The 113,707-nt window shown below is 70.1% G+C and carries 108 protein-coding genes, 4 tRNA genes and 3 pseudogenes (2 of these 115 running past the window's edge); 45 read left to right on the forward strand and 70 right to left on the reverse strand.

Going from position 1 to position 113,707, the window contains the following annotated elements; all coding sequences use genetic code 11:
• The 12 genes from rpsG to OG912_RS12570 all read right to left on the reverse strand — a co-directional run.
• Positions 1-119: the start of a 30S ribosomal protein S7 gene (rpsG, locus tag OG912_RS12515; protein WP_014047773.1), read on the reverse strand. The gene continues 352 nt to the left of window position 1, outside the view; the window shows 119 of its 471 coding nt (coding positions 1-119); the start codon lies at positions 117-119; the stop codon falls past the left edge of the window.
• Positions 120-121: 2 nt separating this feature from the next.
• Positions 122-493: a 30S ribosomal protein S12 gene (rpsL, locus tag OG912_RS12520; RefSeq protein WP_003948652.1), complete on the reverse strand. Its 372-nt coding sequence runs from the start codon at positions 491-493 to the stop codon at positions 122-124.
• 436 nt (positions 494-929) lie between these two features.
• Complete coding sequence (locus OG912_RS12525) at positions 930-4,829, reverse strand: DNA-directed RNA polymerase subunit beta' (protein WP_326738095.1); 3,900 nt, start codon at positions 4,827-4,829, stop codon at positions 930-932.
• A gap of 129 nt (positions 4,830-4,958) precedes the next feature.
• The gene (gene rpoB / locus OG912_RS12530; protein WP_326738094.1) at positions 4,959-8,444 is read right to left on the reverse strand and encodes a DNA-directed RNA polymerase subunit beta; all 3,486 of its coding nucleotides are present in this window, start codon (positions 8,442-8,444) and stop codon (positions 4,959-4,961) included.
• A gap of 595 nt (positions 8,445-9,039) precedes the next feature.
• Positions 9,040-9,423: a 50S ribosomal protein L7/L12 gene (gene rplL / locus OG912_RS12535; protein WP_327709403.1), complete on the reverse strand. Its 384-nt coding sequence runs from the start codon at positions 9,421-9,423 to the stop codon at positions 9,040-9,042.
• An 83-nt stretch (positions 9,424-9,506) separates the two neighbouring features.
• The gene (gene rplJ / locus OG912_RS12540; RefSeq protein WP_148020214.1) at positions 9,507-10,064 is read right to left on the reverse strand and encodes a 50S ribosomal protein L10; all 558 of its coding nucleotides are present in this window, start codon (positions 10,062-10,064) and stop codon (positions 9,507-9,509) included.
• Between the two features lie 278 nt (positions 10,065-10,342).
• Positions 10,343-11,254: a hypothetical protein gene (locus OG912_RS12545; RefSeq protein WP_327709404.1), complete on the reverse strand. Its 912-nt coding sequence runs from the start codon at positions 11,252-11,254 to the stop codon at positions 10,343-10,345.
• Between the two features lie 158 nt (positions 11,255-11,412).
• Positions 11,413-12,135, reverse strand: a complete 723-nt coding sequence (gene rplA, locus OG912_RS12550) for a 50S ribosomal protein L1 (RefSeq protein ID WP_145765079.1) — start codon at positions 12,133-12,135, stop codon at positions 11,413-11,415.
• A gap of 78 nt (positions 12,136-12,213) precedes the next feature.
• Entirely contained in the window at positions 12,214-12,648 is a 435-nt protein-coding gene (gene rplK / locus OG912_RS12555) for a 50S ribosomal protein L11 (protein ID WP_073740413.1), read from the reverse strand.
• Between the two features lie 177 nt (positions 12,649-12,825).
• The gene (gene nusG / locus OG912_RS12560; protein WP_327709405.1) at positions 12,826-13,731 is read right to left on the reverse strand and encodes a transcription termination/antitermination protein NusG; all 906 of its coding nucleotides are present in this window, start codon (positions 13,729-13,731) and stop codon (positions 12,826-12,828) included.
• 73 nt (positions 13,732-13,804) lie between these two features.
• Entirely contained in the window at positions 13,805-14,092 is a 288-nt protein-coding gene (gene secE / locus OG912_RS12565; RefSeq protein ID WP_073732696.1) for a preprotein translocase subunit SecE, read from the reverse strand.
• A gap of 108 nt (positions 14,093-14,200) precedes the next feature.
• Positions 14,201-14,273: transfer RNA gene (locus OG912_RS12570), tRNA-Trp, on the reverse strand.
• Positions 14,274-14,826: 553 nt separating this feature from the next.
• Here OG912_RS12570 and OG912_RS12575 point away from each other — a divergent pair.
• Positions 14,827-16,053, forward strand: a complete 1,227-nt coding sequence (locus OG912_RS12575) for a pyridoxal phosphate-dependent aminotransferase (protein WP_327709406.1) — start codon at positions 14,827-14,829, stop codon at positions 16,051-16,053.
• Between the two features lie 245 nt (positions 16,054-16,298).
• Complete coding sequence (locus OG912_RS12580) at positions 16,299-17,321, forward strand: adenosine deaminase (protein WP_327709407.1); 1,023 nt, start codon at positions 16,299-16,301, stop codon at positions 17,319-17,321.
• Between the two features lie 9 nt (positions 17,322-17,330).
• Here OG912_RS12580 and OG912_RS12585 read toward each other — a convergent pair whose 3' ends face one another.
• Positions 17,331-17,945, reverse strand: a complete 615-nt coding sequence (locus OG912_RS12585; protein ID WP_327709408.1) for a TetR/AcrR family transcriptional regulator — start codon at positions 17,943-17,945, stop codon at positions 17,331-17,333.
• 87 nt (positions 17,946-18,032) lie between these two features.
• On the opposite strand from OG912_RS12585, the gene OG912_RS12590 reads away from it, so the two are divergent.
• Positions 18,033-18,668 carry an NAD(P)-dependent oxidoreductase gene (locus OG912_RS12590; protein WP_327709409.1) on the forward strand — a complete coding sequence of 212 codons (636 nt, stop codon included), beginning with the start codon at positions 18,033-18,035 and terminating at the stop codon, positions 18,666-18,668.
• Positions 18,669-18,681: 13 nt separating this feature from the next.
• Here the strand turns inward: OG912_RS12590 and OG912_RS12595 are convergent, their stop codons facing one another.
• The 8 genes from OG912_RS12595 to OG912_RS12630 form a co-directional block, all read right to left on the reverse strand.
• Positions 18,682-19,737, reverse strand: a complete 1,056-nt coding sequence (locus tag OG912_RS12595; protein ID WP_327709410.1) for a UDP-N-acetylmuramate dehydrogenase — start codon at positions 19,735-19,737, stop codon at positions 18,682-18,684.
• A 71-nt stretch (positions 19,738-19,808) separates the two neighbouring features.
• Positions 19,809-21,239 (reverse strand): MFS transporter, encoded by a 1,431-nt coding sequence (locus OG912_RS12600; RefSeq protein ID WP_327709411.1) that lies wholly within the window; start codon positions 21,237-21,239, stop codon positions 19,809-19,811.
• Between the two features lie 181 nt (positions 21,240-21,420).
• A complete protein-coding gene (locus OG912_RS12605; RefSeq protein WP_327713406.1) occupies positions 21,421-21,987 on the reverse strand; it encodes a TetR/AcrR family transcriptional regulator in 567 nt (188 codons plus the stop codon).
• Between the two features lie 177 nt (positions 21,988-22,164).
• Positions 22,165-22,593 (reverse strand): MaoC family dehydratase, encoded by a 429-nt coding sequence (locus tag OG912_RS12610; RefSeq protein ID WP_326738084.1) that lies wholly within the window; start codon positions 22,591-22,593, stop codon positions 22,165-22,167.
• A complete protein-coding gene (locus tag OG912_RS12615; RefSeq protein WP_326738083.1) occupies positions 22,593-23,045 on the reverse strand; it encodes a MaoC family dehydratase N-terminal domain-containing protein in 453 nt (150 codons plus the stop codon). The genes OG912_RS12610 and OG912_RS12615 overlap by 1 nt, the downstream gene beginning before the upstream one ends.
• Before the next feature lie 109 nt (positions 23,046-23,154).
• Positions 23,155-23,319 (reverse strand): 50S ribosomal protein L33, encoded by a 165-nt coding sequence (gene rpmG / locus OG912_RS12620; protein ID WP_003956487.1) that lies wholly within the window; start codon positions 23,317-23,319, stop codon positions 23,155-23,157.
• Positions 23,320-23,409: 90 nt separating this feature from the next.
• Positions 23,410-23,482, reverse strand: a tRNA-Met gene (locus OG912_RS12625).
• 46 nt (positions 23,483-23,528) lie between these two features.
• Positions 23,529-23,601 (reverse strand) — tRNA-Thr (locus OG912_RS12630).
• A 278-nt stretch (positions 23,602-23,879) separates the two neighbouring features.
• On the opposite strand from OG912_RS12630, the gene OG912_RS12635 reads away from it, so the two are divergent.
• Positions 23,880-25,157: an amidohydrolase family protein gene (locus tag OG912_RS12635; RefSeq protein ID WP_327709412.1), complete on the forward strand. Its 1,278-nt coding sequence runs from the start codon at positions 23,880-23,882 to the stop codon at positions 25,155-25,157.
• A gap of 35 nt (positions 25,158-25,192) precedes the next feature.
• On the forward strand, positions 25,193-25,849 hold the full coding sequence (locus OG912_RS12640; protein WP_326738081.1) for an SDR family oxidoreductase: 657 nt from the start codon (positions 25,193-25,195) through the stop codon (positions 25,847-25,849).
• 51 nt (positions 25,850-25,900) lie between these two features.
• Here OG912_RS12640 and OG912_RS12645 read toward each other — a convergent pair whose 3' ends face one another.
• Both OG912_RS12645 and OG912_RS12650 read right to left on the reverse strand, forming a co-directional pair.
• Entirely contained in the window at positions 25,901-26,350 is a 450-nt protein-coding gene (locus tag OG912_RS12645; RefSeq protein WP_327709413.1) for a DUF523 domain-containing protein, read from the reverse strand.
• A 75-nt stretch (positions 26,351-26,425) separates the two neighbouring features.
• A tRNA-Tyr gene (locus OG912_RS12650) sits at positions 26,426-26,507 on the reverse strand.
• A gap of 214 nt (positions 26,508-26,721) precedes the next feature.
• On the opposite strand from OG912_RS12650, the gene OG912_RS12655 reads away from it, so the two are divergent.
• The 3 genes from OG912_RS12655 (at position 26,722) to OG912_RS12665 (ending at position 28,592) form a co-directional block, all read left to right on the forward strand.
• Positions 26,722-27,210 (forward strand): YajQ family cyclic di-GMP-binding protein, encoded by a 489-nt coding sequence (locus OG912_RS12655; RefSeq protein WP_148020201.1) that lies wholly within the window; start codon positions 26,722-26,724, stop codon positions 27,208-27,210.
• 150 nt (positions 27,211-27,360) lie between these two features.
• On the forward strand, positions 27,361-27,879 hold the full coding sequence (locus OG912_RS12660) for a methylated-DNA--[protein]-cysteine S-methyltransferase (RefSeq protein WP_327709414.1): 519 nt from the start codon (positions 27,361-27,363) through the stop codon (positions 27,877-27,879).
• Entirely contained in the window at positions 27,879-28,592 is a 714-nt protein-coding gene (locus OG912_RS12665) for an alpha-ketoglutarate-dependent dioxygenase AlkB family protein (protein WP_327709415.1), read from the forward strand. The genes OG912_RS12660 and OG912_RS12665 overlap by 1 nt, the downstream gene beginning before the upstream one ends.
• Here OG912_RS12665 and OG912_RS12670 read toward each other — a convergent pair.
• The 14 genes from OG912_RS12670 to OG912_RS12735 all read right to left on the reverse strand — a co-directional run bounded on the left by OG912_RS12670 (position 28,553) and on the right by OG912_RS12735 (position 41,227).
• Complete coding sequence (locus OG912_RS12670; protein WP_148020198.1) at positions 28,553-28,828, reverse strand: GlsB/YeaQ/YmgE family stress response membrane protein; 276 nt, start codon at positions 28,826-28,828, stop codon at positions 28,553-28,555. The two genes, OG912_RS12665 and OG912_RS12670, sit on opposite strands and share 40 nt — an antisense overlap.
• Positions 28,829-28,939: 111 nt before the next feature.
• On the reverse strand, positions 28,940-29,332 hold the full coding sequence (locus OG912_RS12675) for a YccF domain-containing protein (RefSeq protein ID WP_326738076.1): 393 nt from the start codon (positions 29,330-29,332) through the stop codon (positions 28,940-28,942).
• Positions 29,329-30,192, reverse strand: a complete 864-nt coding sequence (gene htpX / locus OG912_RS12680) for a zinc metalloprotease HtpX (RefSeq protein WP_326738075.1) — start codon at positions 30,190-30,192, stop codon at positions 29,329-29,331. Before htpX ends, OG912_RS12675 begins: the two co-directional genes overlap by 4 nt.
• Before the next feature lie 195 nt (positions 30,193-30,387).
• Positions 30,388-30,852 (reverse strand): large conductance mechanosensitive channel protein MscL, encoded by a 465-nt coding sequence (gene mscL / locus OG912_RS12685; RefSeq protein WP_326738074.1) that lies wholly within the window; start codon positions 30,850-30,852, stop codon positions 30,388-30,390.
• 114 nt (positions 30,853-30,966) lie between these two features.
• Entirely contained in the window at positions 30,967-32,523 is a 1,557-nt protein-coding gene (locus tag OG912_RS12690; RefSeq protein ID WP_327713407.1) for an NADH-quinone oxidoreductase subunit N, read from the reverse strand.
• 35 nt (positions 32,524-32,558) lie between these two features.
• Positions 32,559-34,133, reverse strand: coding sequence for a complex I subunit 4 family protein (locus OG912_RS12695; protein WP_327713408.1), 1,575 nt, complete (start codon positions 34,131-34,133; stop codon positions 32,559-32,561).
• Between the two features lie 27 nt (positions 34,134-34,160).
• Complete coding sequence (locus tag OG912_RS12700) at positions 34,161-36,161, reverse strand: NADH-quinone oxidoreductase subunit 5 family protein (RefSeq protein WP_327709416.1); 2,001 nt, start codon at positions 36,159-36,161, stop codon at positions 34,161-34,163.
• On the reverse strand, positions 36,158-36,577 hold the full coding sequence (gene nuoK / locus OG912_RS12705; protein ID WP_327709417.1) for an NADH-quinone oxidoreductase subunit NuoK: 420 nt from the start codon (positions 36,575-36,577) through the stop codon (positions 36,158-36,160). The genes OG912_RS12700 and nuoK (OG912_RS12705) overlap by 4 nt, the downstream gene beginning before the upstream one ends.
• Positions 36,577-37,170 carry an NADH-quinone oxidoreductase subunit J family protein gene (locus OG912_RS12710; protein WP_327713409.1) on the reverse strand — a complete coding sequence of 198 codons (594 nt, stop codon included), beginning with the start codon at positions 37,168-37,170 and terminating at the stop codon, positions 36,577-36,579. The genes nuoK (OG912_RS12705) and OG912_RS12710 overlap by 1 nt, the downstream gene beginning before the upstream one ends.
• Positions 37,171-37,214: 44 nt before the next feature.
• A complete protein-coding gene (locus tag OG912_RS12715; RefSeq protein ID WP_327709418.1) occupies positions 37,215-37,814 on the reverse strand; it encodes a NuoI/complex I 23 kDa subunit family protein in 600 nt (199 codons plus the stop codon).
• Positions 37,814-38,782: a complex I subunit 1/NuoH family protein gene (locus tag OG912_RS12720; RefSeq protein ID WP_327709419.1), complete on the reverse strand. Its 969-nt coding sequence runs from the start codon at positions 38,780-38,782 to the stop codon at positions 37,814-37,816. The genes OG912_RS12715 and OG912_RS12720 overlap by 1 nt, the downstream gene beginning before the upstream one ends.
• A complete protein-coding gene (locus OG912_RS12725) occupies positions 38,779-40,122 on the reverse strand; it encodes an NADH-quinone oxidoreductase subunit C (RefSeq protein WP_327709420.1) in 1,344 nt (447 codons plus the stop codon). Before OG912_RS12725 ends, OG912_RS12720 begins: the two co-directional genes overlap by 4 nt.
• Positions 40,119-40,808 carry an NADH-quinone oxidoreductase subunit B gene (locus OG912_RS12730; RefSeq protein WP_327709421.1) on the reverse strand — a complete coding sequence of 230 codons (690 nt, stop codon included), beginning with the start codon at positions 40,806-40,808 and terminating at the stop codon, positions 40,119-40,121. The genes OG912_RS12725 and OG912_RS12730 overlap by 4 nt, the downstream gene beginning before the upstream one ends.
• Positions 40,799-41,227, reverse strand: coding sequence for an NADH-quinone oxidoreductase subunit A (locus OG912_RS12735; RefSeq protein WP_327709422.1), 429 nt, complete (start codon positions 41,225-41,227; stop codon positions 40,799-40,801). The genes OG912_RS12730 and OG912_RS12735 overlap by 10 nt, the downstream gene beginning before the upstream one ends.
• Positions 41,228-41,398: 171 nt before the next feature.
• Here OG912_RS12735 and OG912_RS12740 point away from each other — a divergent pair, with 171 nt between their 5' ends.
• The gene (locus OG912_RS12740; RefSeq protein ID WP_327709423.1) at positions 41,399-42,601 is read left to right on the forward strand and encodes a sensor histidine kinase; all 1,203 of its coding nucleotides are present in this window, start codon (positions 41,399-41,401) and stop codon (positions 42,599-42,601) included.
• A gap of 60 nt (positions 42,602-42,661) precedes the next feature.
• Here OG912_RS12740 and OG912_RS12745 read toward each other — a convergent pair whose 3' ends face one another.
• On the reverse strand, positions 42,662-42,808 hold the full coding sequence (locus OG912_RS12745) for a hypothetical protein (protein ID WP_327709424.1): 147 nt from the start codon (positions 42,806-42,808) through the stop codon (positions 42,662-42,664).
• Here OG912_RS12745 and OG912_RS12750 point away from each other — a divergent pair.
• From OG912_RS12750 to OG912_RS12765, 4 genes are all read left to right on the forward strand, one after another.
• Positions 42,807-44,162: a sensor histidine kinase gene (locus OG912_RS12750; RefSeq protein ID WP_327709425.1), complete on the forward strand. Its 1,356-nt coding sequence runs from the start codon at positions 42,807-42,809 to the stop codon at positions 44,160-44,162. The two genes, OG912_RS12745 and OG912_RS12750, sit on opposite strands and share 2 nt — an antisense overlap.
• A 270-nt stretch (positions 44,163-44,432) precedes the next feature.
• Positions 44,433-45,092 carry a response regulator transcription factor gene (locus OG912_RS12755; protein WP_148022109.1) on the forward strand — a complete coding sequence of 220 codons (660 nt, stop codon included), beginning with the start codon at positions 44,433-44,435 and terminating at the stop codon, positions 45,090-45,092.
• 329 nt (positions 45,093-45,421) lie between these two features.
• Positions 45,422-47,377, forward strand: a complete 1,956-nt coding sequence (locus OG912_RS12760; RefSeq protein WP_326738064.1) for a 2-oxoacid:acceptor oxidoreductase subunit alpha — start codon at positions 45,422-45,424, stop codon at positions 47,375-47,377.
• Positions 47,370-48,428, forward strand: coding sequence for a 2-oxoacid:ferredoxin oxidoreductase subunit beta (locus tag OG912_RS12765; protein ID WP_327709426.1), 1,059 nt, complete (start codon positions 47,370-47,372; stop codon positions 48,426-48,428). Before OG912_RS12760 ends, OG912_RS12765 begins: the two co-directional genes overlap by 8 nt.
• A gap of 72 nt (positions 48,429-48,500) precedes the next feature.
• Here the strand turns inward: OG912_RS12765 and OG912_RS12770 are convergent, their stop codons facing one another.
• Entirely contained in the window at positions 48,501-48,899 is a 399-nt protein-coding gene (locus tag OG912_RS12770) for a winged helix-turn-helix transcriptional regulator (protein WP_327709427.1), read from the reverse strand.
• Between the two features lie 110 nt (positions 48,900-49,009).
• Here OG912_RS12770 and OG912_RS12775 point away from each other — a divergent pair, with 110 nt between their 5' ends.
• The 6 genes from OG912_RS12775 to OG912_RS12800 all read left to right on the forward strand — a co-directional run bounded on the left by OG912_RS12775 (position 49,010) and on the right by OG912_RS12800 (position 55,300).
• A complete protein-coding gene (locus tag OG912_RS12775; protein WP_326738061.1) occupies positions 49,010-49,870 on the forward strand; it encodes an SDR family oxidoreductase in 861 nt (286 codons plus the stop codon).
• Between the two features lie 137 nt (positions 49,871-50,007).
• Complete coding sequence (rarD, locus tag OG912_RS12780; RefSeq protein ID WP_327713410.1) at positions 50,008-50,985, forward strand: EamA family transporter RarD; 978 nt, start codon at positions 50,008-50,010, stop codon at positions 50,983-50,985.
• Positions 50,986-51,047: 62 nt separating this feature from the next.
• Positions 51,048-52,595, forward strand: a complete 1,548-nt coding sequence (locus OG912_RS12785) for an FAD-dependent monooxygenase (RefSeq protein ID WP_327709428.1) — start codon at positions 51,048-51,050, stop codon at positions 52,593-52,595.
• A gap of 56 nt (positions 52,596-52,651) precedes the next feature.
• Entirely contained in the window at positions 52,652-54,178 is a 1,527-nt protein-coding gene (locus OG912_RS12790) for a hypothetical protein (RefSeq protein ID WP_327709429.1), read from the forward strand.
• Positions 54,175-54,861, forward strand: coding sequence for a class F sortase (locus OG912_RS12795; protein ID WP_327709430.1), 687 nt, complete (start codon positions 54,175-54,177; stop codon positions 54,859-54,861). The genes OG912_RS12790 and OG912_RS12795 overlap by 4 nt, the downstream gene beginning before the upstream one ends.
• The gene (locus OG912_RS12800; protein ID WP_326738057.1) at positions 54,842-55,300 is read left to right on the forward strand and encodes a VOC family protein; all 459 of its coding nucleotides are present in this window, start codon (positions 54,842-54,844) and stop codon (positions 55,298-55,300) included. Before OG912_RS12795 ends, OG912_RS12800 begins: the two co-directional genes overlap by 20 nt.
• Position 55,301: 1 nt before the next feature.
• Here the strand turns inward: OG912_RS12800 and OG912_RS12805 are convergent, their stop codons facing one another.
• Entirely contained in the window at positions 55,302-56,159 is an 858-nt protein-coding gene (locus tag OG912_RS12805) for a helix-turn-helix transcriptional regulator (protein WP_327709431.1), read from the reverse strand.
• 145 nt (positions 56,160-56,304) lie between these two features.
• Between OG912_RS12805 and OG912_RS12810 the strand changes: the two genes are divergently transcribed.
• Positions 56,305-57,084, forward strand: a complete 780-nt coding sequence (locus tag OG912_RS12810) for an NAD(P)H-dependent oxidoreductase (RefSeq protein ID WP_327709432.1) — start codon at positions 56,305-56,307, stop codon at positions 57,082-57,084.
• A gap of 68 nt (positions 57,085-57,152) precedes the next feature.
• Here OG912_RS12810 and OG912_RS12815 read toward each other — a convergent pair whose 3' ends face one another.
• Positions 57,153-57,746 carry a hypothetical protein gene (locus OG912_RS12815; protein ID WP_327709433.1) on the reverse strand — a complete coding sequence of 198 codons (594 nt, stop codon included), beginning with the start codon at positions 57,744-57,746 and terminating at the stop codon, positions 57,153-57,155.
• A 353-nt stretch (positions 57,747-58,099) separates the two neighbouring features.
• Here OG912_RS12815 and OG912_RS12820 point away from each other — a divergent pair, with 353 nt between their 5' ends.
• Positions 58,100-58,906, forward strand: coding sequence for an HAD family hydrolase (locus tag OG912_RS12820; RefSeq protein ID WP_327709434.1), 807 nt, complete (start codon positions 58,100-58,102; stop codon positions 58,904-58,906).
• Positions 58,907-58,935: 29 nt separating this feature from the next.
• Here the strand turns inward: OG912_RS12820 and OG912_RS12825 are convergent, their stop codons facing one another.
• From OG912_RS12825 to OG912_RS12845, 5 genes are all read right to left on the reverse strand, one after another.
• Positions 58,936-59,526 carry a TetR/AcrR family transcriptional regulator gene (locus OG912_RS12825; protein ID WP_327709435.1) on the reverse strand — a complete coding sequence of 197 codons (591 nt, stop codon included), beginning with the start codon at positions 59,524-59,526 and terminating at the stop codon, positions 58,936-58,938.
• 197 nt (positions 59,527-59,723) lie between these two features.
• Complete coding sequence (locus OG912_RS12830) at positions 59,724-60,614, reverse strand: ABC transporter permease (protein WP_327709436.1); 891 nt, start codon at positions 60,612-60,614, stop codon at positions 59,724-59,726.
• A complete protein-coding gene (locus tag OG912_RS12835; RefSeq protein WP_327709437.1) occupies positions 60,601-61,554 on the reverse strand; it encodes an ABC transporter ATP-binding protein in 954 nt (317 codons plus the stop codon). The genes OG912_RS12830 and OG912_RS12835 overlap by 14 nt, the downstream gene beginning before the upstream one ends.
• Positions 61,555-61,649: 95 nt before the next feature.
• Positions 61,650-62,888 carry a LolA family protein gene (locus tag OG912_RS12840; protein WP_327709438.1) on the reverse strand — a complete coding sequence of 413 codons (1,239 nt, stop codon included), beginning with the start codon at positions 62,886-62,888 and terminating at the stop codon, positions 61,650-61,652.
• Positions 62,889-63,105: 217 nt separating this feature from the next.
• Positions 63,106-64,116 (reverse strand): polyprenyl synthetase family protein, encoded by a 1,011-nt coding sequence (locus OG912_RS12845; RefSeq protein ID WP_326738048.1) that lies wholly within the window; start codon positions 64,114-64,116, stop codon positions 63,106-63,108.
• A gap of 156 nt (positions 64,117-64,272) precedes the next feature.
• Between OG912_RS12845 and OG912_RS12850 the strand changes: the two genes are divergently transcribed.
• The 11 genes from OG912_RS12850 (at position 64,273) to OG912_RS12900 (ending at position 77,404) form a co-directional block, all read left to right on the forward strand.
• A complete protein-coding gene (locus OG912_RS12850; protein ID WP_327709439.1) occupies positions 64,273-65,772 on the forward strand; it encodes a peptide MFS transporter in 1,500 nt (499 codons plus the stop codon).
• 9 nt (positions 65,773-65,781) lie between these two features.
• The gene (locus tag OG912_RS12855) at positions 65,782-67,776 is read left to right on the forward strand and encodes a CocE/NonD family hydrolase (RefSeq protein WP_327709440.1); all 1,995 of its coding nucleotides are present in this window, start codon (positions 65,782-65,784) and stop codon (positions 67,774-67,776) included.
• A gap of 139 nt (positions 67,777-67,915) precedes the next feature.
• On the forward strand, positions 67,916-69,145 hold the full coding sequence (gene fahA, locus OG912_RS12860) for a fumarylacetoacetase (RefSeq protein ID WP_327709441.1): 1,230 nt from the start codon (positions 67,916-67,918) through the stop codon (positions 69,143-69,145).
• Positions 69,142-69,789, forward strand: coding sequence for a GPP34 family phosphoprotein (locus OG912_RS12865; RefSeq protein WP_327709442.1), 648 nt, complete (start codon positions 69,142-69,144; stop codon positions 69,787-69,789). Before fahA ends, OG912_RS12865 begins: the two co-directional genes overlap by 4 nt.
• Before the next feature lie 143 nt (positions 69,790-69,932).
• On the forward strand, positions 69,933-70,703 hold the full coding sequence (locus OG912_RS12870; protein ID WP_327709443.1) for a GntR family transcriptional regulator: 771 nt from the start codon (positions 69,933-69,935) through the stop codon (positions 70,701-70,703).
• A 55-nt stretch (positions 70,704-70,758) separates the two neighbouring features.
• Positions 70,759-70,986, forward strand: coding sequence for a 4Fe-4S dicluster domain-containing protein (locus OG912_RS12875; RefSeq protein WP_327709444.1), 228 nt, complete (start codon positions 70,759-70,761; stop codon positions 70,984-70,986).
• A 14-nt stretch (positions 70,987-71,000) separates the two neighbouring features.
• Complete coding sequence (locus OG912_RS12880; protein WP_327709445.1) at positions 71,001-72,368, forward strand: ABC transporter substrate-binding protein; 1,368 nt, start codon at positions 71,001-71,003, stop codon at positions 72,366-72,368.
• Positions 72,365-73,228: an ABC transporter permease gene (locus OG912_RS12885; RefSeq protein WP_327709446.1), complete on the forward strand. Its 864-nt coding sequence runs from the start codon at positions 72,365-72,367 to the stop codon at positions 73,226-73,228. The genes OG912_RS12880 and OG912_RS12885 overlap by 4 nt, the downstream gene beginning before the upstream one ends.
• Entirely contained in the window at positions 73,225-73,962 is a 738-nt protein-coding gene (locus tag OG912_RS12890) for an ABC transporter ATP-binding protein (RefSeq protein WP_327709447.1), read from the forward strand. The genes OG912_RS12885 and OG912_RS12890 overlap by 4 nt, the downstream gene beginning before the upstream one ends.
• 26 nt (positions 73,963-73,988) lie before the next feature.
• On the forward strand, positions 73,989-76,709 hold the full coding sequence (locus OG912_RS12895) for a fumarate reductase/succinate dehydrogenase flavoprotein subunit (RefSeq protein ID WP_327709448.1): 2,721 nt from the start codon (positions 73,989-73,991) through the stop codon (positions 76,707-76,709).
• 86 nt (positions 76,710-76,795) lie between these two features.
• Positions 76,796-77,404, forward strand: a complete 609-nt coding sequence (locus OG912_RS12900; RefSeq protein WP_327709449.1) for a Uma2 family endonuclease — start codon at positions 76,796-76,798, stop codon at positions 77,402-77,404.
• Between the two features lie 25 nt (positions 77,405-77,429).
• On the opposite strand, the gene recQ is transcribed toward OG912_RS12900, so the two are convergent.
• The 15 genes from recQ to OG912_RS12975 all read right to left on the reverse strand — a co-directional run bounded on the left by recQ (position 77,430) and on the right by OG912_RS12975 (position 95,645).
• Entirely contained in the window at positions 77,430-79,448 is a 2,019-nt protein-coding gene (gene recQ / locus OG912_RS12905) for a DNA helicase RecQ (RefSeq protein WP_327709450.1), read from the reverse strand.
• A 141-nt stretch (positions 79,449-79,589) separates the two neighbouring features.
• On the reverse strand, positions 79,590-81,254 hold the full coding sequence (gene nuoN / locus OG912_RS12910) for an NADH-quinone oxidoreductase subunit NuoN (RefSeq protein ID WP_326738035.1): 1,665 nt from the start codon (positions 81,252-81,254) through the stop codon (positions 79,590-79,592).
• Positions 81,251-82,822, reverse strand: coding sequence for an NADH-quinone oxidoreductase subunit M (locus OG912_RS12915; protein WP_327709451.1), 1,572 nt, complete (start codon positions 82,820-82,822; stop codon positions 81,251-81,253). Before OG912_RS12915 ends, nuoN begins: the two co-directional genes overlap by 4 nt.
• A 4-nt stretch (positions 82,823-82,826) precedes the next feature.
• Positions 82,827-84,728 carry an NADH-quinone oxidoreductase subunit L gene (nuoL, locus tag OG912_RS12920; protein ID WP_327709452.1) on the reverse strand — a complete coding sequence of 634 codons (1,902 nt, stop codon included), beginning with the start codon at positions 84,726-84,728 and terminating at the stop codon, positions 82,827-82,829.
• A gap of 14 nt (positions 84,729-84,742) precedes the next feature.
• Positions 84,743-85,042: an NADH-quinone oxidoreductase subunit NuoK gene (gene nuoK, locus OG912_RS12925; protein ID WP_018101339.1), complete on the reverse strand. Its 300-nt coding sequence runs from the start codon at positions 85,040-85,042 to the stop codon at positions 84,743-84,745.
• Positions 85,039-85,869: an NADH-quinone oxidoreductase subunit J gene (locus OG912_RS12930; protein WP_327709453.1), complete on the reverse strand. Its 831-nt coding sequence runs from the start codon at positions 85,867-85,869 to the stop codon at positions 85,039-85,041. The genes nuoK (OG912_RS12925) and OG912_RS12930 overlap by 4 nt, the downstream gene beginning before the upstream one ends.
• Positions 85,866-86,576 (reverse strand): NADH-quinone oxidoreductase subunit NuoI, encoded by a 711-nt coding sequence (nuoI, locus tag OG912_RS12935; RefSeq protein WP_327709454.1) that lies wholly within the window; start codon positions 86,574-86,576, stop codon positions 85,866-85,868. The genes OG912_RS12930 and nuoI overlap by 4 nt, the downstream gene beginning before the upstream one ends.
• A complete protein-coding gene (gene nuoH / locus OG912_RS12940) occupies positions 86,569-87,972 on the reverse strand; it encodes an NADH-quinone oxidoreductase subunit NuoH (protein WP_327709455.1) in 1,404 nt (467 codons plus the stop codon). The genes nuoI and nuoH overlap by 8 nt, the downstream gene beginning before the upstream one ends.
• Complete coding sequence (locus OG912_RS12945; protein WP_327709456.1) at positions 87,969-90,476, reverse strand: NADH-quinone oxidoreductase subunit G; 2,508 nt, start codon at positions 90,474-90,476, stop codon at positions 87,969-87,971. Before OG912_RS12945 ends, nuoH begins: the two co-directional genes overlap by 4 nt.
• A complete protein-coding gene (nuoF, locus tag OG912_RS12950) occupies positions 90,473-91,840 on the reverse strand; it encodes an NADH-quinone oxidoreductase subunit NuoF (protein ID WP_327709457.1) in 1,368 nt (455 codons plus the stop codon). The genes OG912_RS12945 and nuoF overlap by 4 nt, the downstream gene beginning before the upstream one ends.
• Positions 91,837-92,652: an NADH-quinone oxidoreductase subunit NuoE gene (gene nuoE / locus OG912_RS12955; protein ID WP_327713411.1), complete on the reverse strand. Its 816-nt coding sequence runs from the start codon at positions 92,650-92,652 to the stop codon at positions 91,837-91,839. The genes nuoF and nuoE overlap by 4 nt, the downstream gene beginning before the upstream one ends.
• A gap of 29 nt (positions 92,653-92,681) precedes the next feature.
• Complete coding sequence (locus OG912_RS12960; RefSeq protein WP_326738027.1) at positions 92,682-94,004, reverse strand: NADH-quinone oxidoreductase subunit D; 1,323 nt, start codon at positions 94,002-94,004, stop codon at positions 92,682-92,684.
• A complete protein-coding gene (locus OG912_RS12965; RefSeq protein ID WP_326738026.1) occupies positions 94,004-94,717 on the reverse strand; it encodes an NADH-quinone oxidoreductase subunit C in 714 nt (237 codons plus the stop codon). The genes OG912_RS12960 and OG912_RS12965 overlap by 1 nt, the downstream gene beginning before the upstream one ends.
• Positions 94,714-95,268 (reverse strand): NuoB/complex I 20 kDa subunit family protein, encoded by a 555-nt coding sequence (locus OG912_RS12970; protein ID WP_073964532.1) that lies wholly within the window; start codon positions 95,266-95,268, stop codon positions 94,714-94,716. The genes OG912_RS12965 and OG912_RS12970 overlap by 4 nt, the downstream gene beginning before the upstream one ends.
• 17 nt (positions 95,269-95,285) lie before the next feature.
• A complete protein-coding gene (locus OG912_RS12975; protein ID WP_123460983.1) occupies positions 95,286-95,645 on the reverse strand; it encodes an NADH-quinone oxidoreductase subunit A in 360 nt (119 codons plus the stop codon).
• Between the two features lie 781 nt (positions 95,646-96,426).
• Between OG912_RS12975 and OG912_RS12980 the strand changes: the two genes are divergently transcribed.
• Positions 96,427-97,281: a C40 family peptidase gene (locus OG912_RS12980; protein ID WP_327709458.1), complete on the forward strand. Its 855-nt coding sequence runs from the start codon at positions 96,427-96,429 to the stop codon at positions 97,279-97,281.
• 207 nt (positions 97,282-97,488) lie between these two features.
• Positions 97,489-98,700: an MFS transporter gene (locus tag OG912_RS12985; protein WP_327709459.1), complete on the forward strand. Its 1,212-nt coding sequence runs from the start codon at positions 97,489-97,491 to the stop codon at positions 98,698-98,700.
• 22 nt (positions 98,701-98,722) lie between these two features.
• Here the strand turns inward: OG912_RS12985 and OG912_RS12990 are convergent, their stop codons facing one another.
• Complete coding sequence (locus tag OG912_RS12990) at positions 98,723-99,175, reverse strand: ATP-binding protein (protein ID WP_327709460.1); 453 nt, start codon at positions 99,173-99,175, stop codon at positions 98,723-98,725.
• A 261-nt stretch (positions 99,176-99,436) separates the two neighbouring features.
• Between OG912_RS12990 and OG912_RS12995 the strand changes: the two genes are divergently transcribed.
• The 3 genes from OG912_RS12995 (at position 99,437) to OG912_RS13005 (ending at position 101,129) form a co-directional block, all read left to right on the forward strand.
• Positions 99,437-100,285 (forward strand): helix-turn-helix domain-containing protein, encoded by an 849-nt coding sequence (locus OG912_RS12995; protein WP_327709461.1) that lies wholly within the window; start codon positions 99,437-99,439, stop codon positions 100,283-100,285.
• Between the two features lie 11 nt (positions 100,286-100,296).
• Positions 100,297-100,497: a DUF397 domain-containing protein gene (locus tag OG912_RS13000; RefSeq protein ID WP_327709462.1), complete on the forward strand. Its 201-nt coding sequence runs from the start codon at positions 100,297-100,299 to the stop codon at positions 100,495-100,497.
• A 248-nt stretch (positions 100,498-100,745) separates the two neighbouring features.
• On the forward strand, positions 100,746-101,129 hold the full coding sequence (locus OG912_RS13005) for a hypothetical protein (RefSeq protein ID WP_327713655.1): 384 nt from the start codon (positions 100,746-100,748) through the stop codon (positions 101,127-101,129).
• Here the strand turns inward: OG912_RS13005 and OG912_RS13010 are convergent.
• Positions 101,129-101,323, reverse strand: a pseudogene (locus OG912_RS13010) (hypothetical protein); the annotation flags it as partial. The gene OG912_RS13005 and the pseudogene OG912_RS13010 overlap by 1 nt on opposite strands.
• Between OG912_RS13010 and OG912_RS13015 the strand changes: the two are divergent.
• Positions 101,307-101,489 (forward strand): annotated as a pseudogene (locus OG912_RS13015) (IS30 family transposase); the annotation flags it as partial. The pseudogenes OG912_RS13010 and OG912_RS13015 overlap by 17 nt on opposite strands.
• A 76-nt stretch (positions 101,490-101,565) precedes the next feature.
• On the opposite strand, the gene OG912_RS13020 reads toward OG912_RS13015, so the two are convergent.
• Positions 101,566-101,871 (reverse strand): hypothetical protein, encoded by a 306-nt coding sequence (locus OG912_RS13020; RefSeq protein ID WP_327709463.1) that lies wholly within the window; start codon positions 101,869-101,871, stop codon positions 101,566-101,568.
• 810 nt (positions 101,872-102,681) lie between these two features.
• Between OG912_RS13020 and OG912_RS13025 the strand changes: the two genes are divergently transcribed.
• Together OG912_RS13025 and OG912_RS13030 are read left to right on the forward strand one after the other, a co-directional pair.
• Positions 102,682-102,912 (forward strand): hypothetical protein, encoded by a 231-nt coding sequence (locus tag OG912_RS13025; protein WP_327709464.1) that lies wholly within the window; start codon positions 102,682-102,684, stop codon positions 102,910-102,912.
• Positions 102,913-102,918: 6 nt separating this feature from the next.
• Entirely contained in the window at positions 102,919-104,244 is a 1,326-nt protein-coding gene (locus tag OG912_RS13030; RefSeq protein ID WP_327709465.1) for a helix-turn-helix domain-containing protein, read from the forward strand.
• A gap of 37 nt (positions 104,245-104,281) precedes the next feature.
• Here OG912_RS13030 and OG912_RS13035 read toward each other — a convergent pair whose 3' ends face one another.
• A complete protein-coding gene (locus OG912_RS13035; protein ID WP_327709466.1) occupies positions 104,282-105,565 on the reverse strand; it encodes a geranylgeranyl reductase family protein in 1,284 nt (427 codons plus the stop codon).
• Between the two features lie 97 nt (positions 105,566-105,662).
• On the opposite strand from OG912_RS13035, the gene OG912_RS13040 reads away from it, so the two are divergent.
• Positions 105,663-106,187, forward strand: coding sequence for a GNAT family N-acetyltransferase (locus OG912_RS13040; protein WP_327709467.1), 525 nt, complete (start codon positions 105,663-105,665; stop codon positions 106,185-106,187).
• 16 nt (positions 106,188-106,203) lie between these two features.
• Here the strand turns inward: OG912_RS13040 and OG912_RS13045 are convergent, their stop codons facing one another.
• From OG912_RS13045 to OG912_RS13050, 3 genes and pseudogenes are all read right to left on the reverse strand, one after another.
• On the reverse strand, positions 106,204-107,499 hold the full coding sequence (locus OG912_RS13045) for a hypothetical protein (protein WP_327709468.1): 1,296 nt from the start codon (positions 107,497-107,499) through the stop codon (positions 106,204-106,206).
• A 201-nt stretch (positions 107,500-107,700) separates the two neighbouring features.
• Positions 107,701-107,769, reverse strand: a pseudogene (locus OG912_RS40050) (zinc-ribbon domain-containing protein); the annotation flags it as partial.
• A 175-nt stretch (positions 107,770-107,944) separates the two neighbouring features.
• Entirely contained in the window at positions 107,945-108,637 is a 693-nt protein-coding gene (locus OG912_RS13050) for a demethylmenaquinone methyltransferase (RefSeq protein WP_327709469.1), read from the reverse strand.
• Between the two features lie 218 nt (positions 108,638-108,855).
• Here OG912_RS13050 and OG912_RS13055 point away from each other — a divergent pair, with 218 nt between their 5' ends.
• The 4 genes from OG912_RS13055 to OG912_RS13070 all read left to right on the forward strand — a co-directional run bounded on the left by OG912_RS13055 (position 108,856) and on the right by OG912_RS13070 (position 111,957).
• Positions 108,856-109,365, forward strand: a complete 510-nt coding sequence (locus OG912_RS13055) for a SigE family RNA polymerase sigma factor (RefSeq protein WP_327709470.1) — start codon at positions 108,856-108,858, stop codon at positions 109,363-109,365.
• Positions 109,366-109,381: 16 nt separating this feature from the next.
• Positions 109,382-110,281, forward strand: coding sequence for a hypothetical protein (locus OG912_RS13060; protein WP_327713412.1), 900 nt, complete (start codon positions 109,382-109,384; stop codon positions 110,279-110,281).
• A gap of 91 nt (positions 110,282-110,372) precedes the next feature.
• Positions 110,373-111,146 (forward strand): DUF3152 domain-containing protein, encoded by a 774-nt coding sequence (locus OG912_RS13065; protein ID WP_443061086.1) that lies wholly within the window; start codon positions 110,373-110,375, stop codon positions 111,144-111,146.
• A 115-nt stretch (positions 111,147-111,261) separates the two neighbouring features.
• Complete coding sequence (locus OG912_RS13070; RefSeq protein ID WP_327709472.1) at positions 111,262-111,957, forward strand: DUF3152 domain-containing protein; 696 nt, start codon at positions 111,262-111,264, stop codon at positions 111,955-111,957.
• A 9-nt stretch (positions 111,958-111,966) separates the two neighbouring features.
• Here OG912_RS13070 and OG912_RS13075 read toward each other — a convergent pair whose 3' ends face one another.
• Both OG912_RS13075 and mqnC read right to left on the reverse strand, forming a co-directional pair.
• Positions 111,967-112,611, reverse strand: a complete 645-nt coding sequence (locus OG912_RS13075) for an imidazolonepropionase-like domain-containing protein (RefSeq protein WP_327709473.1) — start codon at positions 112,609-112,611, stop codon at positions 111,967-111,969.
• 11 nt (positions 112,612-112,622) lie between these two features.
• Positions 112,623-113,707, reverse strand: partial view of a cyclic dehypoxanthinyl futalosine synthase gene (mqnC, locus tag OG912_RS13080; RefSeq protein WP_326738017.1) — the 3' portion only. It continues 115 nt past the right edge of the window; only the last 1,085 of its 1,200 coding nucleotides appear in the window; the start codon falls outside the window, past its right edge; it ends in the stop codon at positions 112,623-112,625.

The raw sequence follows: 113,707 nt of genomic DNA on the forward strand, positions 1-113,707 counted from the left end.
TCGGCGGTGGAGCGCTTGCCGTTGAGCAGGATCTTGTTGATCAGCGAGGTGACAAGAGGAGAACCATAGACCGGGTCAATGATGACCGGGCGCTTCGGGGCGGGGCCCTTACGAGGCATTCTTACTTCTCCTTCTTGGCGCCGTAGCGGCTGCGGGCCTGCTTGCGGTTCTTGACACCCTGGGTGTCAAGGGAGCCGCGGATGATCTTGTAACGAACACCCGGCAGGTCCTTCACACGGCCACCACGCACGAGCACGATGGAGTGCTCCTGCAGGTTGTGTCCCTCACCCGGGATGTAGGCCGTGACCTCGATGCCGGAGGTCAGACGCACACGCGCGACCTTCCGGAGCGCGGAGTTCGGCTTCTTCGGGGTGGTCGTGAACACACGCGTGCAGACGCCGCGGCGCTGGGGCGAACCCTCGAGCGCGGGCGTCTTGTTCTTCTCGACCTTGTCCTGCCGGCCCTTCCGGACCAGCTGCTGAATCGTAGGCACTACTTCTCCGGTTTCTGTGTGCCGTCGGTGAAACTAACCTGGAACACTCACCGACCCACGCGGTCGGGTGTGTCGAATACTGCGGGCCACTCCCCTGGAGCAGTGGAAGCACAGATTGCGGTGGCCAAAGACGGGTTCGCCGTGCGGTTGAGGACACGCACGCAAACCCAGGCACACCCCAGGCACAAGGTCTGAGCGTACCTACCTCATCGACTCCGGTCAAAACAAATGCTGTCCGCCCCGACACGCTGGGGCGCCTGCCCGGCTTGTCCTGACCCGTGCGGCATGCCGCACGGCCCCTCAGGGGCCGCTCAGCGCCCTCCCGGGCTGCGTCCCACCGTACGCCGCCGCCGGCCGGAGTGACGCATCGCACGCCGGAGGGCGGCCACCCCGTGCATACGGGATGACCGCCCTCCGGTCGTATCAAACGACTCGCTTACTGGTTGTACGGACCGTAGTCGTAGTCCTCCAGCGGAACGGCCTGGCCGGAGCCCGTGCCGAACGGCGAGTAGTCGATGTCGTCGTAGCCGACGGCCGAGTACATCGCGGCCTTGGCCTCTTCGGTCGGCTCGACCCGGATGTTGCGGTAGCGGGACAGACCCGTACCGGCCGGGATGAGCTTACCGATGATGACGTTCTCCTTGAGGCCGATCAGGGAGTCGGACTTGGCGTTGATCGCCGCGTCCGTCAGAACCCTGGTCGTCTCCTGGAAGGAAGCCGCGGACAGCCACGACTCCGTCGCCAGCGAGGCCTTGGTGATACCCATCAGCTGCGGTCGGCCGGAGGCGGGGTGACCGCTCTCCTGGACCACACGACGGTTCTCGGTCTCGAACTTCGAGCGCTCGACGAGCTCGCCCGGCAGCAGTTCCGCGTCGCCGGACTCGATGATCGTCACGCGGCGGAGCATCTGCCGGATGATGATCTCGATGTGCTTGTCGTGGATCGACACGCCCTGCGAGTTGTAGACCTTCTGGACTTCGCCGACCAGGTGGACCTGGACCGCGCGCTGACCGAGGATCCGCAGCACGTCGTGCGGGTTGGTGGCACCCACGGTGAGCTTCTGGCCCACCTCGACGTGGTCGCCCTCGCCCACCAGCAGACGGGCGCGCTTGGAGATCGGGAACGGGATCTCCTCGCTGCCGTCGTCCGGCGTGACCACGAGCTTCTTGGTCTTCTCGGTCTCCTCGATCCGGACCCGGCCTGCGGACTCCGAGATCGGGGCGACACCCTTCGGCGTACGGGCTTCGAAGAGCTCGACGACTCGGGGCAGACCCTGGGTGATGTCGTCACCGGCCACACCACCGGTGTGGAAGGTACGCATCGTCAGCTGGGTACCGGGCTCACCGATGGACTGGGCGGCGATGATGCCGACCGCCTCACCGATGTCGACCAGCTTGCCGGTGGCGAGCGAGCGTCCGTAGCAGAAGGCACAGGTGCCGACCGCGGACTCACAGGTCAGGACCGAGCGGGTCTTGACCTCCTCGACGCCGGCGCCCACCAGGGCGTCGATCAGGACGTCACCGAGGTCGACGTTGGCAGGCGCGATGACCTTGCCGTCGACGACGACGTCCTCGGCGAGCATGCGGGCGTACACCGAGGTCTCGACGTCGTCCGTCTTGCGGAGCACGCCGTCGGCACCCTTGACCGCGATCTTCAGCTTGAGGCCGCGGTCCGTGCCGCAGTCCTCCTCGCGAATGATCACGTCCTGCGAGACGTCCACCAGACGACGGGTCAGGTAACCCGAGTCGGCGGTACGCAGGGCGGTGTCCGCCAGACCCTTACGGGCACCGTGCGTGGAGATGAAGTACTCCAGAACGGTGAGGCCCTCACGGAAGGACGCCTTGATGGGACGAGGAATCGTCTCGTTCTTGGCGTTGGACACCAGACCACGCATACCGGCGATCTGACGCATCTGCATCATGTTTCCTCGGGCACCCGAGTCAACCATCATGAAGATGGGGTTCGTCTTGGGGAAGTTCGCGTTCATCGCCTCGGCAACCTCGTTGGTCGCCTTGGTCCAGATCGCGATGAGCTCCTGCGTGCGCTCGTCCTTGGTGATCAGACCGCGCTCGTACTGCTTCTGGACCTTCTCGTCCTGGTCCTCGTAGCCCTTGACGATGGCCTTCTTGGCCTCGGGCACGACGATGTCGGAGACGGCCACGGTGACGCCGGAACGGGTCGCCCAGTGGAAGCCCGCCGCCTTCAGGTTGTCGAGCGTCGCCGCCACGATGACCTTGGGGTAGCGCTCGGCGAGGTCGTTGACGATCTCGGAGAGCTGCTTCTTGCCGACCGAGTAGTCGACGAACGGGTAGTCCTCGGGCAGCAGCTCGTTGAAGAGCGCGCGGCCCAGGCTCGTCCGCAGCCGGAAGGTGTCACCCGGCTGGTACTCGGGCTCGCCCTCCTCGGCGACCGGCGGCACCCAGCCACGCGGCGGGATGGTGCCCACCGGGAAGCGGATGTCGACGGACGACTGGAGCGCCAGCTCGCCGGCGTCGAACGCCATGATCGCCTCGGCCGTGGAGCCGAACGCGCGGCCCTCGCCCTTGGTGTCACGGAGCTCACCGTCGGTGGTCAGGAAGAACAGACCCAGCACCATGTCCTGCGTAGGCATGGTGACGGGACGACCGTCGGCCGGCTTCAGGATGTTGTTCGAGGACAGCATCAGGATGCGGGCCTCGGCCTGCGCCTCCGCGGAGAGCGGAAGGTGCACGGCCATCTGGTCACCGTCGAAGTCCGCGTTGAACGCGGTGCAGACGAGCGGGTGGATCTGGATGGCCTTGCCCTCGACCAGCTGGGGCTCGAAGGCCTGGATGCCGAGACGGTGCAGCGTCGGCGCACGGTTCAGGAGAACCGGGTGCTCGGCGATGACCTCTTCCAGGACGTCGTACACGACCGTGCGGCCGCGCTCGACCATGCGCTTGGCCGACTTGATGTTCTGCGCGTGGTTCAGGTCCACCAGGCGCTTCATCACGAACGGCTTGAAGAGCTCCAGCGCCATGGCCTTCGGCAGACCGCACTGGTGCAGCTTGAGCTGCGGGCCGACGACGATCACGGAACGCGCGGAGTAGTCCACACGCTTACCGAGAAGGTTCTGACGGAATCGACCCTGCTTGCCCTTCAGCATGTCGCTGAGGGACTTGAGCGGGCGGTTACCGGGACCGGTGACCGGGCGACCGCGGCGGCCGTTGTCGAACAGCGCGTCGACGGCCTCCTGCAGCATCCGCTTCTCGTTGTTCACGATGATCTCGGGGGCACCGAGGTCAAGGAGACGCTTGAGGCGGTTGTTGCGGTTGATCACACGGCGGTACAGGTCGTTCAGGTCGGAGGTCGCGAAGCGGCCACCGTCCAGCTGCACCATCGGACGCAGGTCCGGCGGGATGACCGGCACGCAGTCGAGCACCATGCCCTTGGGCTTGTTGCTGGTCTGCAGGAACGCGGAGACGACCTTGAGGCGCTTGAGCGCACGGGTCTTCTTCTGGCCCTTGCCGGTACGGATGATCTCGCGGAGGCGCTCGGCCTCCTCGTCGAGGTCGAACGACTCCAGGCGCTTCTGCAGAGCAGCAGCACCCATGCAGCCGTCGAAGTACGTGCCGAAGCGGTCACGCAGCTCGCGGTAGAGCAGCTCGTCGCCCTCGAGGTCCTGGACCTTGAGGTTCTTGAAGCGGCTCCACACCTCGTCGAGACGGTCGATCTCGCGCTGCGCACGGTCGCGCAGCTGCTTCATCTCACGCTCGGCACCTTCGCGCACCTTGCGGCGCACGTCGGCCTTGGCGCCCTCGGCCTCCAGCTCGCCGAGGTCGGTCTCGAGCTTCTTGGCGCGGTTCTCGAGGTCCGAGTCGCGACGGTTCTCGACCTGCTGGCGCTCGACGGAGACGTGAGCCTCCAGCGACGGGAGGTCGCGCGTGCGGCGCTCCTCGTCGACGAACGTGATCATGTACGCGGCGAAGTAGATGACCTTTTCGAGGTCCTTCGGCGCGAGGTCCAGCAGGTAGCCCAGGCGCGACGGGACGCCCTTGAAGTACCAGATGTGGGTGACGGGAGCGGCAAGCTCGATGTGGCCCATGCGCTCACGGCGCACCTTGGCGCGAGTTACCTCGACGCCACAGCGCTCACAGATGATGCCCTTGAATCGGACACGCTTGTACTTGCCGCAGTAGCACTCCCAGTCCCGGGTCGGACCGAAGATCTTCTCGCAGAAGAGTCCGTCCTTTTCGGGCTTGAGCGTGCGGTAGTTGATGGTCTCCGGCTTCTTCACTTCGCCGTGGGACCAGGTCCGGATGTCGTCCGCGGTGGCAAGGCCGATCCGCAGCTCGTCGAAGAAGTTGACGTCGAGCACTTGTCGTCAATCCCTCTTTCGGGGGTTCGAGCCCCCTCGCTTCACGCGAGAAATCGGGGCACTTCAGCAATGGTCTGAACGGGTCCGGGGAGAGCCGGCCGGATCACAGGGATCCGGCCGGCCAACCCGTCAGACCTCTTCGACGCTGCTCGGCTCGCGCCGGGACAGGTCGATTCCGAGCTCCTCCGCCGCGCGGAAGACGTCCTCGTCCGTGTCGCGCATCTCGATGGACATGCCGTCCGAGGACAGCACCTCCACGTTGAGGCAGAGCGACTGCATTTCCTTGATGAGCACCTTGAAGGACTCGGGAATGCCGGGCTCGGGGATGTTCTCGCCCTTGACGATGGCCTCGTAGACCTTCACGCGGCCGGTCACGTCGTCGGACTTGATCGTCAGCAGCTCCTGGAGGGCGTAAGCGGCACCATAAGCTTCAAGGGCCCACACCTCCATTTCACCGAAGCGCTGTCCACCGAACTGTGCCTTACCACCCAGCGGCTGCTGGGTGATCATGGAGTACGGACCCGTCGAACGAGCGTGCAGCTTGTCGTCGACGAGGTGGTGGAGCTTGAGGATGTACATGAAGCCGACCGAGACCGGCTCCGGGAAGGGCTCGCCGGAACGGCCGTCGAACAGGTTGGCCTTGCCCGAGGGCTGGACCAGCCGGTCGCCGTCGCGGTTCGGGATCGTGGCCTGGAACAGGCCGGTGATCTCGTCCTCGCGGGCGCCGTCGAAGACGGGGGTCGCGACGTTGGTGCCGGGGGCGACCTGGTCGGCGCCGATGGTCTGCAGGCGCTTGGCCCACTCGTCACCGAGGCCGGAGACGTCCCAACCGCGGCTGGCGAGCCAGCCGAGGTGGATCTCCAGGACCTGTCCCGGGTTCATTCGGGACGGGACACCCAGCGGGTTGAGGATGATGTCGACCGGGGTGCCGTCCTCCAGGAACGGCATGTCCTCGATCGGCAGGATCTTCGAGATGACGCCCTTGTTGCCGTGACGGCCGGCGAGCTTGTCACCATCGGTGATCTTGCGCTTCTGCGCGACGTAGACGCGGACCAGCTGGTTCACGCCCGGCGGCAGCTCGTCGCCCTCTTCGCGGTCGAAGACGCGGACGCCGATGATCTTGCCGATCTCGCCGTGCGGCACCTTCAGCGAGGTGTCGCGCACCTCGCGCGCCTTCTCACCGAAGATCGCGCGGAGCAGGCGCTCCTCGGGGGTCAGCTCGGTCTCGCCCTTGGGCGTGACCTTGCCGACGAGGATGTCACCGGCCGTGACCTCGGCACCGATACGGATGATGCCGCGCTCGTCGAGGTCCGCGAGGACCTCTTCGGAGACGTTCGGGATGTCCCGGGTGATCTCCTCCGGGCCGAGCTTGGTGTCACGGGCGTCGACCTCGTGCTCCTCGATGTGAATCGAGGAGAGGACGTCGTCCTGCACGAGGCGCTGCGAAAGAATGATCGCGTCCTCGTAGTTGTGACCCTCCCACGGCATGAACGCCACGAGCAGGTTCTTACCGAGGGCCATCTCACCGTTCTCGGTGGCCGGACCGTCGGCGAGTACCTGTTCGGCGACAACCCGGTCGCCCTCGGAGACGACGACCTTCTGGTTGACCGAGGTGCCCTGGTTGGAGCGCATGAACTTCGCGATGCGGTACGTGGTGTACGTACCGTCATCGTTGGTCACGGTGATGTAGTCCGCGGAGACCTCCTGGACCACACCGTCCTTCTCGGCCTTCAGCACGTCACCGGCGTCGGTGGCGCAGCGGTACTCCATGCCGGTGCCGACGAGCGGGGCCTCCGACTTGATCAGCGGCACCGCCTGACGCATCATGTTCGCGCCCATGAGGGCACGGTTGGCGTCGTCGTGCTCCAGGAACGGGATCATCGCGGTGGCGACGGACACCATCTGGCGCGGCGAGACGTCCATGTAGTCGACTTCGGTGCCGGGCACGTAGTCGACCTCTCCGCCACGACGGCGGACCAGGACGCGGGGCTCGGTGAAGCGCAGCTCGTCGGAGAGCGTCGCGTTCGCCTGGGCGATGACGTAACGGTCTTCCTCGTCGGCCGTGACGTAGTCGACCTCGTCGGTGACCTGGCCGTCGACGACCTTGCGGTACGGCGTCTCGATGAAGCCGAACGCGTTGACGCGGCCGTACGAGGCGAGCGAACCGATCAGACCGATGTTCGGGCCTTCAGGGGTCTCGATCGGGCACATGCGTCCGTAGTGGGACGGGTGCACGTCACGGACCTCGAAGCCGGCCCGCTCACGGGACAGACCACCCGGGCCAAGAGCCGACAGACGGCGCTTGTGGGTGAGACCCGACAGCGGGTTGTTCTGGTCCATGAACTGCGACAGCTGGCTGGTGCCGAAGAACTCCTTGATGGAGGCGACGACCGGCCGGATGTTGATCAGGGTCTGCGGCGTGATCGCCTCGACGTCCTGAGTCGTCATCCGCTCACGCACGACGCGCTCCATACGAGCCAGACCCGTGCGGACCTGGTTCTGGATGAGCTCGCCGACGTTACGCAGACGACGGTTGCCGAAGTGGTCGATGTCGTCGGTCTCGACGACGATCTCCCGGCCGGACTCGCCGACCGTCTCGGTCTCCCCGGCGTGCAGCTTCACCAGGTACTTGATGGTCGCGATGATGTCGTCGCTGGTGAGGACACCGGCGTCGAGCGGCTCATCCGCGCCGAGCTTCTTGTTCACCTTGTAGCGGCCGACCTTCGCGAGGTCGTAGCGCTTCGGGTTGAAGTAGAGGTTCTCGAGCAGCGTCTGAGCAGCCTCGCGCGTCGGCGGCTCGCCGGGGCGCAGCTTGCGGTAGATGTCGAGCAGCGCGTCGTCCTGGCCCTGGGTGTGGTCCTTCTCCAGGGTGGCGCGCATCGACTCGTACTCGCCGAACTCCTCGAGGATCTGCTCGGTGGTCCAACCGAGAGCCTTCAGGAGAACGGTGACGGACTGCTTGCGCTTGCGGTCGATGCGGACACCGACCATGTCGCGCTTGTCGATCTCCATCTCCAGCCAGGCACCCCGGGACGGGATGATCTTGGCGGAGAAGATGTCCTTGTCGGACGTCTTGTCGATCGAGGAGTCGAAGTAGACACCCGGCGAGCGGACCAGCTGCGACACGACGACACGCTCGGTGCCGTTGATGACGAAGGTGCCCTTGTTGGTCATGAGCGGGAAATCGCCCATGAAGACCGTCTGGGACTTGATCTCGCCGGTCTCGTTGTTGGTGAACTCGGCCGTGACGAAGAGCGGGGCGGCGAACGTGAAGTCGCGCTCCTTGCACTCGTCGATCGAGTTCTTCGGGGGCTCGAAGCGGTGGTCGCGGAACGTAAGCGACATCGACCCGGAGAAGTCCTCGATCGGTGAGATCTCCTCGAAGATCTCCTCCAGGCCGGACTTGGTGGGGACGTCTTGTCCACTGTCCAGAGCAGCCTCGACGCGAGCCTTCCAGGCGGCATTACCGAGGAGCCAGTCAAAGCTCTCGGTCTGCAGCGCGAGGAGGTTCGGAACCTCGAGGGGCTCCTTGATCTTTGCAAAAGAGATGCGCAGCGGGGCGGTGCTGGCACCGTTGTTCGTATTCGCGGTCGAGGCGTTGCGCGAGGCGGCCAAGAGGGGGTCCTTCCGAGGGCTCGGACTCACTACGCGCGTACCGGTCCCAAATTGGACAGGTGGACGGATATCCCAGGTGAGGGAAGTCCGGTCCACGGTGCACAGGATGGGTATGCCCCTGGTGACGGGCAGGAGGCAGCTAACAGGCAGCGCAAAGGGTCAGTGTAGCCAAGCGGCACACTGATGTCCAGTCGGGGTTCTCAGAGACCCACGTTGCTCTCAACAGCTGTTCTCAACACCTATGTCTAGCCCTGCGCGGGGTGCGCTCTTCTTTACTGCCCTCTTCGTCAACGATCCATGCCTCGGATTCGGACCGATGTGACGACGCGCCTTGAGAATTGCGCGCCTCGCGCGGTTCGTCAAGGCCCCCCAGCCGGGACGAGCGCCGGGACCCGCGGCCGCCGCCCCTCGGCGCCGCCCGTGCCCCCCACAAGAGGCGCACGGCGAAGATCACCATACTCGTCAGCGCGGGAAGAGCAAGGCACCCGCCACGGGTACGCCGAAAGGCGACCACCCATACGGGTGATCGCCTTTCGCGAAGTGACGCCCACGCCTCGCGGCACGGGGGTCCAGAGGAGTCAGAAGACTCTCTGGGTCACTTGACCTCGACGGAGGCGCCGGCGGCCTTGAGGGACTCGGCAGCCTTCTCGGCGGCCTCCTTGGCGACCTTCTCGACGACGGGCTTCGGGGCGCCGTCGACGAGGTCCTTGGCCTCCTTCAGGCCGAGGGAGGTCAGCTCACGCACGACCTTGATGACCTGGATCTTCTTGTCACCGGCGGCGGTGAGGATGACGTCGAACTCGTCCTGCTCGGCCTCGGCCTCGGCGGCGGGGCCACCCTGGGCGGGACCGGCAACGGCGACGGCCGCGGCGGCGGTGACGTCGAACTTCTCCTCGAAGGCCTTAACGAACTCGGAGAGCTCGATGAGGGTGAGCTCCTCGAACTGGGCGAGCAGGTCTTCCTGGCTGAGCTTCGCCATGATGGCGTCCTTCCACTATTCGGCAGGTGCCGGATGTATATGTCGGCGGGCGTACGTGGAGCCCGCTGGACCGCTGAGCGAAATTACTCGGCAGCCTCGGCGGGAGCCGGAGTACCGGCACCGCCCTGCTCTTCCCGCTTGGCACGAAGAGCTTCCGCGGTGCGGACGAACTTCGACGGCAGAGCCTGGAAGAGCTGCGCAGCCTGAGTCTGCTTGCCCTTCATGGCGCCGGCCAGCTTGGCGAGCAGAACCTCGCGGGACTCGAGGTCCGCGAGCTTCTTGATCTCATCGGCGGACAGCGCCTTACCGTCAAGGACACCGCCCTTGATGATGAGGTTGGGGTTGTCCTTGGCGAAGTCACGAAGACCCTTCGCCGACTCCACCGGGTCACCGGTGACGAAGGCAACCGCCGTCGGACCTGCGAACAGGTCGTCCAGCGTGTCGATCCCGGCCTCGTTGGCCGCAATCTTGGTCAGCGTGTTCTTCACCACGGCGTACTGGGCGTTCTCACCGAGCGAACGGCGCAGCTGCTTGAGCTGTGCCACGGTGAGACCCCGGTACTCGGTCAGCACGGCGGCGTTCGAGCTGCGGAACTGGTCCGCGAGCTCGGCTACCGCTGCAGCCTTGTCGGGCCTTGCCATGAGCGTCGGCCTCCTTCCGGGTGATGAGGACCGCTCAAAAGGGCCCGGAAAAGACGAAACGCCCCGGCGCAGGCGCCAGGGCGAAGCTCGACCGAACAGAGAAGTCCGGGAGCCTTTCCACAGTCACCTGCGCAGGTCGTCCGTATTCAACGGATCCTTCGGTTGCCGTCCCCCTTGCGGGTTTCAGCAACGACCAGCGGTCTTTGGCTTCTGCAGAAGAGTACGCGACGGGGGTCGCGCCGAGCAAATCCGTCCCGGTTCGAGTGGTCCGGAGAGGTTTAGGACGCTCCCCCGGCCGCACCCTGCTGCTGCTCCAGCAGTTCCTTGAACCCGATGGTCTCGCCGGCCGCGGGCCGCTCCACCGAGACCTTGGTCCCGTAGTCGCTGTAGAACACCGTCGAGTTGAGCTCGCCGGTCTTCATCTGACCGCGCTCGCTCTTCTTCACCAGCAGGTCGTTCTCGTCGACCCAGATGTCGACCTTCTCCGTGCTGATGCCCGCGTCGGTGAGCTGCTTCTTGAGTGCGGTGAGCTGGTCGGCGTCGAGCTTGGAGTTCTTGGCGGTCAGCTCGGCGACGTCGACGGTGCCGGAGTAGTGCGTGGTGGCGACGCCGCGAACCTCCTCCTGGCCGACCTTCTTCACGTCACCGGAGGCCAGCAGCGACTTCACTCCCTGGTCGGGAGTGGTGTTCTGCATCTGGTCCTTCATCGCGGCCCCGGAGGCGCCCCCGAGCTCGGCGAGGTCGTCGTAGGAGTAGCTGATCCAGCGCTTGCCGCCGGTCTGCTTGGCCATCGCCGGGCCCATGTCCGCCGCGTAGCCGTCCTTGAAGTAGCGGGCCTGCATGGTGCCGTTGCTGCCGAGCTGCTTCATGGAGTCGGCCATGGAGCCGCCCGTGTACGTGATCTCCATGGAGCCGGTGACCCCGTCGGACCACTCCAGGACCCCGGTCTGCTTCATGGACATGGTGCTGCCCATGACGGTGGTGCCCTCGATCTTCGCCGAGTTGGCCGCACCGGTCTTCTTCTGCACATCGAGCAGCGCGGCGATCGGGTCGACCTTCACCACGCCGCTGCCACCGCCCTTGGCCTTGGCCGCGCCGTCGTCGTCCGATCCGCCACAGGCCGCGACCGACGTCAGTGCCGCCGCCACAGCCACGGCCGCACCCACGCGCCGTACGGTACTGGTCCTCATATCCGCTTCCACCCCTCGTTCGGCCTTCGGTGACCTGCACGCTAGTACACGGCACCGACAGCACTGGTACGTACATACGAGGACGGGCCCCGCACCTCGAAAGGTTGCGGGGCCCGTCAATGTCACACGTGACACGGCGGTCGTACGAGCACGGTGGCTCAGACGGAGGCCGGGTCCTCCTCGACGAGGAGGTTACGGGTGCGGTTGGCGTCCAGCGGGATGCCGGGGCCCATCGTGGTGGCCAGGGTGGCCTTCTTGATGTAGCGGCCCTTGGCGGCGGACGGCTTCAGACGGAGGATCTCGTCCAGCGCCGCTGCGTAGTTCTCCACCAGCTTGGTCTCGTCGAACGAGGTCTTGCCGATGATGAAGTGCAGGTTCGAGTGCTTGTCGACGCGGAACTCGATCTTGCCGCCCTTGATGTCGTTGACAGCCTTCACGACATCGGGGGTGACGGTGCCGGTCTTCGGGTTCGGCATCAGACCACGCGGACCGAGCACGCGGCCGAGGCGGCCGACCTTGCCCATGAGGTCCGGGGTCGCGACGACGGCGTCGAAGTCCAGACGGCCCTTCGCCACCTCGTCGATGAGCTCGTCGGCGCCGACGATGTCGGCGCCCGCGGCTTCCGCGGCCGCAGCACGGTCACCGGTCGCGAAGACCAGGACCCGGGCGGTCTTGCCGGTGCCGTGCGGGAGGTTCACGGTGCCACGGACCATCTGGTCGGCCTTGCGCGGGTCAACACCCAGGGCAAACGCGACCTCGACGGTGCTGTCGAACTTCGTGGAGGCGGTGTCCTTGGCGATACGGACGGCCTCGAGCGGGGCGTAGTTCCGCGCCCGGTCGATCTTGGCGTCCGCAGCGCGGAGGTTCTTGCTGCGCTTCACTTCTACTCCTGTGGTTTCAGAATGTGGAGTCGTGGTGCGGACCGGCGCTTGGTCCTACCACTGGGGGGTGGGGCTGAATCAGCCTTCGACCGTGATGCCCATGGAACGGGCGGTGCCGGCGATGATCTTCGACGCGGCGTCGAGGTCATTGGCGTTCAGGTCGGGGAGCTTCGTCGTGGCGATCTCGCGGACCTGGGCGGCCGTCAGCTTGGCAACCTTGGTCTTGTGCGGCTCGCCGGAGCCCTTGTCCACACCCGCGGCCTTGAGGATCAGCTTCGCGGCCGGCGGAGTCTTGGTGATGAAGGTGAAGGAGCGGTCGTCGTAGACCGTGATCTCCACCGGCACGACCATGCCACGCTGCGACTCGGTCGCGGCGTTGTAGGCCTTGCAGAACTCCATGATGTTGACGCCGTGCTGGCCCAGTGCGGGGCCGACCGGCGGGGCCGGGTTGGCCGCACCGGCGTTGATCTGGAGCTTGATAAGCCCCGTGATCTTCTTCTTCTTGGGAGGCATGTGCTCTCTCCGGGTCCTAGTGAGAGTTTTCGCCGTCATCCGGTCATCCGGATGCAGGCATACCGCACAACGATAACGGGTATAGCTGCGCGACCAAAAACCGAGCAGGTCAGACCTGCTGTGACAGCCGGTCTGACCTGCTCGGTAGGCATGTGTCCAGAAGCTGGCGAATAACCGCTAGTTCTTCTGGATCTGGTCGAAGCTGAGCTCGACCGGCGTCTCGCGGCCGAAGATCTCGACGAGACCCTTGACCTTCTTCGAGTCGGCGTTGATCTCGTTGATCGTCGCCTGCAGCGTCGCGAAGGGGCCGTCGGTGACGGTGACCGAGTCGCCGACCTCGAAGTCCAGCACCTGGACCTCGACCTTGCGGGACGGAGCCGGCTTGCCCTCGGCCTCGGCGGCCTCACGGGCGGCCTTCTCCTCGGCCTCCGGGGCGAGCATCTTGACGATCTCGTCCAGCGTCAGCGGGTACGGGTCGTAGGCGTTGCCCACGAAGCCGGTGACACCGGGAGTGTTGCGGACGACGCCCCAGGACTCGTTCGTCAGGTCCATGCGCACCAGGACGTAACCCGGGAGCTTGTTCTGACGGACGTTCTTGCGCTCGCCGTTCTTGATCTGGACGATTTCCTCCTCAGGCACCTCGGCCTGATAGACGAACTCCTCCACGTTCAGCGAGACGGCACGCTGCTCCAGGTTGGCCTTCACACGCTTCTCGTAACCGGCGTACGTGTGAATGACGTACCACTCGCCCGGAAGGGTGCGGAGCTCCTCGCGCAGGGCGGTGACGGCGTCGACGGGCTCGGCCTGCTCGGCCTCTTCCTCGTCGGCCTCGTCCGTGGCTTCGTCGGCGTCCTCGTCGGAAGCCTCGTCCTCGTCGTCACCGGACTCGACCTCTTCGGCCTCGTCGGCGGACTCGACGTGCAGTGCGGCCAGCTCCGCGGGCTCGCCCGCAGCGGCGTCGGCAGCTTCAGCCTGGTCCGGCTCCTCAGCGTCCGCCGCCTCGACGATGTCGAGCTCGTCCTCGGCGGACTCGAAGGCGCCCGCCGTCGGCTCGACGGCGTCGTTCAGGTTCGGGTCAGACACGGTGGCTGCTTCTTCCTGGATACAAATGGGTGGAACATGCGAAAGGGGCGCCCATGAGGCGCCCTCCGCGGGATCAGCCGAAGACGTACTTGATGACCCGCTGGAAACCGAAGTCAATCACGGTAACAAGACCAATCATGACGACTACGAACACAATCACCACTGAGGTGTATGTCGTCAGCTGGTTGCGAGTCGGCCAGACCACCTTGCGGAGCTCGGCGACGATCTGGCGGTAGAAGAGCGCGAGACGGCCCAGAGGGCCCTTCTTGCCGCGCTTGCCGCCCTTCCGGGTCTTCTTCTTCGACTCGGGGACTTCGTCCTCGGCATCAGGCATGTCGATGGAGCCCACGGCGTCCGTCACGCTTCTCACCTGATTCCGGGTCATGGCCGTGCCGCGCCCGGTGGAGCCGCGCACGGCGGAGCATAGAAGTACGTACATGCGCACACATCCCGGCGAAGGAGTGTGTAGCAGGGCCGGAGGGACTTGAACCCCCAACCGCTGGTTTTGGAGACCAGTGCTCTACCAATTGAGCTACGACCCTTTGTGGTTTCCACCAACCTACCGCATGTCCCCGAATGCTTCGGGTGCAGGAACGGTGCGGCTGGTGAAGGCCAACGACAGGTGAGTGTACGTGCTCAGCGGCCCGGCGTCGAACAGATAGCTCCCGACCGTTCCTGTCCGGTCCCTGAAACCGTTCCTGGAGACCGAGCAGAGGTGAGTCGGCTCAGCCGCACGCCCCGAACGGTCTTGGGCGCACTGGTCCCCGGCGTACTCGACCCCGAGGCAGCGACACGGATCCTGTCCGTGGTCCGATCCCGGGAGGCCGGTTCCCTCACGACCTGGCCAAATGGGTACGGCCAAAGGCGACGAGGAAGCCCCGACCCATCTCGCTGGTGGAACGGGGGCCCCGCACACTGACGCCGCACCCGGCGTCCCAGGTCGCACGACCACGCTACTCCGAACAGCCCAATGCACCACAAGCACACAAGCCGACCATCACCCCATCGAGTTAGAGCAACCCTGCGCACGTTCCCCGAGCAAAGCAGCGCCCAACCCCTATGCCATGGGGGAACCCGGTCTGGGAGCATGGGGACATGAGCGCTGCTACTCCTCCCTCCGAGCGCCGGGTCTCCGCCCGCATCGGTGCCATCTCCGAGTCCGCCACCCTCGCCGTCGACGCCAAGGCCAAGGCCCTCAAGGCCGCCGGCCGTCCGGTGATCGGCTTCGGTGCCGGCGAGCCCGACTTTCCGACCCCCGGCTACATCGTCGACGCCGCGGTCGAGGCCTGCCGCAACCCGAAGTACCACCGCTACACCCCGGCGGGCGGGCTCCCCGAGCTCAAGGCCGCCATCGCAGAGAAGACGCTGCGCGACTCCGGCTACCAGGTCGACGCCTCCCAGATCCTGGTGACCAACGGCGGCAAGCAGGCCATCTACGAGGCCTTCGCCGCGATCCTCGACCCGGGCGACGAGGTCATCGTCCCGGCGCCGTACTGGACCACCTACCCCGAGTCGATCCGCCTCGCCGGCGGTGTCCCGGTGGAGGTCGTCGCCGACGAGACCACCGGTTACCGGGTCTCCGTGGAGCAGCTGGAAGCGGCGCGCACGGAGCGTACGAAGGTCGTCCTGTTCGTCTCCCCCTCGAACCCGACCGGTGCGGTCTACAGCGAGGCCGACGCCGAGGCCATCGGCCGGTGGGCCGTCGAGCACGGCCTGTGGGTGCTGACGGACGAGATCTACGAGCACCTGGTCTACGGCGACGCGAAGTTCACCTCGCTGCCGGCGATCGTGCCCGAGCTGCGCGACAAGTGCATCGTGGTCAACGGTGTCGCCAAGACGTACGCGATGACCGGCTGGCGCGTGGGGTGGATCGTCGGCCCCAAGGACGTCGTCAAGGCCGCGACCAACCTCCAGTCGCACGCCACGTCCAACGTCTCCAACGTCGCCCAGGTCGCCGCGCTGGCCGCCGTCTCCGGGAACCTGGACGCGGTCGCCGAGATGCGCACCGCCTTCGACCGGCGCCGGCAGACCATCGTGCGGATGCTCAACGAGATCGACGGCGTCGTGTGCCCGGTGCCCGAGGGCGCGTTCTACGTGTACCCCTCGGTGAAGGCGCTGCTCGGCCAGGAGATCCGCGGCAAGCGCCCGGCCACCTCGGTCGAGCTGGCGGCGCTGATCCTGGACGAGGCCGAGGTCGCGGTCGTACCGGGCGAGGCCTTCGGTACGCCTGGTTACCTGCGCCTTTCGTACGCGCTGGGTGACGACGACCTGGTCGAGGGCGTCTCGCGGCTCCAGAAGCTGCTGGGCGAGGCGAAGGCCTGACGCTCCATGCTGCGCATAAGCGGGTCCCCGGCCGAGCCGGGGACCCGCTTATGCGTTCAGGCAAGCGCTCGTTCGATGAATCCGGCTGCCTGGACCGATCCTGTTGCGGCAAGATCTTGGAGTGACTCCTCCCCCTTCAACCGGGGGCTTCTCAGTTGGCCGATGGTCGGCCGCATGACGGACAAGCCCTGCCCGACGCCTTTCGGCACAGAGCGGAGCGTAACAGCTACAGAAGGTGATCGGCCATGGATCGTGATGTACGGCTGTTGCCCAAGGCCCACCTGCACCTGCATTTCACCGGGTCGATGCGGCCCACGACGCTGCTCGAACTCGCCGACAAGTACGGCGTGCGGCTGCCGGAGGCGCTGACCAGCGGCGAGCCTCCCCAGCTACGCGCGACGGACGAGCGCGGCTGGTTCCGTTTCCAGCGGCTCTACGACATCGCCCGGTCCTGCCTGCGGACTCCCGACGACATCCAGCGGCTGGTGCGCGAAGCCGCCCAGGAGGATGTGGCGGACGGCTCCGGCTGGCTGGAGATCCAGGTCGACCCCACGTCGTACGCCCCCCTGCTCGGCGGGCTCATTCCGGCGATCGAGATCATCCTGGACGCCGTGGACCGCGCCTCGCGCGAGACCGGGCTGCCGATCCGGGTGGTGATCGCGGCCAACAGGATGAAGCATCCGCTGGACGCCAGGACGCTGGCGCGGCTCGCCGTACGGTACGCGGACCGGGGCGTCGTCGGATTCGGCCTTTCCAACGACGAGCGGCGAGGCATGGCCCGTGACTTCGACCGGGCCTTCGCCATCGCCCGCGAGGGCGGCCTGCTCGCGGCCCCGCACGGCGGTGAGCTGTCCGGCCCGTCCAGCGTCCGCGACTGCCTGGACGACCTCGACGCCTCGCGCGTCGGGCACGGGGTGCGGGCCGCCGAGGACCCGCGGCTGCTGCGCAGGCTGGCGGAGCGCGGGGTGACCTGCGAGGTGTGCCCGGCGTCGAACGTGGCGCTCGGCGTCTACGAGAAGCCGTCCGACGTGCCCCTGCGCACTCTGTTCGACGCCGGTGTACCGATGGCGCTCGGCGCGGACGACCCGCTGCTGTTCGGTTCCCGGCTGGCCGCCCAGTACGACCTCGTACGCCGCCATCACACGTTCACCGACGAGGAGCTGGCGGAGCTGGCGCGTCAGTCGGTACGGGGTTCGGCGGCGCCCGACACGGTGCGGGCGGAGCTCCTGGCGGGCGTCGACGACTGGCTGGCCAAGCCGGTGGGCTGACGCTCGTGATCAATGCGCCTGGGGCGTGAGCCCGCTCAGCAGCATCCGGGCGATCGAGGCGGCGAAGGCGTCGAGCGACTGCGGCGGCTCGCCGGTCTCCGTGGCGTCGTAGGCGAAGGCCCGCTGGGAGCAGGCCCCCATCAGCAGGGAGGCGGCCGCGTACGTGTCGGCGTCGGCCCGCACCCGGCCCGCCGACTGCTCGGCGCGCAGATACGCGTCGACTCCGCGGATGGGGATGTGGGGGCCGGTTCCCAGCTCGCGCATGGCCGCGTTGTGGCGCGCCTTGAGCCTCGGCTCGGCATACAGGGACGCGGCGATCGGGAAGCTCTGCTCGTAGAAGAGGGCGGCCTCGCGGGCGATCTCGGTGAGATTCCGCTCCAGCGGCCGCTCCTCCTCCCCCGGGTCGGCGATCAGCCGCTTCAGGACTCCGTCGACCTTGGGCAGGCGTTCCTTCAGCACCACCACGAACAGCTCTTCCTTGCTCGGGAAGTGCTTGTAGAGCGCCGCCTCGGAGCAGCCGGCGGCGCGGGCGATCTCCTTGGTGGTGGCCCGGGCCAGGCCGATGGTGAGCATCAGCTGGTGGGCGGCGTCGATGATGCGGGCGCGGGCCGGCTTCTGCTCCATGTGCACTCCAACGAAGCTTGACGAGTGGGTGAGTACACGCTCACCCTAGAGGTGAGTGAATACTTACCCACCCTAGGAGGGTGTGCCATGAAGCTCACAGTGTTCGGCGCTACGGGCGGTATCGGCCAGGAGATCGTCCGCCAGGCGGTGGCGGCGGGGCACGAGGTGACGGCGGTGGTCCGTGATCCCGCGCGGCTGCCCGTGCCACTCTCCGACGTCACGGTCCACACGGCGGCCCGAGTGGACGATCCCGAGGCGCTGCGCGAGGCGGTCGCGGGCCGTGACGCGGTGCTCTCCGGGCTGGGTGCCCGGGGCCGGAAGGCGGACGGGATCGCCGAGCGGCTGACCCGCAGCGTGCTGAGCGCCATGGAGGCGGAGGGGACCCGGCGGCTGCTCGTGGTGAGCGCGGCCCCGGTCGCCCCGAAGCCGGCGGACGACCCGCTGCTCGACCGGATGATGCTCGCGGCGATCGGCGCGATCCTCAAGGAGGTCTACGCGGACCTCACCGCGATGGAGGCCGCGCTCGCGGCCTCGGTGACGGACTGGACGTCCGTACGGCCTCCGAAGCTCACCGACGGCCCGCTGACGGGCACCTACCGGACGGTCATCGGCGGCAATCCGCGCAGCGGCCGGTCCATCTCCCGGGCCGATGTGGCGCACGCGATGCTGGCGCTGGTCGACGACCCGGCCGCGGTGAAGCAGGGGGTGGGCGTGGCGTACTGAGGAGCGGGCTCCGTCAGAGGCTCACGCCGACGGTCACCGGTTCGTTGACCAGCGTGACGCCGAAGGTCTCCCGGACCCCGGCGACGACCTCGCGTGCCAGGGCCAGCAGGTCCTCGGTGCTCGCCGCGCCCCGGTTGGTGAGGGCGAGGGTGTGCTTGGTGGAGATACGGGCCGGGCCGGAGCCGTATCCCTTGGTGAAACCGGCCCGGTCGATGAGCCAGGCCGCCGAGGTCTTGGTGTGTCCCTCGCCCGCGGGGAAGGCGGGGGGCGTGACGTCCGGTCCGAGCCGGTCGGCCACGCGGGCCCGGAACGCCTCGAACTGTTCCCGGTCCAGGATCGGGTTGGTGAAGAAGGACCCGGCCGACCAGGTGTCGTGGTCCTCGGGGTCGAGCACCATGCCCTTGCCGGCGCGGAGCCTGAGGACGGTTTCGCGGGCGGCCGCGGCGGGAACGCGCTCGCCCTCCTCGACGCCCATGGCGCGGGCCGTTTCGGGGTACTTGAGGGGCGCGGACAGACCGCCCGCCTCTTCGAGCCCGAAGCGGACACGCAGCACCACGAACCGGTCGGGTTCGGCCTTGAAACGACTGTGCCGGTACGCGAAGGCGCACTCGGAGTTCGGGATGGTGACGGTTTCCCGGGTGTGCCGGTCGTAGGCGACGACCTCCGTGATGGTGGACGACACCTCCTGCCCGTACGCGCCCACGTTCTGGATCGGCGTCGCACCGGCGGATCCCGGGATTCCGGCCAGGCATTCGAGCCCGGCGAGACCGGCCTCCACGCTGCGGGTGACGGCGTCCGTCCAGATCTCTCCGGCGGCCAGTTCGAGCGTCGCCCCGTCCAGCACGAAGCCCTTGGTCGCGATGCGCAGGGCGGTGCCTTCGAAGCCCTTGTCGCCGATGACCAGATTGCTGCCGCCGCCGATGACCAGGAGTGGGGTGCCGCTGTCGTCGGCCTCGCGCACGGCTTCGACCACTTCGGCGTCGGACGTCGCGGTGAGGAGGCGGGTGGCGGGGCCGCCGAGCCGGAAGGTGGTCAGGGGGGCGAGGGGCGCGTCGTGGAGTTCCTGCACGGGGACAAGAGTACGGTCCGCCGCCCCGCCGTCGGGGCGGGGCGGCGGACCGTACCGGGCGTGCCGACCGGTCAGGCGGATACGGGGACCCGTGCCTCGGCCCGCTCGGGCTCCTGCGCCGGGGTGCTGCGGCGACGCGGGATCAGCAGGGCGACCAGCGCGGCGAGCGCCACCACGCCGGCGCCGATCCAGACCGCGGGAACGGTCCCGTCCGTGAAGGACTGCGGGGAGCCGTAACCCCCCTGCGAGGAGAAGACCGTGGCGAGCACCGCGATCCCAAGGGCACCGCCGACCTCGCGGAGCGCGTTGTTGGCGCCGGAGGCGATGCCCTGTTCGCCGGGGCGGACGCTGGACATCACGAGGCTGGCTGCGGGTGCGAAGTACAGGGCCATTCCGACGCCGCCGACGATCATTGCGGGCAGCTGCGAGACATACGAGGCGTCGGCGGCGAGGGACATGGCGAACAGCCCGAGACCGACGGCCTGGAGGGCGAGCCCGGTCACGACTACCGGGCGGCCACCGAAGCGGTCGGCGAGCAGGCCGGCGATGGGCGCCACCAGCATCGGCATCCCGGTCCAGGGCAGCATCCGCAGACCGGCCTCGGTGGGCGAGTAGCCCAGGACTCCCTGGAAGTACTGGCTGAGCAGGAATATCGAACCGAACATGCCGAAGAACATCAGCAGGCTGGCCGTGTTGATCCCGAAGAACGCCCGGTCCTTGAAGAGACGCATGGGCAGCATCGGGTTCTTCGCGCGGAAGCCGTGGTGGACGAATCCGCCGATGAGGGCGGAGCCGGCGATCAGGGCGGTCAGGACGGTGGGGCTGGTCCAGCCGTCGGCGTTGGCGTTGACCAGGCCGTAGACGACCCCGAAGAGCCCACCGCTGACCAGGAGGGTGCCGGGCACGTCGAGCCGGGAGTCGGGGGCGTACGACTCGTTCAGGCGCAGCCGGGCGAGCGGCAGCAGGACCAGGCCGATCGGGACGTTCAGCCAGAAGATCCACTGCCAGGACATGTGCTCGGTGAGACTGCCGCCGATCAGCGGTCCGCTGGCCACCGCCAGTCCGGTCGCTGCGCCGAAGATGCCCAGCGCGGCGCCTCTGCGGGCGGCCGGCACGGCGGCCGTGAGCAGGGTGAGCGTCAACGGCATCATGATCGCCGCGCCCACGCCCTGGACGGCGCGGAAGGCGATGAGTTCGTTGATCCCGGGCGAGAGTGCGGCTGCGGCGGATGCGCCGGTGAAGACGGTGAGGCCGATGGTGAAGAGCCGGCGCCGGCCGAACCGGTCGCCGAGGGAGGCGCCGAACATCAGCAGCACGGCGAAGGTGAGGGTGTACGCGTTCACCGTCCACACGAGCTCTTCGGGTTCGCCGCCGAGGCTCTCGCGGATGGACGGCAGGGCGGTCGTGACGACGAGGTTGTCGAGGGCCGCCATGAATCCGGCCACGCTGGTGATGACAAGGGCCCAGGCCGCTCCCGAGCGGCCTTTCGTGTGCTGGTCCACTGCTCCCCCTGAGGGTTAGTTATTGATGACTAACTTTCATGGACAGAAAACCGGGCCGAACCCGGGTGGCGCTGCTCGAAAGGGGTGGCGCCGCCCGGAAGGGCGGCACTCTCCGGATCGGACGGGCGGCACTGCCCGAATCGGACGATAGACACTGCCCGGATCGGATGAGTGGCACAATTCAGGCGGGCGGCGCCGGCCGGCCGGGCGGCTTGGCCGAGTCGTAGAACCTGGACCAGATCCGGTGATCCGCCGGATAGCCGAGCGAGGTCAGAGTGTTGACGAGCATGCCGTACGCGAGAAACAGGGTTGCCTCATTGGGATCGGCCCCGAGCGTGACGGAGATGTCGTCGAACATCTGCAGCCAGCCGGCCCGCAGCGACTCGCCGAACTCGTGGTCCCCGGCCGCCTCCGCCGCCGCGACGGCCGCATACATCTGCATCTGCATCAGCAGCCGGTCGGGGTCGTGGACGATCAGGCGCTGATAGGCCGTGGCCATGGCATGCAGCGCCTCATCACCCTCGAGCCCCTCGGCGGCGTCCGCGAAGACCTTGCGGGTGTCCGCCAGGCACCGCTCGGCGGCGGCGAGGAACATGGCCTGCTTGTTGGCGAAGAGACGGAAGAGATACGGCTGCGAGACGCCCACCCGCCGGGCGATCGACTCGGTGGACGTGGCGTTGTACCCGCCGCGGGCGAATTCGGTGATCGCCGCACGGATCACGCTCTCGCGTCGCTCGTCTGCACTCATCCTTGCCATGCGACTAAGTTAGTACTCAATCACTAACTTAGTCAACCGGCCGTCACCTCAGCCAGCCGACCGTCCGCCCGCCCGAACCGGGCATGACAGCCGGCCGCCGCCCGAACCGGGCGTGCGTAAGGGGCACGGCCCCATGGACCGTGCCCCTTACCTCGCTGCTCAACGGAGTCAGCCGAGCTGCACCACGGCGCGGGACATGCCCAGCACCTTCTTGCCGTCACTCATCGCCGTCAGGTCGACCCGAACCCGCTTGTCGTCCAGCAGGGCGGCCACCTTGCCGCTGACCTCGATCAGCGCGCCCTTGTCGTCGTTGGGTACGACGACCGGCTTGGTGAACCGCACGCCGTACTCGACGACCGCACCCGGATCGCCGGCCCAGTCCGTGACCACACGGATCGCCTCGGCCATGGTGAACATGCCGTGGGCGATCACATCCTCCAGGCCGACCTCGCGGGCGAACTTCTCGTTCCAGTGGATCGGGTTGAAGTCGCCCGAGGCGCCCGCGTACTGCACCAGCGCCGCCCGGGTGACCGGGAAGGACTGCGGCGGCAGTTCCGTGCCGACCTCGACCGAGTCGTAACTCACCTTCGCCGTCATCAGGCCTCCTCGGCGGCGCGCGCCACCAGCTTCGTCCACGCCGTCACGACGTGCTCACCGGACTCGTCGTGGACCTCGCCACGCACGTCCAGGATGTCGTTGCCCGCCATGGACTTGACCGCCTCGATCGTCGAGGTGACCGTCAGCCGGTCCCCCGCACGCACCGGACGCACGTAGACGAACTTCTGGTCACCGTGCACCACCCGGCTGTAGTCCAGGCCCAGCTGGGGGTCCTGCACGACCTGCCCGGCGGCCTTGAAGGTGATCGAGAACACGAACGTCGGCGGCGCGATCACATCGCTGTGACCGAGCGCCCTGGCCGCTTCGGGATCGACATACGCGGGATTGGCGTCGCCCACCGCCTCGGCGAACTCTCGGATCTTCTCCCGGCCGACCTCGTAGGGCGGGGTGGGCGGATAGGTCCGTCCCACGAAGGACTGGTCGAGCGCCATGAGCTCGCAACCTCCTGATGGAAAGACGAAGGGGCCGCAGTACAGCTACAGCCCAGTACAACGACACGAGGCCGCCCCCAATGGGGACGGCCTCGTGTACGAGCCTGATTCAGCGCGTTTCGCGGTGCGCAGTGTGCGAGTTGCAGCGCGGGCAATGCTTCTTCATCTCAAGACGGTCCGGGTTGTTACGCCGGTTCTTCTTGGTGATGTAGTTCCGCTCCTTGCACTCCACGCAGGCCAGCGTGATCTTCGGGCGGACGTCGGTGGCAGCCACGTGAGTGCTCCTTGGACGGACGGTGGACGGATGAACGCAAAAAAAAGAGTAGCCGATCGGAGGACCGACCCCACAATCGGCTACTGTTAGTAGCGGTGACCGGACTTGAACCGGTGACACAGCGATTATGAGCCGCTTGCTCTACCGACTGAGCTACACCGCTTTGATGACTGAGTCCCCCCGCCGAAGCGGGGTTTCCCCTTCACCAGAGCCCCAATGCGGAATCGAACCGCAGACCTTCTCCTTACCATGGAGACGCTCTACCGACTGAGCTATTGGGGCGAGCGATGAAGACATTACACGGTCGGTCGCCGAGGCCCAAATCCGTTTCGAAGCCCCATCCCGAGCCCTTGATCAGCACGGCTCCGAGCCCTTGGCAGACCCCGCTCCGAGCCCTTGATCAGCCACTCGTCCACCTCTGGCCCCGCACGTGGGCCCCGGCCCCCCACGCACCACGGGACCGCGCCGGTACGACTATTTCGCTCCTCCTCGAACCGGGCCGGGCACACCCCTAGGCTCGTCTCACTCTGAGTGATCCTGACCCCCCTCCCAGGAGCGCGATGCCCGACAGTCAGCCGCGGCAGCCGGACGACCACGCAGCCGATGCCACCCGCAGCCCGGAGAGCTCCGTGCTGACACTCTGCGGCGCCCGTCTCACCGACGGCCGCATCGTGGACGTACGCCTCGGCGGCAGCCGCATCGAGGCCGTCGGCACCGCCGGCAGCCTCGTCGCACCCGGCGCCCGTGTGGACCTCCGCGGCCACCTGCTGCTCCCCGCCCCCGCCGAGCCGCACGCCCACTGCGACACCGCGCTCACCGCCGACGGCGCCGGACCCGACGCCCCCGGGCCCGCCTCGCAGCACCCCGACGACGTCCAGCGGCGCGCCACCGAGGCCGCGTTGCTGCAGCTCGGCCACGGCGCGACCGCCCTGCGCTCGCACGTACGGATCGGCGACATACAGGGCCTCGGCGGCCTCGAAGCCGTTCTGCAGGCCCGCCGCTCGCTGCGCGGGCTCGCCGATCTGACCGCGGTCGCCGTCCCCCGGCTGCTCACCGGCGTCGCGGGAGCCGGCAATCTGGCGATGCTCCGCGACGCGCTGAAGATGGGGGCCGGCGCGGTCGGCGGCTGCCCCGAGCTGGATCCGGACCCGACGGGGTACGCGGAGGCCGTCCTGGAGGTCGCCGCCGAGCACGGCTGCCCCGTCGACCTGCACACGGACGGTGACGATCCCGCCCGGCTGGCCCGGTTCGCGGCGATGGCCGGAGGAATGCGGCACAGGGTCTCCATCGGCCCTTGCGCCGGCCTCTCCCGGCTTCCCGGGGAAGTCGCCGCACGCGCCGCCGATCAGCTCGCCGCCGCCGGTGTGACGGTGATCTGCCTCCCCCAGGGCGGCTGCTCGGGATCGGAATGCCGCGGCACCGCCCCGGTACGGCTGCTGCGCGCGGCCGGGGTGCGCGTCGCAGCGGGCAGCGGAGCCCTGCGCGACCTCGCCAACCCCGTGGGACGCGGCGACCCGCTGGAGGCCGCCTTCCTGCTGGCCTCGCAGAGCGGCCTGCCGGCCGAACACGCCTACGAGGCCGTCTCCGCGGAGGCCAGACGCGCCATGGGGCTGCCCGAGGTGCGGGTCGAGGCGGGCTTCCCGGCCGAGCTGCTCGCCGTACGCGGGGAACAGCTGGCCGGGGTGCTCTCGCTGGCGTACAGCCGGATCGTGGTGCACCGCGGCAGGGTGGTGGCCCGGACCAGTGCGGTGCGCGAGTACTGCGACTCGGAGACGGACGGTTCGTTCGGACTGCCGCGCCAGGGGAGGCCGGATTCCGGGACCGGCGGCGGGCCTTGAGCGCCGCAGGTCCTCTCCGGCGTACCGTCGGCACCATGCGCATTGTCATCGCAGGTGGACATGGTCAGATCGCACTGCGGCTGGAGCGGCTGCTCGCTGCACGCGGGGATGAGGCCGCGGGCATCATCCGCAATCCGAAGCAGAGCGAGGACCTCCGGGCCGTGGGAGCGGAACCCGTGGTCCTGGACCTCGAATCGGCCACCGTGGAGGAGACCGCCGAGGTGCTGCGCGGCGCCGACGCCGCGGTCTTCGCCGCCGGCGCCGGCCCCAACAGCGGCACGGACCGCAAGGACACCGTGGACCGGGGGGCCGCGGTGCTCTTCGCGGACGCGGCGCAGCGGGCGGGGGTGCGGCGTTACGTCGTGGTCTCGTCCATGGGCGCCGACCCGGACCACCCCGGCGACGAGGTGTTCGACGTCTACCTGCGGGCCAAGGGAGCGGCGGACGCGGATGTCCGCTCCCGCACCGCCCTCGACTGGACGATCCTGCGCCCCGGGATGCTGACGAACGACGCGGGCACCGGACAGGTCCTGCTCGCCGCGTCGACCGGGCGCGGCCCGGTGCCGCGCGACGACGTGGCGGCGGCGCTCCTGGAGCTGCTGGACACCCCGGCCACGGCGGGGCTGACGCTGGAACTGATCTCGGGCAATGTGCCGGTCTCGGTCGCCGTGAAGGACATCGCGGGGAACTGACCCTTCCGGGTCGCGAGGTCACGGCCCGGTCCGCGTCACCGGCCGTCCCGGTCAGTCCCCCGTCGCGGGACGGACGGTGATGCCATGCCGCTCCAGCAGGGCGGCGGTGACCCCGTCGCCCTCGCGCAGCTCGCCGGCGAACGTACCGTCATAGACCGTGCCACGCCCGCAGGAAGGGCTGCGGGCCATCAGCAGCGCCTCGGTGCAGCCCGCCCCGCGCGCGGCCTCCAGCGCCCGCCTGGCGCCGTCCACGAAGGCCTCGGTCACATCGCGTCCGGTGTCGTCCACGACGCGGGCCCGGCCGTCCAGCACGTCGTGCCCGTCGCCCCCGACGATCTCGGCAGGCCGGCGGGGCGTGGGCAGCCCTGCGGCGACCTCGGGGCAGAAGGCCACCGGCCGTCGCCCGCCGAGGGCCGAGACCATCTCCGCGGAGGCCTTGCCGCGTCCGTCGAACCGACAGGGCACACCCCGCAGACACGCACTGACCAGTACGGATTCCATGTTCACGCCCCTCGTCACGGCACCGCGTCCCACAACAGAGAAAGCCCCCGTCCGAAGGACGGGGGCCTTGCTATGTGGCGGCGCCAGGGTTCGAACCTGGGTAGGCTGAGCCGGCAGATTTACAGTCTGCTCCCTTTGGCCACTCGGGCACACCGCCAAGGGATGCTGCCGTGAGACCCGCCTTGCGGCGGCGCTCTGTGGCAACGACGTAAACGATACCTGATGCCCGGGGGTGCTACGCCACTGGATTGACCAGCGGCCGGGACGGGCGCGGGTGGCTAGGCTTTGGTGGCGGCGTGGCGCCTGCGGGCGCCCTGTCCGCCCCTGTAAGCACTTCCTTTCCAGCACCCCGATACAAGGAGCCACACGTCATGGCCGACTCCAGTTTCGACATCGTCTCGAAGGTCGAGCGGCAGGAGGTCGACAACGCCCTCAACCAGGCCGCCAAGGAGATCTCCCAGCGTTACGACTTCAAGGGCACCGGGGCCTCGATCTCCTGGTCCGGCGAGAAGATCCTGATGGAGGCGAACGGCGAGGAGCGGGTCAAGGCGATCCTCGACATCTTCCAGTCCAAGCTGATCAAGCGCGGCATCTCCCTGAAGTCGCTGGACGCGGGCGAGCCGCAGTTGTCCGGCAAGGAGTACAAGCTCTTCTGCACGATCGAGGAAGGCATCTCCCAGGAGAACGCCAAGAAGGTCGCGAAGATCATTCGCGACGAGGGCCCCAAGGGCGTCAAGGCCCAGGTCCAGGGCGACGAGCTGCGGGTCAGCTCGAAGAGCCGGGACGACCTGCAGGCCGTGCAGGCGCTGCTGAAGGGCCAGGACTTCGAATTCGACGTCCAGTTCGCGAACTACCGGTAGGACACAACGGTCCGGGCCCGGGGCGGAATGCGCCGCTCCGGGCCCGGACTGCATGTCCGAATACCGCCGGTCCCGGCGGTTCGGGCGACGCAGACTGGTCCGTGTCAGCCGGCGATCCGGCGGGCCGACGGACGAGGAGAGGGACGAGTCATGACCATGTACGCGACGGTCGACAGCCCGCTGGGTGAGCTGCTGCTGGTCGGCGAGGAGACTGCCGGACCCGCCGGGACCCCGGCGGGCATCGCGCTCGTCTCGCTCTCCCTGCCGGGCCAGAAGGGCGCGGCGGTCGTCCAGGACGGCTGGGTCCATGAGCCCGCCGCGTTCGACGGGGTCGCCGCACAGCTGCGGGAGTATTTCGAGGGCCGGCGGACCGGCTTCGACCTCGTGTACGCCGACGGCCGGGGCACGGACTTCCAGCGCCGGGTGTGGGCCGCGCTGGACGGTGTTCCGTACGGGGAGACGGTGTCGTACGGGCAGATCGCCGAGCGGGTCGGCTCCTCCGGGGCGGGGGTACGGGCCGTGGGCACGGCGATCGGGCGCAATCCGCTGCTCGTCGTGCGGCCCTGCCACCGGGTGATCGGTGCGGACGGGGCGCTGCGGGGGTACGCGGGCGGCCTGGAGCGCAAGGAGCAGCTTCTGGGGCTTGAGGGTGCCCTGGCGGCAAGCTGATGACCGGGCTCTTCCCCCGGCCGCGGGCCGTGGTCGCACCGGGCGCCGTACACGTACCCGAGTGGCTGTCCGTGGAGCGGCAGCGCGCGTTGGTGGCGGCGTGCCGTGAGTGGGCGCGCGGGCCCGTACCGCTGCGGCACACGGCGCTGCCGGGCGGTGGGGTGATGTCCGTGCGGACCGTGTGCCTGGGGTGGCACTGGCAGCCGTACCGGTACACGCGCACGGCGGACGACGTGAACGGTGCGCCGGTCGCCCCGTTCCCGGAGTGGCTTGCGGAGTTGGGGCGGGCGGCGGTGGCGGAGGCGTACGGGCCCCAGGGGCCAGTGCCGGCGTACGCCCCCGATGCCGCGCTGATCAACTTCTATGACGACGCGGCGCGGATGGGTATGCACCAGGACAAGGAGGAACGGTCCGGTGCGCCCGTCGTGTCGCTCAGCATCGGCGACACCTGCGTCTTCCGCTTCGGCAACACGGAGAACCGGGGACGGCCCTACACGGACGTGGAGTTGGCCTCCGGGGATCTTTTCGTCTTCGGCGGGCCGTCGCGTCACGCGTTCCACGGAGTGCCGAGGATCCGTCCCGGGACGGCGGGTCCCGGGACGGGGATGAGCGGTGGCCGGCTCAATCTGACGCTGCGCGAGACGGGGCTCGGCGGCCCGGGGGACGACGGGCGTCAGCGGCGTTCGCGGGAGTTGCCGAACAGCAGCCGGTAGCCGATCAGCAGGACGAGCGAACCGCCGATGGCCGAGACCCAGGTCGCCGGGTCGAAGAAATCCTCGTTGTCGATCGTGCGGTCCAGGAAGCGCGTCGCTATCCAGCCACCCAGGAAGGCGCCGACGATCCCGATGAGGGTGGTCCCCACGAGGCCGCCGGGGTCGCGGCCCGGCAGCAGGATCTTTGCGATGACGCCGGCGACAAGCCCAAGAATGATCCAGCCAATAATGGTCATGCGTGCGAACCTACCCGTCACTCGGTCTTGGAATCCAAGACGTTCATGCCGGTCGGGCGGTTGCGGAGCCCCGCTGTGAACTGCCTGTGCTCCGCCCGCCGTAAGGGTGCGCTACCAGCCGGCGAACTCGTCGTCGGTGGAGACGATCTCCTTGCCGAACGGCATCAGCGAGACCGGGATCAGCTTGAAGTTCGCGATGCCCAGCGGGATGCCGATGATCGTGAGGCACAGGGCGATGCCGGTGGTGATGTGACCGAGGGCGAGCCACCAGCCTGCGAGAACCAGCCAGAGCACGTTGCCCACGCAGGAGGGCGCGCCCGCGTCCCGGCGGTCAACGACGCGGTGGCCGAACGGCCACAGGGCATAGAGGCCGATACGGAAGGCCGCCAGGCCGAACGGGATGCCGATGATCGTGATGCACAGCAGGAGTCCCGCGAGCACGTAGCCGAGGAACATCCAGAAGCCGCACAGGACCAGCCAAATGACGTTCAGAATCGTCTTCACGGGCGATGACCTGCCATCTGCTCGAGTCGGGCAATGCGTTCCGCCATGGGCGGGTGGGTCGAGAACATCTTGGACATGCCCTGTCCGGGGCGGAACGGGTTCGCGATCATCATGTGGCTCGCGGTCTCGATCCGGGGCTCGGGGGGCAGTGGCAACTGTTTGGTGCCGGCGTCCAGCTTTCGCAGGGCGCTGGCCAGGGCCAGCGGGTCGCCGGTCAGCTGGGCGCCCGAGGCGTCCGCCTCGTACTCCCTGGAGCGGCTGACGGCCAGTTGGATCACGGAGGCGGCGAGCGGGCCCAGGATCATGATCAGCAGCATGCCGAGGATGCCGGGGCCCTCGTCGTCGTTGGAGCGGCCGATCGGGATCAGCCAGGCGAAGTTGACCAGGAACATGACGACGGAGGCGAGCGCTCCGGCGACGGACGAGATCAGGATGTCGCGGTTGTAGACATGGCTGAGCTCGTGGCCGAGGACGCCGCGCAGTTCCCGTTCGTCCAGGATCTGGAGGATGCCTTCGGTGCAGCAGACCGCGGCGTTGCGCGGGTTGCGGCCGGTCGCGAAGGCGTTGGGGGCCTGCGTCGGGGAGATGTAGAGCCGCGGCATGGGCTGGCGGGCGGCGGTGGAGAGCTCACGGACCATGCGGTAGAGCTGGGGCGCTTCGAACTCGCTCACCGGGCGGGCGCGCATGGCCCGCAGGGCCAGCTTGTCGCTGTTCCAGTACGCGTAGGCGTTGGTGCCGAGGGCTACGAGGAGCGCGACGATCAGGCCCGTACGTCCGAAGAAGCTGCCGATGACGATGATGAGTGCGGACAGGCCGCCCAGGAGGACGGCGGTTCTCAGCCCGTTGTGCCGGCGGTGCACGGTACGCCCTCCAAGTGGTGCAGCAGGGGAACCCTTGCTCGGTGGTGCTCCACTCCCCAGTGGAGCCTCCCGTACTGGTCAACGCCAGGCGAGGAGAGCTAGTTCCCTTGTGCTTGCCGCCGCAGGGCCCGGCCCGCCCCGGGTGTTCGCACCGGAGCGGGCACTGGGCCGTACGGGTGGAGGCGTGCCGTGGGGTCAGCGCTGGACGGGGAGTTTCGCGAGCTCCAGGGCTGCGGGCTCGGGCTCGACGTCGCTCGTGCAGTGACCGCAGCGGGAGGCGATGGCCGGGATCGCCGTGTAGCAGCGGGGGCAGTCACGCAGGGCGGCCTTGATGTCGACCTGCTCCTGGTCCTTCTTGGCGGTGAAGCGGTCCTGCACCTTGGCCATGGGCACGACGACGCAGAAGTAGAGGACCGCGGCGGTGATGAGGAAAGCGATCGCGGCGCTGACGAAGAGGCCGTAGGGGAACGTCACACCGTCGAACTTGAAGTGTGCCTTGCTGAAGTCGCCCGTTCCACGGGTGATGATGCCGATCAGCGGCACGATGAACGCGTTGCTGAACCCGGTGACGACCGCGGTGAACGCGGCTCCGACGGCGAGACCGATCGCCATGGAGATGACGTTTCCGCGCAGGATGAAGTCCTTGAACCCGTTCAGCACTGCTTCTGGCTCCTCTGTTGTGATGTGAAGGTCATACGCGCCGCGCGCGGGCATGACCCTGCCCTGTGCGGGCCACCGGGGGCAAACCGATCTTGAAGCCGCCGGAGCAGAGCGTCAGAACAGGTTGACGTCGGCGAATCTGAGTACGGCCTGCGGGGCGCCCGACAGGGCGATGCCGGCGACGGCCGTGAGAACGATCGCGACGGTGAGCGGTGCCGGGGTGCGGTGCCGGGTGACGGGCTGCTCCGTACCGTCCTCGGCGGGGCTGCGGAACAGGGCCGCGGTCCACTGGAGGTAGTAGTAGAGCGCGATCACGACGTTCACGGCCATGACGACGGCGAGCCAGCCGAGTCCGGCGTCGACGGCCGAGGAGAAGACCGTGACCTTGGCGAAGAGTCCGATGATGCCCGGCGGCAGTCCGGCCAGGCAGAGCAGGAAGAACCCCATCGCGAGGGCGGCGAGCGGGCGGGTGGCGTACAGACCGCGGTAGTCGGCGAGGCGGTTGCCCGGGTGGGTACGGGCGACGAGGGCGGCCACCGCGAACGCGCCGAGGTTCACGACGGCGTACATCAGCGCGTACGCGACGGTGGAACCGATCTGGCGGTCTCCGGCGTACGCGGCCGCAGCGATCGGCACCAGGAGGTAGCCGGCCTGGGCGACGGACGACCAGGCGAGCAGGCGTACGGCGCTGCGGGCGCGGGTGGCGCTCTGGCGCAGGGCCGCGACGTTGCCGACGGTCATGGTGAGTGCGGCGAGGACGGCGAGGGCGGGGCCCCAGACGTCCGCGTACGACGGGAAGGCGACCACGGTGACGAGGATGAGGCCGGAGAAGCCGACCGCCTTGCCGACGACCGAGAGGTAGGCGGCGATCGGCAGGGGGGCGCCGACGTAGGTGTCGGGGACCCAGAAGTGGAAGGGCGCTGCGGCGGTCTTGAAGGCGAAGCCGACGAGGGTGAGGGCGACGCCCGCCTCGGCGAGGGTGGAGAGCTGTCCGGGGACGTCGTCGAGGCGGGTGGCGATCTCCGTGAGGTGGAGGGTGCCGGTCGCCGCGTACACGAAGCTGACGCCGAGGAGCATCACGGCGGTCGCGACGACGGAGGAGAGGAAGAACTTCAGCGCGGCCTCGGAGGAGCGCCGGTCGCCGCGCTTGATGCCGACGAGGGCGAAGGCGGGCAGCGAGGCGACTTCTAGGGCGACGACGAGCGTGGCGAGGTCGCGGGACGCGGGCAGGAGTGCGGCGCCTGCGGCGGAGGACAGCAGCAGGAACCAGAACTCGCCGGCGGGGAGCTTGCGGGTGTCGCCGATGGAGAGCAGCGCGGTGAGCAGGGCGCCGCCGAGTACGAGGGCCTGGATGACCAGGGTGAAGTGGTCGGCGGTGTAGCTGCAGGCGCGGGTGCCGGTGGTGAGGCAGAAGGTGGAGCGGTCGCCGTCGTGCAGGGGAACGAGGAGAGCGAGGGCGGCTACGAGTCCGGCTACGGCGCCGTAGCCGAGCAGGGGCTTGCGGGCTGCGGGGACGAAGAGGTCGGCGACCAGGACGGCGAGGGCGACGGCCGCGACGGTGACCGGGGGTGCGATCGCGAGCCAGTCGACGGACTGGACGAGGCTGGTGGCGCCGCTCTCGGCCGCCGACCGGACGAGGCCGGCGCTGCTCCCGGCCGCTGACTGGACCAGGCTTGCTGAGCCCGGGGCGCTTTCGGCTGCCACGATCACGACTTGCCTCCTGCGAGGAGCTTCTGCACGGCCGGGTCGGTGAGGCCGAGGAGGACGGCGGGCCACAGGCCGGCGAGGACGGTGAGGGCCGCGAGGGGGGTCCAGGCGGCGAACTCGTAGCTATGGATGTCGGCGATCGGGTGCGGTTCCTCGCGCTTGGCCCCCATGCAGACGCGGCGGACCACGATGAGCAGGTACGCGGCGGTGAGCAGGGTGCCGAACGCGGCGATGGACATGAAGGTGAGGAACGCGGGGCGGCTGAGTCCTTCGGCGGGGTCGAAGGCGCCGAAGAGGGCGAGCATCTCGCCCCAGAAGCCGGCCAGGCCGGGCAGGCCGAGCGAGGCGATCGCGGCGAACGCGAGGAGGCCGCCGAGGCGTGGGGCGCGGCCGTAGAGGGCGGCGCCGGTGGCTCCGGCGAGGGTGTCCAGGTCGGCGCTGCCGTACCGGTCCTTGACCGCGCCGACCAGGAAGAACAGCAGGCCGGTGATGAGTCCGTGGGCGATGTTGGCGAAGAGCGCGCCGTTGACACCGGTCGGGGTCATGCTCGCGATGCCGAGGAGGACGAAGCCCATGTGGCCGACGGAGGAGTACGCGATCAGCCGCTTGAGATCGCCCTTGGCGCCGGGCCGGGCGAGCGCCAGGCAGGCGAGCGATCCGTAGATGATGCCGGCGACCGCGAACGCCGCGAGGTAGGGCGCGAACGTGTGCATGCCGTCGGGGGCGATCGGGAGCAGGATCCGGACGAATCCGTACGTACCCATCTTCAGCAGGACGCCCGCGAGGAGGACCGAGCCGACCGTCGGGGCGGCGGTGTGGGCGTCGGGGAGCCAGCTGTGCAGCGGCCACATCGGGGTCTTCACCGCGAGCCCGATGCCGATCGCGAGGACGGCGATGACCTGCACGGACGAGGTGAGGCCACGGCCGTTGTCAGTGGCGAGTGCCACCATGTCGAAGGTGCCGCTCTTCAGTCCGATGAGGAGCAGGCCCAGCAGCATGACGACCGAGCCGAGCAGCGTGTAGAGGATGAACTTCCAGGCGGCCGCCTGCTTCTGGGCGCCGCCCCAGCGGGCGATGAGGAAGTACATCGGGATGAGCACCATCTCGAACGCCAGGAAGAACAGCAGCAGATCGAGGACGGCGAAGGTCGCGAGGGTGCCGGACTCCAGGAGGAGGATCAGCGCGACGAAGGCCTTCGGGGAGGGGCCTGCGGCCCGCGGCGTCAGCCGCTCATGTTGCAGCTTGAAGTAGCTGTAGAGCGCGCAGAGGAAGGTCAGCAGCGCGGTCAGTACGAGGAGGGGGAGCGAGATGCCGTCGATGCCGAGATGGATGCGGACGTCGAGCGCCGGGATCCAGCTGATGTCGGTGGTGGCCTGCATCTTCGACGGGTGGTCGTGGTCGAAGCCCAGGGCCAGCACGATCGCGGCGATGAGGATCACGCCGCTGACGGTCACGCCGTGGCGGAGCACGGCCTGGTCGGGGTTCCTGCCCTTCAGCCCGGGCGGGGCCGGGAGCAGGGCGGCGACGGCCCCGACGAGCGGGCCGACGACGATGAACGCCAGAAGGAACTGCATCACGGATGCGCTGATATCGATCACGGCTCACGACCCGGCGTTGACGTTGGCGAAGACGACGGCGGCGACCGCCAGGACCAGCGAACCGGCGAGCAGCGCGCTGAGGTAGGTCTGCACGTTGCCGGTCTGGGCGCGGCGGACGGCGGTGCCGAGCCAGCGTGCGCCGGTGGCGGAGCCGCGTACGTAGGTCTCGACGACCTCGCGGTCCAGGAAGCGGACGAGGCTCGCCGCGGCTTGGACGGGGCGGACGAACAGGGCCGCGTAGAGGGCGTCCAGGTGGAAGCCGGTGGCGGCGTGGCGGTGGAGCGGGCCGAGCAGCAGGCGGCCGGGGTCGGCCGGGTCGGGGGCGTCACCGGCGGTTCCGTAGGCGGCGGTGTGGCTCTCCATGGCTTCGACCTCGACGAGGGCGGGTTCCGCGTCGGGGTGGGCGACGACCGAACCCATCGGGGTGCGGGCGGCGAGTGCCGTGGTGTGACGCCAGGCCCCGTAGGTGACGAGGCCGCCGGCGAGTCCGACGCCGGTGGACAGCACGGCGGTCGTCAGCGAGGGGGTGAGGCTGTGGCCGTCGAACCAGTCGGTGATCACGCCCACGGTGAGGCCGAAGGCCATGGTGGGGACGGCCAGTACCCACAGGACCGAGGTCATGGCGACGGGCTGCCTGCCGTGGTCGGGGGCTTCGGCGCCTCGGCCGCGGAAGGCGAGGAGCCAGAGGCGGGTGGCGTACGCGGCAGTGAGGACAGCGGCCAGGAGGCCGGCGACGAGGACGAGCCAGCCGGCGGCGGCCGGGGCGACGTGCCGGTCGCCGAGGGCGGTGTGCTCGGCGGCGACGAGGACGGCTTCCTTGGAGAAGAAGCCGGCGAACGGCGGGATGGCGGCCAGCGCGAGGAGGGCGACCGTCATCGTCCAGTAGGCGTCGGGGATGCGCTGGGCCAGGCCGCCCATGCGGGACATGGCGGCCAGTGAGTTGGTGCCGGCGGCGTGGATGACGACGCCCGCGGCGAGGAAGAGGACCGCTTTGAACGCACCGTGCGAGATGAGGTGGAAGACGGCAGCCCCGCGGTCGCCGACGGCCAGGGCGCCGGACATGTAGCCGAGCTGGCCGATCGTCGAGTAGGCGAGGACGCGCTTGATGTCGTCCTGCGCGAGGGCGGCGAGTCCTGAGCCGATCATCGTGACGGCGGCCATCACGGCGAGGACGACGAGGGCGGCGCCGGATTCGGCGAAGACGGGGAGGAGCCGGGCGACGAAGTAGATACCGGCGGCGACCATCGTCGCCGCGTGGATCAGTGCGGAGACGGGGGTGGGGCCGGCCATGGCGTCGGGCAGCCAGGTGTGCAGGGGGAACTGTGCGGACTTGCCCGCGACACCCGCGAGAAGGAGCAGGGCGATCAGGGTGGGGTGGTCGAGGCCGCCGTGGGCGACGGCGCCCAGGATGCCGGTGATGCGGAAGGTGCCGGTGTCGGCGGCGAGGGCGAACAGGCCGATGAGGAAGGGGACGTCGCCGAGCTTGGTGACCAGGAAGGCCTTCAGGGAGGCGGCGCGGGCCTCGGGCGTCTCCCAGTAGTGGCCGACCAGGAAGTACGAGCAGATGCCCATGATCTCCCAGCCGACCAGGAGCACCATCAGGTCGCCGGAGTAGACGACGAGCAGCATCGCGGCGGTGAAGAGGGAGACGAGCGCCGCGTAGGAGGGGTAGCGGGGGTCGTCGCGCAGGTACGCGGTCGAGTAGATCTGCACGCAGCTCGCGACGAGGGCGACCAGGACGGCGACGAGGACGGCGAAGCCGTCGAGGTGCAGCGCGAGGTCGATCGGGACGGAGCCGGTGGGGGTGAGTTGCGTCGCGGCGTCGATGGCCGGCCCGCCGCCCTGGCGTGCGGCGACGACTGCGGCGATGACGAGGGAGGCGAGGGAGGGCAGCACGGCGAGCGGCCGGACATAGCCCGGTGCGGTGCGGCCGAGGAGGAGGCCGGCCGCCGCACCCAGGAACGGGAGAAGGGGGACGAGGACGGCCAGGGTCGTGGTGGTCACGCGGTGGCCTCTGCCTTCTTTGCCTTCCCTGCCGGAGCAGTGGCCTGGTGTTCGGGGGCGTCGGCGTCGTCCGAGCCGTCCGGGTCGTCCGGGAGTTGTTCGGCATCGTCGGTCTCGGCGGTGTCGCGGAGGCGGTCGATGTCGGAGCTGCCGCGGTTGCGGTACACGGCGAGGACGATCGCCAGACCGATGCCGATCTCCGCCGCCGCGATGGCGATGGTGAACAGGGTGAGGGCCTGGCCGGAGTGCAGGGCGTCGCGGAGCCATACGTCGAAGGCGACGAGGTTGAGGTTGACGGCGTTGAGCATCAGCTCGACGGACATCAGGACGAGGATCGCGTTGCGGCGGGCGAGCACTCCGTACAGCCCGGTACAGAAGAGGAGGGCGGCGAGCACGGCGGGATAGGCGAGGTGCATCAGCTCTGGTCCTCTCGGCTCGTGTTGTCCCGGCCTGCGCTCTCGCGGCCCGCGTTCTCCCGGTCCTTGCGGGACAGGACGATCGCGCCGACGAGGGCGGCGAGCAGCAGAACGGAGAGCGCTTCGAAGGGCAGCACCCAGTGCCGGAAGAGGAAGGAGCCGGTGGCCTCGGTGGAGCCCTGCGCCGGCCCGTCCAGATTGATCCAGGTGGTGCGGAAGGCGTCGACGACGACCCAGACGAGGGTGCCTGCCGCGGCTACGGCAACCGCGAGGGCGGCCCAGCGGTTCTCCGAATCGGCATCCGGGGAGCGGCCGATGGGGGCCCGGGTGAGCATCAGGCCGAACAGGAGGAGGACGACCACGGAACCGACGTAGATCAGTACCTGCACCCAGGCGATGAACTCCGCGGTGAGCAGGAGGTACTCGACGGCGAGACCGCCGAGCGTCACGATCAGCCAGAGGGCGGCGTGCACCAGCTGTCGGGTCGTGACGGTGACGAGGGCTGCGCCGAGGCTGGCGATGCCAACGAGGACGAAGGCGATCTCGACCCCGGTCGGGGAGAGGAAGCCGGGGTGGCTCGCGGTGACGGTCATGACGGGGCCGGAGGCGGCGCCGAGTGCGGTGCCGGTGGCGATGATCACGCCTGGCCCTCCTGATCCGTCGGAGCGGGCAGTTCGGGCGCGGGCGGTGCGGCGGCTGCCGCTTCCTGTTCGCGCTGGGTGCGGAGCTTGTCCGCCGTCTTGCGGGCGGCGGCGATCTCCTTCGGCTCCTCGGCGGCCGGGTCGAGCGCCGGCGGCTCCGGGACCGTCCACATCCAGTCGCGCAGTTTGTCGCGCTCATGGGTGAGTTCGAGGATGTCCGTCTCCGCGTACTCGAACTCCGGCGACCAGAACAGCGCGTCGAACGGGCACACCTCGATGCAGATGCCGCAGTACATGCAGAGGGAGAAGTCGATGGCGAAGCGGTCCAGCACGTTGCGGCTGCGCTCGCGGCCACCTGGGACCGCTGCGGGCACGGTCTCCTTGTGGGAGTCGATGTAGATGCACCAGTCGGGGCACTCACGGGCACAGAGCATGCAGACCGTGCAGTTCTCCTCGAAGAGCGCGATGACGCCACGGGAGCGGGGCGGGAGTTCGGGCTGCACGTCCGGGTACTGGGCGGTGACGGTCTTCTTCGTCATCGTCCGCAAGGTGACGGCAAGGCCCTTGGCCAGACCTGAGCCGGGGATCGGGGGCACTAGTTGATCGCCACCTTCACGATGCCGGTGAGCGCGATCTGCGCGAGAGCGAGCGGGATGAGTGTGGTCCAGGCGAGCTTCTGGAGCTGGTCCTCGCGCAGCCGCGGATAGCTCACGCGCAGCCAGATGACGACGAAGGCGAGGATGCCGGTCTTCAGGAGCGTCCAGACCCAGCCGAGTCCGTCGGCGCCCAGCGGTCCGTGCCACCCGCCCAGGAACAGGACGGTGGTGAGTCCGCAGAGCACGACGATGCCCGCGTACTCGGCGAGCAGGAAGAGTGCGAAGCGGAGGCCGGTGTACTCGGTGTACGCGCCGAAGATGATCTCCGAGTCGGCGACCGGCATGTCGAAGGGCGGGCGCTGGAGTTCGGCGAGCCCGGCCACGAAGAAGACCAGGGCCCCGACGATCTGCCAGGGCAGCCACCACCACTCGAAGGCGTTGAGGATGCCGGGGAGGGAGACGGTGCCGGCCGCCATCGCCACGGAGGCGGCGGCGAGCAGCATCGGCAGCTCGTACGCGAGCAGTTGCGCGGCGGTACGGAGGCCGCCGAGCAGCGAGAACTTGTTCGCGGACGCCCAGCCCGCCATCAGGGAGCCGAGCACGCCGACGCCCATCACGGCGAGCACGAAGAAGATCCCCGCGTCGACGACCTGGCCGACCGCGCCCTCGCTGGGCCCGATCGGGATCGCGACGAGAACGAGGAGGTACGGAAGCAGCGCGACGGCGGGCGCGAGCTGGAAGACCCGGCGGTCGGCCTCGGCCGGGACGATGTCTTCCTTCTGCGCGAACTTCACGCCGTCCGCGACGAGCTGGGCCCAGCCGTGGAAGCCGCCGGCGTACATGGGGCCGAGGCGGCCCTGCATGTGGGCCATCACCTTGTGTTCGGCCTGTCCCACGACGAGGGGGACGACCATGAACACGGCGAAGACGATGACGAGGCGAAGGGCGACGTCCAGTACGTCGTTCACTCGGGGTCGCCTCCGGTCGGGGGCTTGGGGGCCTCGGGGTCGGGGTGCTGGGTGTCCTCGGAGGACACGGTGTCCTTGGAGGCCTGCTCGGTGGGTGGTTCGGGGTTCGGGTCGTCGGAGGTGCCGCTGCGCGGGGCCTCTCCCCTACCCGCCCCTTCCCGAACCGGGGGCTCCGCCCCCGGGCCCCCGCTCCTCAAACGCCGGAGGGGCTGGGATTCACCGGGTTCGCGGGGAACCCGGGGTTCGCGGGGTTCGCGGGGTTCGCGAGAAGCGCCGGACGGCTCGTCAAACGCCGGGCGGGGGTCGTGCCACGGAGCATCCGAGGCAGGGGCGTCCGAGACCGGCGCATCCGGGGCAGGCGCGTCCGAGTCCGCCGCACCCACCGCCGGCGCATCCGGGGCCTGCGCATCCGAGACCGGCGCACCCGCCGGCGCATCCGCCGCCGGCGCCTCGCTCGGAGCCACCGCGCTCACCGGCCTCTCCTGGCTGGCCGAACCCTGCGACGCACTGCGGGTACGGCGCGCGGGCGTCGGCCGGGAAGCCGGCTCGGGCGCCGTGGCCGCGGGCGGGGTGGCCGTGGAGAGCGACTCCGGCGGGGTGGCCGTGGATGCTGACGTGTCCGGGGGCGGCGTCGTCGGCGGCTGCTGGCCCGCCGAGCCGTCGCTCGCGCTGCGGGTACGACGGACCGGGCGGTCGCCTGCGGGCCTGGCCGCGCGCGCCGGGCGGGCGGGGGCCGCCGGAAGCTGGCCCTTCAGCGGGCCCCATTCGTTCGGGTCGGGAACGCCGGGCGGCAGCATCGTGCGCCGCTTCGGGCCGCCGTGCTCCGACTCTCCCGGCTCCTTGGCGCCCGGCCAGGCCTTCGCCACGCGCGCCGCGAGGACGAAGTCCTTGCGCAGGGGGTGGCCCTCGAAGCCCTCGGGCAGCAGCAGCGGGACCAGGTGCGGGTGCCCGTCGAAGCCGATGCCGAACATCTCGTGGGTCTCGCGCTCGTGCCAGGCGGCGCCGGCGTACACGCCGATCGCGGTGGGCAGCACGGCCGCCTCGTGCGGAACCGTCGTACGGACCAGCAGCCGCCGGACGCTGCCGCCCTCGGCAGGCAGCGCGGCGACATGGGCGCAGACCCGGAAGCCGGTGCCCGGTTCGTCCACGGCGCTCAGCCAGTCGAAGTAGGTGCAGCCGAGCCCGTCGCGCGCCGTTTCTAGGGCGGCGATCCAGGACGCGGGCGGCACGTCGACGGTCAGCAGTTCGTACGCCTGCTCCGCCGTGGCGTCCTCACCGAAGATCTCGGTGACGGCGTCCGGCAGCCGGTCGTAGTTCTCGGCCCTCTCGGCGGCGGTCACTTCCGCTCCTCCCCCGACGAACTCGACGGACTGGACGGACTCGACGAACCCGGTGCCGGCGGTGCGGCGACCAGTCCGCTGCGGAGTGCGGCGGTGGAGGGCCGGCTGCCGCTGCCCGTCGCGTAGCGCTCGCCCAGCGACTCGCGCGCGATCTTCTCCTGGAGCTTGAGGATGCCCTGGAGCAGCGCCTCGGGCCGGGGCGGGCAGCCGGGCACGTAGACATCGACCGGGATGATCTGGTCGACGCCCTTCGTCACGGAGTACGAGTCCCAGTAGGGGCCGCCGCAGTTGGAGCAGGCGCCGAAGGAGATGACGTACTTGGGCTCGGGCATCTGCTCGTACAGCCGCTTCACCGCGGGCGCCATCTTGTCCGTCACCGTGCCGGAGACGATCATGAGGTCGGCCTGGCGGGGGCCCGGCGCGAAGGGGATCACGCCGAGCCGGATGAAGTCGTGGCGCGCCATGGAGGCGGCGATGAATTCGATGGCGCAGCAGGCGAGTCCGAAGTTGAAGACCCAGAGGCTGTAGCGGCGGCCCCAGTTGAGGACCACCTTCATCGGCTCGGGCGCGAGCCGGGACAGTACGCCCAGGCGCTTCGGCTCCGGAAGGAACGTGGGTACGGGTTCGGCGTCCGCCTCCGGTCCGGGGTGCGGGTGGCCGGAGGACGACGGGCCTGTCACGTCCATTCGAGGACGCCCTTCTTCCATGCGTAGAGCAGTCCCACGGCCAGGAAACCGAGGAAGATGAACATTTCCACCAGCGTCGTCGCGCCGTATCCGGGCGCGGCAAAGATGGTCGCCCACGGGAACAGGAAGATCGAGTCGACGGCGAAGATCACATACAGGAAGGCGTACACGTAGTAGCGGACCTGGGTGTGTGCCCAGCCCTCCCCCACGGGGTCCACGCCGCATTCGTAGGTGAGGAGTTTCTCCGGCGTCGGCACCACGGGACGCAGCAGCCGGCCGGCTCCGAAGGCGACAGCGACGAACAGCACGCCGATCACCGCGAGCAGTCCGACCACCGAGTAGCTGTGGAAGTAGTCCGACGCGAGAACGGTCGATCCCGGCAGGTCCGTCGCGTCCGGCAGTTCCGCCACGTCCGTCACGTCCGCCCCCTCGCTCCCTCAAAACCTGTCCGACGATCTGTACGCACGGGAGTCTAGGCCCTGTAAAGGGACGGTAAGCAGTTGCGTCGGGCAACTGGTAGGGATATCCCTACTTCGCCCCCACCCACGAGCCCCATGGCGTCGGGGGGCCGGGCCCGGCAGGCTGGACGCATGACCATGAGCCCCCAGGTACCCGACCACGACGGGCCGCCTCCTGTCCGCTTCGCCTTCGACCGGTGGACGTGGAAGGAGATCGCACATCTCCTCGCCAATCTCCCGATGGCGATCGCCGGATTCGTCTACACCGTGCTGATGATCGCCATCGGCGTGGGGCTGGCGGTCACGGTGATCGGTCTGCCGTTGCTGGCGCTGGGGCTCCAGGGCGCCCGGCTGCTGGGGCGGGCCGAGCGGGGCCGGGCGCGGGGGCTGCTCGGGCTGCGGATCGACGAGCCGAGCCCGATGGCCCGGGTCCGCCGGGAGGAAGGGTTCTTCGCCTGGCTCTGGTCGAGCCTGAAGGACCCGGTCGGCTGGCGCGCGGTGCTGTACGGCTTCATACGGCTGCCCTGGGGCGTGGTCACGTTCGCGGTGACGCTCGTGAGCCTCTTCGTCCTGTGGCCGGTGCTCCCCTATATGGCGCGGCTGATGACCAACGCCGACCGCGGCATGGTGCGCGGGCTGCTGTCGCCCTCCGACGAGCTGGAGCGCCGGATCGCCGAGCTGGAGTCGGACCGCGGGGTGGTCGTGGACACGGCCGCCGCCGACCTGCGCCGCATCGAACGCGATCTGCACGACGGGGCCCAGGCCAGGCTCGTCGCCCTCGCGATGGGGCTTGGGCTGGCCAAGGAGAAGCTGACGGACGACCCGGAGGCCGCGGCCAGAATGGTCGACGAGGCGCACGGCGAGGTGAAGGTCGCCCTCCAGGAGCTCCGTGATCTGGCCCGCGGCATCCACCCCGCCGTCCTCACCGACCGGGGCCTGGACGCCGCACTCTCCGCCATCGCCTCCCGCTGCACCGTCCCCGTCACGGTGCGGGTGGATCTGCCGGGGCGGCCGGCGCAGGCCATCGAAGGCATCGCCTACTTCACCGTGTCCGAACTCCTGCAGAACGTCAGCAAGCACAGCAGGGCGCGTTCGGCGTCCGTCGAGGTGTGGCGTTCGGCGGACCGGCTGCTGATCCAGGTCACCGATGACGGTCGGGGCGGGGCCTCGATGGACGGCGGTACGGGGATGGCGGGACTCGCCGAGCGGCTCGGAGCCGTCGACGGGCTGTTCGTCCTCGATTCCCCGGCCGGTGGCCCGACGACCGTCACCGCGGAGCTGCCCTGGCGCGACCGGGAGAGCGAGAAGACCGTGGCCGGCGCCCGTACGGCCTGATTCCGGCAGCCGACAGGACCGGGGGTGGGGAAAACCCCCGGTCGAACACGGATACGGCCCTCATGGTGCGCGCGTGCGCGGCCCAGCACTCTTGAAGCAGACACAGAAGACACAGAAGACACAGAAGACGCGGACGACGCGGATGACGCGGATGACGCGGATGACGCGGATGACGCGGATGACGCAGAAGAAACGGACGGAACCCATGGCCACGGCATACGGACCGGACACACGGGACCCCCAGCGGTCGGGTAGCGGTCCGCAGGGCCGCCTCGCGACGAAGCACTTCCTGCCGCCCGCGCTGCGTGCCCCCCTTGAGGCCAGGACCTGGCGCGAGTTCGGCTATCTGATGCTGAGCTTCCCGATCAGCATCGTGCTGTTCGTCTTCGCGATCACCATGACCTCGGTGGGTGCCGGACTGCTCATCACCTTCCTGGGCATCCCCGTCCTGGCCGCGGGCCTGGCCGTGTGCCGCGGCTTCGGTGCGCTGGAGCGGGCCAGGGCGCGTGGTCTGCTGAAGCTGGACGTGGCCGATCCCGCGCCGGTACGGGGCAGGACCGGCGGTCCGATGTCCTGGATGGGGGCGGTCCTGAAGAGCGGGGTGTCCTGGCGGCACCTGCTCTACGCGCTGCTGCACTTCCCGTGGGCGGTCTTCGCGTTCAGCGTCTCCCTGACCCTGTGGACGTGGGGCTGGGCGGCTCTCACGTACCCGTTGTGGCACTGGGTCTTCCCCGCCTACGCGGGAACCGACGGGGTGCAGCTGTACGGCGACGCCGGGCACCGGGTCTACCTGGACTCGTCCGTCGAACTCGCGCTGACCAGCGCCTTCGGGCTGGTGCTCGTCCTGGTCACCGCGTGGGTCATCCGTGGTCTGGCCGCGGTGGACCGGCTCCTGGTGGCCGGGCTGCTGGGCCCGTCGCGGCTGGCGACGCGTGTCACGGAGCTGGAGTCGGACCGCGGGGTGGTCGTCGACACGGCCGCCGCCGACCTGCGCCGCATCGAGCGGGACCTCCACGACGGGGCCCAGGCCCGGCTCGTCGCCCTCGCCATGGACCTGGGGCTGGCCAAGGAGAAGCTGACCGACGACCCGGACGCCGCCGCCAGGATGGTCGACGAGGCGCACGGCGAGGTGAAGGTCGCCCTCCAGGAGCTCCGCGACCTCGCCCGAGGCATCCACCCCGCCGTCCTCACCGACCGCGGCCTGGACGCCGCACTCTCCGCCATCGCCTCCCGCTGCACCGTCCCCGTCACGGTCGAGGTCGACCTGTCGTCCCGCCCCGCGCAGGCCATCGAGGGCATCGCCTACTTCACCGTGTCCGAGCTCCTGCAGAACGTCAGCAAGCACGCCCGCGCCACCCGCGCCTCGGTCGACGTGTGGCGGTCGGCGGACCGGCTGATGCTCCAGGTCTCCGACAACGGTCGCGGCGGCGCCGACCTGACGTCGGGCAGCGGTCTGGCCGGTCTGACCGAGCGGCTGGACGCGGTGGACGGGATCCTCGTCGTCGAGTCCCCCGTGGGCGGCCCGACGAAGGTCACCGCCGAGCTGCCCTGGCGTGGCTGAGCCTCCGGCTCCTCTCCCGTACCCGGTCGCCGGGCGGACCGTACACCGGCCCGCCCGGCGACCGGCCGTTTCGAACCGTTCACGTCCGGCCGTTTCGAACCGTTCACGACCGGCCGTTTCGAACCGTTCACGACCGGCCCGCCACGACGCAACTCCGCGAAGGCTCGCGGCGTCACTGCCGGTACTGGGATGCTGGACGGCATACGGGCGGGACAGCGGACAAGTGGACAAACGAACAGTGGGGGATTCAGCGTCGTGGTGGAGGACAGGGTGCGCGTAGTCATCGCCGAGGATTCGGTACTGCTCCGGGAAGGACTCACCCGGTTGCTGACCGATCTCGGGCATGACGTCGTGGCGGGGGTCGGTGACGCGGAGGCGCTGATCAAGACGGTGGGCGACCTCGCCGGGCAGGACGCGCTGCCCGATGTGGTGGTCGCCGATGTGCGGATGCCGCCGACGCACACCGACGAGGGTGTGCGGGCCGCGGTGCGGCTGCGCAAGGAGTATCCCGGGATCGGGGTGCTGGTCCTTTCGCAGTACGTCGAGGAGCAGTACGCCACCGAGTTGCTCGCCGGGTCCAGCCGTGGCGTGGGGTATCTGCTGAAGGACCGGGTCGCCGAGGTCCGCGAGTTCGTCGACGCGGTGGTCCGGGTGGCCCAGGGCGGCACGGCGCTGGACCCCGAGGTGGTGGCACAGCTGCTGGGCCGCAGCCGGAAGCAGGACGTGCTGGCCGGGCTGACGCCGCGTGAGCGCGAGGTCCTCGGCCTGATGGCGGAGGGGCGGACGAACTCGGCGGTGGCCAGGCAGCTCGTGGTGAGCGACGGCGCGGTGGAGAAGCACGTCAGCAACATCTTCCTGAAACTGGGGCTTTCTCCCAGCGACGGTGACCACCGGCGTGTTCTGGCCGTCCTGACCTATCTGAACTCCTGATGCCGCACGCCATTATCTGACACTCTGTCAGATGTCCGCCGGATGCCTGTCGGACGCCTGTCGGATGCCTGTCGGATGCCTGTCACCCGGGGCGGGGGCGGGCCGGAACGAGCGGAAGCGACGGTTCACCCCCGAATGTCTCCAGCGAGGGTCCAACGGGGATCCGGGCGGCTGGTGAATCATGACGGAACAGCACCGAAAAGCGTCTCAAAAAGCCGTCCACCATGTGATCGGCCAGAGGAAGGCGACCCTTACAGACGTAGGGTGGGGCTGGGGACCGCCGGCGGGCCGGATGGTTCCGAGCCGCCGCGCCGAGGGAGGTCCAGTAAGTGACCAGCCAGGTCAGTAGCCCAGCCGAACAGGCCGACGAGGCCAGTGAGGCACTCGTAGGGGGACAGCGTGCCCCCCAGTCCGCAACAGCAGGCACCGGCGAGAAAGAGATCCGCCGCCTGGACCGGGTGATCATCCGCTTCGCGGGTGACTCCGGAGACGGCATGCAGCTCACGGGTGACCGGTTCACCTCGGAGACCGCGTCCTTCGGGAACGACCTCTCCACGCTGCCGAACTTCCCCGCCGAGATCCGCGCCCCCGCAGGAACCCTGCCCGGCGTGTCCTCGTTCCAGCTCCACTTCGCCGACCACGACATCCTGACCCCCGGCGACGCGCCGAACGTCCTGGTGGCGATGAACCCGGCCGCGCTCAAGGCCAACATCGCCGATGTGCCGCGCGGCGCCGACATCATCGTCAACACCGACGAGTTCACCAAACGGCCGATGGCGAAGGTCGGTTACGAGACCAGCCCGCTGGAGGACGGCTCGCTGGAGGCGTACAACCTCCATCCGGTGCCGCTGACCACGCTCACCATCGAGGCGCTGAAGGAGTTCGGGCTCTCCCGCAAGGAGGCCGAGCGCTCCAAGAACATGTTCGCGCTCGGGCTGCTCTCCTGGATGTACCACCGGCCGACCGAGGGTACGGAGAAGTTCCTCCGGGCGAAGTTCGCCAAGAAGCCGCAGATCGCCGAGGCGAACGTGGCGGCGTTCCGGGCCGGCTGGAACTTCGGGGAGACCACCGAGGACTTCGCGGTCAGCTACGAGGTGGCCCCGGCGACGCACGCCTTCCCCACCGGCACCTACCGCAACATCTCGGGGAACCTGGCCCTGTCCTACGGCCTGATCGCCGCGGGCCGGCAGGCGGATCTGCCGCTGTACCTGGGCTCGTACCCGATCACGCCGGCCTCCGACATCCTGCACGAACTGTCCCGGCACAAGAACTTCGGTGTACGCACCTTCCAGGCCGAGGACGAGATCGCCGGGATCGGTGCCGCGCTCGGTGCGGCCTTCGGCGGCAGCCTCGCGGTCACGACCACCTCCGGACCGGGCGTGGCGCTCAAGTCCGAGACGATCGGTCTGGCCGTCTCCCTCGAACTCCCTCTCCTCATCGTCGACATCCAGCGCGGCGGTCCCTCCACCGGGCTCCCGACCAAGACCGAGCAGGCCGACCTGCTCCAGGCGATGTACGGGCGCAACGGCGAGGCCCCGGTGCCGATCGTGGCCCCGAAGACCCCGGCGGACTGCTTCGACGCGGCGCTCGACGCCGCCCGGATCGCCCTGACCTACCGCACCCCGGTCTTCCTGCTCTCCGACGGCTACCTGGCCAACGGCTCCGAGCCCTGGCGCATCCCCGACGTCGGAGAACTCCCGGATCTGCGCGTCCAGTTCGCGGGCGGCCCGAACCACGAGCTGGCCGACGGCACCGAGGTCTTCTGGCCGTACAAGCGCGACCCGCAGACCCTGGCCCGCCCCTGGGCCGTCCCGGGCACGCCCGGTCTCGAACACCGCATCGGCGGCATCGAGAAGCAGGACGGCACCGGCAACATCTCCTACGACCCCGCCAACCACGACTTCATGGTCCGCACCCGCCAGGCCAAGATCGACGGCATCGAGGTCCCGGACCTGGAGGTCGACGACCCGGCGGGCGCGACGACCCTGGTGCTCGGCTGGGGATCGACGTACGGCCCCATCACCGCCGCCGTCCGGCGGCTGCGTGCCGGCGGGCACACGATCGCGCAGGCCCATCTGCGCCACCTCAACCCGTTCCCGCGGAATCTCGGCGAGGTGCTGAAGCGTTACGACAAGGTGGTCGTCCCCGAGATGAACCTCGGGCAGCTGGCCACGCTCATCCGGGCCAAGTACCTGGTGGACGCGCACAGTTACAACCAGGTCAACGGCATGCCGTTCAAGGCCGAGCAGCTTGCGACGGCCCTCCAGGAGGCCATCGATGCCTGAGACCAACGAACTCCTCCAGCTGGTGCCGAAGACCGAGGCCAAGCAGTCCATGAAGGACTTCAAGTCCGACCAGGAAGTGCGCTGGTGCCCCGGCTGCGGTGACTACGCGGTCCTCGCCGCCGTGCAGGGCTTCATGCCCGAGCTCGGACTGGCGAAGGAGAACATCGTCTTCGTCTCCGGAATCGGCTGCTCCTCCCGCTTCCCGTACTACATGAACACCTACGGGATGCACTCGATCCACGGCCGCGCCCCGGCCATCGCCACCGGACTCGCCTCCTCCCGGCGGGACCTGTCCGTCTGGGTGGTCACCGGCGACGGCGACGCCCTGTCCATCGGCGGCAACCACCTCATCCACGCGCTGCGCCGCAATGTGAACCTGAAGATCCTGCTGTTCAACAACCGGATCTACGGGCTCACCAAGGGGCAGTACTCCCCCACCTCCGAGGTCGGCAAGATCACCAAGTCGACGCCGATGGGTTCGCTCGACGCGCCCTTCAACCCGGTGTCCCTCGCCATCGGCGCGGAGGCCTCGTTCGTCGCCCGTACCGTCGACTCCGACCGCAAGCACCTCACGAGCGTGCTGCGCGCGGCGGCCGACCATCCCGGCACGGCACTGGTGGAGATCTACCAGAACTGCAACATCTTCAACGACGGCGCGTTCGAGGTCCTGAAGGACAGGGAGCAGGCCCAGGAGGCGGTGATCCGCCTGGAGCACGGGCAGCCGATCCTCTTCGGAACGGACGGCTCCAAGGGCGTCGTACGGGACTCGCTGACGGGTGATCTGAAGGTGGTCGCGGTCACCGAGGAGAACCGGTCGCAGGTCCTGGTCCACGACGCACACGCCGCGTCGCCCACCACGGCCTTCGCACTCAGCAGGCTGGCCGACCCGGACACCCTGCACCACACCCCGATCGGGGTGCTGCGCAGCGTCGAACGGCCGGTCTACGACACGCTGATGGCCGACCAGCTCGACACCGCGATCGAGCAGCAGGGCAAGGGCGACCTCGGCGCCCTGCTCGCGGGCAACGACAACTGGACGGTCGTCGGTTAGAGCCGCCGATCCTGAAGCGCCGATCCTGAAGCGCCGGCCGCGCCCCTCCCGGGACGCGGCCGGCGCTTCGCTCTATGCCCCTGGTCCGCGCTCCCGCTTCTGCGCGTCGTACGCCGTGCGCGCCGCGGCCACCGCGTCCAGGCTCCGCTCCGACCAGCGCGCCAGCGCCCACACCTGCTCCGCGGCCTCCCGGCCCAGCGCGGTGAGCGAGTAGTCCACCCGCGGCGGGATCACCGGCTTGGCGTCCCGGTCCACGAAGCCGTCGCGCTCCAGGGTCCGGAGCGTCTGCGCCAGCATCTTCTCGCTCACACCGCCGACCTCGCGGCGCAGTTCGCTGAAGCGGTACGGGCGCTCCAGCAGGGCGGCGAGCACGAGGACGCCCCAGCGGCTGGTGACATGTTCGAGCACCAGCCGGGACGGGCACATCGGCTCCCGCACATCGGGCTGTCGCTCCAGGCTGCTTACGCTCATGCCAGTACCTTACTTCAAAGTGGGTACTTTCTTTTGGTTAGCGCCACCCCTAAGGTGAGTATCAGAACGCAAGAACAGGAACATGAGCACCTAAAGAGGAGAAACACCCCATGAGCATCGTCGTCACCGGAGCCACCGGAGAGCTCGGCCGCCTCGTCGTCGAGCAGCTGCTGACCACCGTCCCCGCCGACGGGATCGCCGCCGTCGTCCGCGACAAGGAGAAGGCCGCCGGGCTCGCCGCCCGCGGTGTCGAGCTCCGGATCGCCGACTACAGCCACCCCGAGACGCTGGCCGGGGCCTTCCGGGCCGGCGACCGGGTGCTGCTCATCTCCGGCAGCGAGGTCGGCAGCCGCGTCGCACAGCACACCGCGGTCATCGACGCGGCGAAGGCGGCGGGCGTGGCCCAGCTCGCGTACACCGGAGTCCTGGGCGGCCCCGACGCGGACTTCCGGCTGGCGGCCGAGCACAAGGTGACCGAGCAGCTGATCCTCGACTCCGGCCTGCCGTACACCTTCCTGCGCAACGGCTGGTACACGGAGAACTACACCGCGAACCTGGCCCCCGTCCTGGCGCACGGCGCCGTGGTGGCCAATGCGGGCGAGGGCAGGGTGGCCTCGGCCACCCGCGCCGACTACGCCGCCGCGGCCGCCGCCGTCCTGACCGGCGAGGGCCACCTCGGCAAGGCCTACGAGCTGAGCGGGGACGTCGCCTGGTCGCTCGCGGAGTACGCCGCCGAGATCGCCAAGGCCTCCGGCAAGGAGATCGTCTACAAGAACGTCCCGGCCGCCGTGCACCAGGAGATCCTGGTCGGCGCCGGTCTGCCCGAGGCCTTCGCGGCGATCCTCACCGACGTGGACGAGGGCATCCAGCGCGGACTGCTGGCCCGCACCGACGGCGACCTGGCCCGGCTGATCGGCCGGCCGACGACCCCGCTCGCGGAGACCGTCGCCGCGGCGGTCGCAGCCCAGTAGCCACCCGGGCGCGCAGCACGCCCCGGAGGCCGGGGCCCGGTGTCATGACCGTCTGGCGATACGACCATGACACCGGGCCCCGTCGGCGCTACCTTCGTCAGGTCGACGGAGTCGTCGACCGACACCTGGAGGGGCCCGTGAAGGGAAAGAACGAAGAGCGGGCGGGACTCCTGTCCGGCGTCGCGGCCTACGGCCTGTGGGGCATCGTCCCGCTCTTCTGGCCCCTGCTGAAACCGTCCGGCGCGGTCGAGATCCTCGCCAACCGCATGGTCTGGTCCCTCGGCGTCGTCGGCATCGCCCTGCTCGCCCTGCGCCGCTGGTCCTGGATCGGCGAACTGATCCGGCAGCCGAAGAAGCTGGGGCTGATCACCGTCGCCGCGGCCGTGATCACCGTCAACTGGGGTCTGTACATCTGGTCCGTGAACCACGGCCACGTCGTCGAGGCCTCCCTCGGCTACTTCATCAACCCGCTGGTCACCATCGCCATGGGCGTCCTGCTCCTCGGTGAACGGCTGCGCCCCGCGCAGTGGGTGGCGGTCGGCACCGGCGTCGCCGCGGTGCTCGTGCTGGCGATCGGCTACGGGCAGCCGCCGTGGATCTCCCTGGTCCTGGCCTTCTCGTTCGCGACGTACGGCCTGGTGAAGAAGAAGGTCAACATGGGCGGCCTGGAGTCGCTCACCGCCGAGACCGCCGTGCTGTTCGTGCCCGCGCTCGGCTATCTGGTGTGGCTGGGCGCGCAGGGCGATTCGACGTTCACCTCCGAGGGCGCCGGCCATGCGGCGCTGCTCGCGGCGACCGGCCTGGTGACCGCCATCCCGCTGATCCTGTTCGGGGCGGCGGCGATCCGCGTGCCGCTCTCCACCCTCGGCCTGCTGCAGTACCTCGCCCCGGTCTTCCAGTTCACGCTCGGAATCGTGTACTTCCACGAGGCGATGCCCCCTGAGCGATGGGCCGGCTTCGGGCTGGTCTGGCTGGCCCTCACGCTGCTGACCTGGGATGCGCTGCGGACGTCGCGGCGCACCAGGGTGCAGGCGCAGGCCGCGCGGCTGGCCGCGGCGAAGCGGGCCGCCCCGGCCCCGGCGGAGACCTCCACCCCCACTCAAATAATTACCTAGTTGCTTTTTTAACTCGGTTGCGTTTCCCTTGGGGTCCACGGACACGCAACCGAGGAGTACGCATGCCCACATCCCCGACCACCGTGCTGATCGTCGGCTCCGGGCCGACCGGGCTGACCCTGGCCATCGATCTCGCGCGGCGGGCCGTCGACGTGACGATCATCGACAAGACCCCGCAGTTCCCCCGCAGCTCCCGGGCCAAGGGGCCCAACGCGCGCTCACTGGAGGTCCTGGAGGACCTCGGCGTCATCGAGGAGGTACTGGCCGCCGGGTCCGCGCCCCTGCCGATGCGCAAGTACCGGGGCGGGGTGGCGATCGCCGACGCCGATCCCTTCGCGGACGTGCACCCGACACCGGACTCCCCGTACGCCCGGCCCCGGACGGTCGCCCAGTGGCGGCTGGAGGAGGTCCTGCGGGACCGGCTCGCGACGTACGGCGTACGGGTCGGACTCGGCCGCGAGCTCGTGGGGCTGACGGAGGGCGACACGTCCGTGACCGCCACGCTCGCCGACGGCGGGGAGATCGAGGCGCGGTACGTCGTCGGCTGCGACGGCGGACACAGCGCGGTACGCAAACTGCTCGGCGTCCCGTTCGAGGGGAAGACGGACGAGACACAGGCGATGGTCTGCGGCGACGTCGAGGCCGAGGGGCCGGACCGCGGCTTCTGGCACCAGTGGTTCGACGAGGACGGCGCCGTGATGCTCTGCCCGATCCCCGGCACCCGGTCGGGCTGGTGGTTCCAGGCCGGCCCGGAGACCGACGCCTCCGGCACCCCCGTACCCCCGTCGCTGGCGAGCTTCCAGCGACTGTTCGCCAAGCACACGGGCCTGCCGGGCACCCTGCTGTCACAGGCGACGCTGCTCTCCACCTACCGGGTCAACGAGCGCATGGTGGACCGCTACCGGGTCGGCCGGGTGTTCCTGGCCGGCGATGCCGCGCATGTGCACTCGATCGCGGGCGGACTGGGTATGAACACCGGCATCCAGGACGCGTACAACCTCGGCTGGAAGCTCGCCCGGGTCGCCTCAGGACAGGCGGACCCCGCCCTGCTCGACACGTACGAGGAGGAGCGGCTGCCCGTCGCGGCCGGCGTCCTGGACCTCAGCGCGGAGCGGCTGCGGGCCACGATGGAGGCCATCAAGAAGCCCGGCGGCGGCCTGGACTCGGCCGTCACTCCGCAGACCCGCAACCCGGGGGACGGCTACCCCTGGAGCTCCCTGGCCCGCCTCGGCGCCACATCGCGGCTGCGCGCGGGCGACCGCGCCCCGGACGCCCCCTGCCGCGACATGGCCACCGGCACCCCCCGCCGACTGTTCGAGGCCTTCGCCGGACCGCACTTCACCCTGCTCGGCTTCGGTGCGGGCACGGCGACCGCGCTGCGGGAGGCGTCGGCGGCGCACGAGGGCGAGCTGCTGGCGTACGGGGTGGACGCGGGCACCACGCACGGCCTGGCCGACGACGGCCACGCCCGCTCGGCGTACGGCATCGGGCCCGGCGAGGACCTCCTGGTCCTGATCCGGCCGGACAGCCACATCGGACTGATCACCCGGCCCGGAAACCTCGGGACGGTCGGGGAGTACCTGCGCGCTGCGGCATTGGAGCGGGCTTGAGCGCGTCACAGCGGGTAATCCGTCATTGACACACAGTTTATATTTTCCTCACACTTATGACCCGACCCCTGCGCACTTCCGGGACGTCACGCACGCTCCTGCGCACCGCGACCACCACCGCCGCCCTGTCCGCCCTGACGCTCCTCGCCTGCGGGATCGCTCCCACCGCAGGCGCGGACGACACGGTGCGGACCGTCCACCCGTCGGGCCTCGGCCCGGCAGGCCCCTGGTTCCGGCTCCAGGAAACGACCCCCGACCGGGATCCAGGCATCCAGGAGGTCTCCCCGAAGCCCGACCCGGTCCATCTGAACGGCAGCCTGCACCTGGCCATCGGCCCCGGCGAACAGGCCCAGGCCGCCCACTACTTCAACGCGACCTGGACACCCGAGCCCATGCAGCCGCTGCTGGACGCGGGCATCTCCTACTGGGCGTACACCTCGACCGAGGGATCCAGCGCCACCAACATCGGCGCCAACCTTCAACTCCCGGCTTCCTGCGGCGGATTCACCACCCTGTCGTTCGAACCCGGCAGCAATACGGACGAGCAGGGCAAGGCGCTGAAGCCGGACACCTGGCAGAAGTACCGCTTCACCGCCGACTCGGTGATGCGGACCTCGCGCGCCGTGGCCGGTGTCCCGGCGGGCGGGGACGCCCCGCTGTCGCACTTCATCGCGGAGTGCGAGGGGGCGTACGGGGTGATCGCCAACATCGGCCGGCTCGGCGACGCCGTGAACGGCAAACTCAGCACCTACGTCGACAACATCACGGCCAAGGGCACCACCTGGGACTTCGCCGTCACCGGCAAGGCGACGGCCGCGCTCACCGTCCCCGAGGAGATCGAGGCGGGCGACGGCCCCCGTCCGGCCGACGCCTCCTACACCGATCCGGACGACGGGCCGCAGTACCCCGGCATCGGCACCCGCCTCACCCTCAAGGGACCGGCCGGTCTCCGGGCGGACCAGCTGACCGTCATGTCCGAAGGCGCCGAAGTCCCCCTGACCCAGGGGACGGACGGGAAGCTCACCGGCGAGCTGCGGACCAACCTCCGGGCGGGCGGCACGCTGGAGCCCGGCGGAAAGGCGGGCGCCGCGTTCACCCTCGCCGCCGCCGAGGGCGCGCCCACGGGCCCGCTCGATGTGACGACCGAACTGACCGTCACCCTCACCGGAGTCGACGGCCCGCAGCGCACCGGCGTCAGTGCGACGGACCGCACCCTGATCACCGCCGAGGACGTGGAGCCCAGCCCGTCGCCCAGCCCCACCCGCACCCACCACCCCAAGCCGACCCCGTCCGGCGGCGGCCACGGCAACGGCCACTGGGGCGGCGGCCACGGCAACGGGCACGGTAACGGGAACGGCGGCAGCAGCGGCGGTCACGGGAACGGCGGCAGCAGCAGCGGCGGCCACGGCAACGGCCCGATGCCCAACGGCCCGGTCGACGCGGGCGACGGTTCCACCGCCCTGACCGGCACCGGCTCCACCGGCCTCTCCGGTACGGGCCTGGCGGCCGGCGCGGCCGGGCTGCTGGCAGTGGCGGGCGCCGCTCTCGGCGGGCTCCGCACGGTCCGGCGCCGGCGCGGTTGAGCGCCCGCACCCAGCGGGAACGGCCCTCACGGCGGCCGTTCCCGCGCCTGCTCGCGGCGGCCGGGCTGATCCCGGCCGCCGCGGCGGCACTCGTCCTGTTCCTGGGCTCCCCCCTGACGGAGCCCCGCGCCTCCGACGCCCCCCGGTCCGGCGCCGCGTCCACGACGACGGCGCCCCTGCCCGCCCCCCGCCCCCTCCGCGTCGACATCCCCGCCCTCCACGTCAGCGCGCCCCTGGTGGACCTGACCCTGGACGACCGGGGCAAGCTCGGCGTACCCGACCCGGCGGAGCGCAATCTGGCCGGCTGGTACCGGGACGGGGTGACACCGGGCTCCCCCGGCACCGCCGTCGTGGTCGCCCACGTCGACACCCCGACCGGCCCGGCCGCCTTCGCCGGACTCGACACGCTGCGCCCCGGCGCGACGGTCGACGTGCGCCGGACGGACCGGACGGTCGCGGCCTTCCGCATCTACGCGATCGAGGAGTTCGAGAAGAGCGACTTCCCCAGCAGCCGCGTCTACGGACCGGCGAAGGACGCCCAGCTCCGCCTCCTCACCTGCGGCGGCGCCTACGACCCGGCCGCGGGCGGCTATCAGTCGAACGTGGTGGCCTTCGCCCGCCTGGTGGCGATTCACCCCCCGGAATCAACCCTTCCGGGCAAGAATGCCCCTCATGACTCTTGACTGGAAAGTCGTCATCGATGCCGCCGACCCACACGCCCAGGCGGGCTTCTGGTCGGCGGCACTCGGCTACGAGATCGAGGACAACAGCCCCTTGGTCGAACGCCTCCTGGGCCTCGGAGCCGTACCGGAGGCGATCACGACGACCGCGCACGGGCGCCGGGCCTGGCTCGACCTGGCAGCGGTGCGGCACCCGGACGACCCCCACGAGGAGGAGAGCGGGACGGGACTGGGGCGGCGGCTGCTGTTCCAGCGCGTACCGGAGCCCAAGACGGTGAAGAACCGCCTCCACCTCGACCTGCACGCCGGACCGGAGCGCCGGGACGCGGAAGTGGCCCGGCTGGAGAAGCTGGGCGCGAAGGTGCTCCGCAAGGTGGCGGAGCCGGGCGGGACGTGGACGGTGCTCAGCGACCCGGAGGGCAACGAGTTCTGCGTGCAGTGACCTATTCGCGGACCCGACGCGCATCCACCGATGCCCGCGCGTCACCGCTTTCCTCGCCCAGCCCCGCGAGCAGGCGCAGCCCGTCCTCCGCGGGGCTGCCGGGGGCCGCCGACAGCACCAGCAGCTCCATGCCGGAGTCGTCCGGCAGCGCGAAGTTCTCCTGGTGCAGTTCCAGCAGTCCGACCAGCGGGTGCCGGTACGCCTTGCGGCCATGGGTGCGGGCGCGCACGTCCGCGCGGGCCCAGAGGCGGCGGAAGCGCTCGCTGCCCATCGCCAGCTCGCCGATGAGCGAGGCCAGGCGGGGATCCTCGGGATATCTGCCGGCCGCCAGGCGCAGGTGCCCGACCGCGTCGAGCGTGCAGGTCTCCCAGTCCGCGTAGAGGCCGCGCTCGGTCTCCTCCAGGAAGAGATGCCGGGCGGTGTTCAGCCCCGGCACGGGCCGGCCGTAGAGGAGCCCGGCGAGACGGTTCCCCGCGAGCACGTCCAGGCGGTGGTCCATGATCAGCGCGGGTGCGTCGACGACCAGGTCGAGGACGCGCAGCACCTCCGGCCGCACCCGCCCTCCCGGCGCCTTCGCGCGTCGCCGCCGCTGCCGGGCGAGACGGTGAAGGTGCTCGCGCTCGGTCTCGTCGAGGCCGAGGACGCGGGCGAGCGCGTCGAGTACCTGCTCGGAGGGCTGGGTCGCCCGGCCCTGCTCCAGGCGTACGTAGTAGTCGACGCTGACTCCGGACAGGTGGGCGACCTCTTCGCGGCGCAGCCCCTCGACCCGGCGCCGGCTGTCGGTCGGGATGCCGACGTCCGCCGGGTCGACCCGGGAGCGCCGGGTCCGCAGGAAGCCCGCGAGATCGAGATCGTCCATTCCTCCAGTATCGCCGCGGTGCGGCCCGTGAGGGTGGCCCTGCCAGTCCCAGGAAGTCCGGTCCGACGGAAGAGGCGCCCCTGAACGCCGGGCGCCCGAGCGTCTTGAATCGAAGGCATCCGATACGCGAAACGCAGGAGCCCCCATGAAGACGCTGATCGTCCACGCCCACCCGGAGCCGAAGTCGCTCAACAGCTCGCTGAAGGACCTCGCGGTGTCCACCCTGGAAGCCGCCGGCCACGAGGTGCGGGTGAGTGATCTGTACGCGATGAACTGGAAGCCGGTCGTGGACGCCGCGGACTACGGCCCCGACGCCTCCAGCCCGCTGAGGGTCGCCCGGGACTCGGGCCGGGCCTTCGACGCCGGAACGCTCACCCCGGACGTCCGCGCCGAGCAGGAGAAGCTGCTGTGGGCCGACACGATCATCTTCCAGTTCCCGCTGTGGTGGTACTCGATGCCCGCGATCCTCAAGGGCTGGGTGGACCGGGTGTTCACCTTCCACTTCGCGTACGGCGTCGGGGAGCACAACGACACCAAGTACGGCGAGCGCTTCGGCGAGGGCACCCTCGTGGGCCGCAGGGCCCTGCTGTCGGTGACGGTCGGCGGCCAGGAGTCGCACTACGCCGCTCGCGGGATCAACGGCCCCATCGACGACCTGCTGTTCCCGATCCAGCACGGCATCCTCTACTACCCGGGCATCGAGGTGCTGCCCCCGTTCGTGCTCTACGGCACCGACCGGATGACCGACGCGGACTTCCCGGACGCCGCCAAGGCCTGGGAACAGCGTCTGCTCACCCTGGAGTCGACCGAGCCGATCTCTTTCCGGCGCCAGAACTTCGGTGACTACGAGATCCCGTCACTGCACCTGAAGGACGGCCTGGAGCCGGCGGGCCGCGCGGGATTCGGGCTGCACGTGCGCGGCTGATCCGTGCAACCACGTGTCACGAGAGTCGAATTCATGCCGGCCTGGCTCGTCACCGGAGGGCTCCCGCGTCAGCGATCCGCGCAGGCGCGGAAGGCGAGCCGCCCGAGCCCCGTCCCGGGCCGGTCCGGCCCGCGGAACTCCTCACCTCCCACGGAGATCCCGCCGTCGTGCTGCCGGCCGGTATGGCGGCCCGTCATGCCGTCCCCACCCGACTGGAGGACCTGGAGCTCGGAGCGGCCGTCGTGGTCGGTGTCCGTGACCCACACCGCGTACACGAACGCCTGGCTGCCTGTTCGGATGGTGCCGGTCCTGTCACCGCTCAGGTCGCGGGCGAGGGGCCCGTACCGCACCTCGTGCACGAGCATGTTGTCCCGCGTGCTGTCGCCGGCGTCGTGCTGGCTGTAGAAGAGAGCCAGATCGAGGTACCCGTCGCCGTCGAAGTCGCCGAAGGTCCCCCGTGTCACCATGTCCTCCTTCGGTGCGCCTCGCAGCTTCGGCCAGAACCCGCGGGCATCGCCCACACCGACCGTGGTGCGGTGGCCTTCCCCCCGGAAGACCACCGAACCGGCACCGTCGCGGTTCCGGTCGCGGATCTCGTCCAGGTGCCCGTCCGCATCCACGTCGGCGCGCAGGGTGGCGGTGTCGGATGCGCATACGGTCATGGGCGCATGGTCACCCGGCTGCGGCCCGGCGCCCAGAAGAGGCCACAATCCTCCGGCGATCACGACGAGACCGGCTCCGGCAGCCGTGAACCGACGCCGACGCGAGCGCCGCCGACGCTGCCTCAGCAACGAGATCTCTTCCCCTAGCGTGAGTTTCCTCGGAACACCGGACGGGGGCATGGCCGAACTCTAGGTCCTGCCCGGATTTCCCCGTCCCCGCCCGACGCACGGCACACTGCCGGTGCGTTTCCTCCCGGTACACACCCCGCCCTCTCCGGGCCGCCTCCCTGAACCGGACCATCGCCGCAGGTCAGGGCCGTACAGCGGGAATCGTAGATCTCTAGGCTTGCCCCATGCCTCTCCCGCCCGCACATGCCCTCGTCGCCACGGACCTGGACGGCACCCTGCTGCGCCGCGACGACACCGTGAGCCCCCGCACCCGCGCCGCGCTCGGCCTCGCCGCAGCCGCCGGAGCCCGGCACCTCGTGGTCACCGGGCGGCCGGTGCCGGGGGTACGGGCGTTGCTCGCGGCTCTGGACTACCGGGGGCTCGCGGTCTGCGGTCAGGGCACGCAGTTGTACGACGCCGGGGCGGGGCGCATCGTGCGCGCGGTCACCCTGGACCGGGAGTTGGCCGATGCCGCGCTCGGCAAGATAGAGGCGCAGGTGGGGCCCGTGTTCGCGGCGGTCGATCAGGACGGGGCCGAGGGCCGGACCCTGATCGAGCCCGGCTACCTGATGCCGCACCCCGCACTGCCGGCCCACCGGACCCTCCGACGGGCCGAGTTGTGGGCTGCCCCGGTCATCAAGGTGCTGATCCGGCACCCGGAACTGGACGACGACACACTGGCGGCCGCCGCCCACGCGGCCGTCGGCGACCTGGCCACCGTCACGCTGTCCGGTCCGGGGACGGTCGAGCTTCAGCCGTACGGGGTCGACAAGGGCGCCGGAATCGCGGCGGCCGCCGAGCACCTGGGCCTGGACCCCTCGACCGCGATCGCCTTCGGCGACATGCCCAACGACCTGCCGATGTTCCGTAGTTGCGGGTACGGCGTGGCGATGGCGAACGCCCACCCGCTCCTGCGGGCGGCGGCGGACGAGGTGACGCTGTCCCACGAGGAGGACGGGGTCGCGGTGGTCCTGGAGCGCGTCTTCGGCTGACGCCGGCGAGACGCCGATGGCGCCGCCCGTCAGCTCGCCCCGGCCCCCAGCGACCGCAGCACGTGCCCGACCAGGGACGCCACCGCCTCCGCGTCCTGCACGGGCCGGCGCAGGACATGGCGGTAGTAGAGCGGCCCGTACAGCATCTCCACCGCCAGCCGCAGGTCCGCGCCCGGCGGGATCTGGCCCTGTTCCTGTGCGCTGCGCAGCCGGGCGACGGCCGCTTCGACGCGGGGATCGATCAGCTGTGTGCGGACCGTTTCGGCCAACGCGTCGTCGTGGTGGAGCTCGGAGAGTATTCCGGCGTACGCGGGACCGAAGGGCGGCTCGGCGAGGAATCGCACCGCGGCCGTCACATGGGTGCGCAGGTCCGCGGCGATCTCGCCGGTGTCGGTGAACGGCGTGGCGACGACGAACGCCTCCGTGAACGCCTCCAGCAACACCGCACTCTTCGACGGCCACCAGCGGTAGATCGTCTTCTTGCTGACACCGGCCCGGGCCGCGATGGCCTCGACCGTGACGCGGCCGTACCCCTTCTCCGTGCACAGATCCAGGGCGGCCTCCAGCGTCGCCCTGCGGGAGCTCTCGCTCCGGCGCAGCGAACTCGGCGATGTGATCATTCGGTGAGCATAGGTCTGTTTGAGCCAATCCTTGTTGACAGTCCGTCGCCAAAAGTCGAACAATGCTCAGGCGGGAAACGGAACGTACCGTGTCGGCTCGTTCCTTACCTTTCGCACCGTTCGTGCCGTTCGTGCCGCGACGAGCCGATCGGGGGACGGCTCGCCGGCCGACGGTACGGTCACCGGAGCCGCTCCCGTCAGGCGGTGATGTCCTTCGCCGTGAACCTGGCCCAGGCCGCCGAGCCGAACACCGCCGCGTACAGCGCCTGCAGCTCCAGGTTCTTCAGCACGTCGTCCCAGTAGACGGGGGCGCGCATCAGGTCCGCGAAGGACAGCCAGTAGTGCGGGAAGAGATACGGGTGGATCCCGCTGAGCTGCGGAATGGTGTCCACGATCTGCACGGTGATCAGCACCCCGACCGTCGCCGCCATGGCCGCGATCCCGCTGTTGGTGAGGGTCGAGACGAAGAGTCCGAGTGCCGCGAAGCCGATCAGTGACGCCGCGACCGCCACCGCGACGAGCCCCGCTCTCAGCAGCCCCTCCCCGAAGCCGATCCGGGTCCCGGAGATCGTCGTGACCTCGCCGACGGGGAAGAGCAGCGCGCCCACGGCGAGTGCGGAGGCCGCCACGACGAGGGTCGCGACCAGGCAGAAGGCCAGGGTGGAGGCGTACTTGGCGAGCAGCAGCCGGGTCCGGCCGGCCGGCGCGACCAGGAGATAGCGCAGCGTTCCCGCGTTGGCCTCGCCCGCGATCGCGTCGCCCGCGATGACGCCCACCGCCATCGGGAGGAAGACCGGGAGGGTCGCCGCGAGGGAGGCGAAGACCAGGAAGAGGCCGTTGTTGGTCACCTGGGAGAGGAACGCGGGTCCTCCCCCGCCCCCGCCGGGACCGGTCGACGAACCGTCGGCCGTCTCGATGCGGACCGCGATCCCGATCAGTACGGGGACGGCCGCCAGCACGCCGAGCAGGGCCAGGGTGCGCCACCGGCGCAGGGTGGTGGTCAGTTCGGAGCGCAGGATGCCGAGCGTCCACAGCGGATTGCGCCGGGCCCGACCGGCCCGGACGGGTGCGAGTTCAGCCTGCGACATCGAATCCCTCTCCGGTGAGTGCGACGAAGGCGTCCTCCAGCGAGGCCCGCTCGACGCCGAAGGACCGGACCCGGACCCCGGCGCCGACCAGCGCGGCGTTCAGGTCGGCGAGCTCGACGGAGCCGTCCGGGGCGTCGGTGCGCACCCGGTCGCCGTCGAGGGTGATGCCGGTGATGCCGTGCTCCTTCAGGATGCGGGCGGCGTCGGCCGGGTCCGGCGTGGTGACGGCGAGCCGGCCGAGTGTGCCGGCGGCGAGGTCGGCGACGGGCCCCTGGGTGATCAGCCGGCCCCGGGCCATGACGGCGGCGTGGGTGCAGATCTGCTCGATCTCGTCGAGAAGGTGGGAGGAGAGGAAGACCGTGGTGCCCTCGGCGGCCAGCTCCCGGACCAGGGCGCGGATCTCCCGCATGCCCTGCGGGTCGAGGCCGTTGGTCGGTTCGTCCAGGACGAGCAGTCGGCGGGGCCGGAGCAGGGCGGCGGCCAGACCGAGGCGCTGCTTCATGCCCAGCGAGTACGCCCGGGCCTTCTTGCCGGCCGCCGCGGCAAGGCCGACCCGCTCCAGGGCGTGGCCGACGCGGGCGCCGCGGGTGCGCGGATCGGCGGTGGGGTCGGCCCGGTCGTAGCGCACGAGGTTGTCCCGGCCGCTCAGGAACCCGTACAGCGCGGGGCCTTCGATCAGCGCACCGACCTGGGGCAGCACGGTACGGGCGGCGCCCGGCATGGGGTGCCCCAGGACGCTCGCGGTGCCGGACGTCGGATCGATCAGGCCCATCAGCATCCGGATCGTGGTGGTCTTCCCGGAGCCGTTGGGCCCGAGGAAGCCGAAGACGCTGCCGCCCGGGACGGTGAGGTCGAGCCCGTCGACGGCGAGCTGGCCGCCCCGGTAGCGCTTGGTGAGCCCCTGCGTCTCGATCACGGGCGCGGTGTCGGCCCCTGTCATGTCTACTCCCCAGATCGCGCCCGCCCCGCCCCGCCGTACGGAGGCTACGGCGGGGCGGGGCGGTGCCGGTGCACGAGACTGCGAACGACGTGGTGTCAGCCGGCGTTGTTCGCCGCGTTCACCAGCGCGTCCTTGGTGACCGCGCCGACATAGACGCGGCCGTCGTCCGTCATCAGAGCGTTGACCAGGCGGGTCTTGAAGACCGTGCCCGAGCCGAACTTTCCGGTGACCTTGTCGCCGAGGGCGTCCAGGAACTGCTGCGCCTCGGCCGGTACGTCGCCCGACTCCGCCGACGGGAGGGCCGCCCCGCCGGGGGTCTTGATCTCGGCGATGGTGTTCCAGCCCTTGCCGATCACGTTCATGCCTTCGAGCGCGCTCAGGTCGCCCTTCGCCTTCTCGGCCTCGGCCTTCCCGTGTCCCTCGGCCTCGTCCGCCTCGGTCACCTCGGCGCCCTTGGGCGGGGTGAAGGAGAACGAGGACGCGTCGGGCTTGCCGAAGTCGACCGAGGTGAACCCGGCGTCGACCGCCGCCTTGCCGCCGCCGCTGGGCTGCAGGGTGAACTTGAGCGGTACGCCGTTCTCCGCGTCGACCGCGACGGTGATCGAGCCGATCGTGGAGCCGCTCTGCTCGGGCTTGATGACCAGCCGGTAGGCGTCACGCCCGGCGACCTGCGCGGTGCCGTCGACCGTGACGGACGTGGTGCCGTCGGCGGCCTTCAGCGCCTGCTCGGCCAGGGCCTTCGGAGTGGTGGGTACGCCGTCGGGGGCGGCCTGCTCCTTGCCCCGGCCGGCCTTGTCGTGTGCGTTCCCGGCGTTCTGTGCGTGGTAGACCGCGTTCGACTTGCTGTCGTACGCCCAGACCTGGTCCCCGTTGTGGATCAGGCTGTACTCGGAGGCCTTGTCCAGGATGGACACCCGCTGCTTGTCGGGGCCGTCGGCGGCCACCCGGAGGGTGTGCGTGCCGGATGCCAGCTCCGTCAGCTTGGTCTGCGGGTCGGCGCTCGCCGAGCCCTTGTCGCCCGCGCCGTCCGGCATGAAGGAGCCGGCCAGCCCGCCCAGCGACGGGATGCCGAGGTCGGTGCTGATCTTCACCGTGCCGGAGAGCTGCTGCGTGTCCGAGGCGGCGATCTTCTCGATGAGTTCCTGCGCGGTGATCTCCGGCAGATCGGGGTCTCCCGAGCTCGCGAGCGCCGGGACCAGACCGATCGTCGCGGCCGCCACCCCCGCCACCGCGAACGGGACGATGTAGCGCACCGCCTTCCGACGGCCTACGACGGCGCCCTTGGTGCCGGGCGCTGCCGTGCCGTTGGTGCCTGCGCTGTCGTTCGGTGCCATGTGTGCCCTACCTCCGTGGTCGGCGGCTTCCGTCCGGATGCACTCATCCACTCCGTGCCGCCATTCTCACCCGTTTTGGTCAGGAGTGGTTGTCCTCCATCTGACCAAATCGGGCGGCTGAAGGCGTCAGCCCGCGGGAGCAACTCCGCGTACCTCTCCGGGATGACACCGGGAGGCGGTTCCTGCACCAACCAGTAGGGGTTCAGGCGGAAGGCACTCAGCCCGCGCGGTGCACCACGGCGTCGCACATCTCTTCGAGGGCGTCCTTGGCGTAACACGAGGGCAGCGGCATGAGGGTGGCCCGCGCCTCCTGTGCGTACCGGACCGTGTCGCGTCGTGCCTGGTCGAGCGCCGGGTGGGCGCGCAGTCGGCGCAGCGCCTCGTCGAGCCGGCCCGGCTCGTTCAGATCACTGTCCAGCAGCTCGACGAGCTCCAGGTCGTCCGGCTTGCCGTCGGCCGCGGCCTGCGCCCTCAGGTGGAGAACGGGCAGGGTCGGAATGCCTTCGAGGAGGTCGGTGCCGGGGGTCTTGCCGGACTCGTGGGAGTCGGAAGCGATGTCGAGGACGTCGTCGGCGAGCTGGAAGGCGACGCCGAGGCGCTCGCCGTACTGGGTGAGGATGTCGGTCGCCGACTCGTCGGCGCCGGACATCATCGCGCCGAACCGGCAGGCGACGGCGATCAGCGAGCCGGTCTTGCCGCGCATCACGTCGAGGTAGTGCTCGACCGGGTCGCGCCCGTCACGCGGGCCCGCGGTCTCCAGGATCTGGCCGGTGACCAGGCGCTCGAACGCCTCCGCCTGGATGCGGACGGCCTCGGGGCCGAGGTCGGCCAGGATGTGCGACGCGCGCGCGAAGAGAAAATCGCCGGTCAGCACGGCCACCGAGTTGCCCCAGCGGGAATTGGCGCTGTCGACTCCGCGCCGCACGTCGGCCTCGTCCATCACGTCGTCGTGGTACAGCGTCGCGAGGTGCGTCAGCTCGACGACCACGGCGGCGGGCACCACGCCCGGGGCGTCCGCGTCACCGAACTGGGCGGCGAGCATCGCCAGCAGGGGCCGGAACCGCTTGCCGCCCGCGCGCACGAGGTGCTGTGCGGCCTCCGTGATGAAGGGCACCTCGCTCTTGGTGGCATCGAGCAGCCCCGACTCGACAGCAGCCAAACCGGCCTGGACACCGGCCTCAAGAGCCTGGTCCCGCACGCTCAGTCCGAACGGCCCGACGACGGTCACGAGGGGATCTCCTGTCTGCTGACGATCACACGGAATGTCGATGTGTCGCTGTCATCACTCAAGTCAGCGTATCCGGTCCCCTTTGGATCACCGTGGGCGCCTTCCCGCCACCGCCGGTATGTTCGGGATCAGCTCATACGATCAGGAGTTGTCCCTTTGTCCCACACAGCCGCAGACACCGAGCCCACCCAGCCACCGCCGGGCGACGACCATGCCTTCTTCGGCCAGCCACGGGGCCTGATGACCCTGTCCGGCCTGGAGGTCTGGGAGCGGTTCTCGTTCCTCGGCATGCAGGCCATCCTGGTCCTCTACTTCGCCGACACCGTCGCCAACGGCGGCATGGGGATGGAGGCCGGCACCGCCGCGTCCGTCTCCGCCGCCTACGGCACCCTCGTCTACCTGGTCTCCGTGGCCGGCGGCTGGCTGGCCGACCGCATCCTCGGCTCGTACCGCGCCGTCCTGTACGGCGGCATCCTCATCGCCTTCGGGCACTACTCCATGGCGGTGCCCACCGACACCATGACCTGGGTCGGCCTGGGCCTGATCAGCGCCGGAACGGGCCTGCTCAAGCCCAATGTCGCCACCATGGTCGGCAAGCTCTACCGCACCGACGACGAGCGCCGCGACGCCGGCTTCGCCCTGTACTACATGGGCATCAACATCGGCGCCTTCCTCGGCCCGCTGATCACCGGCTGGCTCGGTGACCACGCGAGCTGGCACTGGGGCTTCTCGGCCGCCGCCTTCGGTATGACGCTCGGCCTGATCCAGTACGTACTGGGCCGCCGTCACCTGGCCGGGCGTAAGAACGCCGCCGAGTTCCCGCTGGCCCCCGGCCCCATGCGCCGGGCGATCCGGCTCATGGTCGTCGGCGTGCTCGTCGTCGCCGCGCTGGCCACCGCGCTGGCCCTGGCGGGCTGGCTCACCATGGACCGCTTCGTCGACCTGCTCACGATCGTGTCCGTGATCGCGCCGGTCGTGTACTTCGTGGTGATGTTCAGGAGTCCCCGGGTCACCTCGGAGGAGCGCGGCAGGCTGCGCCCCTACGTGGTGCTGTTCCTGGCCTCCGTCGTCTTCAACTTCATCCTCTTCCAGGCGTACTCGACGATGATGCTGCTCGCGTCGACCAACGCCCGCACGGAGATCTTCGGCTTCCACTTCCCGGCCAGCTGGTACGCCTCCGCGCTCGGCGCCTTCGAGGTGGCACTCGCTCCGGTGGTCGCGGCCGTCTGGGCGAAGATGGGGCCCCGCCAGCCGCACGCGTCCAACAAGATCGCGTTCGGGGTGATCCTCGGCGGGCTCTCGTTCCTGCTGATGGTCCTGCCCACCTCCGGGCACGCCGACGACACCTACAAGATGGCCGCCTGGTGGATCGTCGGCTCGTACCTGCTGCTCGGGCTCGGCGACATCCTGCTGGAGACCTCCGGCATGTCCGCCACCACGAAGCTCGCCCCGAAGGCGTTCGCCAGCCAGACGATGGCGCTCTGGTTCCTCTCGCTGGCCCTCGCCAACGGCATCCAGGCCCAGATCGTGAAGCTGTACGGCGAGGTCTCCAACCCCGCCTACTTCGGTGTCAATGGCGCTATCGCGGTGGTGGCCGGTGTGGCCGTCATCGCCGCCGCACCCTGGCTCAAGCGCACCATGCACCCCGTCCACTGAGGTACCCCCATGCACATCCAGACCTCCTTCCCGTACGAGACCACCCGCGAGGACATCTACATCCCGCTCCCGGACGGCACCCAGCTGTACGCCCGGATCTGGCGGCCGGTGACGGACGAACCCGTCCCGGCGCTGCTGGAGTACCTGCCGTACCGGCTGAGCGACTGGACCGCGCCGCGCGACTGGCAACGCCACCCCTGGTACGCCGGGCACGGCTACGCCTCGGTCCGGGTCGACGTCCGCGGCCACGGCAACAGCGAGGGGATGCCGGGCGACGAGTACGACGCGACGGAGCTCGCCGACGGAGTGGCCGTCATCCACTGGCTGGCCCAGCAGGAGTGGTGCTCGGGCCGGGTCGGCATGTTCGGCATCTCGTGGGGCGGCTTCAACTCGCTCCAGATCGCCGCGCTCGCCCCCGAGCCGCTGAAGGCGATCGTCACCGTCTGCTCGGCCGACGACCGCTACGACAACGACGTCCACTACATGGGCGGCTCGGTCCTCGCCGTGGACATGCACGCCTGGGCGGCGACCATGCTCGCCTTCGTCTGCCGGCCGCCCGACCCGGCGGACGTCGGCGACGACTGGCGGCAGATGTGGCTGGACCGGCTCGAAGCCGTGGACCCCTTCATCCACACCTGGCTGGCCCACCAGACACGCGACGACTACTGGAAGCACGGCAGCGTCTGCGAGGACTACTCCGCCATCAAGGCGAACGTCCTCGCGGTCGGCGGCTGGCACGACCCGTACCGCGACACCGTGCTCCGGCTCGTCGAGCACCTGGACCCGGCGAAGGTCCGCGGGCTGATCGGGCCCTGGTCGCACCAGTACCCCGACCGCGGGCTGCCGCCCGGTCCCGGCATCGGCTTCCTCCAGGAGACGCTGCGCTGGTGGGACCAGCATCTGAAGGACCACGACACCGGCGTCATGAAGGAGCCGCTGCTGCGGTCCTGGATCAGCGAGTCGCACCGGCCGGCCACGGTGTACGAGACGCTGCCCGGCCGCTGGGTCGGGGACACCAGCTGGCCCTCGGAGAACGTGGCGCCGGTCGCGTACGCCCTCCAGGGCGGGCCGCAGATCGTCGACTCGCCGCAGCAGACCGGGCTGGACGCCGGGCGGTTCTTCCCGTTCGGCAACGACGCCGACCTGCCGCCCGACCAGCGTGACGAGGACGCCAAGTCGGTGTGCTTCGAGTTCCCCGTCGAGGGCGCCCCGATCGAGATCCTGGGCCGCCCCCGGGTGAAGCTGCGGATCCGGATGGACGTGCCGCGCGGCCAGGCCATCGCCCGGCTCTGCGATGTCGCCCCCGACGGCTCCTCCACCCTCGTCACCCGCGGCGTCCTCAACCTCGCCGCCCGCGACGGCCGGGACCGCACCGAGGACTGGCCCCTCGGCGAGACCGAGGACGTCACCTTCGACCTGAACGGCATCGGGCACACCTTCCCGCCCGGCCACCGGATCAGGCTCGCGGTCTCCTCCTCGTACTGGCCCTGGATCTGGCCGCAGGCAGGCTCGGCGGGCTTCACCCTGGACGCCGACGGCAGCTTCGTCGAACTCCCGGTGCGCCGGCACACCGAGGACCCCTCGATCCGCTTCGAGGAGCCCGAGCAGTCGGAGCCGCTCGGCGTCGTCTTCCCCGTCACGCTCGACGAGCAGCGCCCCGAGCGGCTGGTCGTGCGCGATGTCGCCAAGGGCGAGTGGCGGATGGAGGTCGACCCGCGTTACGGCGGCACCCGGGTCTATCCGGACGGCCTGGAGTTCACCGAGGACGCGGTGGAGACGTACACGATCCAGGAGAGCGACCCGCTCTCCGCGCGCACCCGATCCGACTGGACGGTCCGGCTGCACCGGCCGGAGATGGCCTGGGACGTGCTGGTCGAGACGCATTCCGAGATCTCCGCCGACGCCGACGACTTCATCACCTCCAACGAGGTCGTCTGCAAGGAGGGCGACGAGGTCGTCTTCCACCGGACCTGGGAGAAGCGGATTCCGCGCACAGCGGGGTGAACCCCACCGCCGTGTCCCCGTGTTCACGGGGACACGGCGGAATTTTCCGGGCATTGGGGATGATTGAGGCACTGCCGCCGGGGGATGTCCCCCACGTAACGTGTCCCCCACAGCGACCTGGAAAGCGAGGCAGCAACAGATGCCCGAGCAGAGCAGCCCGCTCGAACTGGCCGAGGGCGATCCCTTCGGCCCGCACAACCTTCCGTACGGTGTCTTCTCCACCACCGACCGGCCCGACGAGCGGCGGGTCGGCGTCCGCATCGGCAACCACGTGCTGGACGCCGGGGCGGCCGCGCACGCGCTGGGTTCGCCCTACGCGCAACTGCTGGCCCAGCCCGACCTGATGCCCCTGCTCGCGGCCGGCCGCACCGCCTGGAGCGATGTGCGCCGGGCCCTGACCGCGTGGGTGACGGTGCCGGCCCACCGCGCGGACATCGAACCGTTGCTGCATCCCGTCGAGTCGGTGACCCTCCACCTGCCCTACCGGGTCGCGGACTACGTGGACTTCTACGCCAGCGAGCACCACGCCACCAACGTCGGCCGCATCTTCCGCCCCGACGGCGACGCCCTCACCCCCAACTGGAAGCACCTGCCGATCGGCTACCACGGCCGCGCGGGCACCGTCGTGGTCTCGGATACGGACGTGGTGCGCCCGTCGGGACAGCGCAAGGCCCCCGCCGACCCGGCTCCCGTCTTCGGCCCGTCCGTCAAGCTGGACATCGAGGCCGAGGTCGGCTTCGTCGTCGGCGTCGGCTCGGAGCAGGGCCGGCCGGTACCGCTGGCCGACTTCCGCGAGCACGTCTTCGGCCTGTCGCTGCTCAACGACTGGTCGGCGCGGGACATCCAGGCCTGGGAGTACGTCCCGCTGGGCCCCTTCCTCGGCAAGTCCTTCGCCACCTCCGTGTCGGCGTGGGTGACACCGCTGGAGGCCCTGGACGCCGCCCGGACCGCCCCGCCCGCCCGCGACTTCCCGCTGCTGCCCTACCTCGACGACGCGGACGACGAGGAGCCCGGCGGCTTCGACCTCCGGCTCTCCGTCGCGATCAACGGCCAGGTGGTCTCCGAGCCGCCGTTCACCACCATGTACTGGACGGCCGCCCAGCAGCTGGCGCAGATGACGGTCAACGGCGCCTCGCTGCGCAGCGGTGACCTGTACGGCTCCGGCACCATCAGCGGCGCCCAGCCGGCCCAGCGGGGCTCCCTGCTCGAACTCACGTGGAACGGGCGCGATCCGCTCGAACTCCCGGAGGGCAAGCGAACGTTCCTGGAGGACGGCGACACGGTGACCATCACCGCCTGGGCCCCCGGCCCGGACGGCACCCGCGTCGGTCTCGGCGAGGTGACCGGACGGATCGTACCGGCACCATGACCCAGCCTCCCGGCCCCGGACCGACGCTGCCCGAGGAACTGCTGCTGCTCGCGCTGGACCCGCAGCGCGGCAAGCCGTACTGCCGCAACCGTTTCCTGGAGTACGCGCTGGCCGGGGCGGCCCTCGCGGAGCTGGAGCTGCAGGGGCGGATCGCCGGACAACGCGGCGAGATCCAGGTGGTCGACCCGCTGGAGCCGCCGGACCCGCTCCTGGCCGCGCTGATGCCGAGCCTGCCCGCGCCGGGCAAGGGCGGGCGCGGTTCGGGGGCCTCGGCCAGGAGCTGGGTCCGGCGCGCCGCACGGCAGGTCGGGGGCATGTATCTGGAGTCCCTGGTGCGGCAGGGCATCCTGCTCCGGGAGACCCGCCGCCTCCTCGGTCTGGTGCCGTACCACCGCCACCCGGTGGCGGCGGAGGATGTGGCCGAGCAGGCCCGTTGGCGCTACACCGCCGCTGAGCAGGAGGGCTTCCCCGACCCCCGCAGCCGGGCGCTCGCCGCGCTCGTCGCGGCCGCCGGCCTGACCCGCCACGCCGGCGACGGCCGCGCCGACCGGGGTGCGATGCGCCGCCTGATCCGGGAAAGCTGGCCTGCCCTCGCGGTGCAGCGCAACATCCGCCGGGACCGGGCGAACCAGGCGGGGAACTAGGAGCTCCCCGTACGGCCCCCGGGTGGCAGATCTTGCCCCGGTCAGAGGCGTCACCGCAGGTCACAGCCGTTCCATCACGGCCCCCAAGTGGCGCAACACTGCGGCAACACCATCTCCCCCACGGCGTCGGTATGGTCCACCGCATGCCAGCCGAACGCATCCGTGAGCACACCGTGCCCGTCGCCGCCGCCCGCCGGCGCCGGCTGCGCGCGGACGGTGCCCGGCTCCTCGCCGACCTGCTGCGCCACCAGGTGCGCACGGGTGCGTTCCCCGGTGGCGTCCTGCCGTACGAGGACACCATCGGCACCGACTACCGCGTCTCGCGCAACACCGTCCGCCAGGCCCTCGATCTGCTGCGCGGCGAGGGGATCGTCGAACGGCAGCCGGGCGTCGGCACCGTCGTCGTCGGCGAGAAGTACCCGCACGCCGTGGACCGGCTCCAGGGACTCGCCGAGACCCTGCACGAACACGGCCGGGTCACCAACGAGGTCCGTACCGTCGGACCGGTCCCCGCACCCGCCCCCGTCGCCCGGCGGCTCGGCGTCGACGAGCACACCGACGTGCTCTACATCGAGCGCCGCCGGCTGCTGAACGGGCTGCCGCTCTCCCTCGACCTCACCTATGTCCCGATGGACCTCGGCGCCGGGCTGCTCGGCTCCGATCTGGAGAACACCGACGTGTTCCGGCTGCTGGAGTCACTGACCGGGCAGCCGCTGGGCAGCGCCGACATCACCCTGGAGGCCGTCAACGCCGACGCGCACTCCGCCGCCGTCCTGGAGACCCCGCGCGGCTCCGCCGTCCTGATGCTGGAGCGCCTCACCCATCTCGCCGACGGACGCCCCGTCGACCTGGAGTTCATCCGGTTCCGCGGCGACCGCATCAGCATGAACGGCGTGCTGCACCGGACCGGCTGACCCGGCCTTCGCCTCCCTACCGCCCGTCCGAACACCCCTTCCCTGGAGCCCCGCCATGCCTCTGGCGCCCCAGCGGGCCGACGTGCCCGTGACCATCGACGAGTCGAAGTGCATCGACGGCTGCACCCTCTGCGTCGACATGTGCCCGCTCGACTCCCTCGCCATCCACCCGGACAACGGCAAGGCCTACATGCACGTCGACGAGTGCTGGTACTGCGGCCCCTGCGCGGCCAGGTGCCCCACCGGAGCGGTGACCGTCAACATGCCCTACCTCCTGCGCTGAAAGGCCCGACTCCCATGCGAAGCAAGGCATTCGGCGCGCTGTCCGGCGCCGCGCTGCTCGTGATGCTCACCGCGGGCTGCGGCGGCGGGGCGAGCGCGGACGACAGCGGCACGGTCACGGTGACCGTCGGCTACCAGTCACGGACCATCAACACGGTCACCGCCGGCACCCTGCTGCGCTCCCTCGGCTACTTCGAGGACGAACTGCGCAGCCGCGGTGAGCGGGACGGCGTCACGTACGAGGTGAAGTGGCAGGACTACGCCACCGGCGCACCGATCACCGCGCAGATGACCGCCGGAAAGATCGACATCGGTTCCATGGGCGACTTCCCCCTGCTCATCAACGCGGCCCGCGGCAAGCAGCTCGACCGCCCCACCCGGCTCGTCTCGGTCACCGGCTACAACCTGGCCGGCGGCCTCAACACGGTGGTCACCGGACCGGATTCGAAGCTGGACTCGCTCACCGACCTGCGCGGCAAGAAGGTATCCACCAGCGTCGGATCGGCAGCGGACGGCACCCTCGTCCGCGCGCTCCAGCAGGCCGGGCTCGACCCGGAGAAGGACATCCGCAAGCTCAACCAGCAGCCCGCGGTGGGCGCTTCGGCGCTCCAGGCCGGCAGCGCCGACGCCCTCTCGCAGTTCGTCGCCTGGCCCGGACTGCTCGCCTTCCAGGGGCGGGCGAAGGCACTGTACGACGGCGCCGAGCTGAAGCTGCCGACCTTCCACGGGGTCACGGTCCGCCAGGACTTCGCCACGAAGCGGTCCGCCGTGGTGGAGGACTTCCTGCGCGCCCAGGGCCGGGCGACCGACTATCTGCACGAGCACCCGGTGGCGGCGTCCGAGTCGGTCGCGAAGGCGACCGGGCTGCCCGCCGAGGTCGTCCACCTCTACAACGGCGCCCAGGGCATCGCCACCTTCGACACCACGCTGAAGCCCGCCCTGATCGCGGCGCTGAAGAAGGACGTCCCGGTGCTGCGCTCGGCGAAGCTCGTCGGTGACGTGGATGTGGACGCGTTCGTCGACGACAGCTATGTGAAGCGGGTGTACGGCTCCGGCTACGCGAAGGCCCTCGCCGCCGGCCCGCCCGCACGTCGCGGCGGCGAGGTCTGGCCGAAGGGGAAGGACACCACGACGTCGTACGCCACCTCCGCCGAACTACTGCGGTACGTGGCCGCGCACCGCGACGCGGTCCGGGTGGCGTACGTCCCCGACGCGTCCACCGGCACGCTCTGGTTCGCGGACCGGGCGGTGTGGGTCGCAGACGGGGACGCGCTGCGGCCCTACGTCACCGAGTCCGCGGCCCACGCCGATGTGCGGGCCCACGCCGGCGCCCGCACGGTCCCGTACGCCACCGCGCTGAGCCTGGCCCGGGGCGTGTCATGAGCGGCGGCCGGTGGTCCCTCGTCCGACGCGCGCTCTCGCTGGTCGCGGCACTCGGTCTGTGGCAGGCACTGACCTCCTACGACATCAACCTGTGGCTGCGCTTCGAACAGTTCCCGACGGTCACGGAGGTGGCCCGCGCCTACGCGGACCGGATCACGGGCGACGCGTACTGGCAGGACCTCACCGACAGCCTGACCAGGATCGTCACCGGTTTCGCGCTGGCCGCCGTCCTCGGGGTCACCGTCGGCACAGCCATCGCCCGCTCGCGGCTCGCCGCCGATCTGCTCGGCCCGGTCCTCGAAGTGCTGCGCCCGGTCCCGGCGATCGCGCTCGTCCCGGTCGCGATCCTGCTCTTCCCCAGCAACGAGCAGGGCATCGTCTTCATCACCTGCACCGCGGCGTTCTTCCCGGTCATGGTCTCCACCCGGCACGCGGTGCGGGCACTGACGCCGGTGTGGGAGGAGGCCGTCCTGACGATGGGCGGCGGACGGTGGCGGATCCTGTGGTCCGTCGTGCTGCCCGGCGCGCTCCCCGGCATCCTCGGCGGGCTGTCCGTCGGCATCGGGGTGTCGTGGATCTGCGTCATCTCGGCCGAGATGATCTCCGGCGAGTACGGGGTCGGCTACCGCACCTGGCAGGACTACACCGTCGTCGACTATCCGGGCGTCTTCGTCGGCATGGCCACCATCGGGCTGCTCGGCTGGCTGACCTCGACGGCCGTGGAGCTGCTCGGCCGCAGGCTGACCCGTTGGCTGCCGCGCACGGAGAACCGCCCGGTGGCTCCCGCACGCCGCCGGCCCGCCCCGGCGGCGACCGCCGTCCCCTCGGTCCGTACAGCACAGGAACGGGTGCGTTCATGAGCACGAACCTCCACGGTGTCCGGCTCACCCTGCGCGACGCCACGCTCGGCCGGGCCGGGGTGCCCGTCCTGGACGGGGTCGACCTCGACGTCGTACCCGGCGAGGTCCTCACCGTCGTCGGCCCGTCCGGCTGCGGGAAGTCGACGCTGCTGCGCACCCTGGCCGGGCTGCTGCCGGCGCTCGGCGGCGAGGTGAGCCAGGACGGCGAACCCGTCACCGCGCCCCGTGCCGAACGGGCCCTCGTCTTCCAGGACGACGCGCTGCTCCCCTGGCGCACGGTCCGCGCCAACGTCGAACTGCCCCTCGCCATCCAGGGGATGGGGCGCGCCGAACGACGGGAGCGCGCCGAGGACTGGCTGGCCCGGGTCGGCCTCGCCGAGCACGCCGCCAAGCTCCCGCACCGGCTCTCCGGCGGTCAGCGCCAGCGCGTCCAGCTGGCCCGTGCCCTGGCGGCCGGGCCCCGCGCGGTCCTGATGGACGAGCCGTTCGGCGCGCTCGACGCCCAGACCAGGGCCGGGATGCAGCAGCTGCTCGTCGAGGTACTGCGGGGCAGCGGCGCCACGGTCGTCTTCGTCACGCACGACGTGGACGAGGCGCTGTTCCTCGGCGATCGCCTCGCGCTGCTCCCGACGGGCCGGGTGCTGCCCGTGCCCCGTCCGCGCGAACGCGCCGCCCACGCCGATCCGGCGACGGTCGCGCTGCGCCGCGAGGTCCTGGAATCCCTCACTCCTTGAACTTCCTTCTCCTGAAAGGCCCTCCCGTGCAGATCCCCGCCCTCGCCGACGCCGAGGAACTCTCCTGCGACGTGCTGGTGGTCGGCGGCGGTACGGCCGGCACGATGGCGGCCCTCACCGCCGCCGAGCACGGCGCCTCGGTCCTCCTGCTGGAGAAGGCGCACGTCCGGCACTCCGGCGCGCTCGCCATGGGCATGGACGGAGTGAACAACGCCGTGATCCCGGGCCGCGCCGAGCCCGACGACTACGTCGCCGAGATCACCCGCGCCAACGACGGCATCGTCGACCAGTCCACCGTCCGGCAGACCGCGACGCGTGGCTTCGCGATGGTGCGCCGGCTGGAGTCGTACGGGGTGAAGTTCGAGAAGGACGAGCACGGCGAGTACGCGGTCCGCCAGGTCCACCGCTCCGGCTCGTACGTGCTGCCGATGCCCGAGGGCAAGGACGTGAAGAAGGTCCTCTACCGGCAGCTGCGCCGCCGCGAGATGCGCGAGCGCATCCGCATCGAGAACCGCGTCATGCCGGTGCGCATCCTCACCGGCGACGACGGCCGGGCCATCGGCGCGGCCGGCTTCAACACCCGCACGGGACAGTTCGTCACGGTCCGGGCGGGCGCAGTCATCCTCGCCACGGGTGCCTGCGGACGACTCGGCCTGCCGGCCTCCGGCTACCTCTACGGTACGTACGAGAACCCCACCAACGCCGGTGACGGCTACGCCATGGCGTACCACGCGGGCGCCGAACTGACCGGCATCGAGTGCTTCCAGATCAATCCGCTGATCAAGGACTACAACGGCCCGGCCTGCGCCTACGTCGCCAACCCCTTCGGCGGCTATCAGGTCAACCGGCACGGCGAACGCTTCGTGGACTCCGACTACTGGTCGGGCCAGATGATGGCGGAGTTCGCGGCGGAGGTAGCCTCCGACCGGGGACCGGTCTACCTGAAACTGAGCCATCTGCCGGAGGAGTCCGTCAGCGCGCTGGAGACGATCCTCCACTCCACCGAGCGGCCGACCCGCGGCACGTTCCACGCGGGACGCGGCCACGACTACCGCACCCACGACATCGAGATGCACATCTCCGAGATCGGACTGTGCGGCGGCCATTCAGCCTCCGGCGTCCGCGTCGACGACCACGCCCGCACCACGGTGGACCGCCTCTACGCGGCCGGCGACCTCGCCTGCGTACCGCACAACTACATGATCGGCGCGTTCGTCTTCGGCGATCTGGCGGGCGAGGACGCGGCCCGGTTCACCGCGTACGAGGGCGAGTTGCCGGCCGACCAGCTCGACGCGGCCCACGAGCTGGTCTACCGGCCGCTGCGCAACCCGGACGGGCCTCCGCAGCCGCAGGTCGAGTACAAGCTGCGCCGCTTCGTGAACGACTACGTGGCCCCGCCCAAGTCCGGTGCCCGGCTCTCGATCGCCCTGGAGTCGTTCGAGCGGATGCGGACGGACCTCGCGGAGATGGGCGCGAAGACCCCGCACGAGCTGATGCGGTGCGCGGAGGTGTCGTTCATCCGGGACTGCGCGGAGATGGCGGCCCGCTCCTCGCTCGCCCGTACGGAGTCCCGCTGGGGCCTCTACCACGAGCGCACGGACCATCCGGAGCGGGACGACGCGGACTGGTTCCACCACCTGGACCTGTACAAGTCGGCTTCGGGCGCGATGGAGTTCACGGCCCGGCCGGTGGCGCCGTACCTGGTTCCGGTGGAGGGCTTCGCCCCGGCCGGCGGGCCGGTACGGCGGATCGGCGAGGTGGAGCCGGAGGGGGTGGGGACTGCGGGTGCGCGGGACGCGGCGCCGGTGTCCACGTCCGCCCGTACGCGCGCGCCGGAGGCCCCCGGGCCGGTCCCTTCCACCTCCCCGCGCATTCTGGAGCTGCTGGCCCTGAACGAGGACGAGCCGGAACTGGCGACCCTCACCCCCTACCTGGCCGACCCCGACCCGGCCGTCCGCCGCGCCGCCGTCGCCGCGCTCACGGAGTCCACCCCGACGGGCGCGGGCCCCGCCCTGGCGGCCGCGCTCGCCGACCCGGCCGCCCCCGTCCGCACGGCCGTCGCCGCGTCCCTGCGGGAACTGGTCGAGGTGCTGGAACCCTCGCCCGCCCTGCGCACGCCCCTGGTCACCGCGCTCTCCTCGGCCGACCCGGTGGTCCGCGCCGCCGCCCTGGACACGCTGCGGGCGCTGCGGCTCGGCGATGCGGAGCTGTACGGCGCCACGCTCACCGACCCGGATCTCGATGTACGGGTCGAGACCGTCCGGGCCCTGGTGTCCGTGGACGCGGTGGAGGGGCTGGCCCTGGCCGCCGCCGACCCGGCCCGCGAGGTGCGGGTGGCGGTGGCGAAGGGGCTGGCCGCTGTCCGCTCCCCCGCCCCGGATCCGCTGGCTCCGCTGCTGGACGACCCGGACGCGCTGGTGCGGGCGGCGGCTCTGGCCGCGCTTGCGGGGACGGGGTGCCCGGCGGCGTACGCCGAGCGGGCGGTGGCCGCGCTGACGGACCCGGCCTGGCGGGTACGCGCGGGCGCGGCGACGGCACTGTCCTCGGCGGATCCGGAGGAGGCGACCGGCCCGCTGGCCGGTGCGCTGGCCGACCCGAACGCCGATGTGCGCAAGGCGGCGGTGCTGGCGCTGCTGCGTCACCCGGGGCACGCGGCGGCGCGGGAGGCCCTGGCGGGGGCGGTGGCGGACCCGGACGCGGATGTGCGGGCCTATGCGGGGAGAGGGATGGCGGTCAACGGCGCGTGACTCGTTCACACGTTCAGGCAGGCCCGTGCCGGTTCTGTGCGGATACGCTGGACGGACCCGCCAGACTCCGGCTTATGGGAGCACTGATGAGCGTCGAACCCGAGGCCCCCGAGCCGCGGTGGGCGGTTCCGCCCGTGGGCGGCTGGACCGCCGATGACCTGGACACACTCCCGAATCTGCCTCCGCACACGGAGCTGATCGACGGGAGCTTGGTTTTCGTGGGTCCGCAGACCGTTTTCCACGAGCGGGCGATCGACTACCTGAAATGGCAGTTGCAGTCGCTGGCACCGCTCGATCTGGAGGTCTTCCGGGAATTCACCATCGACGTCGACTTCCAGAACCGGCCCGAACCCGATGTGGTCGTCGTCCGCGGCGACGCGGTCGAGAGTCTGCGGCAGACCCGGTTCCCCGCGAGCAGCGTGCTGCTCGCGATCGAGGTCGTGTCCGACGAGTCCGTCACCCGCGACCGGGAGACCAAGCCCGTGAAGTACGCGCGGGCGAGGATCCCGCACTACTGGCGGGTGGAGAACCAGGACGGCCGTGCGGTCGTCTACGTCTTCGAACTGGAGCCGGCGACCGGGGCCTACACCTCCACCGGGATCTTCCACGACCGGATGAAGGTCTCCGCGCCCTTCCCCGTCGATCTCGACCTCACCGCGATCGTCTCGCGCCGCCGGGCGGCGGACCCGCAGTAGATCCGCCGCACCCCCTCCCTCCGCCTCAGTCGAACTCCGGCGGCTCCTCGTCCCAGCCGAACTCCGGGTCGGGGGCCGCTGACGCGGCCGGGGTGGCGGGAGCAGAGGGCCGGGGCGCCTCCGCCGGTGCCGCGGGTTCCGCCTCGTCCGGGAGCCCCGAGAGCCCTGCCAGGACCTCCAGCACCCCCTCCCCGTACGTCGCCAGCTTCTTCTCGCCCAGGCCGCTGATCCCGCCCAGCTCGCCGAGCGACGACGGGCGCAGGGTCGCGATCTCGCGCAGCGTCGCGTCGTGGAAGATCACATACGCCGGGAGGCCCAGCTCCTTCGCCTGGGCGCCGCGCCAGGCGCGCAGCGCCTCGAAGACCGGGACCGCCGCCTCCGGGAGGTCGGCGGCCGCCGCCTTGCCCTTCCGCTCGCCCTTCGACGCGGAGGAGCGGGACGACGTGGCCTGCTTCGCCTCCTTGCGCAGCAGCACCTCGCGCTCGCGGCCGAGCACGGTGCCGCTCTCTTCCGTGAGCACCAGCGTGCCGTACTCGCCCTCGACGGCGATCAGGCCCTGGGCCAGCAACTGCCGGACCACGCCCCGCCATTCCGCCTCGGCCAGCTCCTCGCCGATGCCGAAGACCGAGAGCTGGTCGTGGTCGAACTGGATGACCTTCGCGGTCTTGCGGCCGAGCAGGATGTCGATGATCTGGCCGGCGCCGAACTTCTGTCCGCGCTCCCGCTTCAGCCGCACCACCGTGGACAGCAGCTTCTGGGAGACCACGGTGCCGTCCCAGGTCTCGGGCGGGGCCAGGCAGGTGTCGCAGTTGCCGCAGGAAGCTGTGGTGGGGTCCTGGCCGAAGTACTTCAGCAGCTGGGCCCGGCGGCACTGCACGGTCTCGCACAGGGCCAGCATCGAGTCCAGGTGCGCGGCGGCCCGGCGGCGGAACGCCTCGTCGCCCTCGCCGCCCTGGATGAGCTTGCGCTGCTGGACGACGTCCTGGAGTCCGTACGCCATCCAGGCCGTGGACGGGGCGCCGTCACGGCCGGCCCGGCCGGTCTCCTGGTAGTAGCCCTCGACCGACTTCGGCAGGTCCAGGTGGGCGACGAAGCGCACGTCCGGCTTGTCGATACCCATGCCGAACGCGATCGTCGCGACGACGACCAGGCCCTCCTCGCGCAGGAAGCGGGACTGGTGGACCGCGCGGGTGCCGGCGTCCAGACCCGCGTGGTACGGCACGGCCTCGATGCCGTTGCGGCAGAGGTACTCGGCGGTCTTCTCCGTGGAGTTGCGCGAGAGGCAGTAGACGATGCCCGCGTCCCCCTCGTGCTCCTCCTTGAGGAAGGACAGCAGCTGCTTCTTCGGGTCGGCCTTGGGCACGATGCGGTACTGGATGTTGGGACGGTCGAAGCCGGCCACGAAGTGCTTGGCGTCGGGCATGCCCAGGCGCTGGGTGATCTCCCGGTGCGTGGCCTCGGTCGCCGTCGCCGTGAGCGCGATGCGCGGGACGTCGGGCCAGCGCTCGCCCAGCACGGACAGGGCCAGGTAGTCGGGCCGGAAGTCGTGGCCCCACTGGGCGACACAGTGCGCCTCGTCGATCGCGAAGACGGAGATCTCGCCGCGGGAGAGCAGGCCGAGCGTGGAGTCCAGGCGGAGCCGCTCCGGCGCCAGGTACAGGAGATCCAGCTCACCGGCGACGAACTGGGCCTCCATCGAGCGGCGCTCGTCGAAGTCCTGCGTGGAGTTGATGAACCCGGCCCGCACGCCGAGCGCCCGCAGCGCGTCCACCTGGTCCTGCATCAGGGCGATCAGCGGGGAGATGACGATGCCTGTGCCCCGTCTGACCAGGGACGGGATCTGGTAGCAGAGGGACTTGCCGCCGCCGGTCGGCATGAGCACGACGGCGTCTCCGCCCGTCACCACATGGTCGACGACCGCTTCCTGCTCGCCGCGGAACGTCTCGTAGCCGAAGACCCGGTGCAGCGTCTGCCGCGCCTCGCTCTCGGTCACGCCCGTGGTCGCGTCAGTGGTCATGTCCGTCACGCCTGTCCCGCCCGTCATGCTCATCGCTCTGTTCCCCCGACGACTGGTCCCGTTCTGTCCCTGCGCTCTCCCCTGCCACGATAGGCGCCGCCTACGACAAAGCCGGACGGGCTTGACTTCCAAGCCCGTCCGGCGCTGTCGAAGCGGTGGTGCGTCCGCCTACCTCACGAACACTCCGGCCTGGCTCGCCAGGTCCAGGAAGTACTGCGGGGCCAGGCCCAGCACCAGGGTGACCGCGACACCGACCGCGATCGTGGTCATCGTCAGCGGGGACGGGACGGCGACCGTGGGGCCGTCCGCCTTCGGCTCGCTGAAGAACATCAGCACGATGACCCGGATGTAGAAGAACGCGGCGATCGCCGAGGAGATCACACCGACGACGACCAGGCCGCCCGCACCGCCCTCGGCCGCGGCCTTGAACACCGCGAACTTCCCGGAGAAGCCCGAGGTGAGCGGGATACCGGCGAAGGCCAGCAGGAACACCGCGAAGACCGCGGCGACCAGCGGGGAGCGCCGGCCGAGTCCGGCCCACTTCGACAGATGCGTCGCCTCGCCGCCCGCGTCACGCACCAGGGTGACGACGGCGAAGGCGCCGACCGTCACGAAGGAGTACGTGGCCAGGTAGAAGAGCACCGAGGAGATGCCCTGCGGGGTGGCCGCGATGACACCGGCGAGGATGAATCCGGCGTGCGCGATCGAGGAGTAGGCCAGCAGCCGCTTGATGTCGGTCTGGGTGATGGCGACGATCGCTCCGCCCACCATCGTGACGATCGCGATGCCCCACATGACCGGGCGCAGGTCCCAGGTGAGGCCCGGCAGCACCACGTACAGCAGGCGCAGCAGCGCACCGAACGCGGCGACCTTCGTGGCCGCGGCCATGAAGCCGGTGACCGGGGTCGGGGCGCCCTGGTAGACGTCCGGGGTCCACATGTGGAACGGGACGGCGCCGACCTTGAAGAGCAGACCGGTCAGGAGCATCGCGCCGCCGATCAGCAGCAGCACGTCGTTGCCCATGGTGTCGGCGAGCGCCGGGTCGATCTGCTGGATCGAGCCGTCGACGACGGTGGCGATCTGCGCGTACGAGACGGAGCCCGCGTATCCGTAGAGCAGCGCGATCCCGAAGAGCAGGAACGCCGAGGAGAAGGCGCCGAGCAGGAAGTACTTCACCGCGGCCTCCTGCGACATCAGCCGCTTGCGGCGGGCGACGGCGCACAGGAGGTAGAGCGGGAGCGAGAAGACTTCCAGGGCCACGAAGAGTGTCAGCAGGTCGTTGGCCGCCGGGAAGACCAGCATGCCCGCCACCGCGAAGAGGAGCAGCGGGAAGACCTCGGTGGTGGTGAACCCGGCCTTGACCGCGGCCTTCTCGCTGTCGCTGCCGGGGACCGAAGCGGCCTGTGCGGCGAACGAGTCGACTCGGCTGCCGTGCGACTCGGGGTCGAGCCGCCGTTCGGCGAAGGTGAAGACGGCGACCAGCGACGTCAGCAGGATGGTGCCCTGGAGGAACAGGGCGGGCCCGTCGACGGCGATGGCGCCCATCGCGGCGATGTGTGCCTTTGTCGTACCGTATCCGGCGGCGGCCAGGCCGATCACCGCGGCGAACGCGGCGACCAGCGCGACGACGGTCAGGAAGACCTGCGTGTAGTAGCGGGCCCGGCGCGGCACGAAGGCCTCGACGAGCACGCCCAGGACGGCGACTCCGATCACGATCAGGACCGGGGTCAGCTGGGTGTACTCGATGACCGGGGCCTTGAACTTCTCGTCCGGGGCGGCCGATGTCACCCCGCCCGCCATTGTCCACAGGCTGTGGACAGCTGTTGCGCTCACTTGGCGGCCTCCACCTCGGGCTGGGGGTCCTTCTTCTGTACGTCGGACATGGTGTGCTGCACCGCCGGGTTGACGATCTCGGTCAGCGGCTTCGGGTAGACGCCCAGGAAGATCAGCAGCGCGATCAGCGGGACGACCACCACCAGCTCACGGACCTTGAGGTCCGCCATGCCCTGGACCTCGGCCTTGACCGGTCCCGTCATCGTCCGCTGGTAGAGGACGAGGACGTAGATCGCGGCGAGCACGATCCCGGTGGTGGCGATGATGCCGACCGCCGGATACGCGGCGAACGCACCGACCAGGACCAGGAACTCACTGACGAACGGAGCGAGCCCCGGCAGCGACAGCGTGGCCAGACCGCCGATCAGGAAGGTGCCGGCCAGGACCGGTGCCACCTTCTGCACTCCGCCGTAGTCGGCGATGAGCCGCGAACCGCGCCGGGTGATCAGGAAGCCCGCCACCAGCATCAGCGCGGCCGTCGAGATGCCGTGGTTGACCATGTAGAGCGTCGCGCCCGACTGGCCCTGGCTGGTCATGGCGAAGATGCCCAGGATGATGAAGCCGAAGTGCGAGATCGACGCGTAGGCGATCAGCCGCTTGATGTCGCGCTGGCCGACGGCGAGCAGCGCCCCGTAGATGATGCTGATCAGCGCGAGGACCAGGACCACCGGGGTGGCCCACTTGCTGGCCTCCGGGAAGAGCTGGAGGCAGAAGCGCAGCATCGCGAAGGTGCCGACCTTGTCGACGACCGCGGTGATCAGCACGGCGACCGGCGTGGTCGCCTCGCCCATGGCGTTGGGCAGCCAGGTGTGCAGCGGCCACAGCGGGGCCTTCACCGCGAAGGCGAAGAAGAACCCGAGGAAGAGCCAGCGCTCGGTGCTCGTCGCCATGGAGAGCGAGCCGTCGGCGCGGGCCGCGGCGATCTCGGAGAGCGAGAACGTCCCCGTGACCACGTACAGCCCGATCACCGCGGCCAGCATGATGAGGCCGCCGACCAGGTTGTAGAGGAGGAACTTGACTGCCGCGTACGAGCGTTGCGCGGCGGCGTTCTCGTCGCTCCCGGCGTGGGCCCGGTCGCCGAAGCCGCCGATGAGGAAGTACATCGGGATGAGCATGGCTTCGAAGAGGATGTAGAAGAGGAAGACGTCGGTGGCCACGAAGGAGAGGACCACCATCGCTTCCACCATCAGGATCAGGGCGAAGAAGCCCTGGGTGGGGCGCCAGCGGGAGGAGTTCGTCTCCAGGGGGTCGGCGTCGTGCCAGCCGGCCAGGATGACGAAGGGGATCAGCAGGGCGGTGAGCGCCATGAGCGCCAGCCCGATGCCGTCCACCCCCAGCTCGTACCGCACGCCGAAGTCCTTGATCCAGGCGTGCGATTCGGTGAGCTGGTAGCGGCTGCCGCCGGGTTCGAAGCGGACGAGCGCGATACCCGCCAGCACCAGGGTGCCCAGCGAGAAGGCGAGCGCCAGCCATTTGGCGGCGGTGCGCCGGGCGGCCGGGACGGCGGCGGTGGCGACCGCACCGATCGCCGGGAGCGCCGCCGTCGCTGTCAGGAGGGGAAAGGACATGTGATCAGACCGCCCTCATCAGCAGGGTCGCGGCGATGACGACCGCCGTACCGCCGAACATCGAGACCGCGTAGGAGCGGGCGTAGCCGTTCTGCAGTTTGCGCAGCCGGCCGGAGAGCCCGCCCATGGAGGCGGCCGTGCCGTTGACGACGCCGTCGACCAGCGAGTGGTCGACGTAGACCAGGGAGCGGGTGAGGTGCTCGCCGCCGCGGACCAGGACCACGTGGTTGAAGTCGTCCTGGAGGAGATCGCGGCGGGCCGCCCTGGTGAGCAGCGAGCCGCGCGGGGCGACTGCGGGCACGGCCTTGCGTCCGTACATCGCCCAGGCGATGGCGACACCGATGACGAGCACCACCATGGTGGCGGCGGTGACGGTGGTCGCGCTGACCGGGGCGTCCCCGTGGCTGTGACCCGTGACGGGCTCCAGCCAGTGCAGGAAGCGGTCACCGATGGAGAAGAACCCTCCGGCGAACACCGAGCCGAACGCCAGGACGATCATGGGGATGGTCATGGACTTCGGGGACTCGTGCGGATGCGGGTCGTGGCCCTCCGCGTCCGGCTGCCAGCGCTTCTCGCCGAAGAACGTCATCAGCATCACGCGTGTCATGTAGAACGCGGTGATCGCGGCACCCAGCAGCGTGACCGCGCCGAGGATCCAGCCCTCGGTGCCGCCCTTGGCGAAGGCCGCCTCGATGATCTTGTCCTTGGAGAAGAAGCCGGACAGACCGGGGAAGCCGATGATCGCGAGGTAGCCGAGTCCGAAGGTGACGAAGGTGACCGGCATGTACTTCCGCAGGCCGCCGTACCTCCTCATGTCCACCTCGTCGTTCATGCCGTGCATGACCGAACCGGCGCCGAGGAAGAGCCCGGCCTTGAAGAAGCCGTGCGTCACCAGGTGCATGATCGCGAAGACGTAGCCGATCGGGCCGAGCCCGGCGGCCAGGATCATGTAGCCGATCTGCGACATCGTCGACCCGGCGAGAGCCTTCTTGATGTCGTCCTTCGCGCAACCGACGATCGCCCCGAAGAGCAGCGTGACCGCTCCGACGATCACGACGACCAGCTGGGCGTCCGGAGCGCCGTTGAAGATCGCGCCGGAGCGGACGATCAGATAGACGCCCGCGGTGACCATGGTGGCGGCGTGGATCAGGGCCGAGACCGGGGTCGGGCCCTCCATCGCGTCACCGAGCCAGGACTGCAGCGGCACCTGGGCCGACTTGCCGCATGCGGCGAGAAGCAGCATCAGGCCGATCGCCGTCAGCTTGCCCTCGCTCGCCTGACCGCCTTCGGCGGCCTCCAGGACAGGGGCGAAGGCGAAGGTGCCGAAGGTGGTGAACATCAGCATGATCGCGATCGACAGGCCCATGTCGCCGACCCGGTTGACCAGGAACGCCTTCTTCGCGGCGGTGGCCGCACTGGGCTTGTGCTGCCAGAAGCCGATGAGCAGGTACGACGCCAGACCGACGCCCTCCCACCCGACGTACAGCAGCAGGTAGTTGTCGGCGATGACCAGGATCAGCATCGCCGCGAGGAACAGGTTCAGATAGCCGAAGAAGCGGCGCCGGCGCTCGTCGTGCTCCATGTAGCCGATCGAGTAGATGTGGATCAGCGTGCCCACACCGGTGATCAGCAGTACGAAGGTCATCGACAGCTGGTCGAGCTGGAAGGCCACATCGGCCTGGAAGCCCTCGACCGGAATCCAGCTGAACAGCATCTGGTGCAGCGCGCGGTCGTCGGCGCTCCTGCCCAGCATGTCGGCGAAGAGCACCACGGCGACGACGAAGGAGGCGCCGGCGAGCGCGGTGCCGAGCCAGTGGCCCACGCGGTCAAGGCGTCGGCCGCCGCAGAGCAGCACCGCCGCTCCGAGCAGGGGCGCCGCGACGAGCAGCGCAATCAGGTTCTCCACAGTTCAAACGCCCCTTACAGCTTCATCAGGCTGGCGTCGTCGACCGAGGCCGAGTGGCGGGAACGGAACAGCGACACGATGATCGCGAGCCCGACCACGACCTCCGCGGCGGCGACGACCATCGTGAAGAAGGCGATGATCTGGCCGTCGAGATTGCCGTGCATCCGGGAGAAGGTCACGAACGCGAGGTTGCAGGCGTTGAGCATCAGCTCCACGCACATGAACACCACGATCGCGTTCCGCCTGATCAGCACCCCGGCCGCGCCGATGGTGAACAGCAGAGCGGCGAGATAGAGGTAGTTGACCGGATTCACTTGGCGACCTCCTCTTCTTCTGCGGTGTCCCGGCCGAGCCGCTCACCGGAGCGCTGCTCCAGTGCCTTGAGGCCGGCCAGCGACTCGTTGGACACATCGCGCATCTGGCCGCGCTTGCGCAGCGTCTGCATGACGGTGAGTTCGGACGGTGTGCCGTCCGGGAGCAGTCCGGCGACGTCCACGGCGTTGTGCCGGGCGTAGACGCCGGGTGCGGGCAGCGGCGGCAGGTGGTTGCTGCGCACGCGGTCCTCGGACATCTCCCGCTGGGTCTTGGCCCGTTCGGTGCGCTCGCGGTGCGTGAGCACCATCGCGCCGACCGTCGCGGTGATCAGCAGCGCGCCGGTGATCTCGAAGGCGAAGACGTACTTGGTGAAGATGAGGCTGGCGAGCCCCTCCACGTTTCCGCCGTGCTCCGCGTTGGCCGTGCCGAGTCCGTTGAAGCTGTTCAGCGAGGCGTTGCCGATGCCGGCGATCAGGAGGACGCCGAAGCCGAGCCCGCATCCGGCGGCCAGCCAGCGCTGGCCCTTGAGGGTCTCCTTCAGCGAGTCCGCCGCCGTGACACCGACGAGCATGACCACGAAGAGGAACAGCATCATGATCGCGCCGGTGTAGACGACGACCTGGACGATGCCGAGGAAGTAGGCGCCGTTGGCGAGGTAGAACACCGCCAGGATGATCATGGTCCCGGCGAGGCTCAGCGCACTGTGCACCGCCCTCTTCATCAGTACGGTGGACAGGGCGCCGATCACGGCGACCGTGCCCAGTACCCAGAACTGGAAGGCCTCACCAGTCGAGGTCTGGGAGGCCGCAGCGGCCAGGCCGGTCATGCGTCCACCTCCTTCGCCGCGCCGTTGCTCTCGTCGGCCCCGTCGTCCGGCTTCTCGCCCTTGGAGACGGCGAGCTGGCGTTCCGTACCGGGAGCGGCCTCGGTCACCAGGCCCCGGTAGTAGTCCTGTTCGTCCGTGCCGGGGAAGATCGCGTGCGGGCTGTCGACCATGCCTTCCTCCAGGCCCGCGAGCAGCTCGTCCTTGGTGTAGATGAGGCTCTCGCGGGTGGTGTTGGCGAGCTCGAACTCGTTGGTCATCGTGAGCGCCCGGGTCGGGCAGGCCTCGATGCACAGTCCGCAGAGAATGCAGCGCGCGTAGTTGATCTGGTAGACGCGGCCGTAGCGCTCCCCCGGGGAGTAGCGCTCCTCCTCGGTGTTGTCCGCGCCCTCGACGTAGATCGCGTCCGCCGGGCAGGCCCAGGCGCACAGCTCGCAGCCGACGCACTTCTCCAGGCCGTCCGGGTGGCGGTTGAGCTGGTGCCGGCCGTGGAAGCGCGGCGCCGTCACCTTCGGCGTCTCCGGATACTGCTCGGTCAGCCGCTTCTTGAACATGGCCTTGAAGGTCACGCCGAAGCCGGCCACCGGATTCTGGAACTTGTCCTCCGAAGAATCCGAGGACCGCGAAGATCCCGGGGCCTCCGAGGAACCGGAAGCCTGCGTGGACTTCGCCGGCTTCTTGGACCCCGGCGACTCAGACAGTTCAGACACCGTCGGCCTCCTTTCCGTCACTCGGATTTCCGTCACTCTGAGTATCCACGCCGCCACTGACAACGAGCTCCCGCTCGCGGCGCGGCCTGCGCCGCGGCACGGGCGGCAGGGTCTGTCCGGGCAGCGGCGGCACCGGGAACCCGCCCGCCATCGGGTCGAACGCCGACTCCGGTTCCGCTTCGGCCGCGGCTTCCCGGCCCTTCTTGTCGCGGAAGATGTCGACGACGAAGGAGATCAGCAGGACCGCGATCACGGCCCCGGCCACATAGAGCAGGATCTTCGAGAAGTCGTAGCCCTCGTTGCGCAGCGCCCGCACCGTCGCGACCATCATCAGCCAGACGACGGAGACCGGGATCAGGACCTTCCAGCCCAGCTTCATCAGCTGGTCGTAGCGGACCCGGGGCAGCGTGCCGCGCAGCCAGATGAAGAAGAACAGCAGCAGCTGGACCTTGAGGACGAACCAGAGCATCGGCCACCAGCCGTGGTTCGCGCCCTCCCAGAAGGTGCTGATCGGCCACGGGGCCCGCCAGCCGCCCAGGAACAGGGTCGTGGAGACCGCGGAGACGGTGACCATGTTGACGTACTCGGCGAGCATGAACATCGCGAACTTGATCGACGAGTACTCGGTGTTGAAGCCGCCGACCAGGTCGCCCTCGGACTCCGGCATGTCGAACGGGGCGCGGTTGGTCTCACCGACCATCGTGACGATGTAGATGATGAAGGAGACCGGCAGCAGGATGATGAACCAGCGGTCCTCCTGCGCCTCCACGATCTTCGAGGTCGACATCGACCCGGAGTAGAGGAAGACCGAGGCGAACGCGGCGCCCATCGCGATCTCGTAACTGATCATCTGCGCGCAGGACCGGAGCCCGCCGAGCAGCGGGTACGTCGATCCGGAGGACCAGCCCGCCAGCACGATGCCGTAGATCCCGACCGAGGCGACCGCGAGGATGTAGAGCATCGCGATCGGCAGGTCGGTGAGCTGCATCGCCGTACGGTGCCCGAAGATCGAGACCTCGTTGCCGGACGGTCCGAACGGGATGACCGCGATCGCCATGAACGCCGGGATCGCCGCGATGATCGGGGCGAGGACGTAGACGACCTTGTCCGCCCGCTTGACGATGACGTCTTCCTTCAGCATCAGCTTGATGCCGTCGGCGAGCGACTGGAGCATGCCCCAGGGACCGTGCCGGTTGGGGCCGATGCGCAGCTGCATCCAGGCGACGACCTTGCGCTCCCACACGATGGAGAAGAGCACGGTCACCATCAGGAACGCGAAGCAGAACACCGCCTTGATGACGACGAGCCACCACGGATCGGTGCCGAACATCGACAGGTCCTCGGCGGCGAGCACGGCGCCGTGCGGGGCCGTGGCCAGTTGAGCGAAGGCACTCACGCCCCCACCTCCGGTGTGACGTCGGAAATGCCGGGTGCGGCGGGACCGATCCGGACCGGACCGCCGGACATGGCACCGGTGTCGGCCGGGACACCCCGCCCGACGGAGTTCAGCGGCACCCAGACCACCCGGTCAGGCATCTCGGTGACCCGGAGCGGCAGTTGTACGCTGCCCGCCGGGCCGGACACGGCCAGCAGATCGCCGTCCTTGACGCCCGTCTCGGCCGCGGTGGCGGCGGAGAGCCGGGCGACCGCGGCGTGCCGGGTCCCGGCCAGCGCCTCGTCGCCCTCCTGGAGCCGGCCCAGGTCGAGCAGCATCCGGTGGCCCGCGAGGATGGCCTCGCCGTCGCCGGGCCGGGGCAGCGGCTTCGCCGAGGCGCGCGGGTCGTCGGCGTGCGTCCCCTGCCAGCCGCCGAGCCGGTCCAGCTCGCGGCGTACGGACTTCAGGTCCGGCAGCGCGAAGTGGACGTCGAGCGCGTCGGCCAGCATGTGCAGCACCCGGGCATCGCCCGGCGCGAGGTTCCGCGTCATCTGCTCGGGCTTCAGCGCGGCCTCGAACATCCGCGCTCTGCCCTCCCAGTTGAGGAAGGTGCCGGACTTCTCGGCGACCGCGGCCACCGGGAACACCACGTCGGCGCGGTCGGTGACCTCGCTGGGCCGGAGCTCCAGCGAGACCAGGAAGCCGACCTGGTCCAGGGCCTCCAGGGCCCGGGCCGGATCGGGCAGGTCGTCGGCCTCGACACCGGCGACGAGCAGCGCGCCCAGCTCGCCGGTGGCCGCGGCCTCGACGATCTGGCCGGTGTCGCGGCCGAAGCGGGACGGGAGTTCGGCGACGCCCCACACGGCCGCCACCTCGTCCCGGGCCCGCGGGTCGGTGGCCGGGCGGCCGCCGGGCAGCAGCGACGGGAGTGCGCCCGCCTCCACCGCACCGCGCTCGCCGGCCCGGCGCGGGATCCACACCAGGGTGGCCCCGGTCGCGGTGGCCGCCCGTACCGCGGCGGTCAGCCCGCCGGGCACTCCGGCCAGCCGCTCGCCGACCACGATCAGGGCGCCCGCACCGCGCAGCGCCTCGGCCGCGACGGCACCGTCGCCGTCCAGGCCGACCCCGCCCGCGATCGCGTCCAACCACTCGGTCTCGGTGCCGGGGGCGGCGGGCAGCAGCGTGCCACCCGCCTTCGTGAGGCCGCGGGTGGCGTGCGAGGCGACGGAGAAGGTGCGCTGTCCGTGCTTGCGGTTCGCCTTGCGCAGCCGCAGGAAGACGCCGGGCGCCTCCTCCTCGGACTCGAACCCGACCAGCAGCACGGTCGGGGCCTTTTCCAGCGAGGTGTACGTGACACCCGAACCGTCCAGGTCACGGCCGCGTCCCGCGACGCGGGCGGCCAGGAAGTCGGCCTCCTCGTCGCTGTGCACCCGGGCCCGGAAGTCGATGTCGTTGGTGTCCAGGGCGACCCGGGCGAACTTGCTGTACGCGTACGCGTCCTCGACGGTCAGCCGGCCGCCCGTGAGGACACCGGTCCTGCCGCGTGCGGCGGAGAGTCCGGCGGCCGCGGCGGCCAGCGCCTCGGGCCAGCTCGCCGGCTCCAGCTCGCCCGCCTCGTTACGGACCAGCGGGGTGGTGAGCCGGTCGCGCTGCTGGGCGTAGCGGAAGCCGAAGCGGCCCTTGTCGCAGAGCCATTCCTCGTTGACCTCGGGGTCGTTGGAGGCGAGGCGCCGCATGACCTTGCCGCGCCGGTGGTCGGTGCGGGTGGCGCAGCCGCCCGCGCAGTGCTCGCACACCGAGGGCGTCGACACGAGGTCGAAGGGGCGGGAGCGGAACCGGTACGCCGCCGAGGTCAGCGCCCCGACCGGGCAGATCTGGATGGTGTTGCCGGAGAAGTACGACTCGAACGGGTCGCCCTCGCCGGTGCCGACCTGCTGGAGCGCACCGCGCTCGATCAGCTCGATCATCGGGTCGCCCGCCACCTGGTTGGAGAACCGGGTGCAGCGCGCGCAGAGCACGCACCGCTCACGGTCCAGCAGCACCTGGGTGGAGATCGGGACGGGCTTCTCGTACGTCCGCTTCTTCCCGTCGAAGCGGGAGGTCGCGTCGCCGTGCGACATCGCCTGGTTCTGCAGCGGGCACTCGCCGCCCTTGTCGCAGACCGGACAGTCCAGCGGGTGGTTGATGAGCAGCAGCTCCATCACACCGCGCTGTGCCTTGTCGGCGACCGGCGAGGTGATCTGCGACTTGACGACCATGCCGTCGGTGCAGGTGATGGTGCAGGACGCCATCGGCTTGCGCTGGCCCTCGACCTCGACGATGCACTGGCGGCAGGCGCCGGCCGGGTCGAGGAGCGGGTGGTCGCAGAAGCGCGGGATCTCGATGCCGAGGAGTTCGGCGGCCCGGATGACCAGGGTGCCCTTGGGCACGCTGATCGAGATGCCGTCGATGGTCAGCGTGACCAGGTCCTCGGGCGGGAGCGCCGCCTCGCCGCCCCCGGAGGGCGCACTCGTGGTGACTGTCATGCGTTCACCCCCTGGGATGCGTTCTTGTCGTCGGCCCAGACGGTCGACCTGGCGGGATCGAAGGGGCAGCCCTTGCCGGTGATGTGCTGCTCGTACTCGTCGCGGAAGTACTTCAGCGAGGAGAAGATCGGCGAGGCGGCGCCGTCGCCGAGGGCGCAGAAGGACTTGCCGTTGATGTTGTCGGCGATGTCGTTCAGCTTGTCGAGGTCCGACATCTGGCCCTTGCCGGCCTCGATGTCGCGGAGCAACTGGACCAGCCAGTACGTGCCCTCACGGCATGGCGTGCACTTGCCGCAGGACTCGTGGGCGTAGAACTCGGTCCAGCGGGTGACGGCCCGCACCACGCAGGTGGTCTCGTCGAAGCACTGGAGCGCCTTGGTGCCGAGCATGGATCCGGCAGCGCCGACACCCTCGTAGTCGAGGGGCACGTCGAGGTGCTCCTCCGTGAACATGGGGGTGGAGGAGCCGCCCGGGGTCCAGAACTTCAGCCGGTGGCCGGGGCGCATCCCGCCGCTCATGTCGAGGAGCTGGCGCAGCGTGATGCCGAGCGGTGCCTCGTACTGGCCGGGTCCCGAGACATGGCCGCTGAGCGAGTACAGCGTGAAGCCCGGGGACTTCTCGCTGCCCATGGACTTGAACCAGTCCTTGCCCTTGTTCAGGATCGAGGGAACCGAGGCGATGGACTCGACGTTGTTCACCACAGTGGGGCAGGCGTACAGACCGGCGACCGCGGGGAAGGGCGGGCGCAGCCGGGGCTGGCCGCGGCGTCCTTCGAGCGAGTCGAGCAGTGCGGTTTCCTCACCGCAGATGTACGCACCGGCGCCCGCGTGCACGGTGAGTTCCAGATCGAGTCCGGAGCCCATGATGTTCGTACCGAGATAGCCCGCCTCGTACGCCTCGCGTACGGCCTCGTGCAACCGCCGCAGTACGGGGACGACTTCGCCGCGCAGATAGATGAAGGCGTGCGAGGAGCGGATCGCGTAGCAGGCGATCACGATGCCTTCGATCAGGCTGTGCGGGTTGGCGAAGAGGAGCGGGATGTCCTTGCAGGTCCCGGGCTCCGACTCGTCGGCGTTGACCACCAGGTAGTGCGGCTTGCCGTCGCCCTGCGGGATGAACTGCCACTTCATCCCGGTGGGGAAGCCGGCGCCGCCACGGCCGCGCAGACCGGAGTCCTTGACGTACGCGATGAGGTCGTCCGGGGACATGGCCAGCGCCTTGCGCAGACCCTCGTATCCCTCGTGGCGGCGGTAGGTCTCCAGGGTCCAGGATTCCGGCTGGTCCCAGAAGGCGGACAGGACAGGCGCGAGAAGCTTCTCGGGACTGGTCCCGTTCTTGTCGATTTCGGCGGCCAACGTCATCACTCCCCCTCCTCGGCGGCGGGACCGGCCGGGTGGTCCGGGTCGGAGGCCGAGGTCTGCTGTGGCGCGTCATGGGAGCTGAGGTGTTCGGCGCCCTTCTGCGGTTCGTCGCGCGGCGCCTCGCCTCGCGGTCCCACCACGCGCGCCTGCGGCCCGGCTTCGCCCTTGGCCAGCTTCAGGCCGATGAGCGAGGCGGGTCCGGCGCCGCCGGAGGCCTCCACCGCGCCGGGGCGCTCGTCGGGGAAGCCGGCCAGGATCCGGGCGGTCTCCTTGTACGAGCACAGCGGGGCGCCGCGGGTCGGCTCGACGGTGCGGCCGGCGATCAGGTCGTCGACGAGCTGCGTCGCGCTCTCGGGCGTCTGGTTGTCGAAGAACTCCCAGTTGACCATCACGACGGGCGCGAAGTCGCAGGCCGCGTTGCACTCGATGTGTTCGAGAGTGACCTTGCCGTCCTCGGTCGTCTCGTCGTTGCCGACGCCGAGGTGGTCCTTGAGCCGGTCGAAGATGGCGTCGCCGCCCATCACCGCGCAGAGCGTGTTGGTGCAGACGCCGACCTGGTAGTCGCCGCCGGCCTTGCGCCGGTACATCGTGTAGAAGGTGGCGACCGCGGTGACCTCGGCGGTGGTGAGGCCGAGCAGTTCGGCGCAGAACGCCATGCCCGTACGCGAGACGTACCCCTCCTCGGACTGCACGAGGTGCAGCAGCGGCAGCAGCGCGGAGCGGCTGCCGGGGTAGCGGGCGATCACCTCCTTCGCATCCGCTTCGAGCCTGGCGCGCACCTCGGCCGGGTAGGCGGGGGCGGGGAGCTGCGGCATCCCCAGACTGACTTCGCTACGTGCTTCGGTCACCGGTCGACGCCTCCCATCACGGGGTCGATGGATGCGACGGCGACGATGACGTCGGCGACCTGGCCGCCCTCGCACATCGCTGCCATGGCCTGGAGGTTGGTGAACGACGGGTCACGGAAGTGGACCCGGTAGGGACGGGTGCCGCCGTCCGAGACGACGTGCACGCCGAGTTCGCCCTTGGGCGACTCGACCGCGGTGTACGCCTGCCCGGCCGGGACCCGGAAGCCCTCGGTCACCAGCTTGAAGTGGTGGATCAGGGCCTCCATGGAGGTGCCCATGATCTTCTTGATGTGGTCGAGCGAGTTGCCGAGTCCGTCCGGTCCGAGCGCGAGCTGCGCGGGCCAGGCGATCTTCTTGTCGGCGACCATGACCGGTCCCGGCTCCAGCCGGTCGATGCACTGCTCGACGATGCGCAGCGACTGGCGCATCTCCTCCAGCCGGATGAGGAAGCGGCCGTAGGCGTCGCAGCTGTCCGCCGTGGGGACGTCGAACTCGTAGTTCTCGTACCCGCAGTAGGGGTCGGTCTTGCGCAGGTCGTGCGGGAGTCCGGCGGAGCGCAGGACCGGGCCGGTGGCGCCGAGCGCCATGCAGCCGGTGAGGTCGAGGTAGCCGACGTCCTGCATGCGGGCCTTGAAGATGGGGTTGCCGGTGGCGAGCTTGTCGTACTCCGGCAGGTTCTTCTTCATGGTCTTCACGAACTCGCGCAGCTGGTCGACCGCGCCCGGGGGCAGGTCCTGGGCGAGTCCGCCGGGGCGGACGAACGCGTGGTTCATCCGCAGGCCGGTGATCAGCTCGAAGAGGTCGAGAACGAGTTCACGATCGCGGAAGCCGTAGATCATGATCGTCGTGGCGCCGAGCTCCATGCCGCCGGTGGCGATGCACACCAGGTGCGAGGAGATCCGGTTGAGCTCCATCAGGAGCACGCGCAGGACGGTGGCCCGGTCGGGGATCTGGTCCTCGATGCCGAGGAGCTTCTCGACCCCCAGGCAGTACGCCGTCTCGTTGAAGAACGGCGTCAGGTAGTCCATGCGCGTGACGAACGTGGTGCCCTGCGTCCAGTTCCGGAATTCGAGGTTCTTCTCGATGCCGGTGTGGAGGTAGCCGATGCCGCAGCGGGCCTCGGTGACGGTCTCGCCGTCGATCTCCAGGATCAGCCGGAGCACGCCGTGCGTGGACGGGTGCTGGGGCCCCATGTTGACGATGATGCGTTCGTCGTCGGACTTGACCGCCGATTCGACGACCTCGTCCCAGTCGCCGCCGGTGACTGTATATACAGTCCCCTCGGTCGTGGCCCTGGGTGTTGCGTGGGGAGTGGTCATCAGGAGTACGACCTCCGCTGGTCCGGAGCCGGGATCTGGGCGCCCTTGTACTCGACGGCGATGCCGCCGAGCGGATAGTCCTTGCGCTGCGGGAAGCCCTGCCAGTCGTCCGGCATCATGATCCGCGTGAGGGCGGGGTGCCCGTCGAAGATCAGCCCGAAGAAGTCGTAGGTCTCGCGCTCGTGCCAGTCGTTGGTCGGGTAGACCGCGACGAGGGACGGGATGTGCGGATCACTGTCCGGCGCGGAGACCTCCAGCCGGATGAGCCGGCCGTGGGTGAGGGACCGCAGGTGGTAGACGGCGTGCAGCTCGCGTCCCTTGTCACCGAGGAAGTGGACGCCGCTCACCCCCGTACAGAGCTCGAAGCGCAGTGCCGGGTCGTCGCGCAGGGTCCTGGCGACGGTGGGCAGGTGCTCGCGGGCGATGTGGAAGGTGAGCTCGTCGCGGTCGACGACCGTCTTCTCGATGGCGTTGTCGGGAAGCAGACCCTGTTCCTCCAGGGCCCCTTCGAGCTCGTCGGCCACCTCGTCGAACCAGCCGCCGTACGGGCGCGAGGTGGCGCCCGGCAGGGCGACGGTACGGACGAGGCCGCCGTAGCCGGAGGTGTCGCCGCCGTTGTCGGCGCCGAACATTCCCTTGCGTACGCCGATGACCTCGCCGTGCTCGTCGCGCGGGGCGGGGACGCCGTTGCCGTTCTGCTCCTGGTCGCTCATCGCAGAAGCCCCTTCATCTCGATCAGGGGCAGTGCGTTGAGCGCCGCTTCCTCCGCCTCACGGGCGGCCTCCTCGGCGTTGACCCCGAGCTTGGAGCCCTGGATCTTCTGGTGGAGCTTGAGGATCGCGTCCATCAGCATCTCGGGCCGCGGCGGGCAGCCCGGCAAATAGATATCAACCGGGACAATATGATCAACACCCTGAACAATGGCGTAATTGTTGAACATTCCGCCCGATGACGCGCAAACGCCCATGGAGATGACCCACTTGGGGTTCGGCATCTGGTCGTAGACCTGCCGCAGGACGGGCGCCATCTTCTGGCTCACCCGCCCCGCCACGATCATCAGGTCCGCCTGGCGCGGCGATCCGCGGAAGACCTCCATGCCGAACCGGGCCAGGTCATAGCGCCCGGCCCCGGTCGTCATCATCTCGATGGCGCAGCAGGCGAGTCCGAACGTGGCCGGGAAGACGGAGGACTTCCGTACCCAGCCGGCGGCCTGCTCGACAGTGGTCAGCACGAAGCCGCTGGGCAGCTTCTCTTCGAGTCCCATATGTGCCCCTCAGCCCCTCAGTCCCATTCCAGGCCGCCGCGACGCCATACATACGCATAGGCGACGAAGACGGTGAGCACGAAGAGCAGCATCTCGACGAGCCCGAAGATCCCGAGGGCGTCGAAGGTGACCGCCCAGGGATAGAGGAAGACGATCTCGATGTCGAAGACGATGAAGAGCATCGCCGTCAGGTAGTACTTGATGGGAAAACGGCCACCTCCGGCTGGAGTCGGGGTGGGTTCAATACCGCACTCGTACGCTTCGAGCTTCGCCCGGTTGTACCGCTTGGGGCCGATAAGCGTGGCACTGACCACGGAGAAGATCGCAAACCCCGCCCCGAGGGCACCGAGCACGAGGATGGGCGCGTAGGCATTCACGCTCCTCGCTCCTTCCAGTCGTCCTTGACCGTTGGACCGCATCGGGCGACCTGGCTCGCCACCTCACCAAGATCGTGCACATGTGAGGCAGTTCACAAGCCCGACTGCCCCGCATCCTATGCCTGCCGTCCTGTGATCTGCGACACGGGGTACGACAACGCCTTTGTGATCTCCACCACCTGACGAACGATCATGAAGTCGGATGAGCGGTGATCTTCATACGCGAAGCGGCCGAGTGATCACGAGACGTGACATCCACTGCCGTTACCGCTGGTCAAAGGGGTGTCGCCCTATCAAGCCGCAGCAGCATGCGCCAAATTGGCGATGGACTCGATCGGGTGATAAAGGGATCTGCCCCACTCTGCGATCAGGGCGGGTCACTCGCACGGGAGGCCGCTCGGGACGAAGTGGATGCATCTCGACATCCACCCCTTACAGGGCGAATCGGTCGCGATGTGCCGTCAGTTCCCGGCCGGCGGGAGGCCCCGCGCGCCGGGCCCTCGTATGCCCATCACACCGAGAGCATGCTGTGACCTGCGTCACTCCACAAAGGCCGCCACACAAGCGGGCTTGGCCAACCGTGTGAACGGATGGTAAGTGACGGGCAATTCGGGCGTATTGCCGAAAGCCCGTGATCACAGCCGTGTTGACGCATGCCCGATTTGCCCGTTACGGCGTCAATAAGGGCTCCCAGAAAGCGGATTCACAGGTTCCGGACGTAACTGTGTCGCAACACACGTTTCTTGATGGGACCCCTGAGGCCCTGATAGCGCTAGTACCCATGTCCCACACCGCTCTCATACCCAGCCACCGGAAGCCCCGCCGAAACGCCTCGAAGACGGCGCTGCGGGCCGGAGTTGCCGGTGGCGTCCTCAGCACCATCGCGGTCGCAGGCGCTGCCGGTCCGGCCCAGGCCGCCGAGCCGGTGACCCAGACCATCGAGATGCCCACCATCACGGCCGGGCTCTCCACCACCGTCGCGGCGTCCGCCGAGGCCACGCAGCAGGTCGCCCTGGACCTGGAGACGCAGGCGCACGAGGAAGCGGCGGCCACCACCGCCGCCAAGGCCGCCAAGAAGGCCAAGGCCGAGGCGGTCCGCAAGGCCGAGGCCAAGAAGAAGGCCGAAGCCAAGGCGAAGGCCGAAGCGCAGGCCAAGGCGGAGGCCGCCGAGCGCGCCTCCCGCTCCGCCGCGCGCACGACGCTGAGCGCCTCCACCGGCTCCGGCTCCTCCTCCTCGGGCTCCTCGTCGTCCGCCACGACGTCGTACAGCTCCACCGCCACGGGCTCCGCCGCCTCCGTCGTCGCGTTCGCGCAGGCGCAGGTCGGCGACGCGTACGTGTCCGGCGGCACCGGCCCCAACTCCTGGGACTGCTCCGGCCTCGTCCAGGCCGCGTTCCGCACGGTGGGCGTCGACCTGCCGCGCGTCTCGCAGAGCCAGTCGACCGCGGGCACCCAGGTCTCGCTGAGCAACCTCCAGCCGGGCGACATCCTGTACTGGGGCGGCGCGGGCAGCGCGTACCACGTCGGTATCTACGTGGGCGGCGGCCAGTTCGTCGGCGCGCAGAACTCCTCCACCGGTGTGGTGCAGAAGTCCCTGGACTACGACCCGCCGTCGGGCGCGGTCCGCGTCCTCTGAGTTCACGGATTCACAAGCGCCTCGGCGCACATCGAAGGGCCGTCGCTCCCCCGCTCGGGAGCTGCGGTCCTTCGTCGTTTCCGGCCGGTTCGCGACGTCACCCCCGGCGGCCACGGGTGAGGTCGCGAACCTGCCGGACTCCGTCCGCCGGAGCTTGTGAACTGGGGCGAACAGCCCCCGCGTCACCGAGCACAGGACGGCCCCGTCATGTCCACCACGACCACCCCCCACACCGGCACCACGTCCCGGACGCCCTTACGCGGCCGCCTGGCCGTCCTCTCCGTGACGCTGGGCATCTTCGTCGTCGTCACCACCGAGATCCTGCCGATCGGCCTGCTGAAGCCCATCGGGGCCGACTTCGGCGTCGCGGACGGCACGGCGGGCCTGATGATGACGATGCCGGGCCTCCTCGCCGCCGTCGCCGCCCCGGTGGTGACCCTCGCAACGGCCCGCGCCGACCGCCGGCTGATGCTCTGCGCCCTCGTCCTGCTGCTCGCGGTGGCCGACTTCCTCACCGCGGCCGCGACGTCCTACTGGCTGGTGCTGGTCGCCCGGGTCCTCGTCGGCATCACCATCGGCGGCTTCTGGTCGATCGGCGCCGGTCTGGCCGGCCGGCTGGTCCGCCCGGCATCGGCCGGCCGGGCGACGGCGGTCATCTTCGCCGCCGTCCCCCTCGGTTCCGTGCTCGGCGTCCCCGCCGGCACCCTCATCGGCGATCTGGCGGGCTGGCGCACCGCGTTCGTCACGATGGGCCTGCTGTCCACGGGCGTGCTGGCCCTGCTGCTCCTGACTCTGCCCGCGCTGCCACCGGACCGGGTCACCCGCCCCGCCGTGCTCCGCGCCCTGCTGCGCGGCCCGGACACCCGGTTCGCGCTGTTGTTGACGTTCCTCGTCGTCCTGGCACATTTCGGCACGTACACGTATGTAACGCCGTTTCTGCGGGAGTTCACCCACGCCGGTCCGGGGACGGTCACCGGCTTCCTGCTCGTCTACGGGGCCGCGGGCGTGGCCGGCAACTTCCTCGGGGGCGCCCTGGTGACGCACCGCCCGCACACCGCGTTCGCGTCGGCCGCCGCGACGATCGCCGCCGCGACGGCCCTGCTGCCCGTCCTCGGCCGGTCCGAGGCGGGCGCGCTCGCACTCCTCGTCCTCTGGGGCCTCGGCTACGGCGCGGTACCGGTCTGCTCACAGACCTGGTTCGCCCGCGCCGCACCACGGAACCCCGAGGCGGCCACGGTCCTGTTCACCGCGTCCTTCCAGGCGACGATCGCCGCCGGCGCGCTGGCGGGCGGCCACGTCGTCGACCGGGCCTCGCTCGGCGCGGTGATGTGGTGCGGGGCGGTGACGGCCGGCCTGGTGGTGCTCGTCGCCCTCCGGGCGAAGGGCCGCCCCGGGGCGGCGCCCCCGCCAAGCCGTTGACGACGCGGGCGCGTTCCCCGGTTCACCAGCGGTCCGGGGCGCGTTCGACGAGAACGAACCAGACCGTCTTGGCGGTCCGTACCCGCCCGCCGCGCGTCGTGGTCCCCCAGCGGTCCGTCAGGCTCTCCACGATGACGAGGCCGCGCCCGCCCTCCGCGTGCGGCTCGGCGCCCGGCTTCGGCAGCAGGCCCGGTGCGTCGTCGGTCACGTAGACCATGACCTGACGGCGGTTCACCGTGACATCGACCCGGATGCGCGCCGACGACGTGTGGCGGTACGCGTTGGACACCACCTCGCTCACGCACAGCCGGGCGTCGTCGACCAGTCCGGGATGCCCGGTGGTCCGCAGCAGGGTGCCCACGAAGTCGCGTGTGACGCGGGGCGCGGCGGGGGTGTTCGGCGCGACGAGCCGGTAGCGCTCGCCGCGCTGCGGGAGGAAGGGTGCGGGCGGGGGCGGAAGAGTTACGGAGGTCATGGCGCGGTCTCCCTGCGTGAGCGGTTCTCCGGTACGTCTGCGGGCGCTTCCGGTGAACCGTGGCATCGGCCGGTCCCGGGCGAGGCGAACTCGCTTGCGGGGGGCTGCACTTCGAGACACCGAGCCGTTTCCGGTCGACACCATTGGACGCTAGGGCACAACATTGGGACGGCGCAACAGTGGGACGGCCGTAACACTCATACGAGTGGACCAGTGGCACAGTGGGGCGGCACACTCATAGCCGCACGAAAGGGAGGGCCGATGCCGCCAAGGAGCTACCCGACCGCCAGGCAGAAGCGATTGGGCGCGGAGCTGCGCAAGCTGCGCGAGCGCGCCGGAATGTCGGGGAGCGAGGCCGCCGCCTTCCTGGGTGGCGAGCGCGCCCAGATAAGCCACATCGAATCCGGCCGTTACGGCGTGAGCGACCAGCGCGTCCGCCGCCTGGCCGCCCATTACTCGGCCGGCGACAAGCACCTGGTGGACGCCCTCGCGAGCATGGCCGAGGAGCGCACGAAGGGATGGTGGGACGACTATCGGGGCGTGCTCTCGCCGGGATTCCTGGACCTGGCCGAGCTGGAGCACCGCGCCACCTACCTCCGCGCCATTCAGATGCTGCACATTCCAGGGATCTTCCAGACGGAGTCGTACGCACGGGATCTGATCCGGAGCGGCGTCTCCGACCTTCCGACCGCCGAGCTGAACGCCCGTGTCGAACATCGCGCGAGGCGTCGCGACATTCTCGACCGGCCCGCCCCGACCTCCTTCGAGGCATTTGTTCACGAGGCCGCGCTCCGCATGCGCTACTGCGACACCGACACCATGCGCGAGCAGCTCAACTTCCTCCACACAGCGTCCACCTGGCCGTCCGTAACGATCCGGATCATCCCGTTCACGGCACAGATCACCGGATCGGCACATTCGATGCTGTACGCCGGAGCCAGCATTCCGGCGCTCGACACCGTACAGATCGACAGCGCCTTCGACGCTGGATTCCTGGACGCCGAAGCGCAACTCGCCAGGTACCGAGAGCTGCTTGATTCCGTCGAGTCGATCTCCCTCGGCCCGGAGGACTCAGCCCAGTTCATCCAATCCATCGCACAGGAAACGTGAGTCGAAGCGATATGACCGACGAAATCAACTGGCAGAAGTCGTCATTCTCGGGAGCGGACAACAACCAGAGCTGCATCGAGCTGGCGCCCGTGGACGGCGCAATCAAGATGCGCGAGAGCGATGACCCCGACCTGGTCGTCACGACGAGCGTCGCCAAGCTCCGCGCCTTCGTCCTCGGTGTCAAGGCCGGCGAGTTCGACCACCTGATCTGACCAACCCAACCGAGTGCCCTCCGCCTGCATGCCAGGCGGAGGGCATTTCGCATGGTGCGGCGCAACTTAGGGACGTCCCACTGTTGCACCGCACGCCGCAGTGACGCTACCGTCACCCTACGTCGCAACGCCGATCGAGCGCGCCGCTCGGCCGCGCGTGAAGTCTTCGTAACTGCCCCTGCATCAGCGCCCGTTGAGGGCCACGCGCTCATTCCGCGCACCCCCACGCCGTGATCGGACGGTCGACCATGCGTACATCACCCCAAGTCACCCCCTTCGAGGCCCGCGTCGCACGCGGCTTCCGGTTCGAAGTGCTTCGGTACGGCCCCGCCACCGGCTTCGTCCCCGAACCCGTCGACCTCCGCGTCCTGGCCGGCCCCCGTGAGGCGATCCGCGTCATCCGCGTCCAGCTCCGCGCGAGCCACGTCCTGGGGCTGACCCCGCACGAAGCGGCTCGGGCGCTCTACTGGGCCGACCAGGGCGGCTGGGTCCAGGCGCTCGGGGCGCTGCATCGCGGCGAGCCCTGCGGGTTCACGCTGCTGCTCCGCAAGGGGCGCCATATCGAGTGGCACGTACGCCCCGTGCTCCACCTGACGCTCACCCCCTCGGGGCCTCCGTCGAGAGCACACTGATCCGAACGCAAGGGGGTGATAAGCCGGTTCTCACCGAGGGCACGGAGGAAGGCGGGGGCGGCGCCGAGCGTTTCCGCGGCCCGGCCCATGGTGTGGGCGGGGTAGTCGTCATCGTCAAAGGTGTCGGCAGAACGGGGGCTGCGTCTGCTTCTGCGGCCCCGGCAGCCCCTCGCCTCGCAGCGCGGCGCGAACAAAGACACCAACGGCCTGCTCCGCCCGCGCTCCCCCAAGACCACCGGCCTCGCCACCCACAGCCGCGAGCACCTCGATGCCGTCGCCGCCGAACTCAACAGCCGCCCACGCAAAACGCTCGGCCGGGAAACCCCAGCCGAGCGCCTGCCCAAACCGCTCGCAGCCTAAACCATCGGCCACGTGTTGCAACGCCCCTCGGGTTCGCCCCTACGGGCGCCTCGTCATTCCTGCGGGAGCCGGATCCTCAGGCGTGGACCGACCACCCGTCGGAGCACGACTCGTCGGAGCCCTTGACCAGGCAGAGCTGGATGTTGTACCAGTTGCCCTCCGTGAGGTCCCCTGTCTTCTTCACCGTGACAGGAGAGCTCAACCCTCGGGTCGAGGCGACCCGGCCCGTACTCATACGAGCCTCGATCCCCCACCCGTCCGCGTTGACATCCTTGGCGATGAGCGTGTCGCCGTTGGCCTGCCAGTGGGCGCTTCCCGCGAGGCCGCATGCGCCATTGCAGGTCCAGTAGAACTCGATGGTCCGGCTTCCGTCGGCAGCCACCGGGGAGATCTCGAACCTATCCACCCCCGCGCTCGCACTGCCCGCCCCCACCGTGACCGCAATCCCTGTAAAGGCCACAACCGCCGTACACAGTGCGACAACTCTGGTGCGTACCTTGCTCATTGCCTGTTCCCCGTTCACCTCGTGTACATGGCCTGATGCCATGACTTCAGCGAAGTGCAGTATAGGCAGGCCCACTTCGAGGCCATCTCGCGGCCGTCCCTGCTGCGCGGTCGACCAGGGCGAGGGTCCGGGGGCGTGGGTCCTGGCACCGCCATCGCGGTGCCAGGACCTTTGAGGAGCCGCTCGCGGCAACGAGTCCGCTCCCTCTCCGGAACTGAATTTGCCCGCAGTACATCGGAGAGCCCCGCAGCGGAAACAGGCCTGCTGCGGGCGCACCGTCAAAGATCGGGTATCCGCGCCGTCAGGTCAATACGGAGACACGGCTGCGGATAACACGACCGCTCCGAGCCCATGAGCTGGGACGAAGCGCTTCCGGCCATGGCCGGAAGGGGTACAAGTCGGCGGGACGCCAGCGCGCTTATCCACTTACCCCTCCAAAGCGGACACCGAAAAGGTGGGACGGATCTGCGGAAACATGCGCCTCATCTCTGCCCTGACCAGGCGAGAAGCCCCGCGAATGTCGATGGTCCGCCCAGTTCGGCACAGGGACACCCGTGCGGTTACGGCGTGCCTGGGGATAGTCCGGACGCCGCGCATGCTGCAACATCAATACCTACACAGGCGGCGGCAACCGCCTTGCACCACACACCTGTTCGCCCGCAATACACGTACGTCTGGAGAACAAACATGAACGACAGCCTGCTCTGCGGCACGTTCGATGCCGTGCCGTCCCGGCCTCTCACCGTCCCCGAAGTCGTCGTCCTGATCGTCATCGTCGTCGCAACCACCACTCTCGCCCTCGCCGGACTCCCGGTCATCAGCGCGGCCGTACTGCTCGCCGAGGCGACGGTCCTGGGCATCCGGCTGCTTCGACGGCTGCGCGACGACTCCACCGAGCCGGGCCCGGCCGAGGTCTGACCGACGATGGGGCGCCGCGAGAAGCCGATCTCCCAGTGCAGCAAGTCCCTGGGCGCACTGGCGACATGGTTGCGAGCAGGCCGTGATGAGGCCGGGCTGACCTACCACCAGCTCGCCGCTCGTACGGACTTCAGCGCCGACACTCTCGCGCGCGCCGCCTCCGGATGCGGCGTGCCGCAGAACCTGAACGTGGTCACCTCCTACGCACGGGCCTGCGGCCGCAGCACGAAAGAGGCCGAACGCCTGTGGAAGCACGCCCGCCGCGACGAGGTCCGCGCCCAGGGCGTGCTCACGGGGCACCGTGGCGGAGCGCACATCAGCGTCGTCAAGGGCTTCGCAGACCTGCACTCCGCCATCGTCGACCTGTACCAGGACGACGGAAGCCCTCCGCTGCGGAGCCTGGACCCGCGCCTCGGCAGTGTGGGAAGGCTCCCTCGCAGTACGGCCGGCCGGGTCCTCAAGGGGCGGTCGACGCCGAGCCGCGACTTCGTCCTCGCGTTCGCGGAGGCCTGCGGCATCCGCAGGGCCGACCTCGCGGAATGGGGGAAGGCCTGGGACCGGGCGGACGCGGACCGCAGCAGCACCCGTGCGCGTCACCCGCAGAACGACCGTCTCATCACACATGACCGCATCACGCCGCGGGACCTGCAACTGCTCATGAGCGACCTGGAGTCCTCGGCGCGGAAGGAACCCGGACTCAAACTGCTGGTCGACATCCCCCATCAGGACAGCGGCGCCGGACGGAAGTCGGCCCGTATGACCCGGGAACTGCTCGTGGACCAGGCGCAGCGGCGCGGAGAGCTCGCCTGTCCGCAGTGCCGCCGGCCGTCCTTCGGCTACAACGGCGCGCGAGGGTGGACCGCTGCCCTCTGCGCCGACTGTGTGCCCGCACAGGCATCCGAACCGTCCCCGCCCCATCCCCTGGACACCCCGACCCTGGTCCTGCGGCTCCCCGCCTCGGTTCCCCGCGCACCGCTCCCCCGTCGGGTACCGAAGCCGGCCTGGTCCCGTCCGCCGGATCAGCCGCCCACCCGGCCGCAGTACATCGGCGCCGCGGCAACGCCCGGCGGGCCGCCCCCCGGCAGTCCGCCGCGGGCACCGGACTGGTTCGCTCCGCCCGCAGGTCCGGGCCGCCCGTACAAGTACTGTCCGTGTGCCGCATGCCAGAACCCGGAGCGGCCACCGCCGGCCACGATCCCGCCCCCGCCGGTGCCGGACGGACCCCGGTCCACCACTCTCACCACCCGGATCCGGATCAACATCCCCGGCAGAAGGCCCATCCCGCCCGTCGTCATGCGTACGCCGCCGCCTCCGCCGACCGACCGTCAGTGACACCGGCCGGCGAGGCGGAGCGGCCCTGCCCGCCCGGTCAGGCCTTCGGAGCCACCTTCGAGAGCCCGTTGATGATGCGGTCCATCGCGTCGCCGCCCGTCGGGTCGGTGAGGTTGGCGAGCATCTTCAGGGTGAACTTCATCAGCAGCGGGTGCGTCAGGCCGCGCTGGGTGGCGACCTTCATGACCTTGGGGTTGCCGATCAGCTTCACGAAGGCGCGGCCCATCGTGTAGTAGCCGCCGTAGGTCTCCTTGAGCACCTTCGGATAGTTGTTCAGGGCCAGTTCGCGCTGGGCCGGGGTCGCGCGGGCGTGCGCCTGGACGATGACGTCCGCGGCGATCTGGCCCGACTCCATGGCGTACGCGATGCCTTCGCCGTTGAACGGGTTGACCATGCCGCCCGCGTCACCGACGAGCAGCAGGCCCTTGGTGTAGTGCGGCTGGCGGTTGAAGGCCATCGGGAGGGCGGCGCCGCGGATCGGCATCGTCATGTTCTCGGGGGTGTAGCCCCAGTCCTCCGGCATGGACGCGCACCAGGCCTTGAGGACCTCGCGCCAGTCCAGCTCCTTGAACGCGGAGGAGGAGTTGAGGATGCCGAGGCCGACGTTGGAGGTGCCGTCGCCCATGCCGAAGATCCAGCCGTAGCCGGGCAGCAGCCGGTCCTCGGCGCCGCGCCGGTCCCAGAGTTCCAGCCAGGACTCCAGGTAGTCGTCGTCGTGGCGGGGCGAGGTGAAGTACGTACGCACCGCGACACCCATCGGGCGGTCCTCGCGGCGGTGCAGGCCCATCGCGACGGAGAGCCGGGTGGAGTTCCCGTCGGCGGCGACGACGAGCGGGGCGTGGAAGGTGACCGGGGTCTTCTCCTCGCCGAGCTTCGCGTGCACGCCGATGATCCGGCCGGTGCGCTCGTCCTTGATGGGGGCGCCGACGTTGCAGCGCTCGTACAGCCGCGCGCCGCCCTTCTGCGCCTGGCGGGCCAGCTGCTCGTCGAAGTCGTCGCGCTTGCGGACCAGTCCGTAGTCCGGGTACGAGGCGAGATCCGGCCAGTCCAGCTGGAGCCGGACACCGCCGCCGATGATGCGCAGGCCCTTGTTGCGCATCCAGCCGGCTTCTTCGGAGATGTCGATGCCCATGGAGACGAGCTGCTTGGTGGCGCGCGGCGTGAGGCCGTCACCGCAGACCTTCTCGCGCGGGAAGGCGGTCTTCTCCAGGAGCAGGACGTCGAGTCCGGCCTTGGCGAGGTAGTAGGCGGTCGTGGAGCCGGCTGGGCCTGCCCCGACGACGATCACATCCGCGCTGTGTTCGGACAGGGGCTCGGTCACGGTCGGATCTCCCGAAGACTCGCATTCGCGTGCCGCGCGGCACATGGCCAGGGCAGTCTATGGGGGCCTGCCGATCAACCTTCCGAAGGGCTCCCCGATGTCGCTCGCACCTCCCGCACTCCCCGTCGTGACCCTGCGTGTCCCGACCGACGAGGACGCGGTGTCCTGGCACCGCGCCTTCGACGACGCGGAGGTGATGGAGTTCTTCGGCGGTACGTCCGAGGAGCTGTCCCTGTACGAGGAGTGGACCGCCCGTCAGCGCAGGCACGACGCGGAACTCGGCTTCTGCCTGTGGACCGTGCTGGACGGGAACGGCGAGGTGCTCGGCTTCACGGGCGCGCAGCCGTGGCCGCAGAGCGCGTACGGACCGGTGGGCGAGACCGAGATCGGCTGGCGGCTGACCCGGTCCGCCTGGGGCCGGGGTTACGCGACCGCGGCCGCGCGCCTCACGCTGGAGCGGCTGCGCGCGGCCGGGGTGGAGCGGGTGGTGGCGACGATCGACGCGTTCAACGAGCGGTCGATCGCCGTGGCCCGGCGCCTGGGCATGGCGGAGGCGGAGAGCTTCACGACGCCCCGGGCGGGCCAGGAGGTGCGGTGCTTCCGGCTGGAGCTGGACCGGTGACGCCGCACCTCGGGGCCTACGGGCCCGGAGGTGCCGGGTACGCCGGAGGGGCCGCCTTCGCCCGCCCCGTCAGCCGCAGCAGGTACGGCGCGACGAGCACGGCGGCGCCCACCCACAGCAGGCCGAACAGCAGTACCTCCGGCAGGTTCAGGGCGAATTCGGCGGTGCCTCGGTCATCCCTGTCGGTGAGGCCGCTGGAGACTCCGCCCAGCCCGGCCAGCAGCAGGAACAACAGCAGGAACAGCCCGCCCGCGGTGGCCTGTTCGCCCCGGCCGGCCGAGCGGCGCGCGGCCAGCAGTCCGACCATGAGCGCGCAGACGACACCGGTGGCCAGCGCCCCGGTCAGGGCCCAGCCGCCGAACTCGTCCTCCAGACCGGACAGGCCGAAGCCTCTGTCCCGCAGACCGGAGCCGGAGAAGTCCAGCCACCCCTGGATGTCGTACTCGATGTGGGCGCCCCAGCTCAGGCCGAGCACGTGCAGTCCGATGTTGGGCAGCACCGGCAGGGCGATCAGCAGGGCCTGACCGTCGACGTCGTCCGCGGTGGCGTACAGGACGAAGCCGATCAGGGAGCAGAGCAGCAGCACGGCTCCCATCGCCCGGACCGCCGAACCGGCGGCCCGCACCAGGGTCTGCGCCCCGGGCCGGCCCGCCAGCCACTGGGCCGCCGCGTCGCGTTGCAGGACACCGCCGGTGACCAGCAGAGCCATGACGAGGGCGCCGAGCGCGGCAAGGACCGGGGCGGACGAGACCTCGACGTCCGCGACCTCGGGCTGCGCGAAGAGTCCGAGGAGCAGGACGGCCGCGGTGGACACGAGGCTGATCCGTACCGCCGCCTCCAGACCGCCGCCCTGTCTGCGGGCCGCACGGGCGCCGAGGATCAGCGCACCGATCCAGAGCACGGTGACGGTGAGCGGGACGAGGGAGAGCGTGTAACTGCCCTGGGTGCCCGGGTCCAGGCTCCCGAAGTCCGATCCGAAGTCCGATCCGCCGGAGCCGTAATCGGAGCCGTAGTCGGAGCCGTAGTCGTAGTCGGAGCCGTAGCCGGAACCGTTGGGACCGCCGGACCCGGCCGGGCGCACCTCGAAGCCGCCGCCGAACGCCTGGAGCAGCATCGCGAGCGCGAGCCGCAGCCGGTCGCTCCAGCCGACGACGATGTCGTCGCCCTGTCCGTACGTCGGGATGGAGAGCGCCACCGCGAGCGCCACGATCAGGCCGCTCGGCCAGGCGGCGGCCTTCACCGAGCCCGCCCAGTCGCCCCGGAACACCCGGCCGAAGAAGGCGCCGAGCGGGGACGGCCCCGCCGGGGCCACCGGTATCGGCGCGTACCCGGGCGGCGGGGGCGGACCCGCCGCCGGAGCGAACGGGACCGCGGCGGGCGGCGGTGCAACGGGTGACGGAGGCGTTGCGGGCGGAGGCGCCGGCGCCATGGGTCTCTGCGGGGGCGCTGCGGGGGCCTGAGGAGGTGGCGCGGGCGCCTGCGGCGGTGCCGCGGGTGTCTGCGGGCGTTCGCGCCCGCACTTCATGCAGAAACGCGCCTCGTCCGGCGCCTGGGTTCCGCAGAAGGGGCAGTACGACGGCATGAGGACTCCGCAAGGAGGAGACGGGGACGGCCGGAACGGTGACACACGGAAACGGGAAAGACGCGTGCCGTATCAACGGACACATCTTCCCCGTTACCCGGTTCCCGTCAACTCCGATTGCCGACACCGGACTTCACCGTGCGGGCGATCCCGTCGGGGCGCGTGCGCCGGAGTGTCAGGCGCGCACGCCCCGGTGCAGCGCGACCACACCGCCCGTGAGGTTGCGCCAGGCGACCTTCGACCAGCCGGCCCGCTGGAGCTTGGCCGCGAGACCGGCCTGGTCGGGCCAGGCGCGGATGGACTCGGCGAGATAGACGTACGCGTCGGGGTTGGACGACACCGCGCGCGCGACCGGCGGCAGCGCCCGCATCAGGTACTCGGTGTAGACGGTCCGGAACGGCGCCCAGACCGGCTGGGAGAACTCGCAGATGACCACCCGGCCGCCCGGCTTCGTCACCCGGTACAGCTCGCGCAGCGCCGCGTCCGTGTCCTGGACGTTGCGCAGACCGAAGGAGATGGTCACCGCGTCGAAGGTCTCGTCGCGGAACGGCAGCTTCGTGGCGTCGCCCGCGGTGAAGGGCAGCCAGGAATTGCGCTTCTTGCCCTCGCGCAGCATGCCGATGGAGAAGTCGCACGGCACGACGTACGCACCCGTCGCGGCGAACGGCAGGGAGGACGTCGCGGTCCCGGCGGCCAGGTCGAGTACCTTCTCCGCGGGCCGGGCGTGCACCGCCTTCGCGACCTCCTTGCGCCACAGCCGCGCCTGGCCGAGCGAGAGCACATCGTTGGTGAGGTCGTAGTTCGCCGCCACGCCGTCGAACATCGAGGCGACTTCGTGCGGCTGCTTGTCCAGGGAGGCTCGGGTCACCCACCCATTCAAGCAGCCCGGCCGGGCCGCGCCGGGGCGGGCCCGCTGTCGGCGGTGCGGTGGCTCCCCGGCAAGGAACCGCAGGGGGATGCGCCTGCCCCTGCGGTTCCCCCTCGCACGAGTTCCGGCCCCCCCTTCAACCTTTCCGGCCCGGCGGTGCTCAGTACCGGGCGTAGTGACCACCGACAGACCACCGACAGACGCAGAGAGGAGGCCGGATGACCGCCGGACGCAGCGCGAACACCGCCGCCTTCGAGGAGTTCGCCCGCGCGAGTCAGCGCCGGCTGTTCCGCACCGCGTATCTGCTGTGCGGGGACGCCGACGCCGCCCGTGACCTGACCCAGACGACGCTGGCGAAGCTGTTCCAGCACTGGGGCCGGGCGAGCGCGGCCGACTACCCGGACGCCTACGCCCGCACGGTACTGACCCGCACCTACATCGCCGAACGCCGACGCCGGCTGCGCGATTTCCGTGCCCATACGCCGATCGCCGCGCACCCGCCCGCGGTCGGCCCCGAGCTGACCGTCACGTTGCTGGCCGCGCTCGCCGAACTGCCGCCCCGTGCACGGGCGATGGTCGTCCTGCGGTACTGGGAGGACCTGAGCGTGGAGACGGTCGCCGAGCTGCTGCGCTGCAGCGCGTCCACTGTGAAGAGCCAGTGTTCACGCTCGCTCGCCACGCTGCGTACCCGCCTGGGCGACGCGCATCTCTACACCACCCGAAGCTGAGGAGACCGTCGTGGACATGTTTACCGACCGCTCCTCCGGACCCCTCCCGGGCCCGGAGACCGAGGACCGGCTGATCAGGACGGCCATGAAGCAAACGGCCGAAGGTGCGCCACCGCCGCCCGATCTGGTGTCCGTCGCCCTGGTCCAGGGCCGTCGGCGCCGCACCCGTGCCCGTGCGGCCCTCGGGGCGGGAGTGACGGGCGTGGTGGCCCTGGGAGTGTTCGGCGTGGCGCTGCCGATGTGGGGGGCGGGAGGGGGTACGCAACCGGCGCAGACCGGGTCCGTCACCACGCCGGCCACGACCTCCGCCCCCTCTCCGGCCTCCGCCGACCGGCCCGTCCCCAAGCCCGTGCACCTTGAGCCGAGCGACGGCGAGACGCCCATGGCCGACCTGCCTGTGGCCGAACGGGACCGGCAGAAGAAATTCCAGCTGAAGGTGGCGGTGCTGCTCGACGAACTGCTTCACGAGCAGCTCGGCGCCGTTCGTCCGGTCGACCTGGAGGTGCGCCGGTATCAGGGTGGATCGGGTGGGCACGCCTTCCCGGTCATCGTCTCGGTACGTCCCCGGGCCGATGCGGAAGCCCTCGGCAGCGCGAACCCGCCGTGCCGCGACATCACCACGAAGGGCATACGGTGCAAGACGGTGACGCTGCCGGGCGGCATCAAGGCCCGCGCCCTCACCTGGGAGGGAAACGGGAACGGCGCACAGACCCTCACCAACGTCGAACTCGCCTTCACCTACGGCAACAGCAGCGTCAGATTGTCGGTCAGCGGTGACGATGCCGCGATGGTGTCGTCACCGGTCACCGCGGACCAACTGGTCGCCGTCGCAAGCGACTCCAGGTTCCTGGAACTCGTGAAGTACGCGGACGGGCATCCGATGGAGGACAAGGAGCATTTCGTAGATGGCGGCTGAACCGGGGCGGCGCCGGGCACAGCGGCCAGGACGGGGAAACCGGCGCCGCCGGCGGCACAGCCGGATACGGGTGCCGGCCGCGGTACTCGTCATGGCGGCGGTGATCGGCGGCGCCGTGACCGCCGCGCCCCGATGGGCCGTCGGGGACGGCCGGCCGGCCGCGGCGGCTGCGCCGGAGCCCTCGGACACCCCCCGGGACCCGGTGCCCGACAGCACGTCGCCCTCCCCCGCCGCGAAGCCGAAGCCGAGGGCGAAGCCGGCCACCGCGTCCCCTTCCCCCTCCCCGTCCGCCACCGCGCCTCCCCGTGTCCCGGCATCCGGCCCGGGCACGTTCACGGTGGCCCGCGCCGGCGCCTCCTCCGGTGGCGGGAACGCCTACCGGGTCGAGGTCGAGGACGGTTCGGGCGTCGACCCGGACACGGCGGCGGCCCTGATCGCCGACGTCCTGGCCGCACCGCGCGGCTGGGCACACGCCGGGGCGCGCTCGTTCCACCAGGTGGCCGCGGGTCCCGCCGGGATGGTGATCCGTATCGCCACCGCGGCGACCACCGACCGCATCTGCGCGACGGGCCACATGAACACCCACGGGGAGGTCAACTGCCGGCTGGACGAGGTGGTGATGGTGAACCTCAAGCGCTGGCAGACCGGTTCGCCCGAGTTCCACGGGCCGCTCGCCGACTACCGCGCGCTGATCATCAACCACGAGGTCGGGCACTGGCTCGGCCACGGCCACGAGACCTGCCCCGGCAAGGGCCGCCCCGCCCCCGCGATGATGCAGCAGATCTACGGCCTCAAGGGATGCGTCTCCAACGCCTGGCCCTACGACGCACAGGGGCAGTACCTCGGCGGCCCTTCCGTGAGGTGACGTTCCGCCGGACCCGTGCCCGGCAATCGATATGTGTGTGGACTGAACCAATCGGCCCCGGCGCCGGTCCTTACAGGGGGGAGTGGAAACCACCGAGCACTGGGGAGGGGCACGGATGTCCGCAGGGGATGTGCGCCGCAGGGGGCAGCGGGAACGCGGCCGGGACCGGCTGTTGGCCAAGGCCGTGGTGCCGGTTGTCCTGGTCGCGGCGGCCGTCGTGGGCATCCGGTGGAACAACGCGCACGGTCCGAGTACGTCCGCCGCCTCCGCCACCTTCACGGTCGCCCGTGCGGGCGTCTCGGAGACCGGCAAGGGCGACGCCTACCGGGTCGAGGTGGAGAAGGGCTCCGGCCTGGACGCGGACGAGGCCGCCGCCGAGGTCGCCCGCATCCTGGCGGCGCCGCGGGGCTGGGCGCACCACGGGGAGCATTCCTTCCGCCAGGTCGCCGGGGGGCCGGCGGGGCTGGTCATCCGGATCGCCACCCCCGCGACCACCGACCGCATCTGCGGGAAGGGCGGCCTCGACACCCACGGCGAGGTCAACTGCCGGGTGGGGACCGACGTCATGGTGAACCTCAAGCGCTGGGAGACGGGTTCGCCCGAGTTCGACGGTCCGCTGGCCGATTACCGTGCCCTGATCATCAACCACGAGGTCGGGCACTGGCTCGGCCACGGCCACGAGACCTGCCCCGGCAAGGGCCGCCCCGCCCCCGCGATGATGCAGCAGATCGACGGCCTCAAGGGATGCGTCTCCAACGCCTGGCCCTACGACACCGACGGGAAGTACCTCGGCGGCCCTTCGGTGCCGTGACAGTGGGCCCTACCGGCCCCGGTACACCAGTCGCCCCGCCGCCACCGTCGCCACGCAGCTCGCCCCGCCCGCCGCGAGGAGCGCGTCCTCGTCCGGCGCGTCGAAGGCGGCGAGATCGGCCCGCCCCCCGACCGTGAGCGGCGACGCCATGGCGTCGGCCACCGCCCCGGCCCCGGCCAGCGGATCGAGCCCCGGCGTGCCACCGGAGTGCGCCGGAGCGCCGATGACCAGCAGCCCGGACCGGCGCATGGCCGTGATCAGGGCGGGCGGTGCGGTGGGGGCGGCCGTCGCCGCGGTCGTCCCGTGACGCAGCATCCGGTGCAGCCCGCGGCGTACGCTGCCGGCACGCCAGGTGTCGTCCGGCCCGAGCGCGTCGAGCGCCTCGCCGGTCAGCGGCGCCGTGCCCAGGGTGTCCGCCTCACGCGGATCGGGGAAGTACGACTCCTCCAGCAGCCGGACGGCGCCCCGTTGCACGAGTCCCGGGGTCAGGACGCCCGGCCAGCGCCGGACCCGGGCGGCGGGATGGAGGGCGGCCAGCTCCTCGTACGGGCCGAAGGACGCGACCACCCCGTCCCTGACGGCGACCGCCCCGCCGGGCACGGGAGCACGGCCGCCGCCCGGCAGGAGCAGGGCGGCGGCGTGGATCGTCAGCAAGGCGACGGACCCTAGTTGGCGCTGAGGAGCTTGAGCTCCGGGTGGGCGGTGCCGCCCTCGATCGCGGTGGACGAGATGTGCGAGACGACGCGCTCGTCGACCGGGTCGTTCGCCGGGTCGTCGTGCACGACCAGGTGCTCGTACGTGGTGGCGCGCTGCGCCGGGACCCGGTCCGCCTTGCGGATCAGGTCGATGATCTCCAGGCGGTTGGAGCGGTGCTTGGCACCGGCGGAGGAGACGACGTTCTCCTCCAGCATGATCGAGCCGAGGTCGTCCGCGCCGTAGTGCAGCGACAGCTGGCCGACCTCCTTGCCGGTGGTGAGCCAGGAGCCCTGGATGTGGGCGACGTTGTCCAGGAAGAGCCGGGCGATCGCGATCATCCGCAGGTACTCGAAGAGCGTGGCCTGCGTCTGGCCCTTCAGCTTGTTGTTCTCCGGCTGGTACGTGTACGGGATGAAGGCGCGGAAGCCCCCGGTCCGGTCCTGCACGTCGCGGATCATGCTCAGGTGCTCGATGCGCTCGGCGTTCGTCTCGCCGGTGCCCATCAGCATGGTGGAGGTCGACTCGACACCGAGGCCGTGGGCGATCTCCATGATCTCCAGCCAGCGCTCGCCGGACTCCTTGAGCGGGGCGATGGCGGTGCGCGGCCGGGCCGGCAGCAGCTCGGCGCCGGCGCCGGCGAAGGAGTCGAGACCGGCGGCGTGGATCCGGCTGATGGCCTCCTCGGCGGAGACCTTCGAGATCCGGGCCATGTGCTCGATCTCGGAGGCGCCCAGCGAGTGGATGACCAGCTGCGGGAACGCCTTCTTGATCGCGGAGAAGTGCTCCTCGTAGTACTCCACGCCGTAGTCCGGGTGGTGCCCGCCCTGGAACATGATCTGCGTGCCGCCGAGCTCGACGGTCTCCGCACAGCGGCGCAGGATGTCGTCGAGGTCGCGGGACCAGCCCTTGGCGGTGTCCTTGGGCGCGGCGTAGAAGGCGCAGAACTTGCACGCCGTCACGCAGACGTTCGTGTAGTTGATGTTGCGCTCGATGATGTACGTCGCGATGTGCTCCGTACCGGCGTAGCGGCGCCGGCGCACGGCGTCCGCGGCCG

Source organism: Streptomyces sp. NBC_00464 (genome assembly GCF_036013915.1).
Lineage (GTDB): Bacteria > Actinomycetota > Actinomycetes > Streptomycetales > Streptomycetaceae > Streptomyces.

Bases quoted from the DNA above. Each gene is read 5' to 3' on its own strand.
- rplL (WP_327709403.1), bottom strand. From the start codon at position 9,423: ATGGCGAAGCTCAGCCAGGAAGACCTGCTCGCCCAGTTCGAGGAGCTC.
- rplJ (WP_148020214.1), bottom strand. From the start codon at position 10,064: ATGGCAAGGCCCGACAAGGCTGCAGCGGTAGCCGAGCTCGCGGACCAG.
- OG912_RS12545 (WP_327709404.1), bottom strand. From the start codon at position 11,254: ATGAGGACCAGTACCGTACGGCGCGTGGGTGCGGCCGTGGCTGTGGCG.
- rplK (WP_073740413.1), bottom strand. From the start codon at position 12,648: ATGCCTCCCAAGAAGAAGAAGATCACGGGGCTTATCAAGCTCCAGATC.
- OG912_RS12575 (WP_327709406.1), top strand. From the start codon at position 14,827: ATGAGCGCTGCTACTCCTCCCTCCGAGCGCCGGGTCTCCGCCCGCATC.
- OG912_RS12580 (WP_327709407.1), top strand. From the start codon at position 16,299: ATGGATCGTGATGTACGGCTGTTGCCCAAGGCCCACCTGCACCTGCAT.
- OG912_RS12585 (WP_327709408.1), bottom strand. From the start codon at position 17,945: ATGGAGCAGAAGCCGGCCCGCGCCCGCATCATCGACGCCGCCCACCAG.
- OG912_RS12590 (WP_327709409.1), top strand. From the start codon at position 18,033: ATGAAGCTCACAGTGTTCGGCGCTACGGGCGGTATCGGCCAGGAGATC.
- OG912_RS12605 (WP_327713406.1), bottom strand. From the start codon at position 21,987: ATGAGTGCAGACGAGCGACGCGAGAGCGTGATCCGTGCGGCGATCACC.
- OG912_RS12610 (WP_326738084.1), bottom strand. From the start codon at position 22,593: ATGACGGCGAAGGTGAGTTACGACTCGGTCGAGGTCGGCACGGAACTG.
- OG912_RS12615 (WP_326738083.1), bottom strand. From the start codon at position 23,045: ATGGCGCTCGACCAGTCCTTCGTGGGACGGACCTATCCGCCCACCCCG.
- OG912_RS12635 (WP_327709412.1), top strand. From the start codon at position 23,880: ATGCCCGACAGTCAGCCGCGGCAGCCGGACGACCACGCAGCCGATGCC.
- OG912_RS12640 (WP_326738081.1), top strand. From the start codon at position 25,193: ATGCGCATTGTCATCGCAGGTGGACATGGTCAGATCGCACTGCGGCTG.
- OG912_RS12645 (WP_327709413.1), bottom strand. From the start codon at position 26,350: ATGGAATCCGTACTGGTCAGTGCGTGTCTGCGGGGTGTGCCCTGTCGG.
- OG912_RS12655 (WP_148020201.1), top strand. From the start codon at position 26,722: ATGGCCGACTCCAGTTTCGACATCGTCTCGAAGGTCGAGCGGCAGGAG.
- OG912_RS12660 (WP_327709414.1), top strand. From the start codon at position 27,361: ATGACCATGTACGCGACGGTCGACAGCCCGCTGGGTGAGCTGCTGCTG.
- OG912_RS12665 (WP_327709415.1), top strand. From the start codon at position 27,879: ATGACCGGGCTCTTCCCCCGGCCGCGGGCCGTGGTCGCACCGGGCGCC.
- OG912_RS12670 (WP_148020198.1), bottom strand. From the start codon at position 28,828: ATGACCATTATTGGCTGGATCATTCTTGGGCTTGTCGCCGGCGTCATC.
- OG912_RS12695 (WP_327713408.1), bottom strand. From the start codon at position 34,133: ATGCAGTTCCTTCTGGCGTTCATCGTCGTCGGCCCGCTCGTCGGGGCC.
- nuoK (WP_327709417.1), bottom strand. From the start codon at position 36,577: ATGCACCTCGCCTATCCCGCCGTGCTCGCCGCCCTCCTCTTCTGTACC.
- OG912_RS12710 (WP_327713409.1), bottom strand. From the start codon at position 37,170: ATGACCGTCACCGCGAGCCACCCCGGCTTCCTCTCCCCGACCGGGGTC.
- OG912_RS12730 (WP_327709421.1), bottom strand. From the start codon at position 40,808: ATGGACGTGACAGGCCCGTCGTCCTCCGGCCACCCGCACCCCGGACCG.
- OG912_RS12740 (WP_327709423.1), top strand. From the start codon at position 41,399: ATGACCATGAGCCCCCAGGTACCCGACCACGACGGGCCGCCTCCTGTC.
- OG912_RS12750 (WP_327709425.1), top strand. From the start codon at position 42,807: ATGGCCACGGCATACGGACCGGACACACGGGACCCCCAGCGGTCGGGT.
- OG912_RS12745 (WP_327709424.1), bottom strand. From the start codon at position 42,808: ATGGGTTCCGTCCGTTTCTTCTGCGTCATCCGCGTCATCCGCGTCATC.
- OG912_RS12765 (WP_327709426.1), top strand. From the start codon at position 47,370: ATGCCTGAGACCAACGAACTCCTCCAGCTGGTGCCGAAGACCGAGGCC.
- OG912_RS12770 (WP_327709427.1), bottom strand. From the start codon at position 48,899: ATGAGCGTAAGCAGCCTGGAGCGACAGCCCGATGTGCGGGAGCCGATG.
- OG912_RS12775 (WP_326738061.1), top strand. From the start codon at position 49,010: ATGAGCATCGTCGTCACCGGAGCCACCGGAGAGCTCGGCCGCCTCGTC.
- OG912_RS12785 (WP_327709428.1), top strand. From the start codon at position 51,048: ATGCCCACATCCCCGACCACCGTGCTGATCGTCGGCTCCGGGCCGACC.
- OG912_RS12790 (WP_327709429.1), top strand. From the start codon at position 52,652: ATGACCCGACCCCTGCGCACTTCCGGGACGTCACGCACGCTCCTGCGC.
- OG912_RS12800 (WP_326738057.1), top strand. From the start codon at position 54,842: ATGCCCCTCATGACTCTTGACTGGAAAGTCGTCATCGATGCCGCCGAC.
- OG912_RS12805 (WP_327709431.1), bottom strand. From the start codon at position 56,159: ATGGACGATCTCGATCTCGCGGGCTTCCTGCGGACCCGGCGCTCCCGG.
- OG912_RS12810 (WP_327709432.1), top strand. From the start codon at position 56,305: ATGAAGACGCTGATCGTCCACGCCCACCCGGAGCCGAAGTCGCTCAAC.
- OG912_RS12815 (WP_327709433.1), bottom strand. From the start codon at position 57,746: ATGACCGTATGCGCATCCGACACCGCCACCCTGCGCGCCGACGTGGAT.
- OG912_RS12820 (WP_327709434.1), top strand. From the start codon at position 58,100: ATGCCTCTCCCGCCCGCACATGCCCTCGTCGCCACGGACCTGGACGGC.
- OG912_RS12825 (WP_327709435.1), bottom strand. From the start codon at position 59,526: ATGATCACATCGCCGAGTTCGCTGCGCCGGAGCGAGAGCTCCCGCAGG.
- OG912_RS12830 (WP_327709436.1), bottom strand. From the start codon at position 60,614: ATGTCGCAGGCTGAACTCGCACCCGTCCGGGCCGGTCGGGCCCGGCGC.
- OG912_RS12835 (WP_327709437.1), bottom strand. From the start codon at position 61,554: ATGACAGGGGCCGACACCGCGCCCGTGATCGAGACGCAGGGGCTCACC.
- OG912_RS12840 (WP_327709438.1), bottom strand. From the start codon at position 62,888: ATGGCACCGAACGACAGCGCAGGCACCAACGGCACGGCAGCGCCCGGC.
- OG912_RS12855 (WP_327709440.1), top strand. From the start codon at position 65,782: ATGCACATCCAGACCTCCTTCCCGTACGAGACCACCCGCGAGGACATC.
- fahA (WP_327709441.1), top strand. From the start codon at position 67,916: ATGCCCGAGCAGAGCAGCCCGCTCGAACTGGCCGAGGGCGATCCCTTC.
- OG912_RS12865 (WP_327709442.1), top strand. From the start codon at position 69,142: ATGACCCAGCCTCCCGGCCCCGGACCGACGCTGCCCGAGGAACTGCTG.
- OG912_RS12870 (WP_327709443.1), top strand. From the start codon at position 69,933: ATGCCAGCCGAACGCATCCGTGAGCACACCGTGCCCGTCGCCGCCGCC.
- OG912_RS12875 (WP_327709444.1), top strand. From the start codon at position 70,759: ATGCCTCTGGCGCCCCAGCGGGCCGACGTGCCCGTGACCATCGACGAG.
- OG912_RS12880 (WP_327709445.1), top strand. From the start codon at position 71,001: ATGCGAAGCAAGGCATTCGGCGCGCTGTCCGGCGCCGCGCTGCTCGTG.
- OG912_RS12885 (WP_327709446.1), top strand. From the start codon at position 72,365: ATGAGCGGCGGCCGGTGGTCCCTCGTCCGACGCGCGCTCTCGCTGGTC.
- OG912_RS12890 (WP_327709447.1), top strand. From the start codon at position 73,225: ATGAGCACGAACCTCCACGGTGTCCGGCTCACCCTGCGCGACGCCACG.
- OG912_RS12900 (WP_327709449.1), top strand. From the start codon at position 76,796: ATGAGCGTCGAACCCGAGGCCCCCGAGCCGCGGTGGGCGGTTCCGCCC.
- recQ (WP_327709450.1), bottom strand. From the start codon at position 79,448: ATGACGGGCGGGACAGGCGTGACGGACATGACCACTGACGCGACCACG.
- OG912_RS12915 (WP_327709451.1), bottom strand. From the start codon at position 82,822: ATGTCCTTTCCCCTCCTGACAGCGACGGCGGCGCTCCCGGCGATCGGT.
- OG912_RS12930 (WP_327709453.1), bottom strand. From the start codon at position 85,869: ATGACCGGCCTGGCCGCTGCGGCCTCCCAGACCTCGACTGGTGAGGCC.
- OG912_RS12945 (WP_327709456.1), bottom strand. From the start codon at position 90,476: ATGACAGTCACCACGAGTGCGCCCTCCGGGGGCGGCGAGGCGGCGCTC.
- nuoE (WP_327713411.1), bottom strand. From the start codon at position 92,652: ATGCCGCAGCTCCCCGCCCCCGCCTACCCGGCCGAGGTGCGCGCCAGG.
- OG912_RS12960 (WP_326738027.1), bottom strand. From the start codon at position 94,004: ATGACCACTCCCCACGCAACACCCAGGGCCACGACCGAGGGGACTGTA.
- OG912_RS12965 (WP_326738026.1), bottom strand. From the start codon at position 94,717: ATGAGCGACCAGGAGCAGAACGGCAACGGCGTCCCCGCCCCGCGCGAC.
- OG912_RS12970 (WP_073964532.1), bottom strand. From the start codon at position 95,268: ATGGGACTCGAAGAGAAGCTGCCCAGCGGCTTCGTGCTGACCACTGTC.
- OG912_RS12980 (WP_327709458.1), top strand. From the start codon at position 96,427: ATGTCCCACACCGCTCTCATACCCAGCCACCGGAAGCCCCGCCGAAAC.
- OG912_RS12985 (WP_327709459.1), top strand. From the start codon at position 97,489: ATGTCCACCACGACCACCCCCCACACCGGCACCACGTCCCGGACGCCC.
- OG912_RS12990 (WP_327709460.1), bottom strand. From the start codon at position 99,175: ATGACCTCCGTAACTCTTCCGCCCCCGCCCGCACCCTTCCTCCCGCAG.
- OG912_RS12995 (WP_327709461.1), top strand. From the start codon at position 99,437: ATGCCGCCAAGGAGCTACCCGACCGCCAGGCAGAAGCGATTGGGCGCG.
- OG912_RS13000 (WP_327709462.1), top strand. From the start codon at position 100,297: ATGACCGACGAAATCAACTGGCAGAAGTCGTCATTCTCGGGAGCGGAC.
- OG912_RS13005 (WP_327713655.1), top strand. From the start codon at position 100,746: ATGCGTACATCACCCCAAGTCACCCCCTTCGAGGCCCGCGTCGCACGC.
- OG912_RS13025 (WP_327709464.1), top strand. From the start codon at position 102,682: ATGAACGACAGCCTGCTCTGCGGCACGTTCGATGCCGTGCCGTCCCGG.
- OG912_RS13030 (WP_327709465.1), top strand. From the start codon at position 102,919: ATGGGGCGCCGCGAGAAGCCGATCTCCCAGTGCAGCAAGTCCCTGGGC.
- OG912_RS13040 (WP_327709467.1), top strand. From the start codon at position 105,663: ATGTCGCTCGCACCTCCCGCACTCCCCGTCGTGACCCTGCGTGTCCCG.
- OG912_RS13055 (WP_327709470.1), top strand. From the start codon at position 108,856: ATGACCGCCGGACGCAGCGCGAACACCGCCGCCTTCGAGGAGTTCGCC.
- OG912_RS13060 (WP_327713412.1), top strand. From the start codon at position 109,382: ATGTTTACCGACCGCTCCTCCGGACCCCTCCCGGGCCCGGAGACCGAG.
- OG912_RS13065 (WP_443061086.1), top strand. From the start codon at position 110,373: ATGGCGGCGGTGATCGGCGGCGCCGTGACCGCCGCGCCCCGATGGGCC.
- OG912_RS13070 (WP_327709472.1), top strand. From the start codon at position 111,262: ATGTCCGCAGGGGATGTGCGCCGCAGGGGGCAGCGGGAACGCGGCCGG.